Genomic DNA, 91,263 nt, shown 5'->3' on the forward strand with positions numbered 1-91,263 from the left:
GTGCCAGGTCTCGAAGTCCGAGTGCCAGTAGAAGCCCCCGGCCCCGAAGCCCGGCTTGACGTTGATCCGCGACTGGTGGACGTACACGTCCGAGCCGAGGATCTGCCGCGCCCGCCCGACGACCCGCTCGTCGCGCACCAGGGCGGCGAACACCGGGCTCAGCCTGTGCACCTCGAAGACGGACCGGATCTCCTTGGACCGCGGCTCGACGATCGAGCGCTCGTCGGCGCGGATCTCCGGGTCGGCGACGAGCCGCTCCAGCTCCCGCCGGCAGACGGCCGCCTCGTCGTCGCTGATCAGCTGGTCGACGGAGAGGAATCCGTCGCGTTCGTACGCCTGGAGGTCGGCCGTCGCGATCGGGCCGGGGGCGTCGGGGGAGCCCCAGACGACGGGGTCCTGGCGGGGCACGGACACCTCGGTGGTGCCACGGGTGGGATACAGATCGGTGAGCGTGGTCACGGTGCTCACACCTCCTCGGGCTCGGTCAGCAGGGGGTAGACGCCGTTCTCGTCGTGGTCCTCCCGTCCGGTCACGGGCGGGTTGAACACGCAGAGGCAGCGGAAGTCCTCCTTGACGCGCAGCGTGTGCCGCTCATGTCCGTCGAGGAGGTACATGGTTCCGGGCGTGATGCTGTGCGTCCGCCCGGTCTCGTGGTCGGTCAGCTCGGCCTCGCCCTCGACGCAGACGACGGCCTCGATGTGGTTCGCGTACCACATCGACGTCTCGGTGCCCGCGTACAGAATCGTTTCGTGCAGCGAGAACCCGACCCGTTCCCGGGCGAGGACGATGCGTTTGCTCTCCCAGGTGCCGGACGCCGCCCGTACATGCCGGTCGGTGCCTTCGATGTCCTTGAACGAACGGACGATCACGGTGGTGCGATGCCTCCTAGGTAGGTGGAACGGGGAGATCGTGGGTGTGCGGGATTGGTGGATTTCCGCAAGTGTCAGATGGTTTGCGTAGGTATCAGACGGTTTCCCGGACGGCGCGGGCGACGACGCTCATGCCCTCGTCCAGCTCCTCGGGGGTGATGGTCAGGGCCGGCAGCAGCTTGACGACCTCGCTCTCCGGGCCCGACGTCTCGATCAGCAGCCCGAGTTCGAAGGCGCGTTGTGCGACCCGCCCGGCCCGCGCCTTCTCGTGGAACTCCAGACCCCACACGAGTCCACGGCCCCGGTACTCCCTGACGTCGGCGAGGTTCTCCTCGGTGATCGAGATGAGTGCCTGCTCGATCTGCTCGCCCCGCGCCCGGGTCTGCTTCTCCATCGCGGACCCGTCGGCCCAGTACGTCTCCAGGGCCGCCGTGGCGGTGACGAACGCCGGGTTGTTGCCGCGGAAGGTGCCGTTGTGCTCGCCCGGCTCCCAGATGTCCAACTCGGGCCTGAACAGGCACAGCGACATGGGCAGCCCGTATCCGCTGATGGACTTGGACAGGGTGACGATGTCGGGTGTGACCCCGGCCTCCTCGAAGGAGAAGAAGGCCCCCGTGCGCCCGCATCCCATCTGGATGTCGTCGACGATCAGCAGCATGTCCTGCCGTTCGCACAGCTCCTTCAGCGCCCGCAGCCACTCCGGGCGCGCGACGTTGATGCCGCCCTCGCCCTGCACGGTCTCGACGATCACGGCGGCGGGCTTGTTCAGCCCGGACCCCTGGTCCTCCAGGAGCCGCTCGAACCAGAGGAAGTCCGGGACGGTCCCCTCGAAGTAGTTGTCGAACGGCATGGGCGTGCCGTGCACCAGCGGGATCCCGGCCCCGGCCCGCTTGAAGGCGTTGCCGGTCACGGCGAGTGAGCCGAGCGACATCCCGTGGAAGGCGTTGGTGAACGACACGATGGCCTCGCGCCCCTTCACCTTCCGCGCCAGCTTCAGCGCGGACTCCACGGCGTTGGTGCCGGTCGGGCCCGGGAACATCACCTTGTAGTGCAGGTCGCGCGGGCGCAGCACCAGATCCTGGAAGGTCTGCAGGAAGGCCCGCTTGGCGACGGTGGACATGTCGAGCCCGTGCGTGACGCCGTCCCGCATCAGGTAGTCGACCAACGCCCGTTTCAGTACGGGGTTGTTATGGCCGTAGTTCAGTGACCCGGCGCCGGCGAAGAAGTCCAGGTACCGGTGGCCGTCCTCGTCGTACATACGGCTGCCCTGCGCACGGTCGAAGACGGCGGGCCAGCCGCGGCAGTAGCTGCGCACCTCGGACTCGAGGGTCTCGAAGACACTGAGGTCGGGCTGGGTGATGGTCACGACGAAACACTCCTTGGTGTGGGGGTGAGAAGGAGAGAGGGCGTGGGGAAAGGGGTGGGGGAAAGCCGTGGGGGAGTGGGGAGGGGGCCGGTCACAGGGTCCTGGGGGAGAGGGGCCCGATGCGGTAGAGCACTTCGGGGTCGTGCGGGCCGTCGGGGAACAGCCCGGCGCCGAACAGCACCTCGCGGGTGACGGCCGCACCGTGCCGGTCGGCGAACGAGGTGAACAGCCGCTCGGACGCGGTGTTGCCGGGCGTGATCGTGGTCTCGACGGTGGTGAGCGGCCGTTCGGCGGCGACCCGCGCGGTCAGTCCGTCGAGCAGCGCGGCGGCGAGGCCGTGACCGCGGTACGCGGCGTCGACCGCAACCTGCCAGACCAGCAGGGTCCCCGGGTCCTCGGGCCGTACGTACCCGGTGACGAACCCGACCGGTTCGCCGCCGTCCCCGTCCTCCGCCCGCACCACCGCCGAGGTGGCGGCGAAGTCGCGGCACCACAGCAGATAGCTGTAGGAGGAGTTCAGATCGAGCGTTCCGGATTCCTTTGCGATACGCCAGAGCGCGGCCCCGTCCGCCACCGACGGACTGTCGATACGTAGGTCTGCTTGTGCGGCAGTCATGCGGATTGAACTTACCCAGGGAAATTCAATAACGCATGGAGGGGGCGTGGTGATTCCGTGATGCTGCATGGACAGTTGACCGATACATCCCTTATTCACCCCCGCAAACCGCGCATATCGCACCTGTTGTGCGATGCGTCACGCGGTCGTAATCAGCTGGAAATTCCCTGTGTTTAGCCACAGCGAATCCGGGCAGAAGACTCAGGAAAGCCATCCTCGCAAAGAAACTCCCGCAAAACTCGGGGAGAATTCCCGAATCACCGCTTCGTCGCCGGTGGATTCAGGCTCCGGTAACCGCGTCGATACGCTCCCGGAGAATGTCCGCGTGCCCGTTGTGCCGGGCGTACTCCTCGATCATGTGGATGATCGCGCCCCCGCGCGATCTCCCGCCGCCAGACCGCCGGCGCCTCGTCGATCCCCCGCGCGGCATCCAGGGCGTACCCGCTCTCCTCCTCGAAGACCGGTGGCGCCTCCAGCCCGGCGAACGCCCGCTGGAACCGGTTGCGTTGGACCTCGGCGAGATGCTGAACCAGTCCGAGCAAGGTCAACTCGGACGGCGCGGCGGCCTGCTGCCGCACCTGCGCGTCGTCCAGTCCCGCGCACTTCAACCCGAGCGCGGCGCGGTGAAACGCCAGCCGACTCTCCAGCATGGGGAGTTCATCACCGGTCAGGAGCGGGACGGGGCGGCCGTCGGGCAGGGTTCGCGGCGTGTCGGCAGTCATGCGGCGAGTGCAGGGGCCACTGACAACGCCCGGCCGGCGAGCGGGGTGTCGGGCCCCCGCGGGGGTGGAACCCGCGCCTACCGCCAGGCGGCCTCGGCGCCCCGCCGGGCCCCTTCCGGATCCACGGTCAGCCCGTTCTCCGCCAGCGCGGTGCCCAGTGCCGTCAGGCACGCCCGCACCACGTCCACGGTCGCGTCGCCCCCGTAGTGGTTGACCCGGATCATCTCCTTGGCCAGGGCGCCGCCGCCCGCGGCCAGCGGGAGCGCCGGGTCGCTCGCCAGGGCCCGGGCCACCAGTTCCGACGCCACCACGCCCGACGGGACGCGCAGCGTCGTGGCGACCGGGGCCGCCTCCGTCGCGTCGTACACATAGGGCTCGAGGCCGCCGCCCAGTGCCAGCGCGCCCGCGCGGGTGGCCGACGCGGCGAAGGCGTGGCGGGCCATCACCGTCGCCAGGCCCTCCGTCTCGATCCGTTCGACGCAGGCCTGAAGGGCCAGCATCTCCAGCTGGGCCGGGGCGTGCAGCAGGGTCGTGCGGCCGCCGTCGATCCAGCGCTGCTTCCAGTCCAGCAGGGACAGGTAGGAGCGGCGCGGGGCCTTCGGGTTCGCGGACATCCGGGCCCACGCCCGCTCGCTCACCGACACCGCAGACACGCCCGCCGGGCCGCCCATCGCCTTCTGTGCGCCGATCACGCACAGGTCCACGCCCCATGCGTCCGGCAGCACCGGCTCCGCGCCGATCGAGGCGACCGCGTCCAGGTAGAACAGCGCGCCGTGCTCCCGCACCACCTCGCCGATCTCCGCGACCGGGTTGGTGTTGCCGGTCGCCGCCTCCGCGTGCACCAGGGAGACGAAGTCGATCTCCGGGTGCTCGGTGAGCGCCTCCCGGATCTGCGCGGCCGTCACCGCCGTGTGGAAGGGCACCGCCAGGTCGATCACCCTCGCGCCGCAGTCCCGCAGCCAGTCGCCGAAGGTCTGCCCGTACGGGCCGGTGATCACGTTGAGGGCCGTGGTGCCCGGGCCGGCCGTGGCCCGGATCGCGCCCTCCAGCGGCAGCAGCGCCTCGCCCTGCATGATCACGACGTCCTGCCGGGTGTCCAGCAGCCGGGCCATCCGGTCCTCGATCGAGGCGAAGTGCGCGGCGCTCAGCGGGGCGAGATCCAGGAACGGGTGGGTCACGGGGGTGCTCTCTTCACTCACGGGGTAGAGGTGACGAGGGTAACCGGCACCCGCCTTGCCCTCTCCACTGCCGAGTTCTTAGGTCGGGCGGCCCTGTAACCATCGGATTGTTTTGAGGCACCCAAACTTCTCCTTATAATCGGAACCCATAGTTCCCTTACAGGAAGGCCCGCCGTGATCACCCTCCCCCGGCGCCGGATCCGCCTCCAGGCCGCCGTCACCGCGACGGCCGGGCTGATGCTCGTAGCTGCCTGCACCTCCACCGACGACGGTGGCAGCGGCTCCAAGACCGCCGCCGGCGGGGTCGAGCTCGTCAAGGCGGGCCAGCTCACCACCTGCACCCACCTGCCCTACCCGCCCTTCCAGTCGGAGATCGACGGCAAGGTGCAGGGCTTCGACGTGTCCCTGATCGACCTGGTCGCCAAGGACCTGGGCGTGAAGCAGGAGATCGTCGACACACCGTTCGAGAACTTCAAGACGGGCGCCTTCCTGAACTCCGGCCAGTGCGACGTGGCCGCGGCCGGCATGACCATCACCGAGGAGCGCAAGAAGAACGTCGACTTCTCCGACCCCTACTTCGACGCCACCCAGGCCGTCCTGGTCGACAAGGGCGCGGGCGTCACCTCGCTCGCCGACGTCAAGTCCAAGGGCCTCAAGCTCGGCGCCCAGGCGCAGACCACCGGCGAGGCGTACGCCCAGAAGCAGGGCTTCGACCCGGTCTCCTTCGAGTCCTCCGACGCCGTCCTCAACGGTCTGCGCACCGGCCAGGTGAAGGCCGTCGTCATCGACTACCCGGTCGTCCAGGGGTGGCTGAAGGACAAGGCCAACGCCGACGCCTTCAAGGTCGTCGACAACCTCAACACCGGTGAGCAGTACGGCTTCACGGTGAAGAAGGGCAACGCCAAGCTGCTGGCCGCCGTCAACAAGGCGCTGGCGGACGCGAAGGCCGACGGCACCTACAAGAAGCTGTACGAGCAGTGGATCGGCCCCTACGACGCGTCGGCCGCGTCCCCCGCCGCGTCCTCCGCAGCCTCGGCCTCTCCTTCGGCCTCGGCCTCCTGACCCATGGCTGATACGGACGTACGACTCCAGCCGAGGAAAAAGGGCCTGACCCGGCGCCAGAAGCGCAGCCTGTCGCGTGGCGTGCAGTACGCGGTGTTCGTCGCGGCGGTGATCGTCTTCGCGGTCACCGCCGACTGGGGCCGGCTGAAGAACCAGTTCGCCCAGTGGGACATCGCCAAGGAGATGTTCCCCGACGTCATCACGCTCGCGCTGAAGAACACCGTGCTGTACACGCTGTCCGGGTTCGCGCTCGGGTTGGTGCTCGGTCTCGTCATCGCGCTGATGCGGTTGTCGTCGGTCGGCCCTTACCGGTGGGTCGCCGGCGTCTACATCGAGATCTTCCGTGGGCTGCCCGCCCTGCTGATCTTCGTCTTCATCGGCGTGGCCGTACCGCTGGCCTTCCCCGGCACGGAGATCATCGGAGGCACCTACGGCAAGGCCGCCCTCGCACTCGGCCTGGTGGGAGCCGCGTACATGGCGGAGACCTTCCGGGCGGGCATCCAGGCGGTGCCCAAGGGGCAGATGGAGGCGGCCCGGTCGCTGGGCTTCTCGCCCGCGCGGGCCATGATCTCCATCATCATCCCGCAGGCGTTCCGCATCATCCTGCCGCCGCTCACCAACGAGCTCGTGATCCTCTTCAAGGACTCCTCCCTGGTCCTGCTGCTGGGCGTGACCCTGGAGGAACGCGAACTGTCCAAGTTCGGCCGTGACCTCGCCAGCGAGAAGGCCAACTCCACGCCGATCCTGGTCGCCGGCCTCTGCTATCTGCTGGTGACCATCCCGCTCGGCTTCGTCGTGCGCCGTATGGAGGCGAAGGCCCAGGAGGCCGTGAAATGAGCCGAACCGAGATCGACGTACGCGCTCTGCACAAGTCCTTCGGCGACAACGAGGTGCTGCGCGGCATCGACCTGGAGATCGGCCAGGGCGAGGTCGTCTGCGTGATCGGCCCGTCCGGCTCGGGGAAGTCGACGCTGCTGCGCTGCGTGAACCTGCTGGAGGAGCCGACCAAGGGCCAGGTCTTCGTCGGCGGCACCGAGCTCACCGACCCCGACGTCGACATCGACGCCGTACGCCGTCGTATCGGCATGGTCTTCCAGCAGTTCAACCTCTTCCCGCACCTGTCGGTGACCGAGAACCTCACGCTGCCGCAGCGCCGCGTGCTCGGGCGCGGCAAGGCGGAGGCGGCGAAGGTGGCCGCCGAGAACCTGGAGCGGGTGGGGCTGTCGGAGAAGGCGACGGCCTACCCCGCCTCCCTCTCCGGCGGCCAGCAGCAGCGCGTCGCGATCGCCCGCGCCCTCGCCATGGGCCCCGAGGTGATGCTGTTCGACGAGCCGACGTCGGCGCTCGACCCGGAGCTCGTGGGGGACGTCCTCGCCGTCATGCGCATGCTCGCGAACGAGGGCATGACGATGATGGTGGTGACCCACGAGATGACCTTCGCCCGCGAGGTCGCCGACCGGGTCGTCTTCATGGACGGCGGTGTGATCGTGGAGGACGGCGCCCCGGCCGACGTCATCGGCAACCCGAGCCACGAGCGCACCCGCCACTTCCTCTCCCGCCTCCTCGACCCGGCGATGGCGCAGGTGGAGGAGGAGACCTCGGACCAGGTGGGCGGCCCGGAGAAGTAGCTCACTAGGGTGCTGTACATGAGCGATCGCACGGTGCTGCACGTGAAGGGCCGAGTCCTCGTCGGCCGGGACGAGGACCAGGTCCGTGACGAGGTGTGGGTGGTCGGCGGCCGGATCTCCTACGACCGTCCCGCCGGCGCCCGCGACATCCGCACCGTCGAGGGCTGGGCGCTGCCCGGCCTCGTCGACGCGCACTGCCATGTGGGCCTGGGCCCGCACGGGCCGGTCGAGCCGGACGTCGCCGAGAAGCAGGCGCTGACCGACCGCGAGGCGGGCACCCTGCTGATCCGTGACGCCGGCTCGCCCTCCGACACCCGCTGGGTCGACGACCGCGAGGACCTCCCGAAGATCGTCCGGGCGGGCCGGCACATCGCCCGCACCCGCCGCTACATCCGCGGCTACGCCCACGAGATCGAGCCCGACGACCTGGTCGCGTACGTCGCCCAGGAGGCCCGGCGCGGCGACGGCTGGGTCAAGCTGGTCGGCGACTGGATCGACCGTGAGGTGGGCGACCTCGCCCCCAGTTGGCCCCGGGACGCGGTCGCGGCGGCCATCGCCGAGGCCCATCGCCTGGGCGCGCGGGTCACGGCGCACTGCTTCGCCGAGAGCTCACTGCGCGACCTGGTCGAGTCGGGCATCGACTGCATCGAGCACGCGACGGGCCTCACACAGGAGCTGATCCCGCTGTTCGTGGAGCGCGGCGTGGCGATCGTCCCCACGCTCGTGAACATCGCGACGTTCCCCCAGCTCGCGGCCGGCGGCCAGGCCAAGTTCCCGCGCTGGGCGGCCCATCTGCGCGGCCTCCACGAACGCCGCTACGACACCGTCCGCGACGCCTACGACGCCGGCATCCCGGTCTTCGTCGGCACGGACGCCGGCGGCACCCTGCCGCACGGTCTGGTGGCCGCGGAGGTCGCCGAACTGGTCACGGCGGGCATCCCGCCGATCCAGGCGCTCTCGGCGACGACCTGGGGCGCACGCGCGTGGCTCGGACGCCCCGGCCTGGACGAGGGCGCCCCCGCGGACCTCGTCGTCTACGACACGGACCCGCGCGCGGACGTACGGGTGCTGGCGGCGCCGCGCCGGGTGGTGCTGAACGGGACGGTGGTGAGCTGAGCACGGCGCGTGGCACGACAGGGACGTGAGGGGGGAGCGGGGCGGGGGCGAGGGGGAGCGAGGGGGAGTGAGGGGGACGTCGCGCGGGGGGTTGTGGAGAACGTACGTGCCGATGGATTCGAAGATGCGCACGGAAAACTCACGTTGGAGTGAACTCGCGTCAGCCCGCTGACCGTTCACCCCTCGTACGTAATTCTTGCGGGGTCCCGAAGCGTCTCTTCTGGGGGTCCCACCCTTGAACGGCAACACCTTCCGCATGTCCGCACGCGCCCGTCGCGTCGCCACCGTCGTGGCGGCCACGGCCCTGGCCGCAGGTCCCGCGGCCCTGACCGGCGCGGGCCCCGCCCACGCGAGCGGCGACCAGGGCCGGGCGAGCGCGACCGTCCTGCGCACCGGCCTCGACGTGGCCCTGCTCGACAAGACCGTCGACGTCCCCCTCGCCGTCTCCCTCAACGAGGTGCGGGCCCCGCAGAGCGCCGAGAAGACCGCGCTCACCGCCGAGTTGAACGGCGTCGACGGCGGAAAGCCCTTCAGCGTCCTGCGCGCGGACGTCGCCGAGGCCAGGGCGACGGTCGACGGCGCGTCGGCCGAGGCCGCCACCCGCCTCGCGCACGCCAAGCTGCACATCCCCGGGCTCCCGCTGCTCTCCCTCATCGAGGTCGGCGCGGTCACCTCGAAGGCGACCTGCGAGGCCGGCAAGTCCCCGGTCGCCGCCGCCAACCTGCTCGGCTCGGTGACGGTCCTGGGCAAGAAGGCGTCGGTGAGCACGGGCGGCACGACGGACGTGAAGGTGCCGGGTGTGGGCGAGGTCCGCCTGGACCTGTCCAAGCGCGAGACGACGACCCGCACGGCAGCCGCCACCGCCCTCGAACTCACCGTCTCCATCAACCCGTCGAACCTCAACGTCGCCCACGTCACCGGCACTGTGACCCTCGCCGAGGCCACCTGCGAGACACCCGCCGCACCGCGACAGGAAGAGGGGCAGGAGCAGGGACAGGGGCAGCAAGCGGGACAGGGGCAGGAGCAGGGGCAGGACCAGTCCGCCGAGTCGGGCGGCGCCCCGGCCGGTGACGTGAAGGCGCAGGGCGCGCCCGCACAGGCGGACCTTGCGCAGACCGGGGGCAGTTCGACGACCCCGTACCTCGCGGGCGGCGCCGTGGCGCTGCTGCTCGCCGGCGGGGGAGCGGTGGCGCTGGCCCGCCGCCGCGGCTGACCGGAAAGGCGCGGGGTACGGACACGGACGTCCCCCAGGTGTCCGCGCCCCGCCCTCACTCCCGGGTCAGGGCCAGCGCCTGGTCCAGTGCCTGGAGGAAACGGTTCACCGTCGCCCGGTCCCGTACCGCAAGACGCAGCCACTCCGCGTCCAGCCCCGGGAAGGTGTCCCCGCGCCGGACCGCGAACCCCAGGGTGCGCAGCCGCCCGCGGACGGCGGCGGCCCGGGGCAGTCGTACGAGGACGAAGGGACCGTCGGCGGGCCCCACGACGCTCACCCCGTCGGCGGCGAACTCCTCCAGTCCGGCCACGAGATGGGTGCGGTCCGCGGCGATGCGATGGGCGGCGTGCGCGGCCTCCGCGAGTGCCTGGGCGCCCATGCACGCCTGCGCCGCAGCCAGCGCCGGCGTGGACACCGGCCACAGCGGCTGCGCCCGTTCCAGGTCGGCGATCGTCTCGGGGGCGGCGAGGACGTAGCCGATCCGGAGTCCGGCCAGCCCCCACGTCTTCGTCAGGCTGCGCAGCACCACCAGGCCGGGCACGTCCGTTCGCCCGGCGAGCGCCTCCCGCTCGCCGGGCACCGCGTCCATGAACGCCTCGTCGACCACCAGCGTCCGTCCGGGCCGCGCCAGCCCGGCAAGCGTCTTTGCCGGGTGCAGCACCGACGTCGGGTTCGTCGGATTGCCGATCACCACCAGGTCGGCGTCCTCGGGAACGGCCGCCGGATCCAGCCGGAAGCCGTCCCGCTCGCGCAGCACCACCCGGTGCACGCCGTGCCCGGCGTCCCGCAGCGCCGCCTCCGGCTCCGTGAACTGCGGGTGCACGACGGCGGCGTGACGGACCTTCAGGGCCCGCGCGAGGAGGACGAACGCCTCCGCCGCGCCCGCCGTCAGCAGCACCCGCTCCACCGGCAGCCCGTGCCGGGCCGCGACCGCCGCCCGCGCGGCCCGGCCGTCCGGGTAGGCCGCGAGGCCCGTCAGGGATGCGGCGATGCGCTCCCGCAGCCAGCGCGGCGGCGTGTCCGCGCGGACGTTCACGGCGAGGTCGACGAGCGCCGAGCCGTCGTCGCGAACCTCCGCGTCCCCGTGGTGGCGCAGATCGTGCCCGTGCCCGTCAGTGTGCATGGGAGTGCGTGTGCCCTCCGTGATGAGGGCGCCCGTGCCCGTCGTGGTGGTGGTCGTCGTCGTCCGGGTGGAAGTGCGGCTGCTGCGGCAGCCCCACCTTGTCCTCGAATCCCGGCAGCGCGATCCGGTACACGCACGAGTCGCAGTTCATCCGCAGATCGCCCTTGACGGCCTCCTCGTACCGCTCCATCACCAGGTCGAGCAGCTCCGGCTCGGGACCGATGACGTCCGCCGCGCGCACGTCGACCTCGGGGTGCGCGGCCGCCCAGCCCTCGCTCTGGTGCCGCACCCGGTCCGGCAGGATCCCGGTGAACAGGAAGTACGGCAGGACGACGATCCGCTTGGCGCCGAGCTTCACGCACCGGTCGAGGCCGCTGGGCACGTCCGGCGCGGCCAGCGACACGAACGCCGTCTCCACGCCCGCGTACCCGCGGCCCTCCCACAGCAGCCGGGCCGCCTTGTACACCTCGGCGTTGGCGTCCGGGTCCGTCGAGCCGCGGCCGACCAGCAGGACGGTGACATCGGCCAGGTCCTCGGGGGTACGCCCCGTGGTGCCGAGGGCCTCGTTCAGTCGCCGCTCCAGCACGTTCAGCAGCGCCGGGTGCGGGCCCAGCGGACGGCCGTACGTGTAGGAGATCCCCGGGTGGCGTTCCTTCTCGCGGGACAGGGCCGCCGGGATGTCGCCCTTGGCGTGCCCGGCGGACACCAGCATCAGCGGCACGGCGGCGAACCGGCGTACGCCGCGCTCCACCAGTTCCGTGACCGCGTCGCCCAGCGGCGGCGGGGACAGCTCGATGAAGCCGCCCGCGACGGGCAGTTCGGGGTGGCGGCGCCCCAACTCCCGTACGAAGTCACGGAACGCCTCGGCCCCGGCATCGTCCCGGGTGCCATGGCCGGCGATGAGCAGGGCGGGTGGCACGGTGGTCACGATGTCTCCTCGGACTGCGGAACGGACGGTGAAACGTGGTGTGCAAGGGGCTGTGAAACAGATTGTGGAAGCTGTTGTGAAGCAGGGTGGTACAGCAGGGCGTTGAGCGCGGCCGAGGCGACCGCCGACCCGCCCTTCTCGGACACGTTGCTGACCGCGGGCAGCCCGCTCTCGCGGAGCGCGGCCTTGGACTCGACCGCGCCGACGAAGCCCACGGGCAGGCCGATGACGAGCACCGGGTCGGCGTCCAGGGTCAGCAGCTCCTCCAGCGCGGTCGGCGCGTTGCCGATCACCCAGAGGGCGCCCGGCCCGACCTGCTCGTACGCGAGCCGTATCGCATGCGCCGAACGGGTCAGCCCCGGCCCGGACTCGGCGTCCCCGAGCCGGCAGACGGTGTCGCGGCGGGTGATCCCGGCCGCGACCATCGCCACGTCCACGACGACGGGCGCCCCGGCGTGCAGCGCCGCGTGCGCCGTCGCCAACTCGCCCTCGTCCATGACGAGATCGCTCGCGTAGTCGAGATCGGCGGCGGAGTGGATGACCCGCTCCACCACCGCCCGCGTCAGCGGCGGGAAGTGCGAGGTGTCCAGGCGGGCGCGCAGTCGCCGGTAGGACTCCTGCTCGATGGGGTGGACCACACGGGCCGCGGGATTCACCGCGCCACCCCCTGCTCCTGCTCCTGCTGCTCCTGTGCGTTCCGCGGGCTCTCCTGCCAGCGGTAGCCGCGCGGCGTCACCATGCGCCCCGCGATGTCCCGGGTCGCCGTGTTGCCGACGGTCACGACCGTCATCATGTCGACCCACGCCGGGTCGAGCTCCGCGAGCGTGGTCAGCCGGCTGCTGCCGTCCGGCCGCGAGGCGTTGCGGACGACGCCCACCGGCGTCGTCGGCTCCCGGTGCTCGGCGAGGATCGACAGCGCCTTGGGCAGCTGCCAGTCGCGGCCCCGGGAACGCGGGTTGTAGAACGTGACGACGAGGTCCGCCTCGGCCGCCGCCCGTACCCGCCGCTCGATGACCTCCCACGGCGTGTGCAGGTCGGACAGGCTGATCGACACATGGTCGTGGCCGAGCGGCGCACCGAGGATCGCTCCGGCCGCGAGCGCGGCGGTCACACCGGGCACCCCGACCACGTCGATGTCGTCGGACGCCTCGGCGAGCGCGGGGGAGGCCATGGCGTACACGCCCGCGTCCCCGCTGCCGATCAGCGCGACCGCCTGCCCGCGCCGGGCCTCGGCGACTGCCGTGCGGGCCCGCTCCTCCTCGGCCCCGAGCCCCGACGCGAGGATCCGGGTGCCGGGCCGCAGCAGGTCGCGGATCTGGTCGACGTACTGGTCGAGCCCCACGAGCACCGAGGCCCGCCGCAGCTCATCCTTCGCGCGCGGGGTGAGCAGGTCCCGCGCACCGGGCCCGAGCCCCACGACCGCGAGCCGCCCGCGTCCCGGCCGCCGTGCGACGGCGCAGGTCGCCATCGCGGGCTGCCCGTCCGGGCGCTCCGACTTCCGCTTGGGCACGAGGAGTTCACCCCCGTCGGCCAGTGCGGCCGCCTCCGCGACGGAGGGCGTGCCGACGGCGACGAGCGGCGCGTCGGAGGGGTTCGGGACCTCGATGGCGGCCAACTCCTCGGCGGAGTACGTCACCACGGGCACCCCGAGCCGCGCGGCGGCCTCGACGATGCCGGGTTCCTCGCGCTTGGCGTCCACCGTGGCGAGCGCGGCGACGCTACGCGGGGACAGCCCGGCGTCCCGCAACGCGCCCTCGACCAGAGCGAGCACCTCCTCGACCGGGGCGCCCTTGGAGGCGCCGACGCCGACGACGAGGGACGGCGGCCGCAACAGCACCTCGCCGTCGGCGGGTTCGAGCGCACGGTCCGTCAGCCGGACGGTGTGCGTGCCCCGCTCGGCGAACGGCAGCGGCGGCAGCGGCCACGCCACCTCGGCGTCCAGCGCGACCGGCTCCCCGTCGAGCAGGGCCCGTGTCACGCCGGCCACATCGCCCTCCACGGGCAGGCCGAGGGTGTCCAGGCCGGGAATGCCGACGGCGTCCGTGGCCGTGGTCACCACCGGCTCGGCACCCAGCAACTCGCCGACTTCGCGGGCGAGCTCGTTGGCGCCGCCGCCGTGCCCGCCGACCAGCGACACGGCGAACCGCCCGGCCTCGTCGACGCACACCACACCCGGGTCGGAGGCCTTGTCGCCGAGCAGCGGCGCGACGAGCCGGACGACGGCTCCCGTCGCCAGGAAGCACACGAGCTGCTCGCACTCCGCGAACGCCCGCCGTACGGCGTCCCCGACGGGTCCGTCGTAGGCGCGCGTGCGCTCCGGCCACGCCGCGGCCAGCCGGTCGCGTGCCGCCGCCCCCGCCGCGGTGGCGGAAATGAGGCCGATCACAGAGCAACTCCTTTTCGGTCAAGGGGGTTTGAGCCGACGGGGGTTCGGGTCCCCCACAGCAGGAAGACGGGGTTGGTCGCCGCGAGCCGGGTCACATCCCCCGGCAGCGGTGCCAGCCGCGACGACTGCAACAGCACGCCGTCGCAGCCGAACCCGGCGTCCGTCAGCGCGCTCCGCACCGCAGGCACCCGGTCCAGGGCGGCCATCGCGACGACCACGGTCCGCCGGGCCCGCCGCGCGCACACGCCGACGATCTCCGGCAGCTCGCGCCCGCCGCCCCCGACGAAGACCGCGTCCGGGTCGTCGAGGCCGGCCAGTGCCTCCGGCGCAGTCCCGTGCACCGCGTGCACGTCGACGCCGTGCGCCCGCGCGTTGGCGCGGATCCGTCCGACGCCGTCGGCGGTCTTCTCCACGGCGGAGACGGCGGCGCCCAGCCGCGCGCACTCCACGGCCACCGAACCGGAGCCGGAACCGATGTCCCACACCAGGTCGCCCAGGCGCGGCCCCAGCCGGGCGAGGGCCAGCGCCCGCACCTCGAACTTGGTGATCATCGAGTCCCGGTGGGCGAACGCAGCCTCGTCCAGGGCCCATCCGGCGGGCGGAACCTCCGGCCCCGCGACCGTCCGCGCCCCGGCCCGCAGCCGAGTCTCGTCCAGGCTCAGGACGACGCTCACGTCCGTGCCCCAGTCCCGGGCGGCCGCGTCGCCCGGCGTGACCCGCTCCACGCGCTCGCGCTCCGGATCGCCCAGCGCGGTGGCCACCACCAGGGTGCGCGCGCAGTGCCGCAGCGCTGCCCCGAGTTCGGCGGGTCCGGCGCCCGGCCCGGTGAGCACGGCGACCTTCGGACGGGCCCGGCAGACGTTGACGGCGGTCCGCGGATCCCGCCCGTGGGCGCTGACGACGACGGCGTCGTCCCAGGTCAGCCCGAGGCGGGCGAAGGCTGCGGCGACCGAGGACACCCCGGGCCGCACGTCCAGCCGGTCCGGCCCGAACCGCTCGGCCAGCGCCCGCACGATCCCGAAGAACCCGGGATCGCCGGAGGCCAGCACGACCACCCGCCGGTCCTTGCCGACGTACTCCTCGATGGCGTCCAGGGCCGGCGCGAGCGGTCCGAGGACGATCCGGTCGGCGGTCGCGGGCAGCGGCACGGCGTCGAGGTGCCGCCGCCCGCCGACGACGAGCTCGGCGCCGGACACCACGTCGGAGGCAACCGGCGCACCCGTCCCCTGGCCCGTCCCGGTACCGACCACCGTGATCAGGCGACTCGAGGGACTCATGTACGGGCACCCCGCTCGCGCAGGGCCCGGCGGGCCTCCGGGTCGGCCTTGCGGTGACCGTGGAAGTGACCCGGGTGGTACAGATGCGAGCGGGTGCCGTGCGCGTCGAGGGCCGGGCCGACCAGGAACAGGGTGTGCTTCCAGAGCTTGTGCTCCTTGACCGTCTCCTCCAGCGTCTCGATCGTGCACTTCACGACCAGCTCCTCCGGCCAGGTCGCCTGGTGGGCGATGACGACCGGGGTGCCCGCCGGATAACCGCCCTCCAGCAGCTCCCGCACCAGCTGCCCGCTGCGGGCCGCCGACAGGAAGATCGCCATCGTCGTGCCGTGCTTGGCGAACTCGCGCACCTCCTCGCCGGGCGGCATCGGCGTCTTGCCGCCGCCGAGCCGGGTCAGCACCACGGACTGCGCGACCTCGGGGATCGTCAGCTCGCGCCGGGCGAGCGCGGCGACGGCGGAGAAGGAGGAGACGCCGGGCACGATCTCGGTGTCGATGCCGATTTCGTCGCACCGGTCGAGCTGCTCCTGCGTACCGCCCCACAGGGCGGGATCGCCGGAGTGGATACGGGCCACGCGCAGACCCTCGGCTCGGGCCCGCTCGTACACGGCGACCACGTCCTCCAGGGACATCGTCGCCGAGTCGAGGATCTCCGCACCCTCGCGCGCGTGCTCGAGAACCTCCGCCTGGACCAGGCTCGCGGCCCAGATCACGACGTCGGCCTCGGCGATGGCGCGTGCGGCACGAAACGTCAGCAGATCGGCGGCGCCGGGGCCGGCACCGACGAAGGTCACCTTGCCGGTGGGGGCATCGGCCATGGGTTCGATTCCTCTCAAAGCGGGTCGTAACGGGGCGTGACGGAGGTCAGGGAAGTGGCCGGATGTGCGCGGCCGGGGGTTGATCGGATACGAAGGGCCTATGGCGGTCTTCGTCGCGCTCGGCGCGTTCCTCATGACGCTGGCCGGCGGCTGGACGGCGCAACGCGTGACCGACCGCCGTCACCTGGTGCTGGGCCTGGCCGGCGGCCTGATGCTGGGCGTGGTCGGCCTGGACCTGCTGCCGGAGGCCCTTCAGGCGGCGGGCACGGAGGTCTTCGGCGTCCCCGCCGCACTCCTGCTGTTCGTGGCGGGCTTCCTGCTGGCCCATCTGGTGGAACGCCTGCTCGCGGTCCGCCAGGCCGCACACGGCGCCGAGGAGCACAACGGCAGAGCCCCCGAGGTCGGTCTGACGGCGGCCTCGGCGATGGTCGGCCACAGCGCCATGGACGGCGTGGCGATCGGCGCGGCCTTCCAGGTCGGCGGCGGCATGGGCGTCGCCGTGGCGCTGGCGGTGATCGCCCACGACTTCGCCGACGGCTTCAACACGTACACGATCACCAGCCTGTACGGGAACGCCCGCCGCAGGGCCCTGTTCATGCTGTTCGCGGACGCGGCCGCACCAATGGTGGGCGCGGCCTCGACGTCCTTCGTCACCATCCCGGAGCAACTGCTCGGCGGCTATCTCGGCTTCTTCGGCGGCGCGCTGCTCTACCTGGCGGCCGCCGAGATCCTGCCCGAGGCCCACCACGAACACCCCGCCCGCTCGACCGTGCTGTGCACGATCGCCGGCGCGGCCTTCATCTGGCTGGTGGTGGGCCTCGCGAGCTGACCCGGGGCCCGTCCCGGCGGGTCTCACAGCTTGCCGCCCCGGCCGTTCTCGCGTCGCGCGGGAGCGATGAGCGTCGACAGGTAGGGCAGCGGCTCGCCGTCCAGCTCGGCGGCGGGCCGGATGGACTCCTCCGCCAGCCCGAGCGCCGACCCCCACACGGCGTCCCCGATCCGCCCGGTCTCCCTGAGCGCCTCGGCGACCTCGGCGGCCTGCCGCCCGAACTTGTACGCGACGACCGTCCCGGGCCCGGCGAGCGCGTCCTTCAGCACGGCGGAACCGGCGGTCACCGGCACCAGGGTCAGGGGTTCGGTGCCCTCGGTCAGCACCGCCCCCGACCGGGCGGCGAGATCCTGCATCGCGGTGATGCCCGGCACGGTCTCGACCCGGGTCCCCGGCACCAGCTCCGCGACGGTCTGCGCGAGGTAGGTGAAGGTGGAGTACACGTTGGGATCGCCGATGGTCGCGAAGGCGACCCCGCCGTGCTCCCGCAGCAGCGCGGCGACCCGCTCCCCGGCGGCGTCCCAGGCGGCCTCCCGCCGCGCCCGGTCGGTCCGCTCGTTCAACGCGAACACGACCCGTACGACCTTGTCCTCGGGCACGTAGTGCAGCACGGTGGCTTCGGCCCGCCCCCGCTCACCGCTGTCCATCACGGGCACGACGACGACCTCGGCGGCCCGGAGCGCGTTGACGCCCTTGACGGTCACCAGCTCCGGATCCCCGGGACCCACCCCGACTCCGACCAGCTTGCTGCTCATGACGTCCGGCACCTCTCCACGAACCGACGGGCCACACCGGGCTCGGACGCCCAGTGCGTGTGCAGATAACTCGCGTGCACACCTTGTTGTACGAAGCCTTCGACGCGCCGCTCGGGGGTCCGCACACCCCACGCGGGGACCGCCCCCGACCCCGGCTCCACGACCGTGCGATGGAACTCGTGCCCCCGCATTCGCGTCCCGGCCGGCGCCAGCACACTGTCGCTCACCGCGACGGCGTCCCGGTAGCCGAGGGTGAGCCGGTCGGACATCCGGGCGGTGGCGTCGAGCACGCCGCACATGGGCTGCCCGTCCAGCTCCCGGCACAGGTACAGCAGCCCGGCGCACTCGGCGGCGACCGGCGCACCTCGCTCCGCGAGGGCGGCGACCTCCTTGCGCAGCCGCTCGTTGGCGGACAGCTCGGCGGCGTACACCTCGGGGAAACCGCCCCCGATGACCAGCCCGGCGGTCCCCTCCGGGAGGGACTCGTCCCGCAACGGGTCGAAGGCGACCACGTCGGCCCCGGCGGCGGCGAGCAGTTCGGTGTGCTCGGCGTAGGAGAAGGTGAACGCGGACCCACCGGCAACGGCGACCACGGGCGTGAGCTTCTTGCCCGACCGAGTCGGGTGATCGTGGGTGGGCGAGACGGGGGTCCAGGGGGCGGAGTCCCCTGGGACGGCGCCGGCAGTACGGGCCAGCGCTTCCAGAGCGGCGAGGTCACATCCGCCGGAGACCTGCTCCGCCATCGCCCTGACGGAGTCGACCGCCGCGGCCTGCCGTTCGGCGACGGGAACCAGCCCGAGATGCCGGGAAGGCGTGTCCACCTGCGGCGTCCGCCGCAGGACGCCCAGCACGGGCACCCCGGCCGACTCCAGCGCCTCCCGCAACAACTCCTCGTGCCGATCCGAGGCGACCTTGTTGAGGATCACGCCCCCGACCCGCACCTGCGGATCCCAGGAAGCGAACCCGTGCACCAACGCCGCCACCGACCGTGACTGCGACGAGGCGTCCACCACCAGCACCACCGGCGCCCGCAGCAACTTCGCCACCTGCGCGGTGGACGCCAGTTCGCCCTCCCCCGCGGCCCCGTCGTACATCCCCATCACGCCCTCGACGATCGCCAGATCGCAGCCGCGCGCACCGTGCGCGAACAGCGGCCCGACCAACTCCGGCCCGCACAGATACGCGTCGAGGTTGCGCCCCACCCGCCCGGTGGCGAGCGAGTGGTACCCGGGGTCGATGTAGTCCGGCCCGACCTTGTGCGCGGACACGGCGAGCCCCCGCGCGGCGAACGCGGCCATCAGCCCCGTGGCAACGGTGGTCTTGCCGCTGCCCGAGGAGGGCGCGGCGATGACCAACCGGGGTACGGCACTCACCACTCGATGCCCTTCTGCCCCTTCTGCCCCGCGTCCATCGGGTGCTTGACCTTGGACATGTCGGTGACGAGATCGGCGAAGCCGACCAGCTTCTCGGGCGCGTTCCGCCCGGTGATCACGACATGCTGGGTGCCGGGACGGTCGCGCAGCACCTCGATCACCTCATCGGTGTCGACCCACCCCCAGTGCATGGGGTACGCGAACTCGTCGAGCACGTACAGCCGGTACGTCTCGGCGGCGAGGTCCCGCTTGACCTGCTCCCAGCCCTCGCGCGCCTTCTCCTCGTTGCTGAGGTTGTCCCCCTGAAGATCCCGCTGGACCCAGGACCATCCCTCGCCCATCTTGTGCCAGTCGACGGTCCCGCCCTCACCGCTGGCCCCCAGCACCCGCAGTGCGTTCTCCTCGCCGACCTTCCACTTCGCGGACTTGACGAACTGGAACACCCCGATCGGCCACCCCTGGTTCCAGGCGCGCAGCGCGAGCCCGAACGCGGCGGTCGACTTCCCCTTCCCGATCCCCGTGTGCACGACGACCAACGGCCGGTTCCGCCGCTGACGAGTCGTCAGACCGTCGTCCGGCACCACACTCGGCTGTCCCTGCGGCATTACGCGGCCCTCCTCTGTACGTCCTTCACCAGCCCAGCAATGCTGTCCGCCCGTAGCTCGTCCAATGTCACCGCCGTACCGCCGAGTTCACCCGCGAGCTGCCCGGCCAGCCCCAGCCGCACCGGCCCCAGCTCGCAGTCCACGACCACGGAGGCGACGCCCTCGGCCGCGAACAACCGAGCCGCCCGTCCGGCCAGCGCCACGGGCTCGGGCCCACCGGTGGCCCGTCCGTCCGTCACCACGACGACCAGGGCGCGCCGCGCCGGATCCCGCAGCCGCTCCACCCGCAGCACGTCGTGCGCCTTGAGCAGCCCGGCGGCGAGCGGAGTCCGCCCACCGGTGGGCAGCGACTCCAGCCGGACGGCAGCCGCATCCACGGACGACGTCGGCGGCAACGCCACCTCGGCCGCCGCCCCCCGGAACGTCACGAGCCCCACCTTGTCCCGCCGCTGGTAGGCGTCCAGCAGCAGCGACAGCACGGCGCCCTTCACCGCACTCATCCGCTGCCGGGCGGCCATGGACCCCGAGGCGTCGACCACGAACAGCACGAGGTTGCCCTCACGCCCCTCCCGGGTCGCCTGCCGCAGATCGTCACGCCGCACCACGAGCCCCCGCCCGGAGCGCCCCCGCGCCCGCTGATGCGGCGCGGCGGCCTGCACGGTCGCCGCCAGGTGCAGCTTGGTCAGGGCCCCTTGAGGCCGCCGCGCACCCGTCGTCCGTCCGTGCTCGGTCCGTGCCCGCGAACGCCGTCCAGCGGCGCCCTCGCCGATCCCGGGCACGCTCAGCACCTTCGTACGGAACGGCTCGGCGGCCCGTGCGGGGGACTGCTCCCCGGCGCCGGAGGCCTGCGGCTCCCCGTCCTCGCCGGCCTCGGGCCGCGCACCGGAGCCACCGTCGGCCTGCGGCCCCTCGGACGGCGGCTGCCCGCCGCCCCCGCCGGGCCCGTCCGGATCGGGATCCTCGTCGCCCTCGTTCTCGTTCTCTCCGGAGAACTCCTCCAGCGTCTCGTCGAGCTTGTCCTCGTCGAGTCCGGGCGCGTCAAAGGGATTACGGCGCCGGCGGTGCGGCAGCGCGAGCAGCGCCGCCTGGCGTACGTCCTCCGCGAGCACGTCCGTCCGCCCCGCCCAGGCGGCCAGCGCCGTGGCGGTGCGCGCCATGACGATGTCGGCCCGCATGCCGTCCACCTCGAAGGCCGCGCAGGTGGCCGCGATCTGCCGCAGCGCCCCGTCGCCCAGCCGCACCGACGGCAACAGCGCACGCGCCGCCACGATCCGGCCGCGTACGGCGGACTCCTCGTCCGCCCACCGCGCGGCGAACCCCTGCGGATCGTCGTCGTAGGCGAGCCGCCGCCGCACGACCTCCACCCGCTGGTCGGGCTCGCGCGAGGCGGCCACCTCCACCGTCAGCCCGAACCGGTCGAGCAACTGCGGCCGCAGTTCGCCCTCTTCGGGGTTCATCGTCCCGACGAGCAGGAACTTCGAGGCGTGCCGCACGGACACGCCCTCGCGCTCCACGTACGAGGCGCCCATCGCCGCCGCGTCCAGCAGCAGGTCGACGAGGTGGTCGTGGAGGAGGTTGACCTCGTCCACGTAGAGGATGCCGCGGTGCGCGTCGGCGAGGAGCCCCGGCTCGAAGGCCTTGACGCCCTCGGCGAGCGCCCGCTCGATGTCCAGCGCGCCGACGAGCCGGTCCTCGGAGGCGCCCACCGGCAGCTCGACCATCCGCGCGGGCCGGGTCGCGAACGCCCCCGGCTCGTGCGGCCCGTCCGGGCAGGCCGGGTCGGGGGAGCCGGGGTCGCAGGAGAACCGGCAGCCGGAGACGACGTCCAGCTCGGGCAGCAGCGCCGAAAGCGCCCGCACCGCGGTCGACTTGGCGGTGCCCTTCTCACCCCGGACCAGCACACCGCCCACCGCCGGCGACACGGCGTTCAGCAGCAGCGCGAGCCGCAGGTCGTCCTGGCCGACGACGGCCGTGAACGGGAAAGGAGTACTCACTTCTCGTCGCCCTCCAAGTCGCCTTCGAGCTCCAGATAGGTGGCGCGCAGCCGCTCGATCGTGTCGGCGTCCGGCTCGGCCCACAGCCCGCGGTCGGCGGCCTCCAGGAGCCGCTCGGTGATCCCGCGCAGCGCCCACGGGTTGGACTTCTTCATGAAGTCCCGGTTCTCCGCGTCGAAGACGTACTCCGCGCTGAGCTTCTCGTACATCCAGTCGTCGACGACGCCCGCCGTGGCGTCGTAGCCGAAGAGGTAGTCGACGGTCGCCGCCATCTCGAAGGCGCCCTTGTAGCCGTGCCGCCGCATGGCCGCCATCCAGCGAGGGTTGACCACCCGGGCGCGGAACACCCGGTGCGTCTCCTCGCCCAGCGTCCGCGTCCGCACCTGGTCCGGGACGGCCGAATCGCCCACGTACGCCTCGGGGTTGGCGCCGGTCAGGTGCCGCACCATGGCGACCATGCCGCCGTGGTACTGGAAGTAGTCGTCGGCGTCGACGAGGTCGTGCTCGCGGGTGTCGACGTTCTTCGCGGCGACGGCGATCCGCTTGAACGCCGTCTCCATGTCGCCGCGCGCCGCCCGCCCGTCGAGTCCCCGCCCGTAGGCGTAGCCGCCCCAGACGGCGTACACCTCGGCGAGGTCCGCGTCGGAGCGCCAGTTGCGGGCGTCGATCAGCGGCAGCAGCCCCGCCCCGTACGCCCCCGGCTTGGAGCCGAAGATCCGGGCGCTCGCCCGCCGCCGGTCGCCGTGCTCGGCGGCGTCCTCGTCGACGTGGGCGCGCACGAAGTTGGACTCGGCGGGCTCCGCCAGCTCCGCCACCGCCCGCACCGCGTCGTCGATCAGCCCGACCACGTGCGGGAACGCGTCCCGGAAGAACCCGGAGATGCGGACGGTCACGTCGATGCGCGGCCGGCCCAGCTCCTCCAGCGGGACCACCTCGAACCCGGTCACGCGGCGCGAGGCGTCGTCCCACACCGGACGGCAGCCCAGCAGCGCCAGGATCTCGGCGATGTCGTCGCCCTGGGTGCGCATCGCGGACGTGCCCCAGACCGTCAGGCCGACGGACTTCGGGTATTCACCGGTGTCCTGGAGGTAGCGCTGCACGAGCGAGTCCGCCAGGGCCTGCCCGACCTCCCAACTCAACCGGGACGGAATGGCCTTGGGGTCGACCGAGTAGAAGTTGCGGCCGGTCGGCAGGACGTTGACCAGTCCGCGCGTCGGCGAACCGGACGGACCGGCGGGGACGTAACCGCCGTCGAGTGCCTTGAGGATGTGGCCGATCTCGTCGGTGGTCTTCTCCAGCCGGGGCACGACCTCGGTACACGCGAACTCCAACACCGCGACGGCGTCCGGGAGTTCGGTGCCCAGCACCGCACGCACCAGGGCGCGGCTCTCGGCGACCGCCCATCCGCGCTCCTCCATGCCCTCCGCGACCCGTCGGCACAGCTGCTCCAGCAGGTCGATGGCGTCGGCGGCCGAACGCGACGGACCCTCGACGAGGTCCGTCAGCTCGACCGGCGCCTTCACGGGTGCGCCCGGCTCGGCCAGCAACTCCTTCTCGCTGAGCCCGAAATGGGCCGCGAACGACGCCCTCAGCCCCGGCAGCGCGTTCGCCTGTCCGCCCCACACCTGCGAGGCGCGCAGCACGGCGAGCACGAGATTCACGCGCGCCTCGCCGACCGGCCCGCCGCCGAGGATGTGCAGACCGTCGCGGATCTGCACATCCTTGATCTCGCACAGATAGCCGTCGACGTGCATGACGAACTCGTCGAACGCGTCGTCGTCCGGCTGGTCGTCGACGTGCAGGTCGTGGTGCAGCTCGGCCGCCTTCACCAGCGTCCAGATCTGCGCGCGCACCGCCGGCGCCTTCGTCGGGTCCAGGTCGCAGACCAGCGCGTACTCGTCGAGGAGCTGCTCCAGCTTGGCCAGGTCGCCGTAGGTGTCGGCGCGCGCCATCGGCGGGACGAGATGGTCGACTACGGTCGCGTGTCCGCGCCGCTTGGCCTGCGTGCCCTCGCCGGGGTCGTTGACGATGAAGGGGTAGATCAGCGGCAGTTCGCCGAGGACGGCGTCCGGCGCGCACCCGCCGCTCAGCCCGAGCCCCTTGCCTGGCAGCCACTCCATCGTGCCGTGCTTGCCCATGTGCACGATCGCGTCCGCGCCGAAACTGTTCTCCAGCCACCGGTACGCGGCCATGTAGTGGTGCGACGGCGGCATGTCGGGGTCGTGGTAGATCGCGATCGGGTTCTCGCCGAAGCCGCGCGGCGGCTGGATCATCACGACGACGTTCCCGAACTGCAGGGAGGCGAGCACGATGTCGTCGCCGTCGACGTACAGCGAGCCCGGCGGCTCGCCCCACGCCTCCAGCATCCCGTCCCGCAGCTCCGGGTCGAGCTTGTCGAACCACGCCCGGTAGTCCGCGAGCGGCACGCGCGCGGGCGCGGCGGCCAGCTGCTCCTCGGTGAGCCACTCCACGTCATGGCCACCGGCGTTGATCAGCCGGTGGATCAGCTCGTCTCCGTTGTCCGGATGCCCCTCGACGACGTACCCGGCGTCCCGCAGCGCGTCGAGCACCTTCACCGCCGAAGCGGGCGTGTCCAGACCGACCGCGTTACCGACGCGCGAGTGCTTCGTCGGGTAGGCGGTGAAGACCAGCGCCAGCTTCTTCTCGGTGTTCGCCTTGTGCTTCAACCGGGCGTGCCGTACGGCGATTCCGGCGACGCGTGCGGCCCGCTCGGGGTCGGCGACGTACACCGGGACGTCGTCGGGGCCCTGCTCCTTGAAGGAGAAGGGGACGGTGATGATCCGCCCGTCGAACTCCGGGATGGCGACCTGCATCGCCGCGTCCATGGGGGACAGGGCGGCGTCGGACCCGTCCCACGTGCTCTTCGACGACGTCAGGCAAAGCCCTTGCAGGACCGGCACGTCGAGGTCGGCGAGCGCCCCGATGTCCCAGGCCTCCTCGTCCCCGCCCGCCGAGGCCTGCGAGGCGTGCGTGCCGCCGGCGGCGAGGACGGTGGCGACGAGCGTGTCGGTCCGCCCCAGGATCTCGTACAGCCCGGCGTCCGCCCCGCGCAGCGAACCGCAGTACACGGCAAGGGCGTTGGCGCCGCGGGCCTCGATCGCGTCGCACAGGGTGTCCACGAACGCGGTGTTGCCGCTCAGCTGGTGGGCCCGGTAGAAGAGCACGCCGACGGTCGGCCGCCCCTCGACGGACGCCCGCTCGCCGTGGACGCCGTACTCGGGCATCTTCTGCGGCTCCAGGAACCCCTCGCCGGTCAGCAGCACGGTGTCGGAGAGGAACCGGGCGAGTTCGGTGAGGTTGGCGGGCCCGCCCTCGACGAGGTACTTGAGGGCCTCGGCCACCACGCCGGCCGGCACCGACGACTCGGCCATCAGCTCGGCGTCCGGCACGGTCTCGCCGCCCAGCAGCACGGTCGGCACACCTGACGCCTTCAGCGCGGCGAGCCCGTCCTCCCAGGCCCGCTTCCCGCCGAGCAGCCGGACGACGGCGAGGTCGGCGCCGTCCAGCAGACCGGGCAGCTCCCGCGTCACATCCACGCGGGTCGGGTTGCCGATCCGGTAGTCGGCGCCGGAAGCGGATCGGGCCGCCAGCAGATCGGTGTCGGCGGTCGACAACAACAACACTGTGCTCATGCGGGCGCTCCCGGTGGAATGAATGGCAGTCCTTGCGGCGCGCCCGACTCGATGAGCCGCCAGAGCGCGTCGGTGTCCGCGTGCTGTTCGATCAGGTCGCCGAGCCGGTCGAGCTGCTCCTCGCGCAGCCCGGCGAACGAGGTGTCGGCGGCGGGCACGAAACGCCGGCCCGCGGCGGCCGCCACCTCGCGCAGGAACGCCCGCCGGAACCCGTCCGACTCCAGCGAGCCGTGCCAGTGCGTGCCCCAGGTCTGGCCGACCCGGCAGCCGTCGAGGCTGTGTCCTTCGCCATCGGAGATGAACGGCTCACCGCCCGTGACGTCGGCGACCCCGTGATGGATCTCGTACCCCTCGACCGGCTCGCCGAGGGCTTGACCGACGGGCCGGGTGAGGGTCTTCTCGCGGGCGAACCGCACCCGCACCGGCAGGACGCCGAGCCCGTCGACCTGCCCGCGCCGGCTCTCGACGTCGTCCTCGATGCGCTCGCCGAGGATCTGGAAGCCCCCGCAGATGCCGAGGACGGGCCGCTGCTCGGCGGCCCGCCGCCGCAGGGCGTCGGCGAGGCCGCGCTCGCGCAGCCACTGAAGGGCGCGCACGGTCCCCCGCGTCCCCGGGACGACGACCAGGTCGGCATCGGCCAGTTCCTCGGGCCGGTCCACGAACCGCACGACGACGCCCGGTTCGGCGGCCAGCGCGTCCACGTCCGTGAAGTTCGACATCAGCGGGATCGCGCAGACGGCGACCCGCAGCACATCCTGTCCGACGGGCGGGGCGGTGTTCGACTCCCGGATCGTCCCGCGCAGCGAGACCCGGAGCCCGTCCTCCTCGTCGATCCCGAGGCCGTGCCGGAACGGCAGCACGCCGTACGTCCGCCGCCCGGTGAGCCCGTGCAGCATGTCGAGGCCCGGCTCCAGCAGGGAGACGTCCCCGCGGAACTTGTTGACGAGAAACCCGGAAACGAGTTTCTGGTCCTCGGGGGAGAGCAGCGCGACGGTCCCGAAGAAGGAGGCGAAGACCCCGCCCCGGTCGATGTCGCCGACGACGAGGACCGGGAGCCCGGCGTTGCGGGCGATCCCCATGTTCACGATGTCGGTCCGCCGAAGATTGATCTCGGCAGGAGAGCCGGCCCCCTCACAGATCACCGCGTCATACGTGCCCCGCAACTCGGCGAGACAGTCGAGAACGGTTCCCAGGAGTTCCCGCTGCCGGCCCCCGTGGTACCCACGGGCACTGAGCTCGCCCACCGGCTTCCCCAGCAGCACCACCTGACTGCTCTGCTCGCCGCCGGGCTTGAGCAGCACGGGATTCATCAGGGCGGTCGGCTCGACCCGGCACGCCTGCGCCTGCATGGCCTGCGCCCGCCCGATCTCGGCGCCCTCGCGCGTCACGAACGAGTTGAGGGACATGTTCTGCGCCTTGAACGGCGCGACCTTGACGCCCTGCCGCACCAGCCACCGGCAGATCCCGGCCGTGACGACGCTCTTGCCGGCGTCGGAGGTGGTGCCCGCGACGAGGAGTCCCCCGCTCATGTCGTCCGCCCCTTCCCTGTCGTGACGATGGCGCGCGCGGCGACGGTGACGCCGAGCGCCAGCAGGCCGACGCGGCGCGAGAGCCGTGCGGCGCGTTCGATGTCGGGGGCGACGACGGGCCGCCCGGCCGCCCCGTTCAGCACCGGCCGGTGCTCGATCCGGCCGCCGTACGACAGCGTCCCGCCCAGCCGCACGCCGAGCGCGCCCGCGAAGGAGGCCTCGACGGGCCCGGCGTTGGGGCTGGGATGCCGGCCGGCGTCCGCCCGCCAGGCCCGCAGCGCGGCCCGCGGATCATCCCCCGCGACGGCGGCCAGTACGGCGGTCAGCCGCGCCCCCGGCCACCCGGCGAGGTCGTCGAGCCGCGCGGAGGCCCACCCGAACCGCCGATACCGGGCCGACCTGTGCCCGACCATGGCGTCGAGGGTGTTGACGGCCCGGAACCCGAGCAGCCCCGGCACCCCGCCGACGGCCCCCCACACGAGCGCCCCCACGACGGCGTCGGAGGTGTTCTCGGCGACGGACTCCACGACGGCCCGGGCTATCCCGTCCGCGTCCAGCGCCTGCGGATCCCGCCCGCACAGATGCGGCAGCCGTTCCCGGGCGGCCTCGACGTCCCCCGCTTCGAGGGCCCGCCCGATGGCGCGGGCCTCCCGGACGAGAGAGGTCCCGCCGACGACGGCCCAGGTGGCGGCGGCGGTGAGGCCGAGAGAAGCGGCCGAAGAGGGACGTACGGCCTTGCGGGCGACGGCTCCCAGGGTCACGACCCCACCGGCGCAGACGACGGTGTGGACGGCCCCCCAGCCGCGGTGGTCGCGCCAGAGCACCCGTTCCACGGCTGCGGCCGCCCGGCCGAACACGGCCACCGGATGCCCCCGGCGGGGATCGCCGAGGAGCAGGTCACCGAGGAGGCCGGCGGCGGCGCCGTACGCGTGAACGCGAGCGGCATGCACGGGCTCAGCCGGCCGTGGGGTCGGGCAGCGACCTGGTGCTGTGCCTCAACGGCCAAGCGGGCATGGCGATATGTCCTCACTCAGGGTGTCCACGCCCTGGTTCGACGAGACCGGCGGCGAGAGTTCCTGGCTCCCGGGGCTTACTACCCCGGTGACAGTGGCGGGACCGCGCCGGATTCGCACCGGCTTCCTCTTCTGCCGCCGTACATGGCTCGGGCAGTCCACCACGGGCCCGGAAGGGCCGTCAACTTGCTGTTGACCTGCGCGGGGAGAGTGTGCAGAACCCCACATCGGCCCGGTCCCACGGCGCGCGGAGCATGACTCGGCCCTGCCTGCGGCCGCCGATGTGGGCGACCGCAGGCAGGGCCGGGTGAGGAACCTGTACGGCTCAGGCCACGATCTACGCCTCAGGCCACGATCAGGGAGATCCCGTAGGCCACCGCCGCCGCGCACGCCGCGAAGCAGGCGTACGCGCCCGTCACCGCGAGAGCGGCCGAGCCGCCCTCTGCGGTGGCGCGTTCCTGGCGGGACAGGCCCATGACGCCCAGGGTGAACAGGGTGACGAGGCCCACGGTGACCGCGAGGCTGACACCGAAGACGGAGCCCAGGGCTGCCCAGTCGATCTTCATGCTGGTTCTCTTCCTTCGTACCGGGTGCGTGGGCTCAGACGGCCGCGGCCGGGGGAGCGGCCGGCTCGGTGGGCGCGGTCGCCGGGGACGGGATCGTGGCCGTCAGGTCCTCGGCCACCGTGCCCGTCGGAGGCGGGGTCACCGCCGCGATCGCCGTGGTGATCACGCCCGGGGACTCCTCGGGCTCGTTGACGTTGGACGCGTCGACGACCTCACGTCGCGAGATCTTCCAGATCGCCGCGCTGGACGCCACCAGGAAGACGGCCACGACCGCCGTGCCCCAGTCGCCCAGGTTCGTGACCGACTCGGCCAGCGCGCCCACCAGCGCCGCCGCCGGCAGCGTCAGGCCCCACGCCACGAACATGCGGGTCGCCGTCGACCAGCGGACCACGCCGCCCTTGCGGCCCAGACCCGCGCCCATCACCGCGCCGGAGACCGAGTGGGTGGTGGAGAGGGAGAAGCCGAGGTGGGAGGAGGCCAGGATGACCGTGGCCGCGCTGGTCTGGGCGGCGAAGCCCTGCTGCGGCTGAAGGTCGGTCAGGCCCTTGCCCATGGTGCGGATGATGCGCCAGCCGCCGAGGTAGGTGCCGAGCGCGATGGCCAGGCCCGCGGAGAGGATGACCCAGACCGGCGGGTCGGAGTCGGGGGCCACGGCGCCGCCGGCGACCAGGGCGAGGGTGATGATGCCCATCGTCTTCTGCGCGTCGTTGGTGCCGTGGGCGAGGGAGACCAGGCCGGCCGAGGCGATCTGGCCGGCCCGGTAGCCCTTCTCGGCGGCCTTGCCGTCGGCCTTCTTGCCGAGGGTGTAGGAGAGGCGGGTCGCGAGCATCGCGGCGACGCCCGCGACGATGGGCGCCGCGATCGCCGGGATGAGGACCTTGGTGACCAGCGCGTCGCCGTGCACCGCGTCGAAGCCGGCCGAGGCGATGGTGGCGCCGATCAGACCGCCCATGAGGGCGTGGGAGGAGCTGGAGGGCAGGCCCACCAGCCAGGTCAGCAGGTTCCAGAGGATCGCGCCGACCAACGCGGCGAAGATGACCTCGGGACGGATGCCGGTCTCGTCGACGAGACCCTTGGAGATCGTGTTGGCGACCTCCACGGAGAGGAAAGCGCCCACCAGGTTGAGCGCGGCGGACATGGCCACCGCGACCTTGGGCTTGAGTGCACCGGTCGAGATGGTCGTGGCCATCGCGTTGGCGGTGTCATGAAAACCGTTCGTGAAATCAAACGCGAGTGCGGTTACCACCACAATCGCGAGGATCAGCGAGAAGTTTTCCATTTACCCAGGCAATCGTTCGAAGTCATCGGTCGGTTGACCGTAGGAAACCTGAGTGAACGGAAGATGAACTGAGGGGGGCTTCGGGGTGTCCGATGTCGGGGTGACTGTGCGGTCCGTACGGCTACTCGCCGCCCGCGAGCCGCTCCGGCCGGGTCGCGCAGCCGTTGAAGAGATTCTGGTCACCCGGCAGGATCGGGGCATGGCTGAGCAGCGGCGCGACGGGCGGGGGTCCCGGGACGCGCGGGACGGTATGTGGAGTGCGGCCCAGGCGCGGGCCTGGGAGGCGCTCGTGACGACGGCCCGCCGCACGGTGAGCGACGGCCTGGTCGTCGGCACCTCCGGCAACGTCTCCGTGCGCGTCGGCGACACCGTGCTGGTCACCCCGTCGGGCGTGCCCTACGACCGGCTCACCCCGGACGATGTGACGGGCGTCGACCTCACCGGTCGGCAGGTGCTCGGCGCCCTGGCCCCGACGAGCGAACTGCCCATGCACCTCGCCGTCTACCACACCACCGACGCCGGTGCGGTCGTCCACACCCACGCCGTGCACGCCACGGCCGTCTCCACCCTCGTCGGCGAGCTTCCCCTCGTCCACTACATGGCGGCCGCGCTCGGCGGCGCCGTCCGGGTCGCCCCCTATGCGACCTACGGCACCGAGGCGTTGGCCGACAACATGCTCGCGGCCCTCGCCGACCGCACCGGCTGCCTCCTGCAGAACCACGGCACCCTCACCTACGGCGCCACCCTCGACCAGGCCTACGACCGCACGGCCCAGCTGGAGTGGATGTGCCGGCTGTGGCTGACGGCCTCTTCGCTGCCCGGCCGCAGTCCCACCCTCCTGACGGAGGAACAGGTCGCGGAGGCGGGGGAGCGGCTGCGGGCGTACGGGCAGCGGCCTTGGTCCCGTCGGGGGTGAGCTCCACTGGCCGGTCGCGACGATGGCCAGGAGACTGGACGGGTGCGCACTGTCAAAGCGACGGCCGCCGCCGTCACCGCAGCCCTGGCCGCCGGCGCCGCCAGTGTTGCCGTCGGCCGGTTCGCCAGCGACGCCGCGCTGAAGGCGCCGCCCGGCCGGCCCCTGCCCACCGAACCCCGGCTCACGGTGCACCGCACGGCCGCCGGCCAGATCACCCTCACCCGCGACCTGGCCGCCCTGCGCCCCGGCACCCACGGGCTCTCCGGCAACGGCTCCCACGCGGTCGTCGGCGCCGTCCTGCCCACCGCCGCGCACTCCGCCGACACCGTCGTACGCCGCCTGGAACGCGTCACCCACGGCACGCTGAACCCCGGCGACGCGGTCTGGCTCACCCCGAATCTGTACGTCGGCGACCCCGGCAGCGCCCTCGGCCTCGACCACGCCGACATCGACGTCCCCGGCGAACTGGGCAGCCTGCCCGCCTGGTTCGTCCCCGGCGCCCGGCGCACCTGGGTGATCGCCGTGCACGGCCTGGGCACCACCCGGGAACACGCCCTGAACGTCATGGGTTTCCTGCACCGCCGCCGCTTCCCCGTGCTCGCCCTCGCCTACCGCGGCGACCTCGGCGCACCCCGCTCCCCGGACGGGCTGAATCACCTCGGCGCGACCGAGTGGCGCGACCTGGACGCGGCGATGCGGTACGCCGTGCGCTACGGCGCCGAACGCGTCGTCCTGCTCGGCTGGTCCACCGGCGCCACCATGGCCCTGCGCGCCGCCGCCGACTCGGGGCTGCGCGACCTCGTCTCGGGGCTCGTGCTGGACTCACCGGTCCTGGACTGGCGGACGACCCTGCGCGCCCTCGCCGCCGCCCGGCACACCCCCGGCCCGCTGCTGCCGCTCGCCGTCCGCGCCGCCGAGGGCCGCACCGGACTGCGCGGCGGCCCCGGCGACGACGGCGACGCGGCCGCCGACCCGGCCCGGCTGACGGTCCCGACCCTGATCGTGCACGGTCCCGACGACACCGTCGCCCCCTGGGTCGCCTCCCGCCGCCTCGCCGCGCGCCGGCCCGACCTCGTGGCCCTGCACACCGTCCCGCAGGCCTCGCACGGCGCCATGTGGAATGTCGCCCCCGCCGCCTACGAGGAGGCCCTGCGCCGCTTCCTCACCCCCCTCATGTGAGCCCGTGGCAGAGCCGCCCGGACCGGTCGCGACCGTTCCGTTTAAGCCCGTACCACTGGCCTGAACACGTCTCCCCACCCTTCGCGGGACCCCGTGCGTTGGCCAGTCCCGTAGCCCGCCGTGACATTCCGTTTGGGTTTTCGGACCGTCAACCGGAAGACTGCACCCGTGACGTCCCGTATCCCGCGCGACTCCAGGCTTCGACTCGTCCGCCCGCGACCCCTGGCCGCCGCCCCCTCAGCTGTGAACGAGCGGCGCCCGCGCCGCCCTGCACCCCGCCCGCCGGAGGGCACCCCGGCCCCCGCGGAGCTGGCCAGAATGGCGCGCTCCGGACTGGCCGCCGCGGCCCGCGTCGCCCGCTGGGCCGACAACGCCCTCGGACCCGGCCGAGACGCCGCGACCACCGACGGCAAGGCCACCCTCTCCGACGTGACCGCCGAACGGGCGGCCAGCGATCTGGGACTGACCACGGACCGGATCCGCGCCGACTGGGACACCGCCCGCCTCGCCGGCCTCGTCGAGGTGCACGGCGACAGCGCCCGCCCCGGCTGGCGGCTGCGCGCCTGGGACCGCGACGACAGCGCCGTCCTGCGCGGCTGGGTCGCCCTGTTCGACGCCTGGTCGCTCGCCTCCCCGGAACCCGAGGAGCAGGAGGCCGCCGCCGTCGCCGAGGTCGTCTCGGCCATGCCGCAGGTGCTCTCCTTCCTCCAGCTGTCCGCCGGGCCCGTCCCCGTGGAGCAGCTCCTGGACCTGCTGCGCCAGCGCGTCACCGAACTGCGCACCGAGCGCTGCGAGGTCCCCTACGGCGCCGGCTCCGAACCCGCGACGCCCCTCGCTCCGGTCCCCTCCGCCGAGGCCGACCCGGCGGAGCCCGCGCAGGACGCCGAACTCGCCCCGCTCCTCGACTGGGCCCTGCACGCCCTCGCCTCCGTCGGCGCCCTCACCTACGGCGCCGGACAGGCCACGCTCACCCCGCTGGGCAGCTGGGCGGTCTGGGTCAAGCTGGAGCAGATCTGCGTCGCCGCGCAGAGCCCGGCCGGGAACATCGAGCAGTCGGCCGAGGGCATGCTCCGCGGCTGCGCCCAGCTCCGCCCGAACGCGGCCCGCGCCGAGTACCGCGCCTGGCTCGCCGCCCGGACCGTCGGCAGCGCCGTCACCGAGCTGCTGCTCGCCGCCCGCGGGGACGACGCCCTGCTGCGCGGCCTCGCCTTCGAGGCGCTGCGCGTCGTCGGCGCCCCCGCAGAGCCCGACGTCCGCGCGGTCGTCGACGAGTCGGCGCTGCGGCCGTACGCGCTGCTGTGGCTCGCCGAGCACGACGGAATCGACCCGGAGGACGCCCACGAGGTGCTCACCCGGGAGGAGGCCACCTGGCTGTGGGTCGACACCGCCGCGGCGGTCGCCGACCACGGCGAGGCGCCGATGCTCGTACGCCACCTGGAGTCCGCGCTGCAGCCGACCGTGCCCGCTCTGCTGACCGAGGTGCGGGCCGTGGGACACCCGCGCACCGTGCAGGTGCTGGTGGCGCTCGCCGCCGCGCACCCCGACCCGGCGCTGGCCAAGGCCGTCCGCCGGGCCGCCTTCCAGGTGCACACCGGGGGCAGCTGAGCCCCCGGCCCCGGGCCCGGTCCCGAAGCGCCTCTCAGCCCTGTATCTCGGGCGCGTACGTGCCGAAGCTCCAGAGGTTGCCCTCGATGTCCCGGGCCAGGTAGTCCCGGGAGCCGTAGTCCTGGTCCGTCGGGGGCATCAGGATCTCCGCACCGTGCTCCACGGCCCGCCGGTGGTGTGCGTCCACGTCGTCCACCACGACGTACACCCCCGCCGGGCCCGCGCCCTTCATCGCCGTGTCGAAGACGCCGCCGCGGCCCTTCGAGCCGAGCATCACCGCGCCGTTGCCCTGCACCAGCTCGGCGTGCATCACCGTGCCGTCCTCCCCCTCGTACACGGACAGCTCCGTGAACCCCAGGGCTTCCGTGAGCTGGCGGATCGCGGCCTTCGCGTCGGCGTACAACACCGTCGGACAGATGCTCGGGCGCCCGCTGTTCGTGCCTGCCATACCGATCACTCCCTTGTGATCTCTGCCGGAGATGCCATGCGCGGTCAAGTCTCGCAGCGACCACTGACAACGGCCCTCGGCGAGGGTCCGGGCACGGATCGAACACCCGAACGCAGAAAAAGTGCTTGCACGATCCCGTTAGACTGGCCCCATGGCCATTCTCCTCGCGCATTAGACGGCGGGAACGTCCTCAGCCGCCCATCCCGCCAACGACCCCGCACTGGAGTCTGTCCGTGATCTCCGCCTCCGGCATCGAGCTGCGCGCCGGTGCCCGCATCCTCATCGAGAACGCCTCCTTCCGCGTAGCCAAGGGCGACCGCATCGGCCTGGTCGGGCGCAACGGCGCCGGCAAGACCACGCTGACCAAGGTCCTGGCCGGTGAGGGCATCCCGGCCGGCGGCCAGGTCACCCGCTCCGGCGAGGTCGGCTACCTCCCGCAGGACCCCCGCACCGGCGACCTCGACGTCCTCGCCCGCGACCGCATCCTCTCCGCGCGCGGCCTGGACACGCTGATCCGCAAGATGCGCGAGAACGAACAGCGGATCGCCAATGGCTCCGGCGCCACCCGTGACAAGGCGATGCGCCAGTACGAGCGCCAGGAGACGGAGTTCCTCACCAAGGGCGGGTACGCCGCCGAGGCCGAGGCCGCGACCATCGCCGCCGCGCTCAACCTGCCCGACCGGGTGCTCGGCCAGCCCCTGCACACGCTCTCCGGCGGTCAGCGTCGCCGTGTCGAACTGGCCCGCATCCTGTTCTCCGACGCGGACACCCTGCTGCTCGACGAGCCGACGAACCACCTCGACGCCGACTCGATCGTCTGGCTGCGGGACTACCTCAAGACCTACCGCGGCGGCTTCATCGTCATCAGCCACGACGTCGACCTGGTCGAGACGGTCGTCAACAAGGTGTTCTACCTGGACGCCAACCGCTCCCAGATCGACGTCTACAACATGGGCTGGAAGCTGTACCAGCAGCAGCGCGAGGCCGACGAGAAGCGCCGCAAGCGCGAGCGGCAGAACGCCGAGAAGAAAGCCCAGGCGCTGCACTCGCAGGCCGACAAGATGCGCGCCAAGGCCACCAAGACGGTCGCCGCGCAGAACATGGCCAAGCGCGCCGACCGGCTGCTCGCCGGCCTGGAGGCGGTCCGTGTCTCCGACAAGGTCGCCAAGCTCCGTTTCCCGGAGCCCGCGCCCTGCGGCAAGACCCCGCTGATGGCCGAGGGCCTGTCGAAGTCGTACGGCTCGCTGGAGATCTTCACCGACGTCGACCTGGCCATCGACAAGGGCTCCCGGGTCGTCATCCTCGGCCTCAACGGCGCCGGCAAGACGACCCTGCTGCGGCTGCTGGGCGGGGTGGAGACGCCCGACACCGGCGAGGTCGTCCCCGGGCACGGACTCAAGCTCGGCTACTACGCCCAGGAGCACGAGACCCTCGACCCCGAGCGCTCGGTCCTTCAGAACATGCGCTCCGCGGCCCCCGACCTGGACCTCGTCGAGGTCCGCAAGGTGCTGGGCTCGTTCCTGTTCTCCGGTGACGACGTCGACAAGCCGGCCGGTGTCCTGTCCGGCGGCGAGAAGACCCGGCTGGCCCTGGCCACCCTCGTGGTCTCCTCGGCCAACGTGCTGCTGCTCGACGAGCCCACCAACAACCTCGACCCGGCCAGCCGCGAGGAGATCCTCGGCGCGCTGCGTACCTACAAGGGCGCGGTCGTCCTCGTCACGCACGACGAGGGCGCCGTGGAGGCGCTGCAGCCCGAGCGGATCATCCTGCTGCCCGACGGCGTCGAGGACCTGTGGGGCTCCGACTACGCGGATCTGGTCGCTCTGGCCTGATCGAGAGCGTGATCCACGGAACCCGATGAGCCTCTGGATCATTCCTCTGGATCATTCGGCCTACCGGTGATCCATCATCTGTGTGAGATCTCCTCGTATCGAGGTGTGTCCTACACGGATTTCGCGGCCGATCCCTTTGTCGACAAGGGGTCGGCCGTCGCGCGTCCCTGACCTGCTGCTTCGCGCAACAACCCGTTCGGCCCCACGAACGCCATCGGGTGGAATAACGGATTCCACTTGTGGGGACGCGCTCCTGTCGTCAAAACCCTCACCCACGGACCTTGCCGAATGGGTGGCCATCGCGCCTCGGAGGGGTGATCATGAGGAGACCAGAGCGCACTTCCCATGAGGAGGCACGGGTGGCCGAGACTCTGAAGAAGGGCAGCCGGGTGACCGGCGCCGCGCGCGACAAGCTCGCGGCAGACCTGAAGAAGAAGTACGACTCCGGTGCGAGCATCCGGGCGCTGGCCGAGGAGACCGGCCGCTCGTATGGCTTCGTGCACCGGATGCTCAGCGAGTCGGGCGTCACGCTCCGTGGGCGTGGCGGGGCGACACGAGGCAAGAAGGCCGCCTCGTCCTGACCCCGGGCGGCCCACCGGCTTCGATGGTGGCCACCCGGTCGGTCCTTCGATCGGCCGGGTGGTTACTGTGCAGTCACTTAGCTGACCGCTAGCTGACCGCACTCATCGGAGGCGCCCCATGGCCACGCCCGACCAGGAACTCGTTCCCCTGCTCGACAAGGACGGCGTACGGCTCACCGTCGACGACGCGCTCGCCACGGTGACGCTGGTCAATCCGGCCAAGCGCAATGCGCAGAGCCCCGCGATGTGGCGGGCGCTCGCCGAGGCCGGGCGACTGGTGCCGGGCTCCGTCCGCGTGGTCGTGCTGCGCGGCGAGGGCAAGTCCTTCTCCGCGGGGCTCGACCGGCAGATGTTCACGCCCGAGGGGATCGAGGGCGAGCGGTCCTTCATCGATCTCGCGCGCAGCGGCGACACCGAACTCGACGCCGCCATCGCCGGGTTCCAGGAGGGCTTCACCTGGTGGCGACGCAACGACCTCGTGTCCATCGCCGCCGTCCAGGGCCACGCCATCGGCGCGGGCTTCCAGCTGGCCCTCGCGTGTGACCTGCGCGTCGTCGCCGACGACGTGCAGTTCGCCATGCGGGAGACCAGCCTGGGCCTGGTACCTGACCTGACGGGCACGCATCCCCTCGTCTCGCTCGTCGGCTACGGCCGCGCGGCCGAGATCTGCCTGACGGGCCGGTTCGTGCACGCCGACGAAGCGGTGAGCTCCGGCCTCGCCAACCTCGCCGTGCCCGCCGGGGACCTCGACACGGCGACCCGTGAGCTGGCCGCGGCGATCCTGGCCGCCCCCCGCGAGGCCGTCATCGAGACCAAGGCCCTGCTGCGCGGCGCCGGCGAACGCACCTACGACGAACAGCGCGCTGCCGAGCGCGCCGCCCAGTCCCGCCGTCTGCGGGACATGGCCGGCCTGGGCGAATGAGCGGCGCCGCGACGGGCGTCCGTCACTCCACCGCCGTGACCACGACGGTCACCGTCGGGTGATCCCGTAGGGCCCGCGCCACCGCCCCGCGCACCTCCCGGGCCACTTCCAGGACCTGGTGGTTCGCGCTCACCGCGATCTCCACGCGCGCGTGGCGGTGCGGCAGGGCGGTCGCGTGCGGCAGCTCCTCGACGCGTACCGCCCGGCCGAGGACGTCGGCCATCCGGGTCACCCCTGCCACGGACAGGGTGGCGGCGGTCGCCCGTGCCTCGTCGCCGTGCTGGGTCCTGCCGACGGGCGACGGCTCGGGAGCGGGCCGTACCGCCTCCGGACCCGGGGCCTCGTCCAGCAGGGCCGTCACCCGCAGGTCCACCTCCGCCACCACCAGGCCGAGACGTTCCGTCGCGGCCGCCGCCAGGGCCGTGCGCAGGCGGGCGGCCTGCGCCGGCAGCGGCTCGGTCGAGGAGGCGGCGAACTCCGCGGTCACCCGCAGCGGTCCGGGCGGCAGCGCGCTCGGCGGGGGCGGTACGGCGGGCTCGTACAACCCCGTCGGGTCCACCGCCGCGATCCGCAGCGCGCCCAACCGCACGCCCGCCACGCCGCCCACCGCCCGGCGCAGCACCGTGCGGGCCGCGTCCTCCGCGATCCACGCCCCGTCGCGCGGCCCACCCAGGGGGAGCAGTCTTCCGAGTCCCAGCTGGTGCCGCACCGCACTCGTCCACCCGTCCGTCATTCCTCCAGCCTGCCGCATTCCTGGCGCGCTGTCGGGCAACCGCGCTTACGGTGGTCGAGGGGACGACAGAACCGGACGTAAGGACGTACGGCGATGACCGAGACCGAGACAACGGAGCAGAACCGGACGCAGACCCCTGACAGCGGCGCCGACCCGCTGCAGACCCGCAAGGTCTCCGCCAGGCGTGGCGGCGGGGACCCGGCGACCCGCGGGCGGACCACCATCGCCGACGGAGTCGTGGAGAAGATCGCAGGCCTGGCGACACGGGACGTCGTCGGCGTGCACGCGATGGGCAGCGGCCTGAGCCGCACCTTCGGCGCCGTACGGGACCGCGTGCCCGGCGGGGCGAAGTCCGTGACGCGCGGGGTCAAGGCCGAGGTCGGCGAGGTGCAGACCGCTCTCGACCTGGAGATCGTCGTCGACTACGGCGTGTCGATCACCGAGGTCTCGCGGGACGTGCGCGAGAACGTGATCGCGGCCGTGGAGCGGATGACAGGACTGGAGGTCGTCGAGGTCAACATCGCGGTGAGCGACGTGAAACTGCCCGAAGAAGAGGAAGAGGAGCCGGAGCCCCGGATCCAGTGAGGTGGCAGTGAGGACTGCCGAAGGGAGCGCACCTTGAGCATGGCCGTGGTCGGCATGATCGCCGGCATGGCGCTGGGCTTCGCCGGATACTTCGGCGGGTTCGGGGCCTTCGTGCTGGTGGCGGCACTGGGCGCCATCGGCTTCGTCGTCGGCAGGTTCCTGGAAGGGGACCTGGAACTCGGCGACTTCTTCCGCACCCGCACCCGTGACGACCGGCGCCGGTGACGAGGGCGATGACGACGGCGACGGCGACGGCGACGGCGAACGAGGGGAGCGACGCCCCGGACGGACGGTCGGCGGCCGTTCCCCCCGGCCTGCGCGGCGCGACCCGGATCGCCGACCGGGTCGTGGCGAAGATCGCCGCCCAGGCCGCCCGCGAGGCGGTGGGCCCCCTGCCCGCGGACGCCGGACGCCCGCACGCCACCGTCCTCGTCCACCATGACGCCGCGCACGTGAGAGTCCATCTGGAGCTCGACTACCCGACCGACATCGGGGCCCGCTGTCATGAGGTGCGTCGTCATGTCACCGAGCGGGTAGGCGCGTTGGTGGGAATGGAGGTTCCGGAGGTCGCCGTCCAGGTGGAACGGCTGCACCTGACGTCGGCCCCCGGCGTGGCACACGGGAGGACGCGATGAGCGAGCCCGCAGGCTTGCAGGGCACTGTGCCCGTTCTGGAGAAGCCCCCGCAGGACACCGACCCGGGAGCGGGCGGTGACCCAGGCCTCGCCAACCACCGGTTCTGGTCGGCGCGCCGCGTCCCCGCCGCCGTAGTCGCGGTGCTCCTGCTGGTCGTCGCGGGCGCCTTCCTCTACGACGTCGCCGCCGTCCGCGCCCACCGGCCCGTCATGGCCTGGCGGCGCGAACTCGCCCGGCAGCTCGCCGAACGCCCCCTCGACGACGTCTGGGTGCTGATCGGCGCCGGGGCCGCGGCGGCCCTCGGCCTGTGGCTCGTCGTGCTGGCCGTCACCCCGGGTCTGAGGGACGTCCTGCCGATGACCCGCCCCCGCCCCGACGTCCGCGCCGGCCTGCACCGGGGCACGGCCGCCCTGGTGCTGCGCGACCGGGCCATGGAGATCGCCGGCGTGCAGTCGGCCCGGGTGCGCGTCGGCCGCCGAAGGGCCGACGTCCGCGTGGTCTCCCACTTCCGCGACCTGGACGAGGTGCACTCCGACCTGGAGGCCGTCCTCACCGACGCGGTCCGCGGCCTGGGCCTGACCCGGCCGCCCGCGCTCTCGGTCCATGTACGGCGGCCCGGGAAGAAGGGGTGAAGACGATGCTCGGCACCGTCAACCGTGTGCTTTTCGGCGTCATCGGGCTGGTGCTGCTCGCCGTCGGCGGCGCGGTCCTGGCCGTGGGCCTGGGCGCCCCGCCGCCGTCCTGGTGGCTGCACCAAGGCCCCCACGACAGCCTCCTCACCACCGCCGAACGCACCCGCTGGCGCGACGAGACCTGGTGGTGGCCGACGGTCATCGCGGTCCTCGCCCTTCTCGTGCTGCTCGCTCTGTGGTGGCTGACCGCCGTCCTGCGCCGCCGCCGGCTCGGCGAGGTCCTTCTCGACACGGGCGACGGCGCGGGCGCCCTGCTGCGGGGCCGCGCCCTGGAGGGCGTACTCGCGGGCGAGGCGGGCCGGATGGACGGCGTCGCCCACGCCCACGTCCGGCTCACGGGCCGGAGGGAGGCTCCCGAGGCACACGTACGGCTGCTCCTGGAGCCGCATGTCGACCCGGCGACGACCCTGGACCACCTGACGACCCAGGCCCTGACCCACGCGAAGAACTCGGCGGCACTGAAGGCACTGCCGGCCGAGGTACGCATGAAGGCAGCCGAACACAAGGCAGAAAGGGTCAGTTGACGCTCTGCGACGAGACGCTCAGAAGCCGTGCCGCATCCCGCCGTCGACAGGCACCATGATGCCGGTCAGATAGGAGGCAGCGGGGGACAGGAGAAACGCCGCCGTTCTCCCGAACTCCTCCGGCAGGCCGTACCGCCGCAACGGGATCCGGGACTCGTTGGCCGCCCGAGTGGCCTCGGGGTCGGCCGACAGTCCGTCCAGCTCGCGCACGCGATCCGTGTCGATCCGCGCCGGCAGCAGCCCGACCACGCGGATCCCCCGAGGCCCCAGCTCGTCGGCGAGCGACTTCGCGAACCCGGCCAGCCCCGGCCGCAGCCCGTTGGAGATCGTCAGCCCGGGAATCGGCTCGTGCACCGATCCCGACAGCACGAACCCGATGACACCGCCCGCCTCCAGCTCGGCGGCAGCCGTCCGCGCGAGCCGGACCGCCCCCAGGAACACCGACTCGAACGCGGCCTGCCACTGCTCGTCGGTGTTGTCCGCGACGAACCCGGGCGGCGGACCGCCTACGCTCACCAGCACCCCGTCGAACCCGCCGAAGGCCTCCCGCGCCGCGGCGATCAGCCGGGCCGCCGCCCCGGCGTCGGCGTTGTCCACGGCGACACCGACGGCGTTCGCCCCCAACTCGGCCGCGGCGTCGGCGACCCGCTTGTCGTCCCGCCCGGTCAGCACGACCTTCGCGCCGTCCGCGACGAGCTCACGCGCGGCGGCGTTGCCCAGGCCCCGCGTGGCCCCGGTGACGACGTACACCCGGTCCTTCAGTCCAAGATCCATGGCCCCTATCCTGCCCCCTCGCCGTCGTACAGGGCGAGGGCGGTGTTCACCAGGCCGATGTGACTGAACGCCTGCGGGAAGTTGCCCAGATGCCGGCCGGCCACCGGGTCGTACTCCTCCGCCAGCAGCCCCACGTCGTTGGCCAGGCCGACGAGCCGTTCGAACAGCTCCCGCGCCTCCTGCGTACGGCCCGTCATGTGCAGGGCGTCCGCGAGCCAGAACGAGCAGGCCAGGAAGGTGCCCTCGTCACCCGGCAGACCGTCGACGGGCGCGCCGTCGGTGCTGTAGCGGCGCACCAGGCCGCCGTGCCCGAGTTCGTCGCGGATCGCGTCGACGGTGCCGACCACCCGCGGGTCGTCCGGCGGCAGGAAGCCGACGCGCGGGATGAGCAGCAGCGAGGCGTCCAGGTCGGCCGAGCCGTAGAACTGGGTGAAGGTGTTGCGCCGCGGGTCGTAGCCCTTCTCGCACACCTCGCGGTGCACCTCGTCACGCAGGGCCCGCCAGCCCTCCAGGTCGCCGCGCAGCTTCGGGTACTCCTCCAGCGTGCGGACGGCGCGGTCGGCGGCCACCCACACCATCACCTTGGAGTGCACGAACTGGCGTCGGCCGCCGCGCACCTCCCACAGCCCCTCGTCCGGCTGCCGCCAGTTCTCGACCAGCCACTTCATCAGCGCGCTCTGCAACGACCACATGTGCGGCTTGGGCGACATACCGGAGGTGCGGGCCAGCGACAGCGAGTCCATCACCTCGCCGTAGACGTCCAGTTGCAGCTGGTCGACGGCTCCGTTGCCGATGCGTACGGGCGTGGAGCCGCCGTAGCCGGACAGCCACGGCAGTTCGCTCTCGGGCAGCCGGCGCTCGCCCGCCAGCCCGTACATGATCTGCAGGTCCGCCGGGTCGCCCGCGACGGCGCGCAGCAGCCAGTTGCGCCAGTTCTCGGCCTCCTCCTGGTAGCCGGCCGCCAGCAGGGCGCCGAGGGTGAGGGTGGAGTCGCGCAGCCAGCAGTAGCGGTAGTCCCAGTTGCGCACCCCGCCCAGCTCCTCCGGCAGGGAGGTGGTGAGCGCGGCGACGATGCCGCCGGTGGGGGCGTAGGTGAGGGCCTTCAGGGTGATCAGGGAGCGGACGACGGCGTCCCGGTGGGGTCCCTCGTAGCGGCAGCGGGCGGCCCACTCCTGCCAGTCCTCGACGCTGGTGCGCAGCGCCTCCCACGGGTCGACGAGCGACGGCCGGGACTCGTGCGAGGGGTGCCAGGTCAGCACGAACGCCACCGACTCGCCCTCGGCGACGGTGAACTCCGAGTACGTGCGGAAGTCCTCGCCCCAGGTGCGCACGGCCGGCTCGCTGCGGAACCAGACCGCGTCGGGACCGGCGATCGCCACCCGGTGCCCGTCGACCCGGCGCATCCAGGGCACGACCCAGCCGTAGTCGAAGCGCAGCCGTAGCGTGCTGCGGACGGTGACCCGGCCGCGCAGTCCCTCGACGATGCGGATGACGTCGGGGGCCCGGTCGCGTTGGGGCATCAGGTCGGTGACCCGGATCGCGCCCTCGGCGGTCTCCCACTCGGTGTCCAGGACGAGGGTGTCGGGCCGGTAGGCGCGCCGGGTGCAGGCATCCTTCACTCCCTTGGGGGCGATGCGCCAGTGGCCGTTCTCGTCGCCTCCGAGGAGGCGGGCGAAGCAGGCACCGGAGTCGAACCGGGGCAGGCAGAGCCAGTCGACGGAACCGTCGACGCCGACCAGAGCCGCGGTCTGTTCGTCGCCGATGAGCGCGTAGTCCTCGATACGGGGGTGCACGGGGTGCGGGTTCCCAGCAGACCCGGGGGGCAATCAGGGGTGCGGCCGGGGGGGTGACCCCAGGCTCACCGCGTCGCGCTCTTCAGCCCGGGCCGGTGCCGCGGCACGAGCGTCTCGCACTTGGGGCGGCAACCGCTGGGGGCGTCGACCAGCACCCGCCGGTCGTCGCGCAGCAGCGCGGTGCTCTCGGCGCAGGCCACGGTTCCGTCCGCCGCTACACCGCCGCCGGTTCGGCCTGTTCTTCCGTTTCCTTCGCCGCCGCCTGGGCCCGGTCGCGGGCCTCGCGGCGGGCCTGGACCACCCAGCCGAAGGGGACGCCCGCCGCGAACAGCCACCACTGGATGGCGTACGCGTAGTTCAGGGCCGCGTCCTCCTTGCCGGGCGCCCCGACCAGCTCGGGGCTGTCGCCCTTCGGCTCGGGCGCGGTCTGCGCGATATAGCCGCCGAGCACCTGGGCGCCGAGCCGCTGGGCCTGCTGCTCGCTGTTGATCAGCATGATCTGCCGGTCCGGCAGCCCCTTGAGGTTCTTGATGCCGCTCGCCGCGGTCGTCTCGTCGGGCATCAGCCGCCCGGTGACGGTGGTCCGGCCGCTCGGCGGCGCGGGGACCTTGGGGAACACGGTCTGGCTCGGACCGTCCGCGGGGATCCAGCCCCGGTTGACCAGCAGCACCTTGCCGTCCGTCAGGACGAGCGGCGTGAGGACGTGGAAGCCGACCGTCTCGTCGGCGTTGACCCGGCGCCTGACGACGACCTCGTGCGCGGTGTCGAAGGTGCCCGTGGCGGTCACGCCCCGATACCGCTCGCTGCGGGTGACGGTGTGCCCCGGGGTGGTCAGGCGCTCCACGGGCACCGGATCGGCGCCCAGCGCGTCGGAGACCAACTGGTTGCGCGCGGTGCGCTCGTCGTAGCGGTGCATCTGCCAGAAGCCCAGCCTGATCATCGTGGGGATGAGGAGGAGAGCGACCAGCGTGAGGATCACCCACTGCCGGGACAACAGGAAGCGGTACACCCCACGACCGTACAACTCGGTCGTGGGGCGCATTCGGGCGGGTACCGGAAGGGAGGCCTCCGGGGTCGGCTCACACCTTGTCGACGATCCCCACCCTGCCCTCCGCGCGGGCGCAGTGCGCGCCGCAGAACCAGTGCCCCTCGACCTCGACGCCCTGGCCGATGATCTGGACCCGGCAGTGCTCGCAGATGGGGGCCATACGGTGGATCGCACAGGAGAAGCAGTCGAAGACGTGCACCGCGCCCTGGGCGTGGACCTCGAAGGTCATTCCGTAGTCATTGCCGCAAACTTCGCATCTCGCCATGCGCCACAGGGTGGGCGCTCGTCCCCGGGCGGGCGAGCGGACGGCGGGCGAGTCGCGCGTCAATCACCCGTACGTACGGTCATCCGTCGGCCGGCTCCACGTCCCGCAGGAGTTGCCCGAAGGCGGCCTCGTCCACGACGGGAGTCCCGAACTGCCGGGCCTTGACCACCTTCGACGTGCCGGATTCGGGGTCGTTGGTGACCAGCAGACTGGTCACCCGCGACAGACTCGTGGCGACGTGCAGCCCCGCCTCCGTGGCACGGTCCTCCAGCAGCTCACGCTCGACCGAGGTGTCCCCCGAGAAGGCGACCCGCATGCCCTGCTTGAGCCTTTTGCCGTCCTCGTACCGCCCGGGGTTGGGGTACGGACAGGCGGGCCTCTTGCGGGACGGCCGCCAACTGCCGGGGCGGTAACCGCCGTAGCCGCCGCCCGGGCCGCTCGCCTGCTGTCCGATCCGGGGCGCGGGCCGGTCGGACCACTCCGTCAGCGGCCGGCACTCCAGCAGCGGCAGCCGCACCCCGCCCGCCGCCGCGGCCCGCAGACTCGGCCGGAACGCCTCCGCGAGCACGCGCGCGTCGTCGAGCGCATGGTGCGCCCGCTGCTGGACGACGCCGAAGTGGGCCGCCAGCGACTCCAGCTTGTGGTTGGGCAGCGGCAGCCCCAGCTCCTTGGAGAGCGCGATGGTGCACAGCCGCTGCCGCACCGGCGCCTCGCGCTCCGCGCGCGCGTACTCCCGCGCGATCATCTGCCAGTCGAAGACCGCGTTGTGGGCGACGAGCACCCGCCCGTCGAGCCGGGCCGCGAACTCCTCGGCGACGTCCTGGAAAAGAGGCGCGCCCTGAAGCACCTCGCTCGTCAGACCGTGTATCCACACCGGCCCCGGATCACGCTCCGGGTTGACCAGCGTGTACCAGTGGTCCTCGACCTCGCCGCGCGCGTCCAGCCGGTAGACGGCGGCGGAGATGATCCGGTCGTCCCGGGCCAGGCCCGTGGTCTCCACGTCAACGACCGCGTACCCCTGGGGATACGCGGTCGGCCACTCCGTGGGGGACGGCGCTGTCGTCGTGTGGTCTTCGAGCATGGTCACTGAGGATACGGGCCACCACTGACACCTCGTCGCACCTGCCCCGGGACCAGGGCGCGGGAAGCCCTTCGGCCCGTACGGAAGTTCGCTCCCCATGTGCGCGTGCGTACGACCGCCGGCTGACGGGCGCACAAGTGCGGGGGGCCGAGGCGCGGTTGAGCGGCGACGGCGGGCGGTCGACCGGTCGCGGCGCACGAGCGTCGGTACGAGGCCCATGACGCCCGGGGTGCCATCCTCCCTCCTGTGACGGAACCCACCCACGCCGAGGCCCACGACGCCTCCCTCGGATCCCGGTTGAACTGGCTGCGCGCCGCCGTCCTCGGCGCCAACGACGGCATCGTCTCCACCGCGGGCCTCGTCGTCGGCGTGGCCGGCGCGACGGACGACCGCTCGGCGCTGTTGACGGCCGGCCTCGCCGGCCTGCTCGCCGGGTCGATGTCCATGGCGGCGGGGGAATACGTCTCTGTGTCCACGCAACGGGACTCCGAGAAGGCCGCCCTCGCGCTGGAGCGGCGGGAACTGCGCGAGCAGCCGAAGGCCGAACTGGAGGAGCTGACCGAGCTGCTGGAGGAACGGGGCCTGTCCCGGCAGGTGGCCCGGGAGGCCGCTGTCCAGCTCACGGAACGGGATGCACTGAAGGCCCACGCGCGCGTGGAGCTCGGCATCGACCCCGACGACCTCACCAACCCCTGGCACGCGGCCTGGGCGAGCTTCCTCTCCTTCACCGCCGGCGCCCTGCTTCCTCTCCTGGCCATCGTCCTGCCCCCGCCGGCCTGGCGCCTCCCGGTGACGGTCGGGTCGGTCCTGGTGGCCCTCACCGTCACGGGCTGGGCCAGCGCCCGCCTGGGCTCGGCTCCGCCGGGGCGCGCGGTGCTGCGCAACGTGGGGGGCGGGGCACTGGCGATGGGGGTGACGTACGCGGTGGGGGCTCTGCTGGGGGCGGCGGGGGTGTGAGGTGCTGTTGGCGGAGATCGCCAAGAAGCAAGCGCGTACCGTGGGCAATACTTGTGGGTAACAACGTCTAGCCGGGGCCCACCAGCGGTTCTACGGTCCTTGCATGCCGAACCTGCCCGATGTCGTGCTGTGGTCGATCCCCGCCTTCGTGCTGCTCACCGTGGTCGAGATGATCAGCGTCCGCATCCATCCCGACGAGGGCGCGGCCGGGTACGAGGCGAAGGACGCCGTGACGAGCGTCGGCATGGGGCTGGGAAGTCTTCTCTTCGACTTCCTCTGGAAGATCCCGATCGTCGCCATCTACACAGCGATCCACGAACTCACCCCCCTGCGCGTCCCCGTCCTGTGGTGGACACTCCCGCTGATGCTGCTCGCGCAGGACTTCTTCTCCTACTGGTCCCACCGCGGCCATCACGTCATCCGCGTCCTGTGGGCCTGCCACGTCGTCCACCACTCCAGCGAGAAGTTCAACCTCACCACCGCGCTGCGCCAGCCCTGGACCACGCTGACCGTCTGGCCGTTCTACGTCCCCCTGATCGCCCTCGGCGTCCACCCGGCCGCGCTCGCGTTCTGCTCCTCGGCCAACCTCGTCTACCAGTTCTGGATCCACACCGAGCGGATCGGCAAGCTGCCCCGATGGTTGGAGTTCGTGTTCAACACGCCCTCCCACCACCGCGTCCACCACGCCTCCCAGGGTGGCTACCTGGACCGCAACTTCGGCGGCATCCTCATCGTCTGGGACCGGCTCTTCGGCTCCTTCGTGCCCGAGGTGGACCGGCCCGTCTACGGGTTGACCAAGAACATCGGCACGTTCAACCCGGTGAAGGTGGCCACGCACGAGTACGTCGCGATCGCCAGGGACCTGAAGGCGGCGAGCGGTTGGCGCGAGCGGACGGGGCGGGTGTTCCGCGGGCCCGGCTGGCAGCCGGCGTCGACCGCCGCAGCTGCCCCCGCCTCAGCCGCCCCCGCTTCAGCCTCCGCCTCCGCCCCGTCATCGGTCGAGGAGAACGCGGCCGCGTGAACCCCCGCCTCCCGCTCGCCGCGTTCGGCCTCGCCACCGCCGTCGACCTGATCTCCCTCGCGGCCGGCTTCGATACGGGGCACGTCCTCGCCAAGCCGCTGCTCATGCCCCTCCTCGCCGCCTGGGCCGCCCTGCGCGGCGCGCCCCGGCCGCTGATCGCCGCCCTCCTGTGCGGCTGGGGCGGCGACGTCCTGCTCCTCACCGACGCCGACCCCGCCTTCCTCGCCGGCATGGCCTCCTTCGCCGCCGGGCACGTCTGCTATCTGACGCTCTTCGTGCGCGGCGGTCGCCCACGCGCGCGCGGCCCCCTCCTCGCCCCCTGCTACGCCGTCGTCCTGGTCGCCACCGTCGCCCTGCTGTGGCCCGGCCTCCCCGCGGACCTGCGCCTCCCCGTCGCCGTCTACAGCACGCTGCTCACGGCCATGGCCTGCGTCGCCGCCATCCGGCTGGGCCCGGTCGCGGGCGCAGGCGGCGTGCTGTTCCTGCTCTCCGACACCCTCATCGCGACCGGCATCGCCGACCGGCCGCAGCCTCCGCGCCCCGACCTGTGGATCATGCTCACCTACGTCGCCGCACAGTTCCTGCTGGTGCACGGCACCCTCGTCGCCCTCGGCGGGCGACGCGCGGCGGCGACGTCGTACGGCGAAGTGCGCTCGACCACCCTCTGAGCGCAGAGGCGGCCTGCGACGACCGCCTGCCGGCCGCGCTGCTCGCCCTGACCGTCATCCCTTGATCGGCAGCGGCAACGCCGTCAGCAACCCCGACACCGCGACCACCACACCCAGCGTGACGATCTCCACGCGCGCGGGGGAGCAGGCGGTCAGCGGGTCGGCGGCCCGGCGCAGCCTGGTCCGCGCCCACAGGGCGAGCAGGGCGACGGCGCCGACGAGGAGCACCTTGGCGAGCAGCACGCGCCCGTACGCCGTCGTCGTGAGCTGGTCGAGCACGCTCTCCGACGGCATCCGGCGCAGCGAACTGCACAGCCCGGTCGCGGTCACCCCGGCGAACAGGACGGCCGCCACGCGCGCGTAGAGCCCGAGCAGCGCTGTCCCCGCCTCGCTGCCGCTCCATCGGCGCAGCGTACGGAGCACGTTCAGCAGTCCGCCCGCCCACAGGGCCGAGCACGTCAGGTGCGCGACCGTCAGCGCGGAGCCGATCAGCGGCGTGTGCTCGGTCGGCGGGTGTGCGCGCAGCGCCTCCGCCAGGACGACCGCCGCGAGCGGCCACAGCTGACGGTCCGGCCGGCGCGAGAGCGCGCACAGCCCGGCCACCGCGAACGCGACCGCCTCCAGCAGCGCGAGGACCCCGCTCCGCGAGCCGTGCCCGTGCGGCGCCAGCTCTCCGGCCGTCGCGGCGGCGGCGAACCCCACGACGGCCGCGTACGGCGCCCACTCGCCGGGCCGCCCGGCCGGGGCGTCGGGCAGCCGCCGGGCGAGTCCGCTCCCGAACACCTCGCCCATCTGCACGGACAGCGCCGCGAACAGCGCCGCCCGCAGCAGCGCGACCACGCCGGAGTCGGGGGTCGTGGCCTCCCCGGTGCTGTGCGCGGCGAGGGACGGCCCGAGCAGGGGGACCAGCGCCCCGAGCCCCACCAGGACGAGCAGTGCAACGGCCCGGCCGGGGCCGAGGCCGGTACGGCGCGCAGTGTCGATTGCTTCGGTCGGTCGTATGAGGGCCATGGCAGGATCTTCACCATGTACGACAAAACCGGGCAAGTCGGCCTGAAACGACCGGAGGGCATGGCGCCCACCCGCGGGTGAATCGTCGGCGGCTCAGAGCCAGCGCGCCGGATCGGCCCCCCAGACGCCGGGCGGCCGCGTCCAGTCGCCCGGGCCGCCGTCGAACGACACCGCCGGAAGGGCGTACCGCAGCCGCCCGATGCGGCTGTCGGTCTCCGCGAGCCAGGGCCCCGGGCCCCCGTACGCCTCGCCGCCCACCTCGCCGTTCGCTTCCCGCCGCTCCTCCTTGGTCATCCCTTTGCCCTCCGCTTCGCCCATCCGGACGCCGTCCGCTGCGTCCGCCCCGATGCCGCCGTCCCGGTCGACACTCCCGGTCAGCCACGCCGCCGTCCGCGCCAGCGCCAGCCGCACGAACCGACTGCCGCCGTCGTACGACTGTTCGGTCAGCGCCCGCAGTACGGCCGCCGCCAGCAGATAGCCGGTGCCGTGGTCGAGGGCCTGCGCGGGCAGCGCGCCGGGCCGCTCGGCCGAGCCCTCGACGGTCGCGATGCCGGTGGCCGTCTGCACCAGGCTGTCGAAGCCGCGCCGCCCGCTCCAGGGCCCGTACGCGCCCCACGCCGACACCTGTGCCACGACCAGCCCGGGCCGGCGCTCGGCCAGCGCCTCGGGGGAGAGTCCGAACCGGTCCAGGGCGCCCGGCCGGTACCCCGTGACCACGACGTCCGCCGCCGCGAGCAACTCCTCGAAGGCGCGCCGGTCCGCCGTCAGGTCCAGCAGCGCCGAGCGCTTGCCGAAGTCCGTGTCGGCGTGCTGGTCGGCAAGCTCGGGCAGGTGGGGCGCGTCCAGACGCAGGACGTCCGCGCCCAGCAGGGCGAGGGTGCGGGTGGCGACCGGCCCGGCGAGCACCCGGGTCAGGTCCAGGACGCGCAGCCCGGCGGCGGGCAGCAGCGGGGCGCCCTCCAGCGGAGTGAACGCACGCGCGCGTGCCCCGTCCAGTCGGCCCCGCTCGACCAGGGGGCGGGCGGCGACGGCGGCCGCCTGCTCGTGCGCGGCCCACTGCCCGGGCGTGCGCAATGCGACCGCCAGGCCCCCGGCCGCGTAGACCGTGTTCTCCACGTCGAGGGCGGAGCGCTCGGCGAGCGCCGCTTCCACGACGGCCGGGGCGGTGTCCTCGGGGTGTGCGGCGAGGTCGAGCGCTTTCAGCAACCGTGCACGGTGGTGGGGGTAGTTGGCGTGGGTGCGCACCCATCCGTCGGCCGTGCGCCAGAACCGCGACAGCGGGGCGAAGAGGACCGGCGGCCGCCCGTCGACCAGCACCTGACGCTCACTGGTGAACGCGGTGGCCACCGCCCCGTCGTCCACCCGGACCTCGGGCGCCTTCGCGAGCCCGGCCCGCCGCGCCCCCAGTTCGGCGGCGGCCAGCGCGCACGCGCCCGTACAGGCCCGCGCCAGCTCCCGGACGGGAAGGCGCCCCTGAAGAGCGCCCTCCCGCACCACGGTCGACACCCGCGGGAGCAGAGCGGGGTCGCCGCCCACCGCGGACCAGGCAATCTCGATACCAGTCATGACCGCACTATGCAGCAGTGACCGAATCGCCGTCAGGAATCCGCGTGGGTCCTACACGGGCCTACTTCTTCACGGCCTTCAGCGCGTTGACGACACCGAAGCCGAAGAAGCCGTTGACGCGCTTGCCGCCGACGCACGTGGCGTCCACGACGCCGTCACCGTTGCCGTCGTACGGCCCGGCCGGGCACGCCGTGCTGTCGGCCTGCAGCTTGAGCAGCGCCTGCAGCTGGGCAGGCGTCGCCCACGGGTGCGTCGACTTCAGCAGCGCGGCCACACCGGACACGTGCGGGGACGCCATCGAGGTGCCCTGCAGGAAGCCGTAGGCGTTGTTCGGCATGGTCGACAGGACGCGTCCGTTGGCCGACGGGGTGTCCGGGATCTGGTACTTGTCGCCGCCCGGAGCCGCCACGTCAACGACGCCCAGACCGTAGCTGGAGTAGTACGACTTGGTGCCCTTGACGCCCGTCGCGCTCACCGTGACGACGCCCGGCAGCTGGGTCGGGACGTCGAAGCACTCGTGCGGGTCGACCGTCCGCGTCACCGGCGTGGAGTCGTCGGGGCTGGAGGAGTCGACGAGAGCGTCGGAGTCCAGGTCGTGGTTGGAGTTGCCCGCCGAGGCGACGTTGAGCGTGCCCTTCTTCTGGGCGTACAGCTGGGCCCGGTTGACCGCGTCGACGATGGCCTTCTGGTCGGGGTCGTCCATGCAGTTGTACAGCCACGGGTCGACGTAGTAGCTGTTGTTCGTGACCTCGACGCCGTGGTCGGCGGCGAACACGAAGGCGCAGACGACGTTCTCCGGGTAGAAGAGGCCGTCCTTGGGGTCGCTCACCTTGATGCCGGCGACCTTCACGCCGGGCGCGACCCCCGCCACGCCGATGCCGTTGCGGGCCGCCGCGATCTCACCGGCGACATGCGTGCCGTGGTAGTCCTCGGCCGGGTTGTACGGGCGCCAGGCGCCGGGGGTGGTGTCCGCGACGCCGCCGACGCAGTTCGCCGACTGGGACGCGGAGAAGTTCGGCGCGAGATCCGGGTGGGTGTCGTCGACGCCGGTGTCGATCACGGCGACCGTCACCTTCGTGCTGCCCGGGTTGATCTCGGCGGCCTTGTCGGCGCCGATCGCCCGCAGGTCCCACTGGTCGGCCTCGAGCGGCTCGCTCTGACCCGCCGCGTCGGACGCCTTCTCGATCTTCGCGGCCTCCGCCTTCGACAGGACCTGCGCCGCGCCCTCGTCGGTGGTCCCGGCGGCGCTCAGCGGCGCGGTACGGGTCGCGCCCGCCGACTGCACACCGCGCACCGCGCGTATCTGCGCGCCGAAGTCGGGGTTCGCCGAGTGCGCGACGAGCACGCCGATCTTGTCGTACGCCGCGACGACGGTGCCGCCGGCCGCGGCGATCGCCTTCTTCACCGACGCGATCGTGCGGTGGTCCACCTTCGTGTTGACGACGTACGCCAGGGTGCCGGCGTCCGCGGTCTGGGTGGCGGAGGTCGTGACGGGGGCCGCGGAGGCCGCCGTCGGCAGGAAGCCGAGGGAGGCGGTCAGCGACAGCACGACGGGCACCGCGAGAGCGAGGCGGCGTCTGGAAGGCAGATGAGCCATGGGGTCTCCACATCATCCGGAAACGGGACCTGCCCAGGCACAGGTGCTGCCTGGACAGGTACATGACGGGTGGTGCTCGCCCGAAGCTATCTCCCTGACTCACCGGCCAGCAATGATTTCCAGGCGCCGAGTTTGCCGGCCCATGACCTGTCGCGGCCCACGCTCGTTGGTCATGACCTGCCGAAGGCCACTTCGACAAAGCCGCCCGATGCGTTGAACCCGCCCCCGTGCGGCGCCGTGACCTTGGGCAGGGAGCGAGAGGAAACTCGCCTCCTTTCGCCGTCCGACCCGCATGCGCAACGAGGAGACTCCGTGGCCACCGAGACACCGCCCCCCTCGAAAACCCAAGCCCAACTCCCCTCCACCGAGGAGTTCGTCGCGGTGCAGGAGAGCGCGGAGTTCGGTGAACTGCGCAGCTCCTACCGCGGCTTCGCCTTCCCGCTGACCGTCGCCTTCATCGCCTGGTACCTGCTGTACGTCCTGCTGTCCAACTACGCGGGCGACTTCATGGGCACCAAGCTCTTCGGCAACATCAACGTCGCCCTCGCCCTGGGCCTCGCCCAGTTCCTCACCACGTTCCTCATCGCCTGGTGGTACGCGCGCACCGCCGCCGCCAGGTTCGACCCCAAGGCCGAGGCCATCAAGTCCCGGATGGAGGGCGGAGAATGATCCCCGCACAGCACACCACCCTGCTCGCCGCAGGCGAGGCCAGCGAGCACCGCACGCTGATCATCACCCTGTTCGCGGTGTTCGTCGTCGCGACCCTCGTCATCACCGTCTGGGCCGGCCGCCAGACCAAGGACGCCGCCGACTTCTACGCCGGCGGCCGCCAGTTCACCGGCTTCCAGAACGGCCTCGCCGTCTCCGGCGACTACATGTCCGCCGCGTCCTTCCTCGGCATCGCGGGCGCCATCGCCCTCTTCGGCTACGACGGCTTCCTGTACTCCATCGGCTTCCTGGTCGCCTGGCTGGTCGCCCTGCTCCTGGTCGCCGAGCCGCTGCGCAACTCCGGCCGCTACACGATGGGTGACGTCCTGGCGTACCGCATGCGCCAGCGCCCCGTCCGCACGGCCGCCGGCACCTCCACCATCGTCGTCTCGATCTTCTACCTGCTGGCCCAGATGGCGGGCGCGGGCGTCCTGGTCTCGCTGCTCCTCGGCATCACCAGCGACGGCGGCAAGATCGGTATCGTCGCCCTGGTCGGCGTCCTGATGATCGTCTACGTGACGATCGGCGGTATGAAGGGCACCACCTGGGTCCAGATGGTCAAGGCGGTCCTGCTGATCGTCGGCGCGTTGCTGCTGACCTTCCTGGTCCTGCTGAAGTTCGACTTCAACGTCTCCGACCTGCTCGGCTCGGCCGCCGACAACAGCGGCAAGGGCGCCGCGTTCCTGGAGCCCGGTCTGAAGTACGGCGCCACCGGCACCACCAAGCTGGACTTCATCTCCCTCGGCATCGCCCTGGTCCTGGGCACCGCAGGCCTGCCGCACATCCTGATCCGCTTCTACACCGTGCCCACCGCCAAGGCCGCCCGTAAGTCGGTCATCTGGGCCATCGGCCTGATCGGCGCCTTCTACCTGATGACCCTCGCCCTCGGCTTCGGCGCCGCCGCGCTGATCAAACCGGACGAGATCATCGCGTCCAACAAGGCCGGCAACACGGCCGCCCCGCTGCTCGCCCTCCATCTCGGCGGCGTCGACTCCAACTGGGGCGCGATCCTGCTGGCCACCATCTCGGCGGTCGCCTTCGCCACCATCCTCGCGGTCGTCGCCGGTCTCACCCTCGCCTCGTCCTCGTCGTTCGCGCACGACATCTATGCGAACGTCATCAAGCGAGGTCAGGCCACCGAGAAGCAGGAGATGAGCGCGGCCCGCTACGCCACGGTCGGCATCGGCGCCGTCTCCATCCTGCTGGGCGCCCTCGCCCGCGATCTGAACGTGGCCGGCCTGGTCGCCCTCGCCTTCGCGGTCGCCGCCTCCGCCAACCTCCCGACGATCCTCTACAGCCTCTTCTGGAAGCGGTTCACCACCGCCGGAGCCCTGTGGTCGATCTACGGCGGCCTGGTCACCGCGGTCGGCCTGGTGCTGTTCTCGCCGGTCGTCTCCGGCAAGCCCAGCTCGATGTTCCCCGGCGTCGACTTCCACTGGTTCCCGCTGGAGAACCCCGGCCTCATCTCGATCCCGGTCGGCTTCCTGCTGGGCATCGTCGGCACCCTCCTGTCGAAGGAGGAGCCCGACAGCGAGAAGTACGCCGAACTGGAGGTCCGCTCCCTGACCGGCACCGGAGCCCACTGAGCACCCACCGCCCACACCCCCTGCGCGGCCGCGTCGTAGCTCTCTACGACGCGGCCGCGTCCCGTCTCGTGGGGTCGGGCTCTGTCGTTGTCAGTGGCGTCACGTACGCTCGCAGGTGACGGGCGTGAACCGCGATCCGCTACGAGGGAGGGGGCCCACGTGCTCATCGACACCTACGGCCGGGTGGCCACCGACCTGAGAGTCTCGCTGACCGACCGGTGCAACCTGCGCTGTACGTACTGCATGCCCGAGGAGGGCCTGCAGTGGCTGGCCAAGCCCGACCTCCTCACGGACGACGAGATCGTCCGCCTGATCGGCATAGCGGTCTCCACGCTCGGCATCGAGGAGGTCCGCTTCACCGGCGGCGAGCCCCTGCTGCGCCCGGGCCTGGTCGGCATCGTCGAGCGGGTCGCGGCCCTGACCCCCCGCCCCCAGATGTCCCTGACGACGAACGGCATCGGCCTGCGCCGCACCGCGACCGCCCTGAAGGCGGCCGGCCTGGACCGGGTCAACGTCTCCCTCGACACCCTGCGCCCCGACGTCTTCAAGACCCTCACCCGCCGCGACCGCCACAAGGACGTCCTGGAAGGCCTCGAAGCCGCCCGCGAGGCAGGCCTGACGCCGGTGAAGGTCAACGCGGTCCTGATGCCGGGCCTGAACGCGGACGAAGCCCCGGACCTGCTGGCCTGGGCCGTGGAGCACGCCTACGAGCTGCGTTTCATCGAGCAGATGCCGCTGGACGCACAACACGGCTGGAAGCGCGAGGGCATGGTCACCGCGGGCGACATCCTCGCCTCCCTGCGCACCCGCTTCGACCTCACCCCCGAGGGTCAGGACGAACGCGGCTCGGCCCCGGCCGAACGCTGGCTGGTGGACGGCGGCCCGCACCGCGTCGGCGTCATCGCCTCCGTCACCCGCCCGTTCTGCGCCGCCTGCGACCGCACCCGCCTCACCGCCGACGGCCAGGTCCGCACCTGTCTCTTCGCCCGCGAGGAGACAGACCTGCGCGCTGCCCTGCGCTCCGGCGCGCCCGACGAGGAGATAGCCCGCGTCTGGCGCCTGGCGATGTGGGGCAAGAAGGCGGGCGCCGGCCTGGACGACCCGTCCTTCGTACAGCCGGACCGGCCGATGTCTGCGATCGGGGGCTAGGAGAGCGCCCCGATAGGGGCGCGGGGCTCTATCGATATGCGGCTCCGCCGCGTGGGCGCGACCAGCCCCCATGCACCCGCAGGCTTCAGACGTCCTGCGCTTCCCAGTCCTTCAGAAGAACCACGTCCTTCAAAAATCCCCGCACCCCGAGAAACTCCGCCAAGTGCGCGCGATGCGCTTCGCACGCGAGCCACGTCTTGCGCCGCTCCGGCGTATGGATCTTCGGGTTGTTCCACGCCAACACCCACACCGCGTCGACACGGCAGCCCTTGGCGGAACAGATCGGAGTCTCGTCACTCACAGCTTCGTCTCGCAGAAACCCCGCACACAAAGGCGACGCCGAGCAGCCACGGGGGGAGCTGCCCGGCGTCGGTCCGTCGCTCCGACGGGGGATGCGGAGCGCGTACGAAGTATGTCACGGCCGACCGCTCCCACGGCACTGGAACAACATGATTGATCTGAGCTTTTCCTGAGCTTGCCGCACAGTGCGCGCACCGCGGACCCATGGCCGGCTCATGGCCGCCGTTCGGCGGGACCGGGCGCCGGCTCCTCCCGAAGGGATTCCGCGAAGCCTTCCCTTTCCGGCCCCTCCGGGACGAATTCCGCGGAGTCCTCCGGGCGCGGCGGCATCACCTCCCCCGCTGCCGAAAGCGCGGGAGGTGCCCCCAGCCGCACCGGCACGGTCACGAAAGTGGAGGGCAGCGAAGGCACGTTCTCCCGCCCGGCGTTGGCGATCACCACCGCTACATAGGGGAGCACCACCCCCAGGACCAGCGCCACGATCGCCACATGCCGTTCCACGTTCCACAACGTCGCCGCGAGGATCACCGACACCGTACGGACCGACATCGAAATGACGTACCGCCGCTGGCGGCCCCGCACGTCGTCCTGGAGACCCTGCCGGGCGCCGGTGATCCGGAACACCTGGACGTTCCCGCCGCCACCCTGCTTCCGCATCACATTCCACCGTCCGCCCACATCGGCATCTCCCCGGCTGTCCACGTTACGCCGCGGCTGCGCCGCCTTCGAGACCGGGTCGTCTCCCGCCCGGGGAGACGTACTGCGTCGTCCCGCGTACGGCCGTACCCGACATGCGCCGTACGGCGAGCGGATCGAGACTTGGGGGCAATGCTCACGTAGAGCCGTACGAGGAGGCAGCCATGGGCTGGTTGTGGGCGATCATCGTGGGATTCGTGCTGGGCCTGATCGCCAAGGCGATCATCCCGGGCAAGCAGCACAGCCCGCTCTGGCTGACGACCATTTTCGGCATGCTGGGCGCGATCGTGGGCAACTCGGTCGCGCAGGCGGCGGGGGTCGAGTCCACGCCGGGCATCGACTGGAGCCGCCACGCGTTCCAGCTGGTCGCCGCGATCATCATCGTCGCCGTGGGCGACATGCTCTACATGGCGACGCTGGGCAAGAGGAAACACCGGGTCTGAACGGCCGGCGCACGGCGAAGGGGGCGGCTTCCCGAGGGAAGCCGCCACCTTGCTCACGCCCTATGGCCGGCCGGTCAGCCGGTGACCTCGACGGCGGCCAGGTTCTTCTTCCCCCGCCGCAGCACCAGCCACCGCCCGTGCAGGAGGTCCTCCTTCACGGGGACCGCGTCCTCGGCCGTGACCTTGACGTTGTTCACGTAGGCCCCGCCCTCCTTCACGGTCCGCCGCGCGGCCGACTTGCTGGCCACCAGGCCGACCTCGGCGAACAGGTCCACGACCGGCCCGAGCTCGGCGACCCGGGCGTGCGGCACCTCGGACAGGGCCGCGGCCAGCGTCCGCTCGTCGAGGTCGCCCAGCTCGCCCTGACCGAAGAGGGCCTTGGACGCGGCGATCACCGCGGCCGTCTGGTCGGCGCCGTGCACCAGCGTCGTCAGCTCCTCGGCCAGCGCCCGCTGAGCGGCCCGGGCCTGCGGACGTTCCTGCGTCTGCCGCTCCAGCTCCTCCAGCTCCTCACGGGACTGGAAGGACAGGATCCGCATGTACGTCGAGATGTCCCGGTCGTCCACGTTCAGCCAGAACTGGTAGAACGCGTACGGCGTCGTCATCTCCGGGTCGAGCCAGACGGCGCCGCCCTCGGTCTTGCCGAACTTGGTGCCGTCCGCCTTGACCATCAGCGGCGTCGCCAGACAGTGCGCCTCGGCCTCCGGCTCGAGCTTGTGGATCAGGTCCAGGCCCGCCGTGAGGTTGCCCCACTGGTCGCTGCCGCCCTGCTGGAGCGTGCAGCCGTACCGCCGGTACAGCTCCAGGAAGTCCATGCCCTGCAGCAGCTGGTAGCTGAACTCCGTGTAGCTGATGCCCTCCTGGGACTCCAGCCGCCGGGCAACCGAGTCCTTGGTCAGCATCTTGTTGACGCGGAAGTGCTTGCCGATGTCACGCAGGAACTCGATGGCCGACAGTCCGGCCGTCCAGTCCAGGTTGTTGACCATCACCGCGGCGTTCTCGCCCTCGAAGGACAGGAACGGCTCGATCTGCCCGCGCAGCCGGGTCACCCAGTTCGCGACCGTCTCCGGGTCGTTCAGCGTGCGCTCCGCCGTGGGGCGCGGGTCGCCGATCTGGCCGGTCGCCCCGCCCACCAGCGCCAGCGGACGCAGCCCCGCAGCCTGGAGCCGGCGCATCGTGAGGACCTGCACCAGGTGGCCGACGTGCAGTGAGGCCGCGGTGGGGTCGAAACCGCAATAGAACGTGACGGGACCGTCCGCGAGCGCCTTGCGCAAAGCGTCCTCGTCAGTGGACAGGGCCCACAGGCCACGCCACTTCAGCTCGTCGACGATGTCCGTCACGGTTCTCGTATCTCCTTGATGATCTTCTTGATGTTCTTGACGCTCTTCGGGCAGCCCAGCCGGTCCGTCGAACCGGTCCGTCGAGCGATCCCCGGCTACGAGGTTATACGCCCTGACTGACAGAGCTCATATTGAAGTCCGGCACCCGCAGCGCGGGCATCGCAGCCCTGGTGAACCAGTCGCTCCACTCCCGGGGCAGCGTCTTCTCCGTGCGCCCGGCCTCCGTCGCCCGCCCCAGCAGGCCGACCGGCGACTCGTTGAACCGGAAGTTGTTCACCTCGCCGACGACCTCACCGTCCTCGACGAGGTAGACGCCGTCCCGGGTCAGACCCGTGAGCAGCAGCGTCGCCGGATCCACCTCGCGGATGTACCACAGACAGGTCAGCAACAGCCCGCGCGCGGTGCTCGCGACCATCTCCTCCAGGGAGCGGTCCGCGCCGCCGTCCAGGATCAGGTTGTCGGCGCCCGGAGCCACCGGCAGCCCGGTCAGGCCCGCACTGTGCCGGGTGGTCGTCAGATGCTTCAGCTCGCCCCCGCCGATCCACTCGGTGGGCCGCACGGGCAGCCCGTTGTCGAAGACCGACTGGTCGCCGCCCGAGGAGTGCGCGATGACGAACGGCGCCGACTCCAGGCCCGGCTCGGCCGGGTCGCTGCGCAGCGTCAGCGGCAGGTCGGTCAGCTTCTCGCCGAGCCGGGTGCCGCCGCCGGGCTGCGAGAACACCGTCCGGCCCTCGGTCGCGTCCCGGCCCGACGCCGACCACAGCTGGTAGATCATCAGGTCGGCCACCGCGGTCGGCGGCAGCAGCGTCTCGTACCGCCCGGCGGGCAGCTCGATCCGCCGCTCGGCCCAGCCCAGCCGTACGGCCAGTTCGGCGTCGAGCGCCGCCGGGTCGACGTCCTTGAAGTCCCGGGTCGAGCGCCCCGCCCACGCCGAACGCGTACGGTCCGGGGACTTGGCGTTCAGCTCCAGCGTGCCGTTCGGCTGGTCGTGCCGCAGCCGCAGCCCGGTCGACGTGCCCAGGTACGTCGAGACCAGCTCGTGGTTGGCGAACCCGTACAGCTCGCGGCCGCCCGCACGCGCGCGTGCGAACGCCTCGCCCAGCGCGGGCGCGAAGTCCGCGAACACCGCCGACGAGGTCTCCACGGGCGCCTCCGTGAACTCCGGGGACGGCGCCACGCCCGTGACCAGCGGCTGCGCGTCCTCGGCGGGTGCCGCACCGCGCGCGGCGGCCTCGGCGGCCCGGACCAGGGGCTCCAGCTCGTCCGCAGTGACGGCGGCCCGCGAGACGACACCGGAGGCGGTGCCCTCCTTGCCGTCGACCGTGGCGATCACGGTGAGCGTGCGCCCGCGCGTGACGCCGTTGGTGGTGAGCGCGTTGCCGGCCCAGCGCAGGTTCGCCGACGACTGCTCGTCGGCGATGACGACACAGCCGTCCGCCCGCGACAGCTCGAGGGCTCGCTCGACGACCTCGTGCGGCTTGTTGCTACGGGCGCTCATCGACCGGCCTCCTGCGTGGTGTTGAGGATGTTGACGCCCTTGAACAGGGCCGACGGGCAGCCGTGCGACACCGCCGCGACCTGGCCCGGCTGGGCCTTGCCGCAGTTGAAGGCGCCGCCGAGGACATACGTCTGCGGACCGCCCACCGCCGCCATCGAACCCCAGAAGTCGGTCGTCGTCGCCTGATAGGCCACGTCCCGCAGCTGCCCGGTGATCCGCCCGTTCTCGATCCTGAAGAACCGCTGGCCGGTGAACTGGAAGTTGTAGCGCTGCATGTCGATGGACCACGAGCGGTCGCCCACGACATAGATGCCCCGGTCGACGCTGCCGATGAGATCCTCCGTCGACATCCCGGCCGGATCGGGCCGCAGCGACACGTTGGCCATGCGCTGCACGGGCACATGCCCCGGCGAGTCGGCGTAGGCGCACCCGTTGGACCGTTCGAACCCGGTGAGCTTCGCGATCCGCCGGTCCAGCTGGTAGCCGACCAGCGTGCCGTCCTTCACCAGGTCCCAGGACTGGCCCGCGACGCCCTCGTCGTCGTAGCCGATGGTCGCGAGGCCGTGCTCGGCGGTGCGGTCACCGGTGACGTTCATCAGCTCCGAGCCGTACCTCAACTTGCCGAGCTGGTCGAAGGTGGCGAAGGAGGTGCCGGCGTAGGCGGCCTCGTAGCCGAGCGCGCGGTCCAGCTCGGTGGCGTGCCCGATGGACTCGTGGATGGTCAGCCACAGGTTGGACGGGTCGACGACCAGGTCGTACAGCCCCGGGTCCACACTCGGCGCGCGCATCTTCTCGGCGAGCAGCTCCGGGATCCGGGCGAGCTCGTCGTCCCAGTCCCAGCCGGTGCCCGTGAGGTACTCCCAGCCGCGCCCGACGGGCGGCGCGATCGTCCGCATCGAGTCGAACTCGCCGCTGGACTCGTCGACCGACACCGCGGTCAGCGCCGGGTGCAGCCGCACGCGCTGCTGCGTGGTCACCGTGCCCGCCGTGTCGGCGTAGAACTTGTTCTCGTGGACGGTGAGCAGCGAGGCGTCGACATGGTTGACGCCGTTCGCCGCCAGCAGCCGCGCGCTCCAGTCCGCGAGCAGCGCCGCCTTCTCCTCGTCGGGCACGGTGAACGGGTCGATCTCGTACGACGACACCCACGTCTGCTCGGCGTGCACCGGCTCGTCGGCGAGCTCCACCCTCTCCCACTGCCCGAAAGGCGTGGGAGGTGCCCCCACGTCCGACCCGGCGGCCTTGATCACCTGCGCGGACAGCTTGGCCATCGCCACGGCCTGCGAGGCGACCTTGGCCGCGGCGTCCATCGTCAGATCCACGCCGGAGGCGAACCCCCACGTCCCGCCGTGCACGACTCGCACCGCGTACCCGAGGTCGGTCGTGTCGGACGACCCGGCCGGCTTGGCGTCCCGCAGCCGCCAGGACGCGTTGCGCACCCGCTCGAACCGGAAGTCCGCATGCTCCGCCCCGAGCGCACGCGCGCGTGCGAGAGCGGCGTCGGCGAGGGCGCGTAGGGGTAGGGCCGTGAAACTTTCATCGATGCTATGGGGCACCTACGTCTCTCCCTGGTGTCGTCGCGGTGTGAAGGCCTCGATCATGTCGCGCCGGGCGGCCCCCGGACCACACCTTTCCGCCCTGCGCCCGCAAACTTTCTGTAGGGACCCCACAGACTGTCCCGTGCGCCACTGTCGGTGCCCGAATGTCCTCGGCCGGACGCCGACCGATAGGTTTCGAGGGAAGCCGCCTGCCGTCCAGGTCCCTGGCAGGTGCGTCAGACCCCTATCGAAAGGGTGATCCGTTGAGCCGCTCGGTTCTCGTCACCGGAGGAAACCGGGGCATCGGCCTCGCCATCGCCCGCGCGTTCGCCGACGCCGGCGACAAGGTCGCGATCACGTACCGCTCGGGGGAGCCGCCGGCAGGCTTCCTCGCGGTCAAGTGCGACATCACCGACTCCGAGCAGGTGGAGCAGGCCTACAAGGAGATCGAGGCCGAGCACGGTCCCGTCGAGGTCCTGATCGCCAACGCGGGCGTCACCAAGGACCAGCTTCTGATGCGCATGTCCGAGGAGGACTTCACCTCGGTCATCGACACCAACCTCACCGGCACCTTCCGGGTGGTCAAGCGCGCCAACCGCGGCATGCTGCGCGCCAAGAAGGGCCGTGTCGTCCTGATCTCGTCGGTCGTGGGGCTCTACGGCTCGCCCGGGCAGGCGAACTACGCCGCCTCCAAGGCCGCCCTGGTCGGCTTCGCGCGCTCCCTCGCCCGTGAGCTGGGATCGCGCAACATCACCTTCAACGTCGTCGCGCCCGGCTTCGTCGACACCGACATGACCAAGGTGCTCACCGATGAGCAGCGCGCGGGCATCGTCTCGCAGGTCCCGCTCGGCCGGTACGCGCAGCCGGAGGAGATCGCCGCGACGGTGCGGTTCCTCGCCTCGGACGACGCCTCGTACATCACTGGAGCCGTCATCCCCGTTGACGGCGGACTGGGAATGGGTCACTGACAACCATGAGCGGAATTCTCGAGGGCAAGCGCGTCCTGATCTCCGGTGTGCTGATGGAGTCCTCCATCGCCTTCCACGCCGCCAAGCAGGCCCAGGAGCAGGGCGCCGAGATCATCCTGACCGCGTTCCCGCGGCCCACGCTGACCGAGCGCATCGCCAAGAAGCTCCCCAAGCCGACCAAGGTCATCGAGCTCGACGTGACCAACGACGAGCACCTGGCCCGCCTGGCCGACCTGGTCGGCGAGGAGCTCGGCGGTCTGGACGGCGTCGTGCACTCCATCGGCTTCGCGCCGCAGGACGCGCTCGGCGGCAACTTCCTCAACACGCCGTTCGAGTCCGTGGCCACCGCCATGCACGTCTCGGCGTACTCCCTGAAGTCGCTGACGATGGCCTGTCTGCCGCTGATGCAGAACGGCGGCTCGGTCGTCGGCCTCACCTTCGACGCGCAGTTCGCGTGGCCGCAGTACGACTGGATGGGCCCGGCCAAGGCCGCCCTGGAGGCCACCAGCCGTTACCTCGCCCGCGACCTGGGCAAGCAGAACATCCGCTGCAACCTGATCTCCGCGGGCCCGCTCGGCTCCATGGCCGCCAAGTCCATCCCGGGCTTCGGCGAGCTGGCCTCCGTCTGGGACGACCGCTCCCCGCTGGAGTGGGACCTCAAGGACCCGGAGCCGGCCGGCAAGGGCATCGTCGCGCTGCTGAGCGACTGGTTCCCCAAGACCACCGGCGAGATCATCCACGTGGACGGCGGTCTGCACGCCATCGGCGCCTGACGCCACCGGCACACCTGTCACCTGTCACCTGTCACCCGTCCGGCCTATCTGGCCGGGCGGGTGAGGTCCCCGACCAGGCACGATGAAGTGCGCGTTCACCCACGCGCTGCCCTCCCCAGCTCTGCCGAGGAGGTTCCCTTGTGCGCCTGTTCCGTTTCCTCGCCCCAGTGACCGCGGTCGTCGCGATCGCGCTCTGCGCGCCTCATGAGGCGTCGTCCCACGCGCGCGTGCAGGCCAAGCCCGAACCTTTCGGCGCGGAGTGCCGCACCGGCATCGACGGCTCGCACGTCGTCGCCTACTGCCACAACCCCTACGCCGACACCGACCGCGTGAGTCTCCACATCGAGTGCGACCGCTGGTGGGACCTCGACACCGACGGCGCCCCCGTCGACGCCGAACCGGCCATGACGGTACGACTGACCGGCCGCTGCTGGAAGGAAGTCCGCTCGGCCTGGATCAGTCACCGGAAGGGCTGAGCCGTCCGGGCCGGCACAGCAGCGGATAGCTCGCCGCCTCGACCGCGGCCGTCTCCGCGTCGCCCGCGCGGATCGCGTCCACCAGCCGCGTGTGGTCCATGTACGTCTCCGGCGTCAGCTCCTCGCCGACGTCCTCGCGCAGCCAGTCCCGCAGCACCTCGCCGAGGTCCGCGTGCATCGCCGTCATGACGTCGTTGTGGGAAGCCGCCACCACCGCCAGGTGGAAGGTCGCGTCGGCCGTCACGAACGCCTCCGCGTCGCCCGACTCCCACGCCTCCTCGCGCCGCAGCAGCAGCGCGTCGAGCTGCTTGAGGTCCTTCTCCGTGCGCCGCTCCGCCGCCAGCCTCGCCGCGCCCGACTCCAGGTTGGAGCGCAGCTCGGCGATGTGCCGGGGGTCGGCGTCGGCGAAGCGGCGGTGCATCACGCCCGCCAACTCGCTGGTCGCCACGACGTAGGTGCCCGAGCCCTGCCGGATGTCCAGCAGCCCGTTGTGCGCGAGCGCGCGGACGGCCTCGCGGACGGTGTTGCGCGCCACACCCAACTGCTCGACCAGCTCGGGCTCCGTGGGGATGCGCGAACCGACCGGCCACTCACCCGACGTGATCTGGGTGCGCAGCGCGGCGATGACCTGCTCGGAGAGCGCAGAGCGACGGGGATGGCTCAGAGGCATGGCACACCTTCGCACGGGTGGGGCGGGCGTGGGCAACCCGGAATGGACAAACAATCATCCCATGATTCTATGATAGGCGGCATGGCGAACGAGCGGACACGGACGAGGACGACCACGCCCCTGCCCACCCCGGCGGCGGGTGAGCCCCCACGAGCGGCCACGCGCGCGTGGACGACACGGCTGCTCATGGTCGGCATCGTGCTGGCCGCCCTCAACCTCCGCCCCGCCATCACCAGCCTCGGCGCCCTCCTCGAAGAGGTCCGCGACGGACTGGGCATGAGCGGCGGCGTGGCCGGGCTCCTCACCTCCGTGCCGCCGCTCTGCTTCGCCGTCTTCGGTGTGACGGCGCCCCGCCTCGCCCGCCGCTTCGGGCCCGGAGCGGTGGTGTGCGCGGGCATGGCCGCCATCACGGCGGGGCTGCTCGTCCGCCCCTACGCGGGCGGCACGGCCGGCTTCCTCGCCGCCAGCGCCCTCGCCCTCATGGGCATCGCCGTCAGCAACGTCCTGATGCCGGTCATCGTCAAGCGCCACTTCCCCGACCGGGTCGGCTCCATGACCGGCCTGTACTCGATGGCTCTGGCCCTCGGCACGTCGACCGCCGCCGCGGTCACCGTGCCCATGACCGAGGTGCTGGGCGGCAGTTGGCGCACCGGGCTCGCGGTGTGGGCGGGTCTGGCGGCGGCGGCCGTCCTGCCGTGGCTGCTGCTCGTCCGCGACCGCGCGACGGCGCCCGGCGAGGCGGGGACGGCAGGGGAGCGGCACGAGCCCGGACGGCGGCGGGAGCCGGGACGGCGGCGGGAGCGCGAACGGCGGACGCCGACGGGGCCGCGGGAGCCGGGGGAGCGGCAGGAGCGGGCGGGGCGATCCGAACCGCAGGCGCACGCGCGCGCGAGGCAGCCGTCGGCCCGGCTGCGCATCACCCGCAGTCGTACCGCCTGGGCGCTCGCCGTCTTCTTCGGCCTCCAGGCCACCGCCGCCTACATCACCATGGGCTGGCTGCCGCAGATCTTCCGGGACGCGGGCGTGCCCGCGTCCACCGCAGGAGTGCTCCTCGCGGTGACGATGGCGATGGGCGTGCCCCTGGCCTTCGTCATCCCGCGCGTCGCCACCCGGCTGCCGCAGCAGGGCCCGATCGTGGTCGCCCTCGGCGTCTGCGGACTCGTCGGATACGCGGGCCTGTATTTCGCGCCCACCGAGGGCGCCTGGGCCTGGGCCCTGCTGCTCGGCATCGCCAACTGCGCCTTCCCCCTCGCCCTGACGATGGTCGGGATGCGCGCCAGGACCGGTGCGGGCGTGGCCCAGCTGTCGGCCTTCGCGCAGAGCACCGGCTATCTGATCTCCATCCCCGGCCCGCTCCTGGTGGGAGTGCTCTACCAGCACAGCGGCGGCTGGGGCCTGCCCCTCGCCCTCATGGCGGCCCTGATGGTCCCGCAGACGGTCGTGGGCGTCCTGGCCGGCCGTGACCGCACCGTGGAGGCGGAAGCCGCGCGCTGACCCCGGAGGGAGCCTCGTGGGCGCAGGGTGCGAGACTTGCCGTATGCCCCTGCTCGACCCGAATCCGCAGAACGGCCAGAAGAAGATGCTGATCGTCTTCGGCTCGTTCCTCGCCATCTTCGTGATCATCGCCGTCATCGCGACCCTCGCCTCGCCCTGACGGATCGACCCCGAGCCTGACCCCGAGCCCGAGCCCGAGTCCGGGCCCGAAGCCGACCCCGCCATCGTCCCATCCCGGTCGTGGCCCGGTGGGGGAGCGGGCTGGGAGCGGGGTGGTGGGGTTAACCCCCCTGTCCCCTAGGGGGTGGAGGTCAGGGTCAAGTGGGTGGATCTCCGGATGGGTTGAGGGCCGCCGATTCCGTAACTTCGAGGTGTGACCGCGACGCGGATCACCGCCACGGACCACGGTCCGGGGACCACGGACCACTCGAAGACAGCGGAGGCACCCATGTCGGCCCCAACGCACACCCGGCCCCGGGCGGCCACCTCGGGCGGCGTCGACACCCGGCTGCCCTGGTGGGCCCTCGCCCTCCCGATGCTCGCCTTCATCGCCCTCTTCGTGCTGATACTGAACCCCGCCGACGCCCACGCGGCCACCGGCGACCCGGCGATCCCTCACCTCGTCGAGCGCGTGCAGCAGCTGATCGCCCGCTAGGACGGTGCCCGTCGCACCCCGCACGGGGCGGCCCTGGCCACCTCGGGACCGCTGGTGAAGCCGCATGTCAACTCCCTGCGCCCCATGGCCTGTTTCATGCGAAGCTGGGACGTATGAGCGTCGCAGAACCCCGCAGGATCGTCCTCTTCCGCCATGCGAAAGCCGACTGGCCACAGGTGACCGACCACGAGCGTCCGCTCGCTGAGCGGGGCCGGAAGGACGCCGCCGTCGCCGGACGCAGGCTGACCGACACCGGCATCCCCTTCGACCTGGCCCTGTGCTCCACCGCGGTCCGCACCACGGAGACGTGGAAGCTCGCCGTCCAGGAGTTCCCACAGCGGCCGAAAACCGTCTACGAGGAGCGGATCTACGATGCGTCCCCGGGCGAGCTCATCGCCCTGCTCAACGAGACACCCCACGACGTGCACAACCTCGTCCTGATCGGCCACAACCCGGGCGTCCAGGGCCTCGCCGACGTCCTGTCCGGCCAGGCCGACGGCGACGCGGGCGAGCGGATGCACCGTCGCGGATTCCCGGCCGCCGCCTTCGCCGTCATCTCCTTCGACGGCTCCTGGAAGTCCCTGGAACCGGGCGTGGCCACGCTGCTCGACTACTGGACGCCCTCCGAGTAACCCACCCTCGCACGCGCGAGGGCCCGGCGACGTCGAAGCGTCGACGGTGCCGGGCCCTCCCCGTTGCGTCCGGGTCCCCGCCCGGGGGCCTACCGCTCGTCGTGCGTCTCCGCGGCCTCGACCTCTTCGCGGGTGATGCCCAGCAGATACAGGACGGTGTCCAGGAACGGCACGTTCACCGCCGTGTGCGCCGCCTGACGCACCACCGGCTTGGCGTTGAAGGCGACCCCGAGACCGGCGGCGTTCAGCATGTCCAGGTCGTTGGCGCCGTCACCGATCGCCACGGTCTGCGACAGCGGTACGCCCGCCTCGGCGGCGAACCTGCGCAGCAGCCGCGCCTTGCCCGCACGGTCCACGATCTCACCGGTGACCCTGCCGGTCAGCCGGCCGTCGACGATCTCCAGCGTGTTCGCCTGGGCGAAGTCCAGCCCGAGCCGCTCCTGCAGATCGTCGGTGACCTGCGTGAAACCGCCGGAGACGACGCCCACCTGGTAGCCGAGCCGCTTCAGCGTCCGGATCAGCGTGCGCGCACCCGGCGTCAGCCGCACCTCGGCGCGCACCTTCTCCACGACCGAGGCGTCCAGCCCCTCCAGCAGCGCGACCCGCGCGTGCAGCGACTGCTCGAAGTCGAGCTCACCGCGCATCGCGGCCGCCGTCACCTCGGCGACCTCGGCCTCGCAGCCCGCGTGCGCGGCGAAGAGCTCGATCACCTCGTCCTGGATGAGGGTGGAGTCGACGTCCATGACGACGAGCCGCTGGGCCCGCCGGTACAGGCCGGCGTCCACCACGGCGACGTCCACCCCGAGCGCCGCCGCGTCCATGACCAGGGCGGTGCGCAGCGGCTCGGTCTCCACGCCGGAGACGGCGAACTCGACGGCGGTGACGGGGTACTTGGCGAGCCGGAAGATACGGTCGATGTTGCCGCCGGCCTTCGTGATCTTCGAGGCGATCGCCGCCGTGGCCTGCGCGGTGAGCGGATGCCCGAGCACGGTGACCAGCGACCGGCCGAAACCGCGCGGCCGGTTGTCGCCGAGGCCGGAGATGATCTCCGCCTGCATCTTCATCGACTCGGCCCAGCTGTGGACCGTCGACCGCAGGTCCCCCTCCAGGCCGCCCGGCGGCTCGGTCACGAGCGCGCACAGCACCATCCGGCCTCGGGTGACGACCTGCTCGATGTCGACCACGTCGACGGAGTAGGCGGCGAGGGTGTCGAAGAGGCCGGCCGTGATGCCCGGCCTGTCCTTGCCGAAGATCTTGACAAGGAGCGTGGGGACGTCGGAGGACGAAGTCTGCAAAGCGCTCATGGTGCCTCCACCGTATCCGGCACCCAGTGCCCTTCGCCGCCGAGGTCCGCCTGACGGACAGGGAACAGTGGATGTCGGCGAGATGGCGCGGACCTCAACAGTGTCCCGCACCAGCCTCCCACGAGCATCACCGCGACCCCCTCGGCCTCCTCGGCGGGGGAGGCGACGGAGGGGGAGGGGGTGGCGGAGGCGGCCTCTCGTCCGGCCCGGACGACGGCCGCGAGCCGGGGCGCGGGCCGGGAGGCCGACGCGGTGAGCGGGGAGGCGGCCCGATCGGCCGGACCACGGTCGGTGCGCCGTAGACGTCGTCCTGTTCTGGCGGAACCTCGGGCGGACGCCCGCCGGTCGCCGGCGGCTCGCCCCGCCGGGAGCTCTCGTACGGCCTCGACCGCTCGGCCCTGTCACCCGCGCCCGCGCCCTCGCCGCGCGCCGCCTCCGGCCGCGCGTCCCGCACCTCCAGCAGCTCCTCCGGAAGGCGCAGGTAGGGATTGGTCGCCGGATTCGGCGGCCGGTACGAGGCACTCGGCGCGTACGGTCCCGTCCGCTCACCGGCGACCCCCGTCGGCCCGCGATGCTCGCCCGGACCCTCCGCCGCAGCACTCCCCACGACACCCCGTGCCAGCGGCGCGGCCCGCCACCCCGCCGCCCCCGAGGCACACGCCAGCAGTGCACCGACGCCGCCCGCTCCCGCACCCCACGCGGCCCCCAGGAGCAGCGCTGCCCCGAGATGCCCGCGCAGTTCGAGCCCGGCCCCGAACGCATCGAACCCCAGCACCGACAGCGAGGCGTTCACGGACACCTCCGTCAGCCACCCGACCAACGTCAACGCCAGGGCACTCGCCACCCCCAACCGCACAGCACACCGTCCGGCGAACCCGACAACACCGCCCGATGAGCCCGACCCGGCCCCCCAGCTCCGGCCCGCCCCCGAGCCCGACCGCCCTCCCGCCCCTGGCCCAGCCTCCGCCCCCGGCCCAGTCCCCGAGCCTGCTCCTCGTCCAGCCCCCGCCCCCGCCCCCGGCCCAGCCCCCCGCCCCGCAGCCGCACTCGCCCCCGCATCGAGCACCCCCGGCTCCGTCCCGCCCGTAGCCCCCCCGCCAAACCCCGTCCCGCCCAAGGGTGTTCGTACCGCCGTCAGTACTCCCGCCAGCAGCATCATCAGGGCCGCCGCCACTCCCAGCAGCCATACGCGGCTGTCCAGTTCGGCCAGGCGGGGCAGGGTCACCCGCTGGTCGGTGCCGACCCTGAGGAGGTCGTCGAGGGGGTGTGGGAGGACGTTCGTCAGGGCTCCCGTCGCGTGTCCGTCCCAGGGGACGAACAGGCCGATCGGGATGCCCAGCCAGACCCCGTTCGGCGCGCCGAGCAGCGCCGCTCCAGCGATCCGCCCGGGACGGTCGTCGCCGATCGCCGCGTACGCCGCCGCGGCGAACCCGGCCGCCACCGCCACCAGCAGCACGGTGACGACGGCGGACACCGCCGGCCGCACCACGCGATGCACCGCCTCCCAGCCCCGCGGCAGCGGCGTGCGGCGCGAGGCCAGCAGGGCGATCAGCAGGATGCCGACGCACCAGCCGAGGCCACCGAGCACCGTCGGCGCCAGGTCGACGGAGAAGCCGACCGAGGCCTTCGCGTCGACCAGGCCACCGAGCCGGTCGGGCAGCAGCCCCCCGATGTCCCCGACATCCCCGAGCCCGGGAATGTCCAGGCCGCCGCCTCCTCCTGCTCCCCCGCCCCCGCTTCCGCCGGGCAGGTCGTCCAGGCCCAGCGCGCCCCCGTCGAACGTGATGACGTCGTGCCCCGCCCAGACCAGCCCGCCGAGCATCGCCACGAACAGCGCGACCACCGTGCCGACGCGCGCGAGGAGTTCGGCCGGGGCGATCACGACTCCCGCCGCACGCAGGGACCGCAGGAAGAACCAGGACAGCAGCAGCGCACCCACCAGGCTCACCCCCAATGGCGTGATCTCGATGGCCGTGTCCGCCTCCGCGCCGGTGAGTCCGAAGGCGGACACATCGCCGGACGGAGTCACCGAGCCCCCGGCCCCCAGGGCCACCACCGCAGCCGTCATCGGGCCCAACGAGCCCGCGGAGTCCGCCTCCAGCAGATGCAGCCCGAGCGCCGCCGTCCCCGCCATCCCGATCAACGCCCAGCTCACGGCGGTAACAGCGGCCAGCAGCACGTCCGTCCACGGCAGGCCCCCGCCGCGCGCCGCGCTCCCCCTGCCTTCGACACCCGTGCCGGCACTCATGCAGACCCCCCGATCCGCGGCGCGCAGCGGCGAAGATCGCCGCTTCCGTCCCCCCTCGCGTGCTTTTACCACTCTCCGGGCAGGTTTCAACCCCGTCAACGGGAACGGCCGATACGCTTGCGCACGCTCTTCACAAGGCCCGACTTTCGGTCAGGGGGCCGCTACTGAAATAGTTCCCCCCGATGTTCGACATCCCTAGACTCCCTGCCAATGGGGGTAACTCGGGGGACAACTCAGTGGGGCTGGAGTGCCGGAACTCGTACTGGAATTGCACGGACGCACCTGGACGCTCGATCCGTCCAGGACATACACCCTCGGACGTGATCCGCAGGGAGATATCGTCCTCGACGACGCCAGGGTCTCCTGGCGTCACGCCACGGTCAGCTTCAACGGCCGCAGTTGGGTCGTCGAGGACCACGGCAGCACCAACGGCACGTTCGCGCAGGGCCAACGGGTCCACCAACTGGAGCTCGGCCCCGGCTCGGTGCTGCACCTGGGCAACGCGACGGACGGGCCGCGGGTGGATCTGACGGGGGCACAGGCGCCCGTCGCGCAGCCGCAGCAGCAGCCCTTCGCCGCGCAGGCCGCGAACCCGGGCTGGGCCCAGCAGGCCCCGCAACCGCAGGTCGCGCAGGCCGCCCAGGCCGGCTGGCAGCAGCCGCAGCAGGCCGCACCGCAGGTCCCGCAGCAGGGACCGGCCGCGGGCTACGCGCAGAACGTTCCCGGTGGTGGCGCGGGGGCGCCGCCGGTCTACGGCGACCGCAGCCCCACCACGTTCCACCATTTCTCCCTCGGCCGCGTGATGCGCATCGGCCGTGCCCTGGAGAACGAGCTGGTCGTCTCCGACCTGCAGGTCTCCCGTCACCACGCCGAGTTCCACTCGACGCCCGACGGCCGCATGGAGATCCGCGACCTCGGCTCGCACAACGGCACCTACGTCAACGGCCAGCCGATCCCCAAGGGCGGCTCGGTCCAGCTGGGCCCCGCCGACATCGTCGGCGTCGGCCACTCGACGTTCCGGATCGTCGGCGACCGGCTCGAGGAGTTCGTCGACACCGGTGAGGTCTCCTTCTCCGCCCGTCACCTGACCGTCACGGTCGACGGCGGCAAGCAGATCCTCAAGGACGTCTCCTTCGGCGTCCCGGAGAAGTCGCTGATCGCGGTCATCGGACCGTCGGGTTCCGGCAAGTCCACCCTGCTCAAGGCGCTCACCGGCTACCGGCCCGCCAACCAGGGCGACGTCCTCTACGACAACCGCAACCTCTACAAGCAGTTCGCCGAGCTGCGCCAGCGCATCGGTCTGGTCCCGCAGGACGACATCCTGCACAAGGAACTGACCGTCAAGAAGGCCCTGAAGTACGCGGCCAAGCTCCGCTTCCCCGCCGACACCACCCCGGCGGAGCGCGACACCCGCATCGACGAGGTGCTGCGCGAGCTGAAGCTGGACATCCACAAGGAGAAGAAGGTCACCTCCCTCTCCGGCGGCCAGCGCAAGCGCGTCTCGGTGGCTCTGGAGCTGCTCACCAAACCGTCGCTGATCTTCCTCGACGAGCCCACCTCGGGCCTCGACCCGGGCATGGACCGCGACGTCATGCAGCTGCTGCGCGGCCTCGCCGACGACGGCCGCACGGTCCTCGTCGTCACGCACTCCGTGGCCGAACTCGCGATCTGCGACAAGCTGCTCGTGATGGCCCCCGGCGGCTCCGTCGCCTACTTCGGGCCGCCCGAGGAGGCGCTGAACTTCTTCGGCTACGACACCTGGGCCGACGTCTTCTCCGCCTTCGAGAACTACCGCGACTACGACTGGGCGGGCCGTTGGAAGGGCTCGCAGCACTACCAGATGTACGCCGCGGACATCGACGCCATCGCACCGCAGTCCGTACAGATGCCGCCGATGCAGGCGATGAAGCCGCCGAAGCCGCAGGGCTGGATGTCGCAGTTCGTCACACTGGTGCGCCGCTATGTCTCGGTGATCGCCTCCGACAAGGGCTTCCTGGCCCTGACGGTGATCCTGCCGGCCGTCCTCGGCGCGGTGAGCCTGCTCATCGACTCGGGGAACAGCCTGCTGCCCAACCCGGTCAACCCGAAGTCCGGCCGGATCATCCCCAACGGCACGGCCACCACCGTCCTGCTCATCCTCGCGGTCGGCGCCTGTTTCGCGGGCGCGGCGAACTCCGTCCGTGAGCTGATCAAGGAACGGGTCATCTACGAGCGGGAGCGCGCCACCGGCCTGTCCCGCTCCGCGTACCTGATGTCCAAGGTGTTCGTGCTCGGCGTCATCACCGTGCTGCAGGGCCTGATGGTCGGCGTGATCGGCTTCGCCAGCCGGGAGATCCCGACGGAGGGCCTGGTCCTCGGCAACGCCACCATGATCGAGCTCTCCATCCCGATCATGGCGCTGGGCTTCACCTCGATGATGTTCGGCCTGGTCATCTCGTCGCTGGTGAAGACGGCCGAGAAGACCATGCCGCTGCTGGTCATGTTCGCGATCATCCAGGTCGTCTTCACCGGTTGCCTGTTCGCCCTGAACGGTGCTGTCGGCGTCAACCAGTTCTCGTATCTGATGCCCTCGCGCTGGGCCGTCGCGGCCGCAGGCGCCACGCTGGACTTCAACAAGATCAGCCCGCCCAAGGACGGCGGCGAGACGGACCCCCTGTGGGAGCACACCGTCGGCGCCTGGGGCATGGACATGGCCGCGCTGATCGTCCTCGGCGTGATCTGCGGCTTCTTCGTGGCCCGCTTCCTGCGCCGCCACGAGCCCGAGGTCATGCGCAAGTAGACGCTCACGCAGTACGCCACGCAGTACGCCGATGGGCGGCGCCCCGTAGCGGGGGTGCCGCCCATCGGCGTATGAAAGGGGGTGCTCAGTACGCGCTGTTGACGTTGTCGATCGAGCCGTACTTGTCGGCCGCGTAGTTCGCGGCGGCGGTGATGTTGGCGACCGGGTCGTAGATGTTCCAGGACGTGCCGGAGACGTGGTACGAGGCGAACGTCGGCGGGATCACCTGCAGCAGACCCTTGGACGGGATGCCGTTGATGGCGTTGATGTCCCAGTCGTTGATCGCGTTCGGGTTGCCCGAGGACTCCCGCATGATGTTCTTGTGCAGGCCGTGGTAACTGCCCGGGATGCCCTTGGACTTCATGATGTCCAGGGAGTGCTTGATCCAGCCGTCGAGGTTGTCGGCGTATTTCTTGACGCCGGCCTTCTTGATCACGACGCGCTTGGCGGACCGGCTCGCGGCCTCCTGCGCCTTGCGTGCGGCAGCGGCCTTCTTGGCGGCGGCTGCGACGGCAGCCTTCTTCTCGGCGGCGGCCTTCTTCTGCGCGGCGGCTGCGGCGGCGGCCTTCTTCTGCGCGGCGGCCTCGGCGGCGGCCTTCTTCATGGCTACGGCGTCAGCGGCGGCCTTCTTCTTCGCCTCGATGGCGTCGACCTTCACGCTCGCCTGGGCCAGCTGGTCGGTCACGCTGGCCTTGACGTCCTGCACCGGCTGGGACCTGTAGGCGACCGGGGCCGAGGAGACGGCGTCCGTAGTGGTCGTCTGCGCGTCGGCCGGCACCACGGAGAAGGCGAGGGCGGCGGCGCCGAGGGTGGCGGCACCCGCGATCGCGATCTTGTGAGTGTTCTTGGGCATGGCGGAAGGACCTCTTCGAATAGCGCGGAGGTCGCTCTCCTCGTCCGACGGCGGACAGCGGGTGCTTTCGGCACGAACGCCGCGGGGAAGACCCACGGCGCTGAGCGACGAGAGCAATTCTTAGCGGCCGCAAAATGGGCAGGCAAAGGTGTGACGTACGATCCTCGATAGTGGATCAGGGAAGGGCAAAACGGGACAGATGGAACTATCTGCCCCGCTCACATGGGTCCTCTTTATCTCCTATTGACCCTCGTAGGTGATCTGCGCCCTATGTGCGGGCTCACACGACCCTCGCCCCGTTCTCACTGCTGGTTGCCAAAGCAATGCTCTGTGTCAGGGGCCTCCGCCGGGAGGATGAGGTGCAGGTCTCCGAACTCGTGCCACAGGTAGCGCCCGCGCAGCGCCTCGTCGTAGCCCCGGTCGACGGCCGCCCGTCCCGCCACCGCTTCCAGCATCAGCAGATGCGAGGCCTCCGGCTCATGCAGCCCGGTCAGCAGCCCGTCCACCACCCGCACCCCGCGCGCGGGAGTGACGACGAGATCCGTCCACCCCGCACGCGCGCGTACAACCCCGTCCACCCCGGCCGCCGACTCCACGGCCCGCACGGCCGTCGTACCGACCGCGATCACCCGCCCCTCCCCGGCCTTCGCCGCGTTGATCAGCCGGGCCGACGCCTGCGGCACCGCGAACCGCTCCGGATACGGCGGCTCGTGCGCCTCCGCCGAGGCCACCCCGGTGTGCAGCGTGATCGGCGCGAACTGCACCCCCCGGCTCACCAGCTCCGCCACCAGCCCCGGCGTGAAGGGCCGCGCCGCACTCGGCATCTCCGCGCTGCCCGCCCCGTCGGCCGACGGCAGCGCGAACACCGTCTGATAGACGGACAGCGGCTGATCCCGCTCCGTATAGGAGTACCGGATGGGACGCCCGTGCTCCCGCAGCAGCCCCGGCACCGCCCCGCCGGGGGACACCCGCGCCCACCACAACCGCCCGCTCCCCGGACTCAGCGGCTCCTCCAGCACCAGCTGCACACCCCCGGGCAGCCGCACCCGCGTCCCCGCCGGCCCTCCCGCACGCGCACGCGTGGTGCCCTTGCCGTCCGGATCCCGCAGCTCGACCGCCCACCGGCCGTCGTCCCCGCGCGTCGAGAAGTGCACCACCACGCGCGCGTGCCCGACCCGCCCGTCCGCGGCCGCCGCCAGCGTCGGCGAGGTGTTCACCACGAGCAGGTCCCCGGCCCGCAGCAGGCACGGCAGCTCCCGGAAGGCGTGCCGCGCCACCTCCGTCCCCCGCGACACCAGCAGCCGTACGTCAGCACGGTCCCGCCCCGGCCCACGCTGCTCGGCCGGCACCCGCGCCGACAACTCCTGCGGCACCCTGCGCCGCTCTCGACCGGGCTCGAGCGGGTGGACCCCCACGGCCAACGTCATCGCCGTCCCTCCAGCAGCGCCGGAGCCGCGTACCGCCCGCTCGCGGGGCGCTCGTCCAGCAGCCGCACAAAGGCCGGCGCCACCTCGGCCGGATCCGGCCGAGGATCGTCGTCGTCCGGTACGGCCGCCGCGTACAGGTCCGTGGCCATGTCCCCGGGGTCCACCGCCCACACCCGCAGCCCCGGCTCCTCCTCCCCGAGCACCGCCGCCAGCTGGTCCAGGGCCGCCTTCGACGCCCCATAGCCGCCCCACGTCTCGTACGCCTCGGCGGCCGCGTCCGAACTGACGGTGATCACCGCACCCGCCCGCGCCCCGTGCAGCAGCGGCAGCGCCTCCTGGACCAGCCCCAGCGCCGCCACGACATTCACCTCCAGCGCCCGCCGCAGCCCGTCCAGCGACAGCTTCTCCAGCCGTACCAGCGGCTCGGCGCCCAGCGCACTGGCGTTGTTCACCAGCAGGTCGCACCCGCCCAGCCGCCCGGCCGCCGCCACCAGCTCGGCCCGGTGCCCCGCATCCGTGACATCCCCCGCGCGGGCCTCGACCCGGACCCCGTACGACGCCACGGCCGCAGCCGTCTCCTTCAGCACCTCCGCAGTCCTGGCGTCGAGCACCAGATCCCAGCCCCGCGCGGCCAGCGCCTGCGCCAACGCCCGCCCCAGCCCCTTCGAGGCACCCGTGATGATCGCTACCGGCATGACAACCGTCCCCTCGTCCGATCCGCCTCCGTTCGGCGATGCCCCCAACCTAGGAAGCGGCCCCCGCCCCCGCCTCGGACGCAGGACGCAAGCGAAAGGGTCCCTTAGCCGTACGCCCCCACACCCCCTCCCCGCGCCCTAAGCCGCCGTACCGAGGACCTCCGACCTAGGTCTCCCGCCGCAGCCCGCGGCCGTCACAGGTCCGATCCGCGCTGTCACACCCCGCCGGTACCGTGAGGGCATGAGTCAAGGCCCCCGGTCCGGCCTCGCCGCGGTGAGCACCGCGCTGCTGGCCATGAGCAGGCACCTGGAGGTGCGCGACGTCCTCAAGACGATCGTCGCCTCCGCCCGTGAGCTGCTCGACGCGCAATACGCCGCTCTGGGCGTGCCGGACGACCACGGCGGGTTCGCCCAGTTCGTCGTCGACGGCGTCAGCGACAAGCAGTGGAAGGCCATCGGCCCGCTCCCGCGTCAGCACGGCATCCTCGCCGCGATGCTCCAGGAGGCCAAGGTCGAGCGCCTCGCCGACGTCCGCGACGACCCCCGCTTCGAGGGCTGGCCGTCGGCGCACCCGGACATGTCAGACTTCCTGGGCCTGCCCATCCGCGACGGCGACGAGGTCATCGGCGCGCTGTTCCTCGCGAACAAGAACTGCCCCAAGCCCGACGGCGGCTGCGGCTTCACCGAGGACGACGAGGAACTGCTCTCGATCCTCGCCCAGCACGCCGCCATAGCCCTCACCAACGCCCGCCTGTACGAGCGCAGCCGCGAGCTCACCATCGCCGAGGAACGCTCCCGGCTGGCCCACGAGCTGCACGACGCGGTCAGCCAGAAACTGTTCTCCCTGCGCCTCACGGCCCAGGCGGCCGCGGCCCTCGTCGACCGCGACCCCTCGCGCGCGAAGGGCGAGTTGCAGCAGGTCGCCGCACTGGCCGCGGAAGCGGCCGACGAACTGCGCGCCGCGGTGGTGGAGCTCCGGCCCGCCGCCCTCGACGAGGACGGCCTCGTCGCGACCCTCCGCACCCAGATCCAGGTCCTGGACCGCGCCCACAGCGCGCGCGTGACCTTCACCAGCCACGGCGTCCGCGCCCTGCCCGCCGCCCAGGAGGAGGCCCTGCTGCGGGTCGCCCAGGAGGCCCTGCACAACGCGCTGCGCCACTCCGGAGCGCAGCGGGTCGAGGTCACCCTCCACAAGCGCGGCCAGGACACGGTCCTGCGCGTCACGGACGACGGCACCGGCTTCGACCCGACGACGACCCGCAGGGCCGGCCGCCACCTGGGTCTGGTGTCGATGCGGGACCGGGCGAGCGGGATCGGCGGCACGCTCACGGTGGAATCGGGGCCCGGCAAGGGAACCACGATCGAGATGGAGGCTCCCGGTGGCTGACGCAATCAAGGTGCTGCTCGTCGACGACCACCAGGTCGTCCGCAGGGGCCTGCGCACCTTCCTCGAAGTGCAGGACGACATCGAGGTCGTCGGCGAGGCCGCCGACGGCGCCGATGGAGTCGCCCTCGCCGAGGACCTGAAACCGGACGTCGTCCTGATGGACGTCAAGATGCCGGGCATGGACGGCGTCGAGGCCCTCCGCAGACTCCGCGAACTCGCCAACCCCGCGCGCGTCCTCATCGTCACCAGCTTCACCGAACAGCGCACGGTGGTCCCGGCCCTGCGCGCGGGCGCCGCCGGGTACGTCTACAAGGACGTGGACCCCGACGCCCTCGCCGGCGCCATCCGCTCGGTCCACGCCGGCCACATTCTGCTCCAGCCGGAGGTCGCCGGCGCGCTCCTCTCCCAGGACGAGGCCAACTCGGGCCAGGGGAGAGGCGGTTCGCTCACCGAACGGGAGCGCGAGGTGCTCGGACTGATAGCGGACGGCCGCTCCAACCGCGAGATCGCCCGCGCCCTGGTCCTCTCCGAGAAGACGGTCAAGACGCATGTCTCGAACATCCTGATGAAGCTCGACCTCGCCGACCGCACCCAGGCCGCGCTGTGGGCCGTACGCCATGGCGTGGCCGGCTGAGACAGACCGGACCGGCAACAGGGAAGGTTAACTTCCGATCCGAGATTCATACCGTCGTGGGAATGTCCCCCGGATGGCGCATCCTTCGCGGGCCCCCGCCGTTCTCCAGTGCGTGCCGCGGCGACTGCCGCGGTCATCGCTAGGAGGGGTCAGAAGTGAAGAACCTGAAGAAGGCAGCGGCTGTGACGATGGTGGCCGGCGGGCTGATCGCCGCGGGCGCCGGCATGGCCTCCGCCACCGAGGGCGCCACGGCCCTCGGCGAGGCCAAGAGCTCGCCGGGCGTCGTCTCGGGCAACCTCGTCCAGGCCCCGGTAGCCGTCCCGGTCAACGTCGTCGGCAACAGCGTGAACGTCATCGGCGTGCTGAACCCGGCCTTCGGCAACCAGGGCCTCAACCACTGAGGACCCGCCCGAACCCGCAGTGACCTCCGGCCTCCCCCGGCCCCCACCGGGGGAGGCCGGCCTGCTTGCCCCTTGCCCTGCCGGAACCTTTTCAACGCAGGCCCGCACACTCAGCCCGTCCGGCGCTTGAGGACGAGGCCCTTTCAGGGCCGAAGGGGGGTCTGGGGGCACAGCCCCCAGGGACGCCCACACCAGCAGACGCCAACCAAGAAACAAACCCTCACCGCACCCCCCGCTCCCGCCCCTCCACAACGGAGTTGTACGCGGCGACCTGCGCCCGCCGAGCCGTCCGCTCAACAGGCCGCAACGCCTCCGCCCGCGCCGCCATCTCCGCGGAGCTCACCGCACCGCCCGGCCCGTTCTCGAACGCCAGCGACACCAGCAGCCCCACCCGCTGCGCCATCTCCAGCACCCGCACCGCCCGAGGCGGATACCCCGGCGCCAACACCTCCCGCCCCCTCCCGCCCGTCGCCCGACCGCCACCCCTCAACGAGGCGCTTCGCGCCGACCCGTCGACTCGAGCCCGGTACGCGTCGATCGCCGCCTCCGCCACCGGCCCCGACCCCGCCAGGTCCAGCCGAGACAGCACCGCCGTCGCGTCCCGCAGCGCCTCCGCCAGCTCCCGCTCCGCCTCGCCCAGCGACGGCACATCGGCCGGCGGAGCCTCCCGCACCGGCAGGCAGTGCCACCCGACCTCGACGTGCACATCACCCTCGGGCCCGGCCTCGTACACCTCGGGCACGAGCCCGTACCCGGCGCCGTGACAGACCACCGCCTCCTCCGCCTCCAGCGCCCGCGCGTTGAACTCGGGCGGCCCGCTGAGGCCCAGCGGATGCCCCGGCGCGGGCAGCGCCACCCGCAGCCCGCTCACGCCGAGCGTCCGCAGCCGCCCCAGCGCGAGCGTGAGCCCGACGGGCCCGGACTCGCCGGGCAGCCCCTCCACCCGGTGCAGGGCGTCCTCGCCGACGATGGCGACGACGGCATCATCCGGTGAGACAAATCCGGCCAACAGGGCATTTCCCCAAGCGGCGAGGCGACCAGAGCGCGGTTCCGAGAGCATGCCCCCACCCTAAGGACCAGACCGATGGAACGGGCCGCCCGACCGGTGGCGTAGATTTTCCCGAAGGGGCCGCGCCCACCCACGCGCGGCGGTCCGAGCCACAAGGCGCCCGCGACAACCGACCGGCCACACTGCAAGGGGAGACAACGCGCTCATGAGCGATGTTCTGGAGCTTCAGGACGTATCCGTGGTCCGTGAGGGCCGGGCTCTCGTGGACCAGGTCTCCTGGTCGGTCAAGGAGGGCGAGCGCTGGGTCATCCTCGGTCCCAACGGGGCCGGCAAGACGACCCTCCTGAACATCGCCTCCACCTACCTCTTCCCCAGCGCCGGCACCGTCTCCGTCCTCGGCGAGACCCTCGGCAAGCCCGGCACCGACGTCTTCGAGCTGCGCCCGCGCGTCGGCATGGCCGGCATCGCCCTCGCCGACAAGCTCCCCAAGCGCCAGACCGTCCTGCAGACCGTGCTGACCGCCGCCTACGGCATGACCGCCGGCTGGCAGGAGGAGTACGAGGACGTCGACGAGCAGCGCGCCCGCGCCTTCCTCGACCGCCTCGGCATGAGCGAGTACCTCGACCGGAAGTTCGGCACCCTCTCCGAGGGCGAGCGCAAGCGCACCCTCATCGCCCGCGCCCTGATGACCGACCCCGAGCTGCTCCTCCTCGACGAGCCGGCCGCCGGCCTCGACCTCGGCGGCCGCGAGGACCTCGTACGCCGTCTCGGCCGGCTCGCCCGCGACCCCGTCGCCCCCTCGATGATCATGGTCACGCACCACGTCGAGGAGATCGCCCCCGGCTTCACCCACGTCCTCATGATCCGCCAGGGCAAGGTCCTCGCCGCGGGCCCGGTCGAGCTCGAACTCAGCTCCCGCAACCTCTCCCTCTGCTTCGGCCTCCCGCTCGTCGTGGAACAGGTCGGCGACCGCTGGACGGCCCAGGGTCTGCCGCTGTCCTGACCCGGTGATGCCCCCTGTGCGCCCTGTCCCCGACGGGACCCGCGGCCCTACCATGACCGTGTGAACGACATCGACGCATGGGTGTGGTGGCTCGTCGGCGCGGCAGCGCTCGGAATCCCGCTCGTCGTGACCGCGATGCCCGAGTTCGGCATGCTCGCGGTCGGCGCCGTCGCCGCCGCGATCGCCGCGGGCCTCGGCCTCGGAGCCGTCGCCCAGGTGCTCGTCTTCATCGTCGTCTCCGTCGCCCTCATCGCCGTCGTACGCCCCATCGCGATCCGCCACAGCAAGCAGCGCCCCCAACTCGCCACCGGCGTCGACGCGTTGAAGGGCAAGCAGGCCGTCGTACTGGAGCGCGTCGACGGCTCGGGCGGTCGTATCAAGCTCGCCGGGGAGGTCTGGTCGGCGCGCGCACTCGACACCGAACGCGCCTACGACGTGGGGCAGGAAGTCGATGTCGTGGACATCGAAGGGGCCACGGCGATCGTCATCTGACCATGCACAACTCCCGCACGACGCAAGTGAACAGAACACCTCGCGAGCCGCACGACGGTCTGACAGACTCGACCAGCAAGATCTTCAACAGACATTAAGATCTTCCGAAAGCGCCGAGGCGAAGAAAGGTACGGGGAGCCGCGATGGAACCGGTCATCATCGTCCTGGTCATTCTGGTGGTGTTGGTCTTCATCGCCCTGATCAAGACGATCCAGGTCATCCCGCAGGCGAGCGCCGCCATCGTGGAGCGCTTCGGCCGCTACACGCGCACGCTCAACGCGGGCCTCAACATCGTCGTCCCGTTCATCGACACCATCCGCAACCGCATCGACCTGCGCGAACAGGTCGTACCGTTCCCGCCGCAGCCGGTGATCACCCAGGACAACCTGGTGGTCAACATCGACACGGTCATCTACTACCAGGTCACCGACGCCCGGGCCGCGACCTACGAGGTCGCCAGCTACATCCAGGCGATCGAGCAGCTCACCGTCACCACCCTGCGCAACATCATCGGCGGCATGGACCTGGAGCGGACCCTGACCTCCCGTGAGGAGATCAACGCAGCCCTGCGCGGCGTCCTCGACGAGGCCACCGGCAAGTGGGGCATCCGCGTCAACCGCGTAGAGCTCAAGGCGATCGAACCGCCCACCTCCATCCAGGACTCGATGGAGAAGCAGATGCGCGCCGACCGTGACAAGCGCGCCGCGATCCTCACCGCCGAAGGCACCCGCCAGGCCGCCATCCTCACCGCCGAGGGCGAGAAGCAGTCCCAGATCCTGCGCGCCGAAGGTGAGGCCAAGGCCGCCGCCCTGCGCGCCGAGGGTGAAGCCCAGGCGGTCCGCACGGTCTTCGAGGCGATCCACGCCGGCGACCCGGACCAGAAGCTCCTCTCCTACCAGTACCTCCAGATGCTCCCGAAGATCGCCGAGGGCGACGCCAACAAGCTCTGGATCGTGCCCAGCGAAATCGGCGACGCCCTCAAGGGCCTGTCCGGCGCCATGGGCAACTTCGGCAACTTCGGCGGCGGTTCGGGCGGCGGAAACTCCGGCAACGGCAGCGGCAGCGAACGCCGCGAGAAGCCGTCCATCGACTGAGAGTTCTCTTCGACTCCGGTCAGTTCCCCGCGCCTTGAAGGGCGCGGGGAACGTTCGCGTTCGATGTGCGGCTCCGCCGCGTGGGCGCCACCAGCCACATGCGCCCACAGACAAACAGCCGACCCCAGCGAACCGCTACGCGGCCTCTCCCGCCAACCAGTCCGGCAGGGCAGCGAAGTCCTCCTGCCCCAAAGCCAACAGCATCGCGTCCGCCGGCGTCGGCTCGAACGGCTGCCGCAGCAACGGCATCTCCGCCTGCTCCGGAGTCCGGTCCGCCTTACGGTGGTTGTCCTCGGCGCACGAGGCGACCGTGTTCAGCCACGAGTCCTGACCCCCCTGCGCCCGCGGCACCACGTGGTCCACGGTCGTCGCCCGGCGACCGCAGTACGCGCACCGGTGCCGGTCCCTGACCAGCACACCCCGCCTCGACCACGGGGCTTGTCTTCGGAACGGCACCCGCACGTACCTGCACAGCCTGATCACCCGCGGCGCCGGTATGTCGACCTCGGCTCCGCGCATCCGCAGCTCGGGGTGGGCCTGCTCGACGACGGCCTTGTCCTGAAGCACCAGAACGACGGCTCGGTTCAACGTCACCGTCGACAGCGGCTCGAAGCTCGCGTTCAGTACCAGCGTGTCCCGCATACCAGCCCACCTCCTGTGTGCACCGGCCCACCCCGTGGCGGGCTGGGATCAACTCTGGCCGGGCACGCCGAGATGGACAACGCAATATCTGCTGCTCCACGGGAGGTGACCCCCGCGACCCCCGGCAACAAAATGCCCGCCTCTGATCACTTCCAAGACCAGAGGCGGGCAAACGTTCAATGAACGATGAGCTGACTCATCCCTCCGTGGGATGTTCGTACTCACCGATCAGCTGGGCGCGGGCGATCGCATGGAACCGCAGGTTGAAGCCCACGACGGCAGGCGAGGCGTCCGCGTCCGGACCGAGCTTGTCCTGATCCACCGCGTACACCGTGAAGACGTACCGGTGCGGCCCGTCCCCCGGCGGCGGAGCGGCGCCGCCGAATTCCTTGCTGCCGTAGTCGTTGCGCGCCTGCACGGCACCCGCCGGCAGACCCTTGAACGAGCCGCTGCCCGCACCGGCCGGCAACTCGGTCACCGAGGCCGGGATGTCGAAGACCACCCAGTGCCAGAACCCGCTGCCCGTCGGAGCATCGGGGTCGTAGCAGGTCACGGCGAAGCTCTTGGTCCCGGCCGGGAAACCCTCCCACCGCAGCTGCGGCGAGGTGTTGCCCGCCGCAAACACCTGCGCGTCCTTGAGCGTCGCCCCCTCCTGCACGTCCTCGCTCGTGACCGTGAACGACGGCACCGGCGGATGGAAATCGTGGGGCAGCGGCCGCCTCTTCGGTTCGGTCACCTCGACACACCTCCTGGTAGATCGAAAAGCACTCCCTCCGGAGCCTACGACCTACACGCCGTCACATACCGTTGCCCGATGCCGGATCAGCGATCATTCACCAGCCGCAGGCGGCGCCGAAGAACCCTGGCCGTCGCCCTGCTGTCCATGCGGCTCGTCGGCACCCAGCAGACCCTCTTCCGCTCCGGCGGCTACGGCTGCTTCCGCATCCCCTCCCTCATACGCACCAAGGCAGGCAGCCTCCTCGCCTTCGCCCAAGGCCGCCACTTCCCGTCCTGCGCCGACCGCGGCCCCATCGACATCGTCGCCCGAGGCTCCACCGACCACGGCCGCACCTGGGGCCCGATCAGGACCGCCCTCTCCGGCAGCGACACCGACCCCGAAGCGCCGTACACCCGTGACAACGCCACCCCCGTCGCCGACGACACCACCGGAAACGTCTTCCTCGCCTCCACCGGCGAACCCGTCACCCGCGGCACCCGCCTGCCGTACGTCCACAAGAGCACCGACGACGGCCTCACCTTCGGCGCGCCGCGCGTCCTCACCCGGCTCAGCGGCAAGACCAGCGGCTGGTTCGCCACCGGCCCCGCGCGCATCCACCTCGCTGTCCGCAACGAACTGGACGACACCAAGCCCCACCGCACCCACGCGATCAGCACCGACGGCGGCGCCACCGTCGGCCGCCACACCGTCGCGAACCTCACCACAGCCCAGATCCAGGCCTCGGTCCTCGCCCTGCGCCACACCTACCAGGACCCTCCCGGCGACCCCCTCGTCCTGGCCGCCCCCAGCGGCAGCACCGGCCGCGAGAAACTGCGCATCCGCTACTCCACCGACCGCGGCACCACCTGGACCGACGCACCCGACGGGCAGCTCAACGCCGACCGCGCCGACTACTCCGACCTCGCCGAACTCACCGGCGGCGAACCCGGCCTGGTCTACGAGGGCGGCACCGACTCCTCCACCGCGAACATCTGCTTCAGCCGCTTCACCCCGACGGCCATCGGACTCCCGGGCACCTTCGACGGAACGATCCTCCCGCAGCCCACCCCCGACGCCGGCCCCACCACCCCGACAGCACACCGGACGCCAACGACGCCCACCTCACCGGCACCACGGCGGCCGTCAGCGGCAGATTTCGGCAGGCGCTGAACTTCCCCGCCCCGGCCTACGCCCCGGACACCGCCTCCCGCACGGGCACCGCCTGGCACCACGTGGTCCTTCAACACAAGGGCACCCAACTCACCCTCTCCGCCGACGGCACGCCAGGCACCCCGGCACGATCCCGGCGGGCTCCGTCACCACCCGCCTCACGGGCTCCCTGGACGAGTTCCGCCTGATCCGCCGGACCCTCACCACGGACGAGCTCACCGCCTGCGCGAGACGAACACCGACCCCACGGACCGGGCCGCGGTCGTCCACCTCGCCTTCGAGAAGGTCACCACCCAGGGCTACGCCCGCATGTGACGACTCTGGTTCAGCACACGCGGAGGGCCCGGAACGCACACGGCGTTCCGGGCCCTCTACGCGTAACCGCCTCAGAACCAGTTGCGCTTGCTGCCGACCTCGGACAGCCACTGGTTGAGGTACGCCGCCCAGTCGGTCCCCTGGTAGTCGTGCAGACCCACCTGGAACGAACGGAACGTGTCACTGCCCTCGCTGAACAGGCCGGGCTTCTTGTCCATCTCCAGCACGACGTCCATCGCGTGCTCGTCGGCCACGAAGCTCAGCTCGACCTGGTTCAGCCCCCGGTACTGCGACGGCGGGAAGAACTCGATCTCCTGGTAGAACGGCAGCTTCTGTCGCGTCCCCCGGATGTGACCGCGCTCCATGTCCGCGTTCTTGAAGCGGAAGCCCAGCTGGATGAAGGCGTCCAGGAGCGCCTTCTGCGCCGGCAGCGGATGGACGTTGATGGGGTCCAGGTCGCCGGAGTCCACAGCGCGGGCGATCTCCAGCTCGGTGGTCACCCCGATGTGCATGCCGCGCAGCGGCTGCCCGTCGATCGTCGTGACCGGCGTCTCCCAAGGGATCTCGAGCCCGAACGGCACCGCGTGCACAGCACCCGCCTGCAGCTCGAAGGCACCCCCGAGCCGCAGCTTCGTGAACTCGATGTCCTGCTTGTACTCCTGGTCGCCGCTCTCGACCTCGACCTTGGCCTGCAGCCCGACCGACAGCCCCTCGATCTGCTGGTTGACGGACCCGCCCTGGATCCGCACCTCACCCTGGACGACGCCGCCCGGAACGACGTTGACCTCGGTCAGCACCGTCTCGACCGAAGCCCCGCCGGCCCCCAGACTCGCGAGCAGCTTCTTGAACGCCATGTCTCTCCCTCGTGACCTTCTACGACCTCAACTACGGGATCCCTTGATCCCTACAAACGCGATCCGGACGTGGCCGGTTCCGCGCTCCACACCCTGGCAAGCCGAGCGGCGGCTGACCACCCCGACGCACCCACTGCTCTGCACTACGCTCGGAGGGCATGATCGCGACCCCCGACCGTACGCCCCTCCCCAGGACCTTCTTCGATCGCCCTGTCCTGCAGGTCGCCCAGGATCTCCTCGGCCGCCTCCTCCTCCGTACGACCCCCGACGGTCCGATCACCCTGCGCCTCACGGAGGTAGAGGCCTACGACGGCCCCAACGACCCCGGCTCGCACGCCTTCCGGGGACCCACGGCCCGCAACAGCGTGATGTTCGGCCCGCCCGGACATGTGTACGTCTACTTCACCTACGGCATGTCAAGGCAGTCAGCATGAACGTTGACCTCCTCGCCCATCCTGCTGAAGAGGTCGCCCCCAGGCTGCTCGGGTGCGTCCTCACCTGCAAGACCCCCGAGGGAACCGTGAGCATCGCCATCACGGAGACCGAGGCGTACTCCGGTACGGCTGACCCAGCTTCCCATGCCTACCGAGGCCAGACACCCCGTAACGTCGTCATGTTCGGACCCGCAGGACACCTGTACGTCTACCGGTCCCACGGTCTCCACTGGTGTGCCAACGTCGTCACCGGGACGGACGGCATCGCCTCGGCTGTCCTCATCCGGGCAGGCAGGGTCATCGAGGGGGAAGACCTGGCACGCAAGCGACGAGGGGAGAGGGTCGAGAGTCCACGGCTTGCCCGAGGTCCGGGGAACTTCTGCCAGGCACTCGGCATCACGGCGGAGCACAACGGCGCAGACCTCCTGACAGGTACCTCGGTCGTGTTGTCCGAGGGTGAGTCGGTGCCTACCGCGCTCATCCAGGTTGGTCCTCGGGTAGGCGTGAGCAGGGCCCATGACTGGCAACACCGGTTCTACCTTGCCGGTGATCCGACGGTCTCGGCGTACCGACTGAGCCCGAGAGCCAAGCCGCCCGCCGGAGCCTGAGCCGCTGTACGCCTTGCTCGCGGCCCGCCGGGGCGTGGGTGCCCCTACGGGGATCACCCCGATGTGAATGTTTGGGAGGTAGGACAGGGACGCCAGCCGGTCCATCTGCTCCGCCAGTGCCAGTGGGGAGACGACCGGCCAGCGAACCGCCTGCTCGGTCAGAACGAACGTGAACCGCTTCGAGGCGTCGTAGAGGACGGCTTGCCGTCCCAGCTTCCCGGCTACCGCCCTGCTCGTGTCGGCCGTCGAGTGGGCCAGGCTCGCCCGTACGTACTCCGGGGTTGCGAGCAGTCCGGTAACCATCGAGAGCAGGAAGTAGCGCATGTGCGTAGAGGACGCTTCGAGCGACTTCAGCTCGGCCTGTCTCGTACCGAGCCCCTTGCGCCGAAGTTCTCGGAGGTTCCGCCACTCAGTGTTCGCCATCCTGGCGAGGGCAAAGACCTCGGCAACCAGTTCCGGCGGAGCGTCCAGCGCTCGCAAGATCTGCTCGACATCGACCAGGGACGGCCGTGTCCGGCCGTTCTCGATGCGAGACACCTTCGACTGGGACATGTTGCAGCGCGCTGCGAGCCGGTCCCCAGAGAGGCCGGCTCGCTTGCGCAAGTCCCTAAGCAGAGAGGCGAGTTCGGTACCAGACTCGCCAAGCTGCTCAGCTTCGAACGTCACTCCTTCACGCGCTCCGCGTACTCAAGGAAGGGAACCGACTCGGCAACAGCGATGCGCTGCCACTCGATAAACGGCGCAGGGTCACCCTCGTGCAGTTCCCGGCTGATCTGCGTGCCGTCGCCCTCGTAGTGCATCAGGACGACCGTGGAGCGGTCGAACATCCAGAAGTCCCCGACATCCGGCAACGGGTTCTCGCGCTCGGTCACGTCAAGGATGCGGATGTCCTCCCCGGCGAGCACGTGCGGTGCGTAGTACCGAGAGAACTCGAAGCGCAGGTACTCGGAGAGCGGTCGAGTCAGGACGTGCACTCGACCCTTGCTCCTCCCCTCACCGCGCAACCGCCTCAGGTCCTCCGTGTAGGCCGACGAGTAGGTGTCCGGGTCGACGCGCTTGCCTGCGCGGAAGGCTTCGAGTTCTTCCGCCTCCTGCGGTACGAGGTACTCGGGCAGGGTCTCCAGCCGCCACGCCTCCGACTGGAAGCCTCGGAGCATCGCCCGCCACTCGTCACCATCCAAGAGCACGAACGGCCTCCCGAAGAACGCTCTCGGGGATCTCCACGAGCCCTTACCCCTGTGGGGGAGTGAAGGCGTCGGACACGTCGCCCTGAACCACGATGGAACCGGAGGCGGTGCGGTAGACGTTCGGGCAGTCGTCCTCTCCACACGTGCCGTTGCCGTTGCCGGTGAGCCGAGTCAGTTCTTCGCGTGCCATGCGGAACCCCCTTGACTTGTCGGCCCGGTCGGGCCGCCTGAGAGGACCGTACGGGCGCCGCTTGCGGCCGTCCATGCACGGACGTGACTCACGCACGTTGTTGCATGAACTGGGGGCGAGAGGGGCGCACAGAGGCTCTGGGGGATGTCCGGTTCTTCCTCGCCGGGTATGACGATGGGCCCCGCCCTACTCGCGTCAGACAGGGCCCGTGCTCACTGAGCGCCGGCACCCGGCTCGGCCCTCCTCGATCGGATCTCAGGGGTTCCGGAACGTGATCCGGCAGTGCTCGGCCTTGAAGCTTCGGACCCCTCGACCGCGCGGCATCAGCTCGACTCGCTCGCAGACCTGCGTGACGACGGTCCGCACGTAGTCGATGCGGTCGGGGTCCTCGTAGTCCAGTTCCTCCCACAGGTAACTCGATGTCGCCCAGGTCGACGCGCACCCGCTTCGCTGCCAGGTCTGCCAGCTCGGCCCGGATCTTGGTCAGGTCGGCGTCACATCTGCCGATGCCCGTCCGCAGGGTCGACCCGTCGATGTCTCCTACAGCGAACATCTCCGCCAGGGCGGTGCGCCTCTCGGACGCGGCAGTCTCCTCGGCCAGCAGTTCGGCCTCTCGCTCCTCGTCTCCGTTGTCCGTGGCCGGTGCCGCGTTCCACTCCTCGGCCTTGTCGATGACCTTCGGGACCACGAAGGAATCAAGAGCATCTGCCGGGCAGGTGATGCACCGGCCACCTGAACAGGTGTAGATGCGGTACCGCTCGCCTGCCGCGTTCTTCTTGCTCCACCCCTGAGTGGCGACGGCCTGACACTTCGAACAGCGGACGACGCCGGACAACAGGGCCTTGCGCTTGCCGCCGCCGCCCGTGTTGCGCTCGGGATCGCTCAGGTAGCGGACCAGTGCCCGGAACATGCCCTCGGAGACGATCGCCTCCCAGTTGCCCGCACCGGTCTCCTCGGTCAGCCGCACCCGCTTCCCGTCCGGTTTCTCGACCCACTGCGAGTACGTTTGGATTCCCGCGTTCCTCGGCTTCAAGAGGACACCCCGAAGGTTCGAGCTGCGCCACTCCTTGCCGTGCGGCGAGAGCAGTCCACGGGCGTTCCAGTCCTTTGCGATGGACCAGAGGGAGACACCGGTCAGGACATCCCGGTACGCCTGCCGTAGGGCTTCTGCCTCTGCCTCACGGTGCCTGCCATCGCGCTCGAAGCCGAACGGGCGAGTACTCCAGAAGGGCCTGCCCGACTCTCTACGGCGCTGGTGTCCGAGTACCTGCCGCTCTACTCGCATCTCGGTCTCGTTGCGAGCCACCACAGCGCCGGTGCGAGCAGCAAGACGGCCGGACGGGGTGGACAGGTCGAGCACTCCCTGAGCCTGTGCGGCGGCCAGCGTGACGCCGGTCGACTCGGCCAGGTCCACCAGGTCCTCAAGATCCCAGGGAGTGCGGTACATGCGGTCGAAGTGGCGAGCCACGATGGCGTCTGCCTTGCCGTCCTCCACCAGAGCCTTGACGCGCTCCCACTCGTCGCTTCGCTTGGCTCCCGCTTGGTCGAGGCTGACGTGTCCTTCTCGACGATCACGGCTACGACGGACCAGCCGTTCCGGTCGCACAGCGCCTGACTCAGCTCGACCTGTTGTGTCAGGTTCCCGCCCTTGGACTCTTCGCCCCTCGGGGTGGGGCTGAGCCTGGCGTAGATGATCGCTCGCACTGCATATCTCCTGCTTGTCGTTGCCTTGCAACGACATACATGCTTGGTGAGTCACCTACGGCATGTGGCACTGCATGAACCTCGTGTCCGGAGGGCAGGGCGAGCGCCGTCCTGCTCCGCGCCGGCGAGATCATCGAAGGCGCCGAGTCGGCCCGTAAACGTCGACTCTCGGCCCGAAACGACATGGAACTGGCCAAAGGACCTGCCCGCCTGGCCACCGCCCTGGACGTGGGCCGTGCCCTCGACGGCACGGACGCCTGCGCCACCGAGGACACCCCCTTGAGGGTCCTGACCGGTACCCCGGTCCCCTTCGACCAGGTACGCAGTGGTCCGCGCACCGGAGTCTCCGGTGACGGCGCCGTCCACCCCTGGCGGTACTGGGTCGCCAACGACCCTACGGTGAGCCCCTATCGGGCCCACGCCCCCAGGCAACGCCGAAGTTGACTCGCTGTTGGCCGGGGCGTAACGTAGCCCGAGCCGCTTGACCCGGGTACGGCATTCGCCAGCAGCCGGAAGCGGCCAACCCACTACCTACAACGCCCCTCAACGGGAGCGAGTTCGGCATGTCCGCATGCCCGAATTCCAACTCGGTGGAACTCGATTATGAGTTGCAGAGGGAATCGGCTAACGTAGTGAATGTCGAAAGGTCGACGGAGCGAAAGCCCAAAGCCCAAGACAATCCCCCCGACAGGGAATCGGATCAAGAAAAAGATCTGATAGAGTCGGAAACGCAAGACCGAAGGGAAGCGCCCGGAGGAAAGCCTGAGAGAGTCTCTCGGGTGAGTACAAAGGAAGCGTCCGTTCCTTGAGAACTCAACAGCGTGCCAAAAATCAACGCCAGATATGTTGATACCCCGTCCCCGG

General features: G+C 71.6%; 89 protein-coding genes, 4 pseudogenes and 1 riboswitch (1 of these 94 cut by a window edge). Of the genes and pseudogenes, 42 read left to right on the forward strand and 51 right to left on the reverse strand.

The genetic code is table 11. The features are described from left to right. The 6 genes and pseudogenes from thpD to ACIBTS_RS19120 all read right to left on the reverse strand — a co-directional run. Positions 1-468 carry the 5' portion of an ectoine hydroxylase gene (gene thpD / locus ACIBTS_RS19095; RefSeq protein WP_399320700.1) on the reverse strand. Its footprint begins 429 nt before the window's first position, so only the first 468 of its 897 coding nucleotides appear in the window; its start codon is at positions 466-468; its stop codon lies beyond the left edge, outside the window. Beyond that, positions 465-869, reverse strand: a complete 405-nt coding sequence (locus ACIBTS_RS19100) for an ectoine synthase (protein WP_079663136.1) — start codon at positions 867-869, stop codon at positions 465-467. The genes thpD and ACIBTS_RS19100 overlap by 4 nt, the downstream gene beginning before the upstream one ends. A gap of 94 nt (positions 870-963) precedes the next feature. Then, positions 964-2,235 (reverse strand): diaminobutyrate--2-oxoglutarate transaminase, encoded by a 1,272-nt coding sequence (ectB, locus tag ACIBTS_RS19105; RefSeq protein WP_399320702.1) that lies wholly within the window; start codon positions 2,233-2,235, stop codon positions 964-966. Between the two features lie 91 nt (positions 2,236-2,326). After that, positions 2,327-2,851 (reverse strand): diaminobutyrate acetyltransferase, encoded by a 525-nt coding sequence (gene ectA, locus ACIBTS_RS19110; RefSeq protein ID WP_399320704.1) that lies wholly within the window; start codon positions 2,849-2,851, stop codon positions 2,327-2,329. 280 nt (positions 2,852-3,131) lie between these two features. Next, positions 3,132-3,573: pseudogene (locus ACIBTS_RS19115) on the reverse strand (DUF664 domain-containing protein). 77 nt (positions 3,574-3,650) lie between these two features. Then, the gene (locus ACIBTS_RS19120) at positions 3,651-4,751 is read right to left on the reverse strand and encodes a pyridoxal-phosphate-dependent aminotransferase family protein (protein WP_399320807.1); all 1,101 of its coding nucleotides are present in this window, start codon (positions 4,749-4,751) and stop codon (positions 3,651-3,653) included. A gap of 174 nt (positions 4,752-4,925) precedes the next feature. Between ACIBTS_RS19120 and ACIBTS_RS19125 the strand changes: the two genes are divergently transcribed. The 5 genes from ACIBTS_RS19125 (at position 4,926) to ACIBTS_RS19145 (ending at position 9,770) form a co-directional block, all read left to right on the forward strand. After that, positions 4,926-5,813 (forward strand): transporter substrate-binding domain-containing protein, encoded by an 888-nt coding sequence (locus tag ACIBTS_RS19125; protein ID WP_399320705.1) that lies wholly within the window; start codon positions 4,926-4,928, stop codon positions 5,811-5,813. Positions 5,814-5,816: 3 nt separating this feature from the next. Continuing rightward, positions 5,817-6,650: an amino acid ABC transporter permease gene (locus tag ACIBTS_RS19130; protein ID WP_399320707.1), complete on the forward strand. Its 834-nt coding sequence runs from the start codon at positions 5,817-5,819 to the stop codon at positions 6,648-6,650. Beyond that, positions 6,647-7,441: an amino acid ABC transporter ATP-binding protein gene (locus ACIBTS_RS19135; RefSeq protein WP_319677036.1), complete on the forward strand. Its 795-nt coding sequence runs from the start codon at positions 6,647-6,649 to the stop codon at positions 7,439-7,441. Before ACIBTS_RS19130 ends, ACIBTS_RS19135 begins: the two co-directional genes overlap by 4 nt. A gap of 18 nt (positions 7,442-7,459) precedes the next feature. Beyond that, positions 7,460-8,557 carry an amidohydrolase family protein gene (locus ACIBTS_RS19140; protein WP_399320708.1) on the forward strand — a complete coding sequence of 366 codons (1,098 nt, stop codon included), beginning with the start codon at positions 7,460-7,462 and terminating at the stop codon, positions 8,555-8,557. Between the two features lie 235 nt (positions 8,558-8,792). Next, positions 8,793-9,770 (forward strand): SCO1860 family LAETG-anchored protein, encoded by a 978-nt coding sequence (locus tag ACIBTS_RS19145; RefSeq protein ID WP_399320709.1) that lies wholly within the window; start codon positions 8,793-8,795, stop codon positions 9,768-9,770. A gap of 55 nt (positions 9,771-9,825) precedes the next feature. On the opposite strand, the gene cobC is transcribed toward ACIBTS_RS19145, so the two are convergent. The 6 genes from cobC to cobM are packed head-to-tail and all read right to left on the reverse strand — an operon-like array spanning position 9,826 to position 16,299. Beyond that, a complete protein-coding gene (cobC, locus tag ACIBTS_RS19150) occupies positions 9,826-10,893 on the reverse strand; it encodes an Rv2231c family pyridoxal phosphate-dependent protein CobC (RefSeq protein WP_399320711.1) in 1,068 nt (355 codons plus the stop codon). Beyond that, a complete protein-coding gene (locus tag ACIBTS_RS19155; protein WP_399320713.1) occupies positions 10,883-11,821 on the reverse strand; it encodes a sirohydrochlorin chelatase in 939 nt (312 codons plus the stop codon). The genes cobC and ACIBTS_RS19155 overlap by 11 nt, the downstream gene beginning before the upstream one ends. Next, positions 11,818-12,477: a precorrin-8X methylmutase gene (locus ACIBTS_RS19160; RefSeq protein ID WP_399320715.1), complete on the reverse strand. Its 660-nt coding sequence runs from the start codon at positions 12,475-12,477 to the stop codon at positions 11,818-11,820. The genes ACIBTS_RS19155 and ACIBTS_RS19160 overlap by 4 nt, the downstream gene beginning before the upstream one ends. Beyond that, the gene (cobJ, locus tag ACIBTS_RS19165; RefSeq protein WP_399320716.1) at positions 12,474-14,207 is read right to left on the reverse strand and encodes a precorrin-3B C(17)-methyltransferase; all 1,734 of its coding nucleotides are present in this window, start codon (positions 14,205-14,207) and stop codon (positions 12,474-12,476) included. The genes ACIBTS_RS19160 and cobJ overlap by 4 nt, the downstream gene beginning before the upstream one ends. After that, positions 14,204-15,466 (reverse strand): precorrin-6y C5,15-methyltransferase (decarboxylating) subunit CbiE, encoded by a 1,263-nt coding sequence (gene cbiE / locus ACIBTS_RS19170; protein ID WP_399320809.1) that lies wholly within the window; start codon positions 15,464-15,466, stop codon positions 14,204-14,206. The genes cobJ and cbiE overlap by 4 nt, the downstream gene beginning before the upstream one ends. Before the next feature lie 14 nt (positions 15,467-15,480). After that, entirely contained in the window at positions 15,481-16,299 is an 819-nt protein-coding gene (cobM, locus tag ACIBTS_RS19175) for a precorrin-4 C(11)-methyltransferase (protein ID WP_319674105.1), read from the reverse strand. 100 nt (positions 16,300-16,399) lie between these two features. Between cobM and ACIBTS_RS19180 the strand changes: the two genes are divergently transcribed. After that, complete coding sequence (locus ACIBTS_RS19180; RefSeq protein WP_319674106.1) at positions 16,400-17,128, forward strand: ZIP family metal transporter; 729 nt, start codon at positions 16,400-16,402, stop codon at positions 17,126-17,128. Positions 17,129-17,151: 23 nt separating this feature from the next. Here ACIBTS_RS19180 and cobI read toward each other — a convergent pair whose 3' ends face one another. From cobI to ACIBTS_RS19225, 9 genes are all read right to left on the reverse strand, one after another. Further along, positions 17,152-17,883, reverse strand: coding sequence for a precorrin-2 C(20)-methyltransferase (gene cobI / locus ACIBTS_RS19185; RefSeq protein ID WP_319674107.1), 732 nt, complete (start codon positions 17,881-17,883; stop codon positions 17,152-17,154). Continuing rightward, on the reverse strand, positions 17,880-19,259 hold the full coding sequence (locus ACIBTS_RS19190; RefSeq protein ID WP_399320719.1) for a cobyrinate a,c-diamide synthase: 1,380 nt from the start codon (positions 19,257-19,259) through the stop codon (positions 17,880-17,882). The genes cobI and ACIBTS_RS19190 overlap by 4 nt, the downstream gene beginning before the upstream one ends. Beyond that, positions 19,253-19,861, reverse strand: a complete 609-nt coding sequence (cobO, locus tag ACIBTS_RS19195) for a cob(I)yrinic acid a,c-diamide adenosyltransferase (protein ID WP_079663152.1) — start codon at positions 19,859-19,861, stop codon at positions 19,253-19,255. The genes ACIBTS_RS19190 and cobO overlap by 7 nt, the downstream gene beginning before the upstream one ends. After that, positions 19,861-21,855 carry a putative cobaltochelatase gene (locus tag ACIBTS_RS19200; RefSeq protein WP_399320720.1) on the reverse strand — a complete coding sequence of 665 codons (1,995 nt, stop codon included), beginning with the start codon at positions 21,853-21,855 and terminating at the stop codon, positions 19,861-19,863. The genes cobO and ACIBTS_RS19200 overlap by 1 nt, the downstream gene beginning before the upstream one ends. Continuing rightward, entirely contained in the window at positions 21,852-25,508 is a 3,657-nt protein-coding gene (gene cobN, locus ACIBTS_RS19205) for a cobaltochelatase subunit CobN (protein ID WP_399320722.1), read from the reverse strand. The genes ACIBTS_RS19200 and cobN overlap by 4 nt, the downstream gene beginning before the upstream one ends. Continuing rightward, positions 25,505-27,037, reverse strand: coding sequence for a cobyric acid synthase (locus ACIBTS_RS19210; protein ID WP_399320724.1), 1,533 nt, complete (start codon positions 27,035-27,037; stop codon positions 25,505-25,507). Before ACIBTS_RS19210 ends, cobN begins: the two co-directional genes overlap by 4 nt. Further along, positions 27,034-27,987, reverse strand: a complete 954-nt coding sequence (locus ACIBTS_RS19215; RefSeq protein WP_399320725.1) for a cobalamin biosynthesis protein — start codon at positions 27,985-27,987, stop codon at positions 27,034-27,036. The genes ACIBTS_RS19210 and ACIBTS_RS19215 overlap by 4 nt, the downstream gene beginning before the upstream one ends. 97 nt (positions 27,988-28,084) lie before the next feature. Then, a riboswitch (cobalamin riboswitch) is annotated at positions 28,085-28,228 on the reverse strand. 166 nt (positions 28,229-28,394) lie between these two features. Beyond that, on the reverse strand, positions 28,395-28,616 hold the full coding sequence (locus tag ACIBTS_RS19220; protein WP_319674114.1) for a hypothetical protein: 222 nt from the start codon (positions 28,614-28,616) through the stop codon (positions 28,395-28,397). Between the two features lie 34 nt (positions 28,617-28,650). Then, complete coding sequence (locus ACIBTS_RS19225) at positions 28,651-29,895, reverse strand: anion permease (protein WP_399320727.1); 1,245 nt, start codon at positions 29,893-29,895, stop codon at positions 28,651-28,653. Between the two features lie 199 nt (positions 29,896-30,094). Between ACIBTS_RS19225 and ACIBTS_RS19230 the strand changes: the two genes are divergently transcribed. The 3 genes from ACIBTS_RS19230 (at position 30,095) to ACIBTS_RS19240 (ending at position 33,595) form a co-directional block, all read left to right on the forward strand. Then, positions 30,095-30,811: a class II aldolase/adducin family protein gene (locus ACIBTS_RS19230; protein ID WP_399320729.1), complete on the forward strand. Its 717-nt coding sequence runs from the start codon at positions 30,095-30,097 to the stop codon at positions 30,809-30,811. 42 nt (positions 30,812-30,853) lie between these two features. Further along, positions 30,854-31,990 carry an alpha/beta hydrolase gene (locus ACIBTS_RS19235; RefSeq protein ID WP_399320731.1) on the forward strand — a complete coding sequence of 379 codons (1,137 nt, stop codon included), beginning with the start codon at positions 30,854-30,856 and terminating at the stop codon, positions 31,988-31,990. A gap of 168 nt (positions 31,991-32,158) precedes the next feature. Further along, entirely contained in the window at positions 32,159-33,595 is a 1,437-nt protein-coding gene (locus tag ACIBTS_RS19240) for a hypothetical protein (protein WP_399320732.1), read from the forward strand. Between the two features lie 34 nt (positions 33,596-33,629). On the opposite strand, the gene ACIBTS_RS19245 is transcribed toward ACIBTS_RS19240, so the two are convergent. Then, a complete protein-coding gene (locus ACIBTS_RS19245; protein WP_319675770.1) occupies positions 33,630-34,043 on the reverse strand; it encodes a VOC family protein in 414 nt (137 codons plus the stop codon). 233 nt (positions 34,044-34,276) lie between these two features. Between ACIBTS_RS19245 and ACIBTS_RS19250 the strand changes: the two genes are divergently transcribed. From ACIBTS_RS19250 to ACIBTS_RS19260, 3 genes are all read left to right on the forward strand, one after another. Further along, the gene (locus tag ACIBTS_RS19250) at positions 34,277-35,875 is read left to right on the forward strand and encodes an ABC-F family ATP-binding cassette domain-containing protein (RefSeq protein WP_399320734.1); all 1,599 of its coding nucleotides are present in this window, start codon (positions 34,277-34,279) and stop codon (positions 35,873-35,875) included. A 359-nt stretch (positions 35,876-36,234) separates the two neighbouring features. After that, a complete protein-coding gene (locus ACIBTS_RS19255) occupies positions 36,235-36,456 on the forward strand; it encodes a helix-turn-helix domain-containing protein (protein WP_004002281.1) in 222 nt (73 codons plus the stop codon). A gap of 118 nt (positions 36,457-36,574) precedes the next feature. Further along, positions 36,575-37,378 carry an enoyl-CoA hydratase/isomerase family protein gene (locus ACIBTS_RS19260; RefSeq protein ID WP_399320736.1) on the forward strand — a complete coding sequence of 268 codons (804 nt, stop codon included), beginning with the start codon at positions 36,575-36,577 and terminating at the stop codon, positions 37,376-37,378. A 22-nt stretch (positions 37,379-37,400) separates the two neighbouring features. Here the strand turns inward: ACIBTS_RS19260 and ACIBTS_RS19265 are convergent, their stop codons facing one another. Next, on the reverse strand, positions 37,401-38,111 hold the full coding sequence (locus ACIBTS_RS19265; RefSeq protein ID WP_399320738.1) for a nucleopolyhedrovirus P10 family protein: 711 nt from the start codon (positions 38,109-38,111) through the stop codon (positions 37,401-37,403). A gap of 93 nt (positions 38,112-38,204) precedes the next feature. Between ACIBTS_RS19265 and ACIBTS_RS19270 the strand changes: the two genes are divergently transcribed. From ACIBTS_RS19270 to amaP, 5 genes are read left to right on the forward strand one after another with little or no spacing between them, the layout of a single operon-like run. Beyond that, a complete protein-coding gene (locus ACIBTS_RS19270) occupies positions 38,205-38,696 on the forward strand; it encodes an Asp23/Gls24 family envelope stress response protein (protein WP_399320739.1) in 492 nt (163 codons plus the stop codon). Positions 38,697-38,729: 33 nt separating this feature from the next. Further along, positions 38,730-38,921, forward strand: a complete 192-nt coding sequence (locus tag ACIBTS_RS19275) for a hypothetical protein (protein WP_334583591.1) — start codon at positions 38,730-38,732, stop codon at positions 38,919-38,921. A gap of 8 nt (positions 38,922-38,929) precedes the next feature. After that, positions 38,930-39,331 (forward strand): Asp23/Gls24 family envelope stress response protein, encoded by a 402-nt coding sequence (locus ACIBTS_RS19280; protein WP_399320741.1) that lies wholly within the window; start codon positions 38,930-38,932, stop codon positions 39,329-39,331. Further along, the gene (locus tag ACIBTS_RS19285; RefSeq protein ID WP_399320743.1) at positions 39,328-39,963 is read left to right on the forward strand and encodes a DUF6286 domain-containing protein; all 636 of its coding nucleotides are present in this window, start codon (positions 39,328-39,330) and stop codon (positions 39,961-39,963) included. The genes ACIBTS_RS19280 and ACIBTS_RS19285 overlap by 4 nt, the downstream gene beginning before the upstream one ends. A 5-nt stretch (positions 39,964-39,968) precedes the next feature. After that, entirely contained in the window at positions 39,969-40,547 is a 579-nt protein-coding gene (gene amaP, locus ACIBTS_RS19290) for an alkaline shock response membrane anchor protein AmaP (protein WP_399320811.1), read from the forward strand. Between the two features lie 18 nt (positions 40,548-40,565). Here the strand turns inward: amaP and ACIBTS_RS19295 are convergent, their stop codons facing one another. The 6 genes from ACIBTS_RS19295 to ACIBTS_RS19320 all read right to left on the reverse strand — a co-directional run bounded on the left by ACIBTS_RS19295 (position 40,566) and on the right by ACIBTS_RS19320 (position 45,508). Continuing rightward, entirely contained in the window at positions 40,566-41,321 is a 756-nt protein-coding gene (locus ACIBTS_RS19295; RefSeq protein ID WP_319675778.1) for an SDR family oxidoreductase, read from the reverse strand. Between the two features lie 5 nt (positions 41,322-41,326). Next, positions 41,327-43,114: a glycoside hydrolase family 15 protein gene (locus tag ACIBTS_RS19300; RefSeq protein WP_399320744.1), complete on the reverse strand. Its 1,788-nt coding sequence runs from the start codon at positions 43,112-43,114 to the stop codon at positions 41,327-41,329. Positions 43,115-43,179: 65 nt separating this feature from the next. Further along, positions 43,180-43,314, reverse strand: a complete 135-nt coding sequence (locus ACIBTS_RS19305) for a hypothetical protein (RefSeq protein WP_399320745.1) — start codon at positions 43,312-43,314, stop codon at positions 43,180-43,182. A 14-nt stretch (positions 43,315-43,328) separates the two neighbouring features. Continuing rightward, positions 43,329-44,123 carry an SURF1 family protein gene (locus ACIBTS_RS19310; protein ID WP_399320746.1) on the reverse strand — a complete coding sequence of 265 codons (795 nt, stop codon included), beginning with the start codon at positions 44,121-44,123 and terminating at the stop codon, positions 43,329-43,331. A 70-nt stretch (positions 44,124-44,193) separates the two neighbouring features. Beyond that, the gene (locus tag ACIBTS_RS19315) at positions 44,194-44,427 is read right to left on the reverse strand and encodes a hypothetical protein (protein WP_079665165.1); all 234 of its coding nucleotides are present in this window, start codon (positions 44,425-44,427) and stop codon (positions 44,194-44,196) included. Between the two features lie 79 nt (positions 44,428-44,506). Continuing rightward, complete coding sequence (locus tag ACIBTS_RS19320) at positions 44,507-45,508, reverse strand: DEDDh family exonuclease (protein WP_399320747.1); 1,002 nt, start codon at positions 45,506-45,508, stop codon at positions 44,507-44,509. A 246-nt stretch (positions 45,509-45,754) separates the two neighbouring features. Between ACIBTS_RS19320 and ACIBTS_RS19325 the strand changes: the two genes are divergently transcribed. The 3 genes from ACIBTS_RS19325 (at position 45,755) to ACIBTS_RS19335 (ending at position 48,154) form a co-directional block, all read left to right on the forward strand. Continuing rightward, positions 45,755-46,465: a VIT family protein gene (locus tag ACIBTS_RS19325; protein WP_399320749.1), complete on the forward strand. Its 711-nt coding sequence runs from the start codon at positions 45,755-45,757 to the stop codon at positions 46,463-46,465. Between the two features lie 103 nt (positions 46,466-46,568). Then, entirely contained in the window at positions 46,569-47,486 is a 918-nt protein-coding gene (locus ACIBTS_RS19330) for a sterol desaturase family protein (protein WP_399320750.1), read from the forward strand. Further along, the gene (locus ACIBTS_RS19335) at positions 47,483-48,154 is read left to right on the forward strand and encodes a lysoplasmalogenase (protein WP_399320751.1); all 672 of its coding nucleotides are present in this window, start codon (positions 47,483-47,485) and stop codon (positions 48,152-48,154) included. Before ACIBTS_RS19330 ends, ACIBTS_RS19335 begins: the two co-directional genes overlap by 4 nt. Before the next feature lie 54 nt (positions 48,155-48,208). Here ACIBTS_RS19335 and ACIBTS_RS19340 read toward each other — a convergent pair whose 3' ends face one another. The 3 genes from ACIBTS_RS19340 to ACIBTS_RS19350 all read right to left on the reverse strand — a co-directional run bounded on the left by ACIBTS_RS19340 (position 48,209) and on the right by ACIBTS_RS19350 (position 52,328). Beyond that, positions 48,209-49,165: a copper resistance D family protein gene (locus tag ACIBTS_RS19340; protein ID WP_399320753.1), complete on the reverse strand. Its 957-nt coding sequence runs from the start codon at positions 49,163-49,165 to the stop codon at positions 48,209-48,211. A 93-nt stretch (positions 49,166-49,258) separates the two neighbouring features. Continuing rightward, positions 49,259-50,731 carry a CoA transferase gene (locus tag ACIBTS_RS19345; RefSeq protein WP_399320755.1) on the reverse strand — a complete coding sequence of 491 codons (1,473 nt, stop codon included), beginning with the start codon at positions 50,729-50,731 and terminating at the stop codon, positions 49,259-49,261. A 61-nt stretch (positions 50,732-50,792) separates the two neighbouring features. Then, positions 50,793-52,328: a S8 family serine peptidase gene (locus ACIBTS_RS19350; RefSeq protein ID WP_399320757.1), complete on the reverse strand. Its 1,536-nt coding sequence runs from the start codon at positions 52,326-52,328 to the stop codon at positions 50,793-50,795. Between the two features lie 312 nt (positions 52,329-52,640). Between ACIBTS_RS19350 and ACIBTS_RS19355 the strand changes: the two genes are divergently transcribed. The 3 genes from ACIBTS_RS19355 (at position 52,641) to moaA (ending at position 55,771) form a co-directional block, all read left to right on the forward strand. Next, positions 52,641-52,997: a DUF485 domain-containing protein gene (locus ACIBTS_RS19355; RefSeq protein WP_399320759.1), complete on the forward strand. Its 357-nt coding sequence runs from the start codon at positions 52,641-52,643 to the stop codon at positions 52,995-52,997. Then, positions 52,994-54,622, forward strand: a complete 1,629-nt coding sequence (locus tag ACIBTS_RS19360) for a cation acetate symporter (RefSeq protein WP_399320760.1) — start codon at positions 52,994-52,996, stop codon at positions 54,620-54,622. Before ACIBTS_RS19355 ends, ACIBTS_RS19360 begins: the two co-directional genes overlap by 4 nt. A gap of 159 nt (positions 54,623-54,781) precedes the next feature. Beyond that, positions 54,782-55,771 carry a GTP 3',8-cyclase MoaA gene (gene moaA, locus ACIBTS_RS19365; protein WP_319674852.1) on the forward strand — a complete coding sequence of 330 codons (990 nt, stop codon included), beginning with the start codon at positions 54,782-54,784 and terminating at the stop codon, positions 55,769-55,771. An 85-nt stretch (positions 55,772-55,856) separates the two neighbouring features. Here moaA and ACIBTS_RS19370 read toward each other — a convergent pair whose 3' ends face one another. Further along, positions 55,857-56,072: a hypothetical protein gene (locus tag ACIBTS_RS19370; protein ID WP_079663182.1), complete on the reverse strand. Its 216-nt coding sequence runs from the start codon at positions 56,070-56,072 to the stop codon at positions 55,857-55,859. Positions 56,073-56,284: 212 nt separating this feature from the next. Continuing rightward, positions 56,285-56,728: a DUF3099 domain-containing protein gene (locus tag ACIBTS_RS19375; protein ID WP_399320762.1), complete on the reverse strand. Its 444-nt coding sequence runs from the start codon at positions 56,726-56,728 to the stop codon at positions 56,285-56,287. Between the two features lie 203 nt (positions 56,729-56,931). On the opposite strand from ACIBTS_RS19375, the gene ACIBTS_RS19380 reads away from it, so the two are divergent. Further along, on the forward strand, positions 56,932-57,210 hold the full coding sequence (locus ACIBTS_RS19380; RefSeq protein ID WP_399320764.1) for a GlsB/YeaQ/YmgE family stress response membrane protein: 279 nt from the start codon (positions 56,932-56,934) through the stop codon (positions 57,208-57,210). Positions 57,211-57,284: 74 nt separating this feature from the next. On the opposite strand, the gene tyrS is transcribed toward ACIBTS_RS19380, so the two are convergent. The 3 genes from tyrS to ACIBTS_RS19395 all read right to left on the reverse strand — a co-directional run bounded on the left by tyrS (position 57,285) and on the right by ACIBTS_RS19395 (position 61,601). Then, positions 57,285-58,550, reverse strand: a complete 1,266-nt coding sequence (gene tyrS / locus ACIBTS_RS19385) for a tyrosine--tRNA ligase (protein WP_319674849.1) — start codon at positions 58,548-58,550, stop codon at positions 57,285-57,287. Positions 58,551-58,653: 103 nt separating this feature from the next. Further along, entirely contained in the window at positions 58,654-60,048 is a 1,395-nt protein-coding gene (locus ACIBTS_RS19390; RefSeq protein ID WP_399320766.1) for a metallopeptidase TldD-related protein, read from the reverse strand. Continuing rightward, a complete protein-coding gene (locus ACIBTS_RS19395; protein WP_399320767.1) occupies positions 60,045-61,601 on the reverse strand; it encodes a TldD/PmbA family protein in 1,557 nt (518 codons plus the stop codon). Before ACIBTS_RS19395 ends, ACIBTS_RS19390 begins: the two co-directional genes overlap by 4 nt. Before the next feature lie 245 nt (positions 61,602-61,846). Between ACIBTS_RS19395 and fabG the strand changes: the two genes are divergently transcribed. The 3 genes from fabG (at position 61,847) to ACIBTS_RS19410 (ending at position 63,800) form a co-directional block, all read left to right on the forward strand. After that, positions 61,847-62,551, forward strand: a complete 705-nt coding sequence (fabG, locus tag ACIBTS_RS19400; RefSeq protein ID WP_079663188.1) for a 3-oxoacyl-[acyl-carrier-protein] reductase — start codon at positions 61,847-61,849, stop codon at positions 62,549-62,551. Between the two features lie 5 nt (positions 62,552-62,556). Next, positions 62,557-63,324: an enoyl-ACP reductase FabI gene (fabI, locus tag ACIBTS_RS19405; RefSeq protein WP_319674846.1), complete on the forward strand. Its 768-nt coding sequence runs from the start codon at positions 62,557-62,559 to the stop codon at positions 63,322-63,324. Positions 63,325-63,464: 140 nt separating this feature from the next. Further along, on the forward strand, positions 63,465-63,800 hold the full coding sequence (locus ACIBTS_RS19410) for a hypothetical protein (protein ID WP_319674845.1): 336 nt from the start codon (positions 63,465-63,467) through the stop codon (positions 63,798-63,800). Here ACIBTS_RS19410 and ACIBTS_RS19415 read toward each other — a convergent pair. After that, entirely contained in the window at positions 63,781-64,470 is a 690-nt protein-coding gene (locus ACIBTS_RS19415) for a FadR/GntR family transcriptional regulator (RefSeq protein WP_079663191.1), read from the reverse strand. The genes ACIBTS_RS19410 and ACIBTS_RS19415 overlap by 20 nt on opposite strands. A 69-nt stretch (positions 64,471-64,539) precedes the next feature. Between ACIBTS_RS19415 and ACIBTS_RS19420 the strand changes: the two genes are divergently transcribed. The 4 genes from ACIBTS_RS19420 to ACIBTS_RS19435 all read left to right on the forward strand — a co-directional run bounded on the left by ACIBTS_RS19420 (position 64,540) and on the right by ACIBTS_RS19435 (position 67,251). Then, complete coding sequence (locus ACIBTS_RS19420; RefSeq protein WP_399320769.1) at positions 64,540-65,964, forward strand: CynX/NimT family MFS transporter; 1,425 nt, start codon at positions 64,540-64,542, stop codon at positions 65,962-65,964. 43 nt (positions 65,965-66,007) lie between these two features. Then, positions 66,008-66,124, forward strand: a complete 117-nt coding sequence (locus ACIBTS_RS19425) for an SGM_5486 family transporter-associated protein (RefSeq protein WP_099937617.1) — start codon at positions 66,008-66,010, stop codon at positions 66,122-66,124. 288 nt (positions 66,125-66,412) lie between these two features. Continuing rightward, complete coding sequence (locus ACIBTS_RS19430; RefSeq protein WP_319338257.1) at positions 66,413-66,619, forward strand: hypothetical protein; 207 nt, start codon at positions 66,413-66,415, stop codon at positions 66,617-66,619. A 113-nt stretch (positions 66,620-66,732) separates the two neighbouring features. After that, positions 66,733-67,251, forward strand: a complete 519-nt coding sequence (locus tag ACIBTS_RS19435) for a SixA phosphatase family protein (RefSeq protein WP_399320770.1) — start codon at positions 66,733-66,735, stop codon at positions 67,249-67,251. 89 nt (positions 67,252-67,340) lie between these two features. Here the strand turns inward: ACIBTS_RS19435 and serB are convergent, their stop codons facing one another. Both serB and ACIBTS_RS19445 read right to left on the reverse strand, forming a co-directional pair. Further along, entirely contained in the window at positions 67,341-68,555 is a 1,215-nt protein-coding gene (serB, locus tag ACIBTS_RS19440; protein WP_399320771.1) for a phosphoserine phosphatase SerB, read from the reverse strand. 127 nt (positions 68,556-68,682) lie between these two features. Next, positions 68,683-70,803 (reverse strand): streptophobe family protein, encoded by a 2,121-nt coding sequence (locus ACIBTS_RS19445; protein ID WP_399320773.1) that lies wholly within the window; start codon positions 70,801-70,803, stop codon positions 68,683-68,685. A 247-nt stretch (positions 70,804-71,050) separates the two neighbouring features. Here ACIBTS_RS19445 and ACIBTS_RS19450 point away from each other — a divergent pair, with 247 nt between their 5' ends. Then, complete coding sequence (locus tag ACIBTS_RS19450; RefSeq protein WP_399320775.1) at positions 71,051-73,582, forward strand: FHA domain-containing protein; 2,532 nt, start codon at positions 71,051-71,053, stop codon at positions 73,580-73,582. 85 nt (positions 73,583-73,667) lie between these two features. Here the strand turns inward: ACIBTS_RS19450 and ACIBTS_RS19455 are convergent, their stop codons facing one another. From ACIBTS_RS19455 to ACIBTS_RS19465, 3 genes are all read right to left on the reverse strand, one after another. Then, positions 73,668-74,435 (reverse strand): transglycosylase SLT domain-containing protein, encoded by a 768-nt coding sequence (locus ACIBTS_RS19455; protein ID WP_399320776.1) that lies wholly within the window; start codon positions 74,433-74,435, stop codon positions 73,668-73,670. Positions 74,436-74,737: 302 nt separating this feature from the next. Further along, a complete protein-coding gene (locus ACIBTS_RS19460; RefSeq protein ID WP_399320778.1) occupies positions 74,738-75,862 on the reverse strand; it encodes an S-adenosylmethionine:tRNA ribosyltransferase-isomerase in 1,125 nt (374 codons plus the stop codon). Next, complete coding sequence (locus tag ACIBTS_RS19465) at positions 75,859-76,557, reverse strand: SDR family NAD(P)-dependent oxidoreductase (RefSeq protein WP_399320779.1); 699 nt, start codon at positions 76,555-76,557, stop codon at positions 75,859-75,861. Before ACIBTS_RS19465 ends, ACIBTS_RS19460 begins: the two co-directional genes overlap by 4 nt. A 241-nt stretch (positions 76,558-76,798) precedes the next feature. On the opposite strand from ACIBTS_RS19465, the gene ACIBTS_RS19470 reads away from it, so the two are divergent. From ACIBTS_RS19470 to ACIBTS_RS19480, 3 genes are all read left to right on the forward strand, one after another. Further along, the gene (locus ACIBTS_RS19470; protein WP_399320780.1) at positions 76,799-77,944 is read left to right on the forward strand and encodes a GAF domain-containing sensor histidine kinase; all 1,146 of its coding nucleotides are present in this window, start codon (positions 76,799-76,801) and stop codon (positions 77,942-77,944) included. Next, positions 77,937-78,578, forward strand: a complete 642-nt coding sequence (locus ACIBTS_RS19475) for a response regulator transcription factor (RefSeq protein ID WP_319677672.1) — start codon at positions 77,937-77,939, stop codon at positions 78,576-78,578. The genes ACIBTS_RS19470 and ACIBTS_RS19475 overlap by 8 nt, the downstream gene beginning before the upstream one ends. 155 nt (positions 78,579-78,733) lie before the next feature. Next, positions 78,734-78,979 (forward strand): chaplin, encoded by a 246-nt coding sequence (locus ACIBTS_RS19480; RefSeq protein WP_079663202.1) that lies wholly within the window; start codon positions 78,734-78,736, stop codon positions 78,977-78,979. Positions 78,980-79,199: 220 nt separating this feature from the next. On the opposite strand, the gene ACIBTS_RS19485 is transcribed toward ACIBTS_RS19480, so the two are convergent. After that, positions 79,200-80,039, reverse strand: a complete 840-nt coding sequence (locus ACIBTS_RS19485; RefSeq protein WP_399320781.1) for a hypothetical protein — start codon at positions 80,037-80,039, stop codon at positions 79,200-79,202. Between the two features lie 154 nt (positions 80,040-80,193). On the opposite strand from ACIBTS_RS19485, the gene ACIBTS_RS19490 reads away from it, so the two are divergent. The 3 genes from ACIBTS_RS19490 to ACIBTS_RS19500 all read left to right on the forward strand — a co-directional run bounded on the left by ACIBTS_RS19490 (position 80,194) and on the right by ACIBTS_RS19500 (position 82,577). Then, positions 80,194-80,991 (forward strand): ABC transporter ATP-binding protein, encoded by a 798-nt coding sequence (locus tag ACIBTS_RS19490; protein ID WP_079663204.1) that lies wholly within the window; start codon positions 80,194-80,196, stop codon positions 80,989-80,991. Positions 80,992-81,051: 60 nt separating this feature from the next. After that, entirely contained in the window at positions 81,052-81,483 is a 432-nt protein-coding gene (locus ACIBTS_RS19495; RefSeq protein WP_319338225.1) for an NfeD family protein, read from the forward strand. 143 nt (positions 81,484-81,626) lie between these two features. Continuing rightward, positions 81,627-82,577 (forward strand): SPFH domain-containing protein, encoded by a 951-nt coding sequence (locus ACIBTS_RS19500; RefSeq protein WP_399320782.1) that lies wholly within the window; start codon positions 81,627-81,629, stop codon positions 82,575-82,577. A 135-nt stretch (positions 82,578-82,712) separates the two neighbouring features. On the opposite strand, the gene ACIBTS_RS19505 is transcribed toward ACIBTS_RS19500, so the two are convergent. Then, on the reverse strand, positions 82,713-83,219 hold the full coding sequence (locus tag ACIBTS_RS19505; protein WP_319677192.1) for an HNH endonuclease: 507 nt from the start codon (positions 83,217-83,219) through the stop codon (positions 82,713-82,715). 196 nt (positions 83,220-83,415) lie between these two features. Continuing rightward, the gene (locus ACIBTS_RS19510) at positions 83,416-83,955 is read right to left on the reverse strand and encodes a YbhB/YbcL family Raf kinase inhibitor-like protein (protein WP_319677193.1); all 540 of its coding nucleotides are present in this window, start codon (positions 83,953-83,955) and stop codon (positions 83,416-83,418) included. Between the two features lie 78 nt (positions 83,956-84,033). Here ACIBTS_RS19510 and ACIBTS_RS19515 point away from each other — a divergent pair, with 78 nt between their 5' ends. After that, complete coding sequence (locus tag ACIBTS_RS19515) at positions 84,034-85,107, forward strand: exo-alpha-sialidase (RefSeq protein ID WP_399320784.1); 1,074 nt, start codon at positions 84,034-84,036, stop codon at positions 85,105-85,107. A 386-nt stretch (positions 85,108-85,493) separates the two neighbouring features. Here the strand turns inward: ACIBTS_RS19515 and ACIBTS_RS19520 are convergent, their stop codons facing one another. Beyond that, positions 85,494-86,276, reverse strand: a complete 783-nt coding sequence (locus ACIBTS_RS19520) for a sporulation protein (protein WP_319677747.1) — start codon at positions 86,274-86,276, stop codon at positions 85,494-85,496. A 158-nt stretch (positions 86,277-86,434) separates the two neighbouring features. On the opposite strand from ACIBTS_RS19520, the pseudogene ACIBTS_RS19525 reads away from it, so the two are divergent. Together ACIBTS_RS19525 and ACIBTS_RS19530 are read left to right on the forward strand one after the other, a co-directional pair. After that, positions 86,435-86,692: pseudogene (locus ACIBTS_RS19525) on the forward strand (DNA-3-methyladenine glycosylase); the annotation flags it as partial. A gap of 14 nt (positions 86,693-86,706) precedes the next feature. Further along, entirely contained in the window at positions 86,707-87,318 is a 612-nt protein-coding gene (locus tag ACIBTS_RS19530) for a DNA-3-methyladenine glycosylase (RefSeq protein ID WP_399320813.1), read from the forward strand. A 45-nt stretch (positions 87,319-87,363) separates the two neighbouring features. On the opposite strand, the pseudogene ACIBTS_RS19535 reads toward ACIBTS_RS19530, so the two are convergent. The 4 genes and pseudogenes from ACIBTS_RS19535 to ACIBTS_RS19550 all read right to left on the reverse strand — a co-directional run. Beyond that, a pseudogene (locus ACIBTS_RS19535) lies at positions 87,364-87,984 on the reverse strand (Scr1 family TA system antitoxin-like transcriptional regulator); the annotation flags it as partial. Next, positions 87,981-88,505 (reverse strand): DUF6879 family protein, encoded by a 525-nt coding sequence (locus ACIBTS_RS19540; RefSeq protein ID WP_399320785.1) that lies wholly within the window; start codon positions 88,503-88,505, stop codon positions 87,981-87,983. The pseudogene ACIBTS_RS19535 and the gene ACIBTS_RS19540, both read right to left, overlap by 4 nt. Before the next feature lie 43 nt (positions 88,506-88,548). Then, positions 88,549-88,695, reverse strand: coding sequence for a hypothetical protein (locus ACIBTS_RS19545; RefSeq protein WP_399320817.1), 147 nt, complete (start codon positions 88,693-88,695; stop codon positions 88,549-88,551). 88 nt (positions 88,696-88,783) lie between these two features. Further along, a complete protein-coding gene (locus ACIBTS_RS19550) occupies positions 88,784-90,301 on the reverse strand; it encodes a recombinase family protein (protein ID WP_399320787.1) in 1,518 nt (505 codons plus the stop codon). A 151-nt stretch (positions 90,302-90,452) separates the two neighbouring features. Between ACIBTS_RS19550 and ACIBTS_RS19555 the strand changes: the two are divergent. Then, positions 90,453-90,843, forward strand: a pseudogene (locus ACIBTS_RS19555) (DNA-3-methyladenine glycosylase); the annotation flags it as partial. Positions 90,844-91,263 lie beyond the last annotated feature (420 nt).

This window comes from Streptomyces sp. NPDC050121 (assembly GCF_044460385.1).
Classification (GTDB): Bacteria; Actinomycetota; Actinomycetes; order Streptomycetales; family Streptomycetaceae; genus Streptomyces; species Streptomyces soliscabiei.

Coding starts and splice junctions, on each gene's coding strand:
- ACIBTS_RS19545 (WP_399320817.1), bottom strand. CDS start 88,695: ATGGCACGCGAAGAACTGACTCGGCTCACCGGCAACGGCAACGGCACG.
- ACIBTS_RS19270 (WP_399320739.1), top strand. CDS start 38,205: ATGACCGAGACCGAGACAACGGAGCAGAACCGGACGCAGACCCCTGAC.
- ACIBTS_RS19230 (WP_399320729.1), top strand. CDS start 30,095: ATGGCTGAGCAGCGGCGCGACGGGCGGGGGTCCCGGGACGCGCGGGAC.
- ACIBTS_RS19455 (WP_399320776.1), bottom strand. CDS start 74,435: ATGCCCAAGAACACTCACAAGATCGCGATCGCGGGTGCCGCCACCCTC.
- ACIBTS_RS19320 (WP_399320747.1), bottom strand. CDS start 45,508: ATGCTCGAAGACCACACGACGACAGCGCCGTCCCCCACGGAGTGGCCG.
- ACIBTS_RS19490 (WP_079663204.1), top strand. CDS start 80,194: ATGAGCGATGTTCTGGAGCTTCAGGACGTATCCGTGGTCCGTGAGGGC.
- ACIBTS_RS19280 (WP_399320741.1), top strand. CDS start 38,930: ATGACGACGGCGACGGCGACGGCGACGGCGAACGAGGGGAGCGACGCC.
- serB (WP_399320771.1), bottom strand. CDS start 68,555: ATGAGCGCTTTGCAGACTTCGTCCTCCGACGTCCCCACGCTCCTTGTC.
- ACIBTS_RS19500 (WP_399320782.1), top strand. CDS start 81,627: ATGGAACCGGTCATCATCGTCCTGGTCATTCTGGTGGTGTTGGTCTTC.
- ACIBTS_RS19225 (WP_399320727.1), bottom strand. CDS start 29,895: ATGGAAAACTTCTCGCTGATCCTCGCGATTGTGGTGGTAACCGCACTC.
- ACIBTS_RS19445 (WP_399320773.1), bottom strand. CDS start 70,803: ATGAGTGCCGGCACGGGTGTCGAAGGCAGGGGGAGCGCGGCGCGCGGC.
- ACIBTS_RS19245 (WP_319675770.1), bottom strand. CDS start 34,043: ATGGCAGGCACGAACAGCGGGCGCCCGAGCATCTGTCCGACGGTGTTG.
- ACIBTS_RS19180 (WP_319674106.1), top strand. CDS start 16,400: ATGGCGGTCTTCGTCGCGCTCGGCGCGTTCCTCATGACGCTGGCCGGC.
- ACIBTS_RS19460 (WP_399320778.1), bottom strand. CDS start 75,862: ATGACGTTGGCCGTGGGGGTCCACCCGCTCGAGCCCGGTCGAGAGCGG.
- cobO (WP_079663152.1), bottom strand. CDS start 19,861: ATGCCGCAGGGACAGCCGAGTGTGGTGCCGGACGACGGTCTGACGACT.
- ACIBTS_RS19295 (WP_319675778.1), bottom strand. CDS start 41,321: ATGGATCTTGGACTGAAGGACCGGGTGTACGTCGTCACCGGGGCCACG.
- ACIBTS_RS19340 (WP_399320753.1), bottom strand. CDS start 49,165: ATGGCCCTCATACGACCGACCGAAGCAATCGACACTGCGCGCCGTACC.
- ectA (WP_399320704.1), bottom strand. CDS start 2,851: ATGACTGCCGCACAAGCAGACCTACGTATCGACAGTCCGTCGGTGGCG.
- amaP (WP_399320811.1), top strand. CDS start 39,969: ATGCTCGGCACCGTCAACCGTGTGCTTTTCGGCGTCATCGGGCTGGTG.
- ACIBTS_RS19380 (WP_399320764.1), top strand. CDS start 56,932: ATGGGCTGGTTGTGGGCGATCATCGTGGGATTCGTGCTGGGCCTGATC.
- ACIBTS_RS19435 (WP_399320770.1), top strand. CDS start 66,733: ATGAGCGTCGCAGAACCCCGCAGGATCGTCCTCTTCCGCCATGCGAAA.
- ACIBTS_RS19415 (WP_079663191.1), bottom strand. CDS start 64,470: ATGCCTCTGAGCCATCCCCGTCGCTCTGCGCTCTCCGAGCAGGTCATC.
- ACIBTS_RS19265 (WP_399320738.1), bottom strand. CDS start 38,111: ATGACGGACGGGTGGACGAGTGCGGTGCGGCACCAGCTGGGACTCGGA.
- ACIBTS_RS19210 (WP_399320724.1), bottom strand. CDS start 27,037: ATGAGCGGGGGACTCCTCGTCGCGGGCACCACCTCCGACGCCGGCAAG.
- ACIBTS_RS19285 (WP_399320743.1), top strand. CDS start 39,328: ATGAGCGAGCCCGCAGGCTTGCAGGGCACTGTGCCCGTTCTGGAGAAG.
- ACIBTS_RS19530 (WP_399320813.1), top strand. CDS start 86,707: ATGAACGTTGACCTCCTCGCCCATCCTGCTGAAGAGGTCGCCCCCAGG.
- ACIBTS_RS19260 (WP_399320736.1), top strand. CDS start 36,575: ATGGCCACGCCCGACCAGGAACTCGTTCCCCTGCTCGACAAGGACGGC.
- ACIBTS_RS19485 (WP_399320781.1), bottom strand. CDS start 80,039: ATGCTCTCGGAACCGCGCTCTGGTCGCCTCGCCGCTTGGGGAAATGCC.
- ACIBTS_RS19140 (WP_399320708.1), top strand. CDS start 7,460: ATGAGCGATCGCACGGTGCTGCACGTGAAGGGCCGAGTCCTCGTCGGC.
- ACIBTS_RS19515 (WP_399320784.1), top strand. CDS start 84,034: ATGCCGGATCAGCGATCATTCACCAGCCGCAGGCGGCGCCGAAGAACC.
- ACIBTS_RS19470 (WP_399320780.1), top strand. CDS start 76,799: ATGAGTCAAGGCCCCCGGTCCGGCCTCGCCGCGGTGAGCACCGCGCTG.
- ACIBTS_RS19330 (WP_399320750.1), top strand. CDS start 46,569: ATGCCGAACCTGCCCGATGTCGTGCTGTGGTCGATCCCCGCCTTCGTG.
- ACIBTS_RS19420 (WP_399320769.1), top strand. CDS start 64,540: ATGATAGGCGGCATGGCGAACGAGCGGACACGGACGAGGACGACCACG.
- ACIBTS_RS19520 (WP_319677747.1), bottom strand. CDS start 86,276: ATGGCGTTCAAGAAGCTGCTCGCGAGTCTGGGGGCCGGCGGGGCTTCG.
- cobI (WP_319674107.1), bottom strand. CDS start 17,883: ATGAGCAGCAAGCTGGTCGGAGTCGGGGTGGGTCCCGGGGATCCGGAG.
- ACIBTS_RS19375 (WP_399320762.1), bottom strand. CDS start 56,728: ATGCGGAAGCAGGGTGGCGGCGGGAACGTCCAGGTGTTCCGGATCACC.
- cobM (WP_319674105.1), bottom strand. CDS start 16,299: ATGGCCGATGCCCCCACCGGCAAGGTGACCTTCGTCGGTGCCGGCCCC.
- ACIBTS_RS19220 (WP_319674114.1), bottom strand. CDS start 28,616: ATGAAGATCGACTGGGCAGCCCTGGGCTCCGTCTTCGGTGTCAGCCTC.
- ACIBTS_RS19315 (WP_079665165.1), bottom strand. CDS start 44,427: ATGGCGAGATGCGAAGTTTGCGGCAATGACTACGGAATGACCTTCGAG.
- ACIBTS_RS19130 (WP_399320707.1), top strand. CDS start 5,817: ATGGCTGATACGGACGTACGACTCCAGCCGAGGAAAAAGGGCCTGACC.
- ACIBTS_RS19430 (WP_319338257.1), top strand. CDS start 66,413: ATGTCGGCCCCAACGCACACCCGGCCCCGGGCGGCCACCTCGGGCGGC.
- fabI (WP_319674846.1), top strand. CDS start 62,557: ATGAGCGGAATTCTCGAGGGCAAGCGCGTCCTGATCTCCGGTGTGCTG.
- ACIBTS_RS19505 (WP_319677192.1), bottom strand. CDS start 83,219: ATGCGGGACACGCTGGTACTGAACGCGAGCTTCGAGCCGCTGTCGACG.
- ACIBTS_RS19360 (WP_399320760.1), top strand. CDS start 52,994: ATGATCCCCGCACAGCACACCACCCTGCTCGCCGCAGGCGAGGCCAGC.
- ACIBTS_RS19390 (WP_399320766.1), bottom strand. CDS start 60,048: ATGAGCGCCCGTAGCAACAAGCCGCACGAGGTCGTCGAGCGAGCCCTC.
- ACIBTS_RS19350 (WP_399320757.1), bottom strand. CDS start 52,328: ATGGCTCATCTGCCTTCCAGACGCCGCCTCGCTCTCGCGGTGCCCGTC.
- ACIBTS_RS19465 (WP_399320779.1), bottom strand. CDS start 76,557: ATGCCGGTAGCGATCATCACGGGTGCCTCGAAGGGGCTGGGGCGGGCG.
- cobC (WP_399320711.1), bottom strand. CDS start 10,893: ATGCACACTGACGGGCACGGGCACGATCTGCGCCACCACGGGGACGCG.
- ACIBTS_RS19425 (WP_099937617.1), top strand. CDS start 66,008: ATGCCCCTGCTCGACCCGAATCCGCAGAACGGCCAGAAGAAGATGCTG.
- cobN (WP_399320722.1), bottom strand. CDS start 25,508: ATGAGCACAGTGTTGTTGTTGTCGACCGCCGACACCGATCTGCTGGCG.
- ACIBTS_RS19345 (WP_399320755.1), bottom strand. CDS start 50,731: ATGACTGGTATCGAGATTGCCTGGTCCGCGGTGGGCGGCGACCCCGCT.
- ACIBTS_RS19135 (WP_319677036.1), top strand. CDS start 6,647: ATGAGCCGAACCGAGATCGACGTACGCGCTCTGCACAAGTCCTTCGGC.